This window comes from Nonomuraea sp. SYSU D8015 (assembly GCF_008065375.1).
Taxonomy (GTDB): domain Bacteria; phylum Actinomycetota; class Actinomycetes; order Streptosporangiales; family Streptosporangiaceae; genus Nonomuraea.
This window is the reverse complement of the sequence record NZ_VJYI01000003.1, coordinates 685939-801281: the sequence shown is the minus strand read 5'-3', so window position 1 is coordinate 801281 and position 115343 is coordinate 685939. Positions and strand designations below refer to the sequence as shown.

The window sequence follows — 115343 nt, the reverse complement described above, 5'->3', positions numbered from 1 at the left end:
GCGGAGCGACGCTGGAGTCGGCGGAGCATGTGGCGGGTGCGGATGTGTTGCCGCTGCTCGGTGTGCTGGCCGACAAGTCCCTGCTGCACGTGTCGCGAGAGCCCGCCGGCGTCCGCTACCGCATGCTGGAGACAGTACGTCTCTACGCCTTGGAGCGGCTCGACGAGTCCGGGGAGAAGGAGCGGCTGCGGCGGGCGCACGCCGCGCACTTCCTGGCGCTGGCCGAGCGCGCCGAACCCTGCTTACGTGGCCGGGACCAGGTGAGCTGGCTGGCCCGGCTCACTGCCGAGCACGACAACTTACGTGCCGCGCTGCGCCACGCGATCGAGACCCACGACGCCGGGACCGCCGTCCGGCTGGTGGCCGCACTCGGCTGGTACTGGCGGCTGACCGGGTCGCGTGGCGAGGGCGCGGAGTGGGCCAGGCAGGCGCTGGCGGTGAAGGCGGCCGCGCCCGCGGGGGCCACCGTGCTGGCCCTCCTGCTCGGCGGGCTGGACCTCGGCCGCAGCCCGGAACTGGCGGAGCGGGCGCGTGCGGCCGTCAGCGAGTGGCAGGCTCGCGGCGAGCCCGGTCACCATCCGTATCTCACCTTGGCCGAGCCCGCCCTCGCCCTCGCGGTGAGGGAGCGGACCGGGCATTTCGTGGAGCTCGTCTCCCGGCACGCCGACGACCCTGACGCCTGGACCCGGGCGACCGCGCTGTTGTGGCGGGGCATGCGCCGGCTGGACGACGCCGACCAGCAGGCAGTAGCGGACTTCGACGGTGCGCTCACGGCGTTCCGTTCGGTGGGGGACAGATGGGGCATGGCCTCGGCGCTGCGCGCTCTGGCCGAGATCGTCTCCGGCCGAGGCGAATACGACCGCGCCCGCACGGCGTACGCCGACGCCCTGCGGCTGTCCGACGAGCTGGGCGCCCGTCACGAGCGTCCCGGCCTCCTTTATCACCTGGCCACCATTCAGCTGGAGGACGGTGAGACCGAGGCGGGCCTGGCCAACCTGTACGAGGCGCGTGACCTCGCCCAGGACCTGGGCCAACCGGCCACGGTCGCCGGCGTGCACCTGCTCCTGGGCAACCACGCCCGTCGCGCAGGCGATCTCGAGCAGGCGCGCGAGCATCTGACGGCCGCCGCCGGCATCCTCGACGGCACCGACCTCGAGCTCATGGAGCTGCGTGCGCTCGTGATGACGTCGCTGGGCCTGCTCCACGCCACAGGAGGCCGGCTGGACGAGGCGGAGGAGTCGCACCATCAGGCGCTCGGCACGGCCGTCGGCAGCGAGGACGTGCCCGTGATCGGCGCCGTTCTGGTCGGTCTGGCCGACCTCGCCGCCCGGCGCGGAGACCATGACCGCGCCGCGGTGCTGCTCGGCGGCGCCGCGGCCATGGCGCCGGGGCCGGGGCTGTCGCGTGCGGATCTCTCCGCCATCACGCGGGCCGTGGCGGACCGGCTCGGGCAGGCCGCCCTCGACCGCCTCTTCGCCCGCGGCCGGGCGATGGACCGCGAGGAACTCATCGCGTACGGCCGGTCGAAGGCTTAGGGTCAGGCGACGATCTCGCACAAGACCGCGCCACCCGCGACCGTCTGGCCCACTTCGGCGGCCAAGCCCCTGATCACGCCGGCCTTGTGGGCGGTCAGCGGCTGCTCCATCTTCATGGCCTCCAGGATCAGGACCTTGTCTCCTTCCTGAATGGGGTCCCCGTCGGAGACGAACACCCGTACGACGGTTCCCTGCATGGGGCTCACCAGGGCGTCCCCGCCTGCCATCGGTCTACGTCCCGGCCTGCGGCGCCGTGTCTCGCTCTGCCGCGCGGGCGCGGCCGGCGCCGAGAATCCGGCGGGCAGCGACACCGAGACCCGCCGGCCGGCCACCTCGACGGTGAGCTGGTCCCGCTCGGCAGGGGCCTGGTGCGCGGCCTCCGCGTCGTAAGGCGGAATCAGGTTGATGAACTCCGTCTCGATCCACCTGGTGTGCACGGTGAACGGTTCGGCCGGGTCGGCGGGCGCGAACGCCGGATCGTCGAGGACCGCCCGGTGGAACGGCAGAACGGTGGGCATGCCCTCGATCTCGCAGTGGCCGAGCACCCGCCGGGCACGGGCCAGCGCCTCGACCCGGTCACGACCGGTGACGATCACCTTGGCGACGAGCGAGTCGAAGGCCTGCGGCACGGTCATTCCCTCGTCGTAGCCGAGGTCGACGCGTACGCCCGGCCCGGTGGGCAGCCGCAAGCGGGTGAGGGTGCCGGGCGCGGGCAGGAAGCCGCGTCCCGGGTCCTCGGCGTTGATCCGGAACTCGATGGAGTGCCCGCGTGCCGGCGGGTCGCCGTCGTCGAGGCGACCGCCCGCGGCGATGCGGAGCTGCTCGCGGACCAAATCGATACCGGACACTTCCTCGGTCACCGGATGCTCGACCTGCAGCCGGGTGTTCACCTCCAGGAACGTGACGGTTCCGTCGGCTCCCACCAGGAACTCGCAGGTGCCCGCGCCGGCGTAACCGGCCGCCTTCAAGATCGCCTTGGACGCGGTGGTGAGCACCCGCGTCTGATCGGCGGACAGGAACGGCGCGGGCGCCTCTTCCACGAGCTTCTGGTGGCGCCGCTGCAGGGTGCAGTCCCGCGTGGAGACCACCGTCACCGTGCCCTGACCGTCGGCCAGGCACTGGGTCTCCACGTGCCTGGGCCGGTCGAGATAGCGCTCGACGAAGCATTCGCCCCGTCCGAAGGCCGCCGCGGCCTCGCGCACCGCGGACTCGTACAGCGCAGGGATCTCCTCGGCCGTCCTGGCCACCTTCATTCCCCGCCCGCCGCCGCCGTGCGCCGCCTTGATCGCCACCGGCAGCCCGTGCTCGCGGGCGAAGGCGAGCACCTCCTCCGCGCTGGACACCGGTCCCGGCGTGCCGGGTACGAGCGGGGCACCGACAGCACGGGCGATCTCCCTGGCGCTCACCTTGTCGCCGAGCAGCCGGATCGCCGACGGGGGCGGGCCGATCCAGGTCAGTCCCGTGTCGATGACCGCCTGCGCGAAGGCGGCGTTCTCGGCCAGGAACCCGTATCCGGGGTGAACCGCGTCAGCGCCGGCACGCACCGCCACGTCGATCAGCCGGTCGATCCTGAGATAGGTCTCCGCCGCGGACTGCCCGGGCAACGCGTACGCCTCGTCGGCCACCCGGACGTGCAGGGCGTCCAGATCCTGCTCGGCATAGACGGCGACGCTGGCGAGGCCGGCGTCGCGGCAGGCGTGAGCGATCCGCACGGCGATCTCGCCACGGTTGGCGATAAGCACCTTATGCACGTGTTCTCCATGATCTAGGGGAGCGGTAGCGGGGTGCCGGAGGGTGGGGGAGCGGCCGCCGTACGGGGGAGCGAGGGGCCGGCGGCCGGGGGCGTGAGCCGGCGAGGAGCACGACGATCAGGGCGGCGAGCTCCTCCTCGGTCAGCTCGGCGCCGGTCACCTGGATGGTCATCAGAAGGGCGGGTTGCCGTGCTTGCGGGCGGGCAGGGGCTGATGTTTGGCCGCCAGCATCTCCAAGGAGCGGATGAGCGTGCGCCGGGTGTCCGCCGGGTCCACCACGTCGTCGACCAGACCCCGCTCGGCGGCGTAGTACGGATGCATCAGCTCCCGGCGGTATTCGGCGATCCGCGCGGCCCGGACGGCCTCCGGGTCCTCGGCCGCGGCGATCTCCCTGCGGAAGATCACGTTCGCCGCGCCCTCCGCCCCCATGACGGCGATCTCGTTGGTCGGCCAGGCGAACGACAGGTCCGCACCGATCGAGCGGGAGTCCATGACGATGTACGCCCCGCCGTACGCCTTGCGCAGGATCAGCTGGATCCTCGGCACGGTGGCGTTGCAGTAGGCGTACAGCAGCTTGGCTCCGTGCCGGATGATCCCGCCGTGCTCCTGCTCCACTCCCGGCAGGAAGCCGGGGACGTCGACGAGCGTGACCAGCGGGATGTTGAAGGCGTCGCAGGTCTGCACGAAGCGGGCGGCCTTGGCGGAGGCGTCGATGTCGAGCACCCCGGCGAAGGAGGCCGGCTGACTGGCCACGACGCCCACGACGCGGCCTCCCATGCGGCTGAACGCGCAGATGACGTTGGTGGCCCAGGTGGCGTGGACCTCGAGGAAGTCGCCGTGGTCGACGATCTCCTCGATCACTTCACGCATGTCGTAGGCCCGGCTGGGGTCGGCGGGCACCAGGTCCAGCAGCCTGTCGTTGCGCCGGTCGACCGGGTCGTCCAGGACCTCGTCCGGTGGCAGCTCGCGGTTGTTGGACGGCAGGAAGCCCAGCAGGTCGCGTACGGCGGCCAGGCACTCCTCCTCGTCGTCGCAGGCGAAGGCCGCCACCCCGGACACGCCCGCGTGCACGTCGGCCCCGCCCAGCTCGGCGTGCGTCACACTGGCCCCGGTCACGGCCTGCACCACGTCGGGGCCGGTGATGAACATCTGAGCGGTGTCGCGCACCATGAACACGAAGTCCGTCAGCGCGGGGGAGTAGGCCGCCCCGCCCGCGCAGGGCCCCATGATCACGCTGATCTGGGGGATCACACCGGACATTCTGGCGTTGCGTTGAAATATCCCGCCGTATCCGGCCAGGGCGGTGACGCCTTCCTGGATCCGCGCCCCGGCGCCGTCGCACAGGCCGACCAACGGCGCACCCGCGGCCTCGGCCAGATCCATGAGCTTGTGGATCTTCTGTGCGTGCGCCTCGCCGAGCGCGCCGCCGAACATCCTGAAGTCGTGGGCGTAGACGAAGACCGTCCGCCCGTGCACCTGTCCCCATCCCGTCACGACTCCGTCGGAATAGGGACGCTTCGCCTCCATGCCGAAACCGGTGGCCCGGTGTCGCCGCAGCGGCTCGACCTCGGTGAAGGTGTCCTTGTCGAAGAGCAGATCGAGGCGTTCACGCACGGTGAGCTTGCCCTTGGCGTGCTGCAGCGCCGTCCCCTCGGCGCTCGGTCCCTCCATGACGCGGGCCTTGAGCCTGCTCAGCTCGTCCACTCGGGCTCGCATGGCCGTCTCGTCGCCGAGACGGCCGGGGGCGCGTTCGTCCAGCGCGGTCATCCCGTCTTCCCTTCTCCGAACCAGGTGCGCAGGGCCCCGGCCAGTTCCTTCTCCTCCGGCTCGGCTCCCGCCGGCAGGACCCACGCCACGCAGCCGTCAGGCCTGAGCAGCAGCGCGTCGACTCCGTCGATCTTGGCCTGGGCGGTGACGATCCCGATCCGTTCGGACCAGCCGGCGGCCGCGGCGCGAACCTCGGCCCGATCGGCAAGGTCGAGCAGGAGCCCCCAGCCGGAACCCAGCCGTTCGCGGAGCGTCCCGCCCACACCGTCCAGGGGCAGGTCCGGACAGAGCGTTCCGACCAGCGGATGAGCATCCCCCAGGTCGTAGCGGACCGACTGGCCGGTCTTCATGTCCACGATGAGGCGGGTGACCGCTTCCATGGCGACGAGCCCGGAGAACAGCTCTCGCAGCGCGCGGCTCTGCGGGTCGGGCCGCATCAGCGCCGCCTGGGCACGGGTGTTGTGGAGCAGCACGGCGGCCACGGGGTGGCGTTCGGCGGTATAGGTGTCCAGCAGCCCCACAGGGGCCCAGCCCCGGATCTGGGCGGCCAGCTTCCAGCCCAGGTTCGCGGCGTCCACCAGGCCGACGTTGAGCCCCTGGCCACCGAACGGGGCGTAGATGTGCGCGGCGTCGCCCGCGAGCAGGACCCGTCCCTTGCGGTACGTCGTCGCCTGCCGTGCCTCGTCGGTATAGACGAACCCGGAGATCAACTCGTCGATGACCACGTCGGTTCCGCTGACCCGCCGAACGCTGGCCTGCAGGTCCGGCAGGGTCAAGGGGGCGTGGGGGTCTTCGGGCGGGCCGTCGAACTCCACGGCGGCCACGCGTTCCGCGCCGAACCCGGCGAAGACGAAGACGCCGCGGTCGGTGTGATGGAAGCCGCGGGCCAGTTTCGCCTTCTCCTCCTCGGCCAGTCGTACGACGCCGTCGCGACCGGTGAGGCTGGCCGGGGTGCCGACGAAGTCGAAGCCGGCCAACTCCCTCACGGTGCTGCGGCCGCCGTCGCAGCCGGCCAGGTAGGCGCAGCGCACCTGGAGCGGGCCGTCCGGGGTCGAGACGTCCACGCTCACGCCCTGATCGTCCTGGCTCAGGCCGACGACCTCGTGCTCGCGCCGCACCTCCACCCCCAGCCGGTCGGCGTGCCGGGCGAGCAGCGCCTCCAGCTCCGGCTGGTCGATGCGGATCCGGCGGCGGTCCGGGTCCGAGGCGAGCGACGGGTCGAGGAAGATCCCGCCGAAGTGCTCACGCGGGCCGCCGGGCCTGCCCGTGAGCTGTACGTCGCGGGCGATCGCGGCCTCCTCGGCCGCGCGCAGCTCGGCGGCCAGGCCCAGGCCGAACAGCGCCTCCGCCGCCAGAGGGCCCATCGAGCCCGCCTTGATCGCCTGCTCGGGACGGGCTCGGCGCTCCAGCACCAGCACCGACACCCCGGCCGAGCGCAGCTCGCAGGCGAGCATCAGTCCGACAGGGCCGCCGCCCGCCACGACGACCTCGAAGTAGTTGGCCATGTCTGCTCCTCGTCCTCTACATCACGGTGACGACGTCGCGGAAGGCCAGCCGCGGAAGCCGCGGCGGTACGGCGACCGCCGCGGGCCTGCCCATGTTGAGCACGGTCAGGATGGTGTGCCTTCCGTCGCCGAAGAACTCCTTGTCGATGCCTTCGGCGTCGAAGCCCAGGGTGGGAGCGGCCGCCAGGCCGGCGGCGCGGACGCCGAGGATGAAGTACGCGATCTGCAGGGCCGCGTTGAAGCGGGCCGACTCCTCGCGTACGAACGGGTCCTCGAACAGGCGCGCCGCGTCCGGCTTGGCCGGGAACAGCTCCGGCAGCCGCTCATGGAAGCGCAGATCGGCGGCCAGCAGAGCGGTCAGCGGAGCGGCCGCCGTCCTGGCCTTGTTGACGCCCAGCATCCACCGGATCGCGGCGCCCTTGGCCGCGGCGGAGCGCAGGAGCACGATCCGCAGGGGCTGCTGGTTCATCGACGTGGGACCGTACTTGATCAGGTCATAGATGGCCTGCACCTGCTCGTCGGTCACCGGCGCGTTCGTGAAGTCCTCAATCGTGCGTGCCTCACGGAAGAGCAGGTCCTGCGCGGCGCCGTCGAGGAGCAGGCCAGGGGCGCCCTCAGCCACCGCGACCTGCACCGAACCACCTGGCCAGGGCGGCCGGCAGCGCCTTGTGACGGGGATCGGCGCCCGCGGGCAGCTCCCACGCGACACACCCGTCGGGCCTGAGCAGCAGCGCGTCGACTTCGTCGATCTTGAGCTGGGCGGTGACGATCTCGATCCGTTCGGACCAGCCGGCGGCCGCCGCGCGGACCTCGGCCCGGTCGGCCAGGTCGAGGAGGACTCCGCGTCCCCTGCCCAGGTGGTCGAAGAGACTCCCGCCCGTCGAGAGCTCCAGGTCCGGCAGGAGCGTCCCGGTCAGCGGGGTGTCCTCGCCCAGGTCATGACGGACCGACAGACCGGTCACCATGTCGTAGAGGCGGCGGTTGACCGCGTCCAGGGCGAGCACGCCCGCGAACAGCTCGCGCAGCGCGCGGCTCTGCGGGTCGGGCCGCATCAGCGCCGTCTGGGCCCGGGTGTTGTCCAGGAGCTGGGCGGCCACGGGGTGGCGTTCGGCGGTGTAGGTGTCCAGCAGCCCTTCGGGGGCCCAGCCCTGCACCTGGGCGGCCAGCTTCCAGCCCAGGTTCGCCGCGTCCACCAGCCCGACGTTGAGTCCCTGGCCGCCGAAGGGCGGGTGCACGTGGGCCGAGTCGCCGGCCAGGAGCACCCGGCCCAGCCGGTAGGTGGTCGCCTGGCGGGTGTGGTCGGTGAAGCGCACGCCGGACAGCAGCTCCCCGATGGTCGCCTCGGTCCCGCTCACGCGGCGCACGCTCTCCTGGAGTTCTTCGCGCGTCAGCGGCGCGTCCCGGTCCTCCGGCGGGCCGTCGAACTCCACGGTCGCCACCCGGTTGGCGCCGAAGGCGGCGAACAGGTACCCGCCGCTCGGCGTCAGATTGAAGCCCGGCCTGAGCCCGCCCGGGTCGGCCATGCGCACCAGGCCCTGCCTGCCGGTCAGGGTGGGGTCGCTGCCCGCGAAGTCGAAGCCGGCCAGCCGGCGCACAGTGCTGCGGCCGCCGTCGCAGCCGACCAGGTAGGCGCAGCGCACCTGGAGCGGCCCGTCCGGGGTGGCGACGCCGACGGTCACGCCCTGCTCGTCCTGGCCGAGATCGAGGACCTCGTGCTCGTGCCTGACCTCCACTCCCAGCCGTCCGGCGTGGTCGGCCAGGATGCGGTGCAGGGTCAGCTGGTCGACCCGAACCCGGCGGCGCGCGGGGTCGGACGAGCGGGACGCGTCCAGCGGCAGCCCGGCGAAGTGCTCCGGCGGTCCGGCATGCCCAGGGGGCCGCCCTCCGCCCGGCCGGCCAGGACCTCCGGGACCGCCCGGGCCACCTGGTGAGCCTGATCCTCCAGGGGGGCCGCCCTGAGCCATGAGCTTCGCCAGCATTTCCTCGTCGCGGCGGATCGCCTCCGCCTCGGCGGCCATGAGCTCGTCGCCCAGGCCGAGCCTGGCGATGGCCTCGGCCGCCAGCGGGCCGATGATGCCCGCCTTGGGCATCGGATCCGGGGCCGCCTGCCGTTCGAGCACCAGCACGGACACCCCGGCCGAGCGCAGCTCGCAGGCCAGCATCAGCCCGACGGGGCCGCCGCCGGCCACCACGACATCGTGGTCATTGCTTGTCACGGCCGCCCCCTAGTCGTCCGCGTCCGTGCGCGTCAGCGACACGACGATCACATCGCGCTGGGCCCGGCCACCCGCCATGGGGGTGAACGGCGTGCAGTGGTGGGTGAGCGCCCGGTCGTCGAGCAGCAACGTCTCGCCCACGCTCAGCCGGCGCTCGAACACCAGCGAGAAATCGTCGCCGGCCGTGCCGAGCAGGTGCACGGCGCCGTTGACGTTCTCCTCCGCCACGACGGTGACCAGAACGTGGTCGCCGCCGCCCTGGTGGAATCCCTGCGACGGGTGGGCGTTCTGCTTGTCGTCGGCGTAGTTGCGGACCTGGAAGACGGTCAGGTCGAACTCCTCACCCGGCAGCCACGCGCGGATCCGGTCGTCGTCGAGCTGGTCGGCGACGAAGTCGCGCACCGCCGGGGAGAGCTGGTCGTACGCTGTGTCGTCGGCGTCGTTCCAGGTGATCGCGGTGCCCTTCGCGTGCCCGGTGCCCATCCCGACGTAGCGGACGACGTCGTCGTCCTTGAATCCGGTGTTGGGGCTCAGCTCGTAGAAGCTCGCCACGAGCTCCTTCGTGATCTTGTCGACGCTGCTGAACGTGCGATAGAACATCAGCCCTCCTCCATGACGGCGACCACGCGGGTCCAGCCGGCGCCCGCGCCCGCGATGGACACGGGGAAACACGACACGTCGAATCCTGTGGCCGCGGGCAGCGATCCGAGATTGGCCAACTTCTCGAGCTGCAGATATTCCTTGCGGCGCCCGTATATGTGAGCGGGCCACAGACAGGCCCGGTCTCCTGTGCGCTTGTAGTCCTCGATCATGGCCTGCATCGGCCGGTCCAGGCCCCAGGCGTCGATGCCGATGACGCGTACGCCGTTCTCGACCAGGAACTCGGTGCCTTCGCCGGAAAGGCCGGCGTAGTCCGTCAGATAGTCGGCGCTGCCCCACAGGGCGTCCGCGCCCGTCCACAGCAGCACGATGTCCCCGGGGGCCAGTTCGTGCGCCGCCGCCTCCAGCGCCGCCGTGAGCTGCTCGACGGTGATGGCCGCGCCCGCGGGAACGTGGCGCAGGTCCAGCCTGACGCCGGGACCGTGGCACCACTCCAGCGGCACCTGGTCGATGCTCTTGGCCGGGTGGCCGGCGGTCAGCGGGCCGTAGTGCAGCGGCGCGTCCATGTGCGTGCCGGTGTGGGTGGTCAGCGAGACGGTCTCGTTGGAAATGGCCATGCCGTCGGGGAAGTCCTCGGGCGTGAGCCCGAGGACGATCGCGCCGGTACGGTGATCGAGGAGATCCACGGTCACCGGCGTGGCCTCGCTCGGCGTGCTCTGCGTGGCCACGCTCAGGTCGTAGAACCTCTTCATGCGGTGTCCGCGACGAGTCGCTCGGCCTCGGACTTCACGGCGTTGAGGTCGGCCACGCTGTTGCGCTCGACGGCCGCCCGCAACATCGCGTCGGCCTCCTCGGGCGTGAATCGCCCCGCCACCTTGCCGTCGACGGCCTCGCGCGTCTCGAAGTCGTGCGTCAGCACGAGCTGGGTGCGGTCGTCCCCGAACGGGAAGGCCCGCCACTCGCCGCCCATCCGTCCCACGATCGGCGCGGTCTCCAACTGCTGGTAGGCGATGACGTGCCGGTCGGCGTCGATGTCGCGGCGGGAGACCCAGGTGGCGGTCTCCCCGTTGACGTCGACCACGAACCGGGCGATCTGGTACGTCGAGTCGCCTTCAAGGATCTTGACGTCCTGCGTGGGCGGGAAGATCCGCGCGTATCCCTCCACGTCGACCAGCAGGTCCCAGACCACGCTGATCGAGGCGTCCACGGTGACGGTGTGTTCCGCGTACGGCATGGCGCTCCTCCTCGGTGAATCGGGTCAGACCGACAGCGGCTCGTGGTTGGCGTAGGCGGCCTCGAACTGGAGCTTCTGCTTCCACTGGGTGGTGAAGTCGTAGACCTCGGGCGTCTCGGAGAAGGTCTTGAGGTCGTCGATGGTCTCGGTGGTGAACGCCGCGATCGCGGAGGCGGTGATGCCGCGGGATCCCTTGTCGGCCGGCAGCCACATGTGCCGCTTGTAGTCGAAGCCCTTGATGAGGGAGTGCCGGTCCAGCAGCTCCTTCATGGCGGTGAAGAACTCCTCCTGGTCGCCTTCGGTCACCGAGGAGGGGAATCGGTAGATCAGGGTGTGCACGATCATGGTCTTGTTTTCCTTCCGGATTCAGGAAACGGTCACGTGGGAGACGAAATCCAGCAGAGCGCGGGGCGTGGTCAGCTCGGCGACCTTCTCGTCCGGGATCCGCACGCCGAATTCGTTTTCGATCTTCGCGGCCGTCTCCATCATGGCCAGCGAGTCGTAGCCCAGATCGGCGAAGTGCTCGTCCATGATGTCTCCGCCGAGGTCGACGTGCTCGTCCTCGCCGGCGCAGGCCACCATGATTCTGCGAAGGTCGTCCAGGGTCATTTCTCTTCCTTCCGATGCTTCCGAAGTACGACGGCGGCATTGAATCCGCCTTTTCCTCGTGCCAGCACCAGGGCCGTTCTGACCGGTGCGGTCCTCGGCTCCGCGCCGCGTACGAGGTCGATCTGATAGGCGGCCGGCACCGTGCCGACGTTGGGGACGGGCGGGATCACCCCGTCCCGGATGGACAGCAGCGCGCAGACCACGTCCAGCGGCCCGCTGCCGGCGTACAACCGGCCGGTCAGAGCCTTGGGAGCCGTCACCGGGACGCCGTGCGGGCCGAAGACGGCGGTGATGGCCGTCGCCTCGTCCCGGTCCAGACAGGGGATCCCGGCGGCGTCGGCGAAGACGACGTCGATCTCCTCCGGCGGTGTTCCGGCGTCGGCGAGCGCCTTGCGGATGGCCTGCTCCAGCCCCGGCGGGCGACCCGACCCCGGCCTGGGGTCGAAGGTCGCGGCATAGCCGGCGAGCTCGCCGTAGACCTTGGCCGCACCGCGCCGTGCGGCCGCCTCCGCGTCCTCCAGGATGAGGATGGCCCCGCCCTCTCCGGGCACGTAGCCGTCGGCCCCGTGGTCGAAGGGCCGATAGGCGAGCTCGGGGACGGACTCCTTGCTGAGCCTGCCGCTGGCGATGTGGCTGACCCAGCCCCAGGGGTCGAGTGAGGACTCCACGCCACCCGTGACGATGTGCGGGGTGCCCCGCCGGATGGCCCGCCGGGCATGGCCCAGCGCGTCGAGGCCGCCTGCTTGCTCCGCGACGAGCACTCCGCTCGGGCCGCGCATTCCGTGGCGGATGGAGATCTGCCCGGTGTTGACCGCGTAGAACCAGGCGAAGGACTCGTACACGCTGACGGTCTGCGGTCCCTTCGTCCAGAGCTTCTGGATCTCCCGGTGCGTGAACTCGAAGCCGCCCGAGGCGTTGGACGTGACCACGCCCATGCTGTATTCGGGCAGCTCGCCGGGGCGCAGCTCGGCGTCGTCCAGCGCCAGCTCGGCGGCCGCCAGCGCGAGTCTGGTCACCCGGTCGGTCTGCGGCATGAGCCTGGACGGGATGTGGTCCTCCGCGACGAAGGAGGTCACCTGGCCGGCCAGCCGCATCGGGTATCCCGACATTCCACGGGGGGCCAGGCTGCGGATGCCGCTCTCTCCCCGCAGAGTCGCCGCCCAGTACTTCTCCGCGCCCAGCCCGTTGGGCGCCACCACGCCCAGGCCGGTGATGACCGCGGTGGTCCGTTCGTCCGTCTGCGCCGCGCGGGCGGCGACCGTGGCCTGCGTCATGGCTCAGCTCCCGTTCCCGAGCCGGCTGAGCAGCATGGCGCTCTGGAAGCCGCCGAAGCCGCTGCCCACCGACAAGACCGTGTCCACGCGCTGGTCCCGCGCCTCGATCGGGACGTAGTCGAGATCGCATTCCGGATCCCGTTCATGCAGGTTGGCAGTGGGGGGGACCAGGTCGTTCTCGATGGCGAGGGCGCAGGCGACGATCTCGATCGAGCCGATGGCGCCCAGGGAGTGCCCGATCATCGACTTGATGGAGCTGACGGGCGTGCGATAGGCGTGGTCGCCGAGCGCTCGCTTGAACGCGGCGGTCTCGTGCCTGTCGTTCTGCTTGGTCCCTGAGCCGTGCGCGTTGATGTAGTCGACGGCCCGGCCGTCCATGCGCGCCTCGGCGAGCGCGGCCGTGATGGCCTCGGCCATCTCCCGGCCGTCGGGCTTGAGCCCGGTCATGTGGTAGGCGTTGCACCGGGTGGCGTAGCCGTTGATCTCGGCGATGATGCGCGCCCCCCGCCGGCGTGCGTGCTCGTACTCCTCCAGCACGAGCATCGCAGCCCCTTCGCCGAGCACGAAGCCGTTCCGGGTCAGGTCGAAGGGGCGGGAGGCGTGCTCGGCGTCGTCGTTGCGCGGGGTGGTCGCCTTGATCGCGTCGAAGCAGGCGACGGCGATGGGCGAGATGGGCGCGTCGGTGGCGCCGGTCAGGACGACGTCGGCCGTGCCCTCCTTGATCAGCTGGTGGGCGTACCCGACGGAATCGAGGCCGGAGGTGCACCCGGAGGAGACGATGGCCGCCGGTCCCTCGGCGCTGATGAGCCAGGCGATCTCGGCGGCGATGGCGCTCGGCACGAAATAGTCGAACAGGTGCGGCGAGGCGTAGCCGGGATCGACGAACCAGTCGCGACCGGAGTCGGACAGAACCAGGTACTCGCGTTCCAGACTGGTGGTCGCGCCGACGGCGGTGCCGACGCTGACCGCCACCCGATGCGGGTCCAGCTCATCGGTCTCCAGGCCGCTGTCCGCGACCGCCTGACGTCCTGCGACCACCGCGAGCTGGGTGGCGCGGTCCATCCGCCGCGTCTCCCGGTGCGTCAGTCCCGCGGCCGCCGGGTCGAAGTCGCATTCGGCGGCCACCTGAGACCGGAAGGGCGAAGGGTCGAAAAACGAGATCCTGCGGGTGGCCGTCCGCCCGGAGGACAGCAGTTCGAAGAAATCCTTCGTCCCCGCCCCACCGGGTGCGAGCACCCCCATCCCGGTGATCACGGTTCGTCGGTCCATGAGGCGCACACCCTCCCTCTGCGACATCGGCTGTCACAGGGGAGAGTGCGCGACGGTCCTCGAACTCCGCTCGAAGACCGCTTGGAAAGCTCTGATCAGGCGTCTCGCCGGTGGAGCGCATAGGCGGCGAAACCCACCAGGACCACGAGGTACGCACAGAACACCAGGAAGCCCGGAAGCGGCGAAAGCACGCCGTCGACCTGGACCTCGGACATGAAGGCCTTGCCGGCGGTGGACGGCAGGTACGGCGTGATCACGTCGGCTATCTCGCCGGGCAGCAGCATGCCGACCAGCGAGTCGAGGAGGAAGACGACGAACGAGACGACCGAGACCGCAAGAGCGGTGCTGCGCATGAGCGCGGCCAGAGCGATCGCCATCACGCCGACGCCGGTCAGGTAGACCGGCGCGGCCACCACGGCGCGCAGGACACCGGGGTCGGACAGGGACGGGGCGATGTCATAGGCCGCGAGGAACGCCGAGCCGGCGAAGAACGCCACGAGAGTGGAGACCAGCATCAGCGCGAAGACGACGCCGGCGAAGACGATGCACTTGGCCCAGAGCACGGGGAGGCGCCGGGGCACGGCGGAGAACGTGGCGCGAATCATCCCGGTGGAGTACTCAACCGACACGTAGAGCACCCCGAGCGCGCCGATGAGGAGCTGGGCGAAGGGGACGCCGCCCAGGGTCGCGCCGGTCGCCGTGGTCGGCTGGAAGGGCGGTCCGTCGGTTTCGAGGGTTCCCGTCGCGAGCGGTTCGGCCATGGAGCTCGCGGCGATCAGGCCGACGCCGATGAGGACGATGACGGACAGCAGCAGGGCGACGGTGGTGGAGCGGACCGACCTGAGCTTGATCCACTCGGCGTGGATCGCGCGGGACAGGCTGACGCCGGGCACGGAGAGGGTGGCGGCGGTCACGAGGCCCGCCCCACGGTGAGCGGAGTGCGGAACTCCACCGCACCGCTGGTGAGCTGCATGAACGCCTCCTCGAGTGACGCCTGTTCGGTCCTCAGCTCGTGCAGGGGGATGCCGTTGAGCGCGGCCTCGTCACCGATCTTCGCGGCGGGCACGCCCTCGATCTCCAGCACGTCGCCGTCGTGTCTGCGGGTGATCGTCACACCCGCGCGCTGGATCAGGTTGCAGAGCCGGACCGGATCGGGGGTGCGCACGAGGACTCGCAGCCGCGTCTCCGACACCGACCTGATCAGTGTGTCCACGGGCTCGTCGGCGATCAGCCTGCCCTGGCCGATCACGATGACGTGTTCCGCGGTCTCCGCCAGTTCGCTCATCAGGTGTGAGGACAGGAAGACGGTACGTCCCTCCGCCGCCAGGCCCTTGAGCAGTTCGCGGATCCAGACGATGCCCTCGGGGTCCAGGCCGTTGACGGGTTCGTCCAGCACGACGGTCGAGGGGTCGCCCAGCAGCGCCGAGGCGATGCCCAGCCGTTGCGACATGCCCAGGGAGAAGGTGCCCGCTCGCTGACGGGCGACGTCCTGCAGTCCCACCAACTCCAGGACATGGTGGACGCGTCGCTTGGCGATCCCGTTGGTCGCGGCAAGGCACAGCAGGTGGTTGAACGCCGATCTGCCCGGGTGGGCGGCCTTGGCCTCCAGAAGGGCGCCGATCTCACGCAGCGGTGCCGGGTGTTCGCGGGCGCGGCGTCCGTTGATCAGCGCGACGCCCTCCGTGGGCTCGTCCAGGCCGAGGATGAGCCGCATGGTGGTGGACTTGCCGGAGCCGTTCGGACCCAGGAACCCCGTGACGATCCCCGGCCTGACAGTGAATGTCAGGGAGTCGACGGCCAGCGTGTCCCCATACCGCTTCTTGAGGTTGGTGACTTCAATCATGGTTTCACCATGCAGGAGCCGGGATCTCGTCGGCGTCGTCCATACGCAGTATCCGCGAGAGCCTGCCTCCGCACGACGCCGCGCGGATGCCTCGCCTGTGATCCTGACCGCATGAGTCAAGGGATCTCCCACAGGGCCTCCTGGGCCTGCTGGGCGGCGCACTAGCCGCCGGGCAGAGTGACGAGCCCCGTCTGGTAGGCGATGACGACGAGCTGGGCTCTGTCCCTGGCGCCCAGCTTCATCATGGCCCGGTTGACATGGGTCTTCACCGTGTACGGCGACACGCACAGCTCCTCGGCGATCTCGTCGTTGGACCGCCCGGTGGCCACGTGCGCGACGATCTCAAGCTCCCGGTCGGTGAGCACCTTCAGGAGGTCGGTGACCGCGATATCGGCTTTGACCGGCTGGTTGAGGAACCGGGCGATCAATCCCTTGGTCGCCTTCGGCGACAGCAGGGCGTCGCCGGCGGCCACGACGCGGATCGCGTCCAGCAGATCCCCCGGCTCCACGCTCTTGCCGAGGAAGCCGCTCGCACCTGCGCGAAGGGCCTGGAAGACGTACTCGTCGATCTCGAACGTGGTCAGCACCAGGATGCGGACCCCGGCGAGGTCTTCGTCGGCGGTGATCTCCTTGGTCGCCGCCAGCCCGTCCATCTCCGGCATCCGGATGTCCATGAGGACGACGTCCGCGCGGGTTTCGCGGGCCAGCTTCACGGCCTCCACCCCGGTATGGGCCTCGCCGACCACGCACAGGTCGGCCGCGGACTCGATGAGCGAGCGGAAGCCCTTGCGGATCAGGGTCTGGTCGTCAGCGAGCAATACTCGGATCATCATGGCTCCTGTCTGTGACATGGCTTCCCGCCAACGGCAGCCGCGCCCGCACGGCGAACTCCCCGGTACGCGTCGGCCCCACGCTGAGGACGCCGCCCACCGACGCGACACGCTCCCGCATTCCGATCAATCCGTGCCCCGAGCCCGTGTCGTCGCCTCCGCCCGCCTCGGCGCACTCGTTGCGCACATCGATGATCAGCTCCTCATCCGTGAAGGTCATCGCCACACGGACGAGCCCGCGCCCGTACTTGCGGGCGTTGGTGAGCGATTCCTGGAATGTCCGGTAGGCACACAAGTCGACGGCCGGCGGGAGCGTGTGCGGCACACCCGAGACGGTCCTGTCCACCCGCAGCCCGGTGCCGGCGAAGGAGTCGAAGAGGCGGTCAAGGTCGGCCAGCCCCGGCAACGGCTCGAGCGGAGCCTGCGCGTCGCCCGAGCCCCGCAGCACGTCAAGGACCGCGCTGAGCTCATTGAGCACGGTACGGCTGGCCCTCCTGACCTCGACCAGCGCCTCTTCGGCCGCGTCCGGCTGCCCTCGCAGGAGGTGGGCGGCGACACCGGCTTGCACGTTCACGACGGAGATGTGGTGGGCGACCAGGTCGTGGACCTCTCGTGCGATGTGCATGCGCTCCTCGACGACCCGGCGCCGCGCCTCCTCCTCCAGCGCCAGCTCGGCACGCCGGGCCCGCTCCTCCAGCGCCACGACCAGTTGCCGTCGCGTCGTGGTCGCCTGACCGACGGCGATTCCCGCCAGCGCCGCGGCGATGAACGGCATGGGCCCGCTCTGCGACTCCAGCGCGAACACCGACTCGATGATGGAGTATCCGGCGACGAGGAGGATCGCGCCCGCGATCGCCACGGTGACCGCGGTCCGCCGCTCGCTCACGGCGCCGACGGTGTAGGCGGTGAGCACGACCGCGGTCATGGTCGGCTCCATGATGTTGAGCGGGTCGGCCAACGTGGTGACCGCGAGGGCCAGAAGCAGGGCCGGGAGTGGGAGCGGCCGTCTGATGGCGACGGAGACTCCCAGCAACGCCGCCAAGACCAGCAGCGGTCCCTCCTCGGACACCGAGCCCTCGAGCGGAGGCAGGAGCAGAGCCAGGGCGGCCACGGCGGCCCCGGCGAGGACGTCGACGACGAGCGGGGGAAGGCGAACAATACGGCGCCAAATGTGACGCGGACTCACGTCGCCACAATAACGGCCGTCAAGCCAATCGGCCTACTGCAATTGCAGTACCCGGCAAATACTGTCTGTGTCGTACGATCCACTTTAACGCTCCCATTGATAGGGTTCTAAGCAGTTGGATCTTAAACCATTTACCCGTGGGCTATCCATGTCAGCTGCGAAGACATCTGGATTTAACGTGGGCTCGGCGTGTTATTCGCCCTTGGCGGGCCGGGCTTCTGATCGGCGGCGCTACCTCTTTAGAGGCATGACATTCCGCGCATCTTCCGCGTTGTTATATTCTCCGTGAGGATTGCAGCACTACGGCCGCCGGATGTCGCGTTCCGCCTACTCACGGGGAGACGAGATGACCAAGACGAGATTCAGTGTGCTGGGGCCGATGGAGGTGGTGCACGGCGGCAGGGCCTGCACGCCGAGTGCGCCGAAAGTGCGTCAGCTGCTCGCCCTGCTGCTGGTTTCCGCCAATCGACTGGTGCTGGTCGATTCCATCGTCCAAGAACTTTGGGGCGGCAACCCGCCGAAGAGCGCGCTCACCACCACACAGACCTACATTTACCACTTGCGCAACCTGATCCAGCGAGAGAAGCTCATCGGGTCGGGCCGCGAGTTGTTACTGACCAAGCCTTTCGGCTACACCATCCTCATCGACCAGGACCAACTGGACCAGGACCGGTTCGACCATCTGGTCGCCCAGGCGGACGGCTTCCTGCGCCGGGGTCAGCACGAGGCGGCTTCGAACAATCTGCGGGAGGCCCTCAACCTCTGGCAGGGGCCGCCTCTGGCCAACGTCACGCAGGGTCCCCTTCTCCGCTCTCACGTCGTCCATTTGGCCGAGCGCCGCATGCACGCCCTTGAGTTGCGCATCGAGGCCGACATACACCTGGGACGGCATCGCGAGCTGATCGGCGAGCTCAGGAGCCTGATCGCGGAGAATCCGCTGCACGAATGGCTGCATGCCCAGCTCATCACCGTGCTCAGCCAGGCGGGGCGGCGCGGTGAGGCGCTGACCGCCTACCAGGATCTCCGCGAGATCCTCTCCCGCGAGCTGGGCCTGGATCCCTCGCCCGCGGTCCAGCGTCTCCACCGTGAGGTGCTCCAGGGCAGGAGCGCTCTGGCCGTCCCCGCCTGACCCGATCTCCGCCGCCTCAACGTACGCCGAGGCAGTGCGCCTTCCCTGGGAACGTCCGCAGGAGAGAGAGGCGTGCTGCCTTGTTGACCGCATCGATGCGTGACACGGCGCCGAGCTTGCCGTAGATGTTGCGCAGATGCCGCTTCACCGTCCCCTCGGTGATGGACAGCCGCGCGCCGATCTGCGCATTGCTCAACGCCAGGGAGACCAGCTCCAGCACTTCCTCCTCACGTGGGGAAAGGCAGGCCGGCCAGTGTGGCCGGCCTTCAGGCTCGTCTCCCTCCTGCCGCTGAGGCTGACGGCGCCGCGGTGGCGGGTCGTCGCCCATGTGAACGACGTTGCGCAGAGCCAGCACCAGATCGGCCCGGGTGCTCGTCGCCTGGAGACACCAATGCGCGCCGTGGTCGAGCAACTCCTCCACAGCGGCGTCATGTCTCAAGGACAGGACCACGATCTTCATATCGGGCAACTGCCGCCGTAACTCCCTCACGACGTACAGCTCCGCCGACGACCTGTCACTGCTTGCGCTGAGCACCAGCACGTCCGGCCGCACATCTGCGGCCATCTGCAGCACGTCGGCCGGTGAGCGCGCTTCCCCCACCACGGTTATCCCGTGGGTCCGGCCGATCCAATCCCTGAGGCATTCCCTGAAGATCACATGGTCCACGCCGAGAACGACGCCGATGCCTTCTGTCGCGTCCGAGGCCCCCATCCGAAAGAACTCCCTCCCTTGAGACGCTCCAGTTCCACCCTGTCAGGCCGCTCTGTTACGGCCCGCACATCGCACTGTCATCAACTATCGAGTCCGGCTCGAGCCTTGCTCGAGGGCGGCCGCGCAAAGTGGCCGCATGCGAGAGATCAGGCAGCGCGTAGCGTTGCTTCTGCCCGGCCAGGGCGCGCAGTTCCCGCGCATGGCCGCCGATCTGTACGGCACCCAGCCGGCCTTCACCTCGGCGATGGAGGAGTTCTTCGACGCCTGCGGAGCCCGCGGCGCCGAGCTGCGTGACGACTGGCTGGCCGACGCGCCACGGGTGCCGATCGACGACGTCACCCGTGCCCAGCCCTTGCTGTTCGCGGTGGACTACGCGATCGGCCGCGCGTTGGCCGACTGCGGGGTATGGCCGCACGCGCTGCTCGGGCACAGCGCGGGGGAGCTGGCGGCCGCGGCGCTCGCCGGGGTGTTCAGCCTGGCCGACGGCGCCGAGCTGATGTGCCGCCGGGCGGACGCGGCGAGGCTGATGCCTCCCGGCGGCATGCTCGCCGTCGCCGCCTCGCCCGACGATCTCGCGCCCCATCTCGGCGGAGACGTCGTGATCGGTGCCTGGAACGCGCCGCGACAGTGCATCGTGTCCGGCCCGGAGCCCGAGCTGACCGCAGCCGAGGAAACGCTGCGTGGCAAGGGCCTCATGTGCCGCAGAGTACGCGCGCTCCAGCCCTTTCACAGTCCCGTGCTGCTGCCCGCCGCCGAGGCGCTTCGACGTTGTCTGGAGAACATACGCCTGCGGCCCCCGGCCATCCCCGTGCGCTCCTGCCGGACCGGACGGTGGGTGACGGCCGAGGAAGCTGTGACGCCCTCGTTCTGGGCCATGCAACTCGCGGAGCCGGTGCTGTTCTGGCCCGCGCTCGACGGCCTGCTCACCGAGGGTCAGTACACCCTCGTCGAGGCCTGCCTCACCCAGCTCGCGCCCCTGGCCAGACGGCACCACGCGGTCGGCGAGGGCGGCAGCGACGTGATCGCGCTCGGGCCGGACGCATTCACCATGATGGCCTCCACCTGAAGGAGAGAGAACATGACCAATCAATCAGCCATCGAAACGGGGTTGCTCGAAGCAGCGGCCGCAGTCGCCAAGCTCGCCGGTGAGCGGGCCGCTGAAGCGGAGGAGGAAAGACGCCTGCCGGAGGACGTCGTCACGGCGATCCTCGACGCCGGCTTCGCCCGTCACTTCGTCCCCGCGAAGCACGGCGGGCAGGAGGCGACGTTCACCGAACTGCGCCGGGCCCTCCTCACCGTGGGGGAGTCGTGCGCCTCGGCGGCCTGGTGCGCGCTGATCCTGGCGACCTCCGGCCGCATGGCGGCCTATCTCCCGGCCGAGGGGCAGGCGGAGATCTGGCAGGACGGGCCAGACGCGGCGATCGCGGCGGCACTCGTCCCGTCGGGCACCGTGGAGGCGGTGCCCGGCGGCTGGCGGCTTTCGGGCGAGTGGCACTTCATGAGCGCGGTCGACTTCTCGGACTGGGCTCTGCTGTGCGCCACCCTGCCGGACGGCCCGCCGACCTTCTTCGCAGTGCCCCGCGACGCCTTCCAGATCCGGAACACGTGGTTCAACCTGGGCATGCGCGGCACCGGCAGCAACACCGCGGTGGCGGAGAACGTCTTCGTCCCTCATTACCGTGCCGTGTTGCACACCACGGTGTTCCACGGGCACAGCGAGCACTCGGACGCGGTCTGCCACCGGACGCCTCTGGCGGCCGTGGCCGGCCCGTTGTTCGCGACACCGGCCCTCGGGTCCGCCAGAGCGATGCTGCAGGCATGGACCGGCTGGATGTTCGCCAAATCGGGATCGAGTCTCCCGCCGCCGCTTCAGCAGACACTGGCCCGCTCCGGCGCGGAGCTCGGCGCGGCGCATCTGATCACCGAGCGGGCCACCGATGTGGCCGACGTGGGCGGCTGCACGCAAGAAGACGGCGTGCGCAACGCCCGTGACGCCTCACTCGCGGCCGAGTTGATTCGCTCCGCCGCCAACCGGCTGTTCGAGTCGGGGGGCAGCCAGGCTCAGCGGGACACGAGCGAACTGCAGCGCCATTGGCGGGACGTCCTGAGCGCCACCTCTCACACGGCACTGCGCTTCGACTTCACCAGCGGTCTGTACGCCCAGGCGATCCAGACACGCCGGCATGTGCTCGGCGATACGGGCAGAAGTTGAATGAGCTCTCCGCGATCGACACGACCAGCACGTGCTTACGGAGCCGGCTCGGCCGCGGCGGCCGGGCGATCCGCCCGGAGATCCTCGCCCCGACTCGCCGCGCCGGCCGGCCCCGCTCTCCACAGGGACGTGCTGACATGGTGGGTGGTCGCCGTCACCACCTCCGGCCACCAGCCGGCCGCGGACCTCGCGGCGGGCCGCGTCAAGCCGGGCAAGGTCAACGAGAAGGTGTTCGCCCGCTACCTGGACGAGCCCGAGATCCCCGAGGTCGACCTGTTCGTGCGGTCGTCGGGGGAGCGGCGGTTCTCCGACTTCCTGCTGTGGCAGTCGGCCTGCGCCGAGATGGTGTTCCTCGCCCGGCTGTGGCCGGACTTCGACGCCGGGACCTGTGGGAAGGAGACGATCCCGGGCTACGCGGCAGCCTGGGTCACGCGGCCTTGACGGCCTCGTCCCACTCGATGTGGTAGTCGTACTGCGACATCATGAACTTGCTGTTGGCCATCAGCTTCATGACGATCGGGGTGAACGCGTCCCTGATGGCCGCGCCGAGCGGGCCAGGGGCCTTGTTGTTGTTGATGCTGCCGGCGACCTTGATGATGCTCTCGACGCGCGGCCGGCGAAGCTTTTCGAACGCGGCGAACGCCCGCTCCGGGCTGGGCAGGTCGCGTAGGCACTTCGCCAGGACCACGCCGTCCTCGATGGACAGCGAGGCGCCCTGCCCCGAGGTGGGCGTGGGAGCGTGGGCGGCGTCGCCGATGACGACCATGCGGTCGTTGTACCAGGTCGCCAGGTTGGGCACGGACCGGGTGGTCGTGGCACGCAGGTTTTCAGGGTTGCGGGTCTTCTTGATGAGCTCGACCGCGGGACCGGAGTCGTGCTCGAAGAAGCTGATCAGCTTGCGCTGCCAGCCCAGCCCGTCCACGGCGTCGAGTTCGCCCTTCTGGGGCTCCTTCGGGTGCGGAAGGCTCGCGTACCACCACACTTCGCGGCTGGGCAGGACGGCGTAGCCGAAGAAGGCGCGCTTGCCGAACATCATGCTGTAGCTGCACGATTCGGTGTCGACCGGGACTCCGTCGGTGTAACCGCCGAGGTTGATCAGGCCGGTGTAGTGCGGCGGCCGGGAGGCGGGGTCGATGATCTTGCGTACGGTGGAGTCGATCCCGTCGGCGCCGATGAGGATGTCGCCGGTGGCCTCGGTGCCGTCCTCGAAGACCGCGTGCACGCCGTCGGAGGTCCGCTGGGCCGCGACCAGGCGCTTGCCGCCCTCGATGCGGATGCCCCGCCTGACGGCCTCGTCCTGCAGGATGCGGTAGAGGACGGCACGGCGGATGGTCTGGCTCTCGGTGCCGTCCGGCAGGGTCGCGCCGGTGTTGGTGCCGCCCAAATACTTGCCGCCGCTGTTGTGCAGGCTGATCTTAGGGGTGGGGAAACCGGCGGCCACGACATCCCTGTCCGCGCCGATCGTGCGCAACGCGTCGATGCCGTTGGTGGCGACGGTGAGGAACACGCCGACGTCGTCGGCCGGGTCGGCGTACGCCTCGTAGACCGCCGCTTCGATGCCGGCCTTCTGTAATGCCATCGCCGCCGCGGGACCGGCCACGCCGCCGCCGATGACCAGCGCTTTCCGGACTGATGTCATGTCTGGCTCCCTAACGTCTCCTGCCATGCCCGCATGTAGGCCGGCTGCTTCAATGACTCGATGAGCTCGGTGACGAACTGACGCTCGGCTTCCAGCAGGGACAGCCGGTAGTCGTCATCGATCAGGAACACCCACAGGACTCCGTCGTCCAGAGCTTTCTGCCTGCTCTGACGGATCTGCTCCGCTTGGGTGGCGAGGCGTTCCAGCCGCTCCGTGAGCAGCCGGACCGACTCGGCGGGCGGCAGCACGCTCATCAGCGACAGGGCGACCCCGAACTGGGGGTGGTCATTGACCGGATGGGCGACCAGGTCGCTCAGCCAGTCGAACAGCTCGCGCCTGCCCTCGTCGGTGAGGGTGTAGACGGTGCGCTCCGGCCGCAGCGTGTCGCGGACCGTCTCCTGGGAGGCGATGAAGCCTGCCTTCGTCAGCTGCTTGACGACCATGTAGAGCGAGCCTTGGTTGTATTTGATGGCCTGGTCGGTTTGGTGTGCCTTGAGGCGCCGCCCGATCTCGTAGGGATGCATGGGCTCGACCACCAGCTCGGCCAGCACCGCCAGAGCCAGCGGGTTGGTCACCTTGCGCTGCTTCATCTCTGTTCCATTCACGCTGCGTCGTCCTTAGTCAGCATGAACTAGTCAGCCCTATATAGTCAACACCAACTATATGATTCCGACTATACGGCTCTGGCGGTGTCACTGGTTCCAGCCGGGCGCACTCGAAGGGCCGGTGGGCCGACGCGCCGCCCGTGCCTAGCCGCCGAGAAAGGCCGCCACGTCGCCGGCGAAGCGTCCGTGGCTGAACGTCCCGAGGTGACCTGTGCCGGGGTAGATGATCAGGCGCGCGTCCGGCAGCAGCTCCGCCGTCTCCCTGAACAGCTCCACGGAGTAGGCCAGATCGCGCTCGCCGCCGACGACCAGCGTGGGCGCCGTGATGCCGGCGAGCCGGTCACGCACGTCGAAGGAGTCCTCGGCCTGGGCGAAGCGCAGCATGTCGAGAGGGTCGGCGGGGCGCATCAGAGGGTCGGCGAGCCACATCAGGGGCCGGATCAGCGCCCTGGTGAGCGCCGTCCTGCCCACCACCGGCGCCTGGTGGTGCGCGCCGCGGCGGCCGGCCGCCACCGCCTCGGTGTAGCGCCGCTGCACCTCGCGGGTGAGCGGGGTCAGCGTGTACGCCGCCCCGGCCACCACCAGCCGGCGGACGGCCTCGGGGTGGTCGGCGGCCAGTTGCAGCGCCAGCGAGCCGCCGGACGACATGCCCAGCACGTCCACGGGCTCGCCGAACCGCTCGGCCAGGGCCTCGGCGTGCTGGGTGGCGATGTCGGCTCCGGCGCGAACCACCGCAGCACCACCAGCGGCCTTCCCGAGCCCACCGTGTAGTACGGCAGCCCGTGCTTGAGCGCGCCCTCAGCCATCTGCCACCTCACGGAGACCGTCGAGTCCGTTCCGGCAACGACCGGGAGCCGTGCCGAACTTCCGCGTCGCGGTGAGCCGCTGCGCGAACGCCGTGCGCGACAACCCGGCCATGGCCGCCGGCGACGGGATCGTCCATGGGTGCGCCGGGTCGCGGCGGACGGCCCGCCGGGTCGCGCAGCGCCGCGGCCCAGCCGGTGGCCTCGTGACGGGGCCGTCCCGTCCGCATGGCGGCGATGACGTCGCTGAGCACCTCCATGCCTCTCACGCTATCCCCGGCGCGGCCACCGTGCCCCGGCACGTACGCGTGGGCCGGACGCGGTACCCGATCTCCTCTCGCAGCTCACGCGCGGCCGCCACCGCCGGTGTCTCGCCGTCCCGAACGCCGCGTCCGGCGTGAACCACCCGTGTTCGCCGGTCGTCGTCCACATCACGGCCCGATACAGCAGGATCCGGTCACGGTTGTCCACGAGCAGGACACGGGCGGCGGCACGCGCGATCGGATCCGGCATGGTCGCGAGAATAGGCGACGTCCTGAGCGACGATTCCGGGGTCGCGCCGGAGTCCGTACATCGACGACGACGCCCATGCCCAGGAGGACCTCATGGAGACCGTAGAGGCAACCGTACGATCGGCCGACGGCACGGAGATCGCCTACGAACGATCCGGCAGCGGTCCGGCGCTGGTCATGATCGACCCCGCCGGCGGCTACTCCGGCTTCGACAACATCCGGGGCCTCGGCGCCCTGCTGGCCGAGTGGTTCACCGTCCACACCTACGATCGCCGGGGCCGGGGGAGGAGCGGCGACACCCCGCCGTACGCGGTGGGACGCGAGATCGGCGACCTGGCCGCCGTGATCGCCGCGGCCGGCGGATCCGCCCTGGTGTACGGCTTCTCCTCGGGAGCCCTGCTGGCCCTGCACGCCGCGGCCGCCGGGCTCCCCATCGAGAAGCTCGCCCTCTTCGAGCCGCCGGTACGCGCCGAGAACGAGCCCCCGGACACCGCATTCGCCGCCGAGATCGCCGCCCTCGTCTCCTCCGGCCGCCGGGCCGATGCGGTCGACCGGTTCCTGACCGCCGTCGGCGTACCGCCCGAGATGCTCACCGAGCCGATGCCCGGCCTGGAAGCCGTCGCCCACACCTTCGTCTACGACCTCGAGATCTCCATTGCGACGACGTACGACCTGCTCAGATCGGTACGCACCCCCACTCTGGTCCTCGACAGCCAGGGCAGCACCGACTTCCTCACGGAAGGCACGGCCGCGCTGGTCACGGCCCTGCCGAACGGCACCGGCCGCAGCCTGCCCGGCGGATGGCACGGCGTGCCGGACAAGGATCTCGCCCCGGTGGTGGCCGACTTCTTCCGCGGTCGCGGCACCCCTTGAGGCCGGCGCGGAGTTTCTGGTGCCATCCAGATCAACACTCGCGAACCATCACAAGGAGATGCTCATGGACTTTCCGCAAGGAGATGTACGGCTGCTCGAGACCGACCTCGCGCAACGACTGCTGCACTCGACGATCCCGGCCCGCCTGGCCTACATCGCCACCGACGGCACGCCCCGCGTGATGTCGACCTGGTACGTCTGGACAGGCGAGGAGCTGGTGATGGCCACGTACGTCCATTGCCCGCCGATCGGGATCCACCGTCCCCCGTACCGCCTTCGCGCACTGCGCGCCAACCCCGACGTCGCCATCACCATCGACACCGAGCCCCAGCCCCCGCAGGTGCTCCTGCTCCGTGGCCGGGTCTCGATCACCGAGATGGCAGGCATGGTGCCGGAGCAGGCCGAGGCGGCACGCCGCTTCCTCGGCGAGGAGGGTGGCGCGGGCTACGTCGCCCAGGCCGACCATCCGGACACCAAGATGGCCCGCATAGCCCTGCGTCCCACCTGGGTCGGCGTCCTCGACTTCCAGAGCCGGCTCCCGGAGGTCATGGGCGGGTGAAAGGACGCTGCCCGCTGGCGGCGTGCCACCCGCACCTCCTCACCTGAGCGCGGTACGTGGTTGTGTAAGATCAGCCGACCTTGAAGCACGCGGTGGACGCCCGCGTCACGCGCCCCACCCCGAAGCGTCTCGGCGAGGATGGCGGCGGAAGTTACTACGCGCCGACCCTCAAGATATGCAGCCTTGAGGCGCACATACATCGTCCTGTCCGCCGCCGCTCTCGGCAGCCCTTCTTCCAATTCCAGCAAGAGATCGCCGAGCCGGTCGTGTTCCAATTGCCGCACCAGAGCATGGGTGACGTAGGCCGAGACGTTGCCGTGGCCCGCCCTGGCGCGGAGTTCGGCCGCGACATCAGAGGGAACCGTGATGCTCACCTTCTCAGTCCGTTGGTGGGATTGCTGTGGGGTGCGAGCCATGTCGCCTGGGGCTCCCTAGGCGCGGCGGCGGGCGCGGTAGGCCGCTACGTGCATGCGGTTCCCGCACGTGCGGCTGTCGCAGTAGACGCGCGACCGGTTGCGGGACTCGTCCACGAAAACGCGGTCGCAGTCGGGGGCCGAGCAGGTGCGCAGGCGTTCGGCCTCGCCCTCCACCAGCAGGTGCGCGAGCGCCACCCCGCAGTCGGCGGCCACGTGCTCGGCGAGCGTGGCGTCCGCGGCGAAGTAGTGGACGTGGAGCGGGTGGCCGTCGTGTTCGGTCAGGCGGGGGGTGATGCGGGTCTCGGCGAGCAGGGCGTTCAGGGTGCGTACGGCCGTCGCCTGGTCGGGGGCCGTGAAGACGCGGTGGAACGCCTCCCGCACCATCCGGACCTGGCCCAGGTCGCGGGGGGTGAGCTTGACCACGCCGCTGATCTGGCGTGACTCCACGAACGCCTGCAGGTCGGCCAGGCTGGACAGGCCTTCGTCGCCGCCGGTGGAGGGCGAGGTGTTGACCAACTCCACAACGGTGCCCAAAGAATGCACCATGTCATGGCCAAACGGCATGTTGACTCCTGTCCGCGCCGGGTTCTAGCGTTGTCGCACTGTATCTCCTACGTGGGCACCCGGGGGTTTCTGTGAGTGCACATCGCCGTATCGTGCTCATCGCGATTGTTGGTGCGCTCGTCATCTCCACCTCCGCACCCTTGGTCCGGCTCTCCGGTGTATCGCCTGCGACGTCTGCTTTGTTCCGCTGCGCGTACGCCATCCCCCCGATGCTCGTCCTGGCCTGGCTGGAGCGGCGCAGGCTCGGCCCGATGCCGCGCAGAGCGCTGCTCTACGCCTGGCCGGTCGGCGTGGTGTTCGCGCTCGACCTGCTGTTCTGGCATCACGCCATCGACTACGTGGGCGCGGGGTTGGCCACGGTGCTGGGGAACCTTCAGGTGTTCATCGTGGCGTTCGCCGCCTGGGCGCTGTTCAGGGAACGGCCGTCCACGCGGCTGATGGTGGCGACGCCGGTGGTGTTCGGCGGCGTGGTGCTGATCTCCGGGGTCTTCGACAGCGCCGCATACGGGAGCGATCCGGTCATGGGGGTGCTCGCCGGGATCGCCACGTCCGTCTCCTACGCCGCGTTCCTGCTGCTGATGAAGGGCGGGTCCGATCGGGCCGCCGGGCCGCTCGCGCACGCGACCGTCGTGGCCGCCATCAGCATCGCCGTGCTCAGCCCGCTCTTCGGCGGCGCCGACTTCACCCCGAGCTGGCCGGCGCACGCGTGGCTCCTGCTGCTCGCGCTGGGCCCGCAGGTGCTGGGGTGGTCGCTGATCTCGTTCTCGCTGCCCAGGCAGCCGGCCGCGCTCACCGCGTTGCTGCTGCTCATCCAGCCCATGACCACCGTGGCGCTGTCGGCGGTGGCGCTCGGCGAGCGGCCGTCGACGCTGCAGCTCGCCGGGTGCGTCGTGATCGTGCTGGGCGTGCTCTACGGCTCCCGCAGGCCGCCTCAGCCGGCCTTGGCCGGCGCCGTGGAGCACGACGAGCAGGTGCCGAAGACCTCGACCGTGTGAGTGATCTCGGTGAACCCGTGCTCGCTGCCGACCGCCTCGGCCCAGCGCTCGACGGCGGGCCCTGCCACCTCGACGGTGCGCCCGCACCGGCGGCAGACCAGGTGGTGGTGGTGGGCCTCGGTGGCGCACGCCCGGTAGACCGACTCGCCCTCGTCGGTGCGGAGCACGTCGACCTCGCCTCTGTCGGCCAGCGCCTGCAGGGCGCGGTAGACGGTGGTCAGGCCGATCTTGGCGCCGTGCAGGCGCATCTCGGCATAGACGTCCTGCGCGCTGCGGAAGCCCTCGCTCCTGCGGAGGGTGTCGTGCACGGCATCGCGTCTCGTCGTCATGCGACCTCCTCGACGCGCATTCTTGGGCTCACTCTCGACTCCTCGGTACGGCCTCGCCGTACGAATTTACCGACACCGAGGGCCAGGACGAAGCCGGCAAGGGCAAGTAGCACGATCGCGGCACCCGGAGGCACCTTGGTGGAGACGGTGGAGGCCAGCAGCCCGCCCACCGACGCGAGTACGCCGAACAGCATGGCCAGCCCCATCGTCGTACGGAACCCGCGGGTCAGCTGCTGACTGGTGGCCACCGGGATCACCATCAGCGCGCTGACCAGCAGCAGCCCGACCACGCGCATGGCGATGACGACGGTGAGCGCGGCCGTGACGGCGATCAGCAGGCTGAGGAAGCGCACCGGCAGGCCGCTGGCCCTGGCCATCTCCTCGTCCTGGCACAGCACGAACAACTCCCTGCCGAAGATCAGCACCACCCCGATCACGGCGACGGCCAGCGCGGCGATGACCCCGATGTCCTCGGGGGTGACGCTGGCGATGGCGCCGAACAGGTAGGAGTTGAGCTTGGCGTTGCTGCCGCCCGGCGCGATGGCCATGAGCATGACGCCGCCCGCTATCCCCCCGTAGAACAGCAGGGCCAGCGCCACGTCGCCGCTGGTCCGCCCGCGCGCCCTGACCAGTTCGATGGCCACGGCCCCGGCGACGGACACGATCACGGCGGTCAGCACCGGCGCCGAGCCGGTCAGGAAGCCCAGGGCCACGCCGGTCAGCGCCACGTGCCCGATGCCGTCGCCCAGCAGCGCCAGCCGGCGCTGCACGATGAACGTCCCCACGGCGGGCGCGCACAGCCCCACCAGCAGCGCCGCGACGAGCGCGAGCTGGAAGAGCTGCTCCTGCAGAAGCTCGAAGATCACCTTGGTTCCCCCTGCCACCCGGTGAGCGGCCCCGCCACCGGCTCCACGGCGTGCCGGTGCTGGTGGTCGTGCCCGGGCCGCGCGCAGTCCCCCTCCGGGCGCGGCGGGCGCCCGTCGTGCGCGACGAGGCCCTCGCGGATCACGACGCCCCGCGTGATGAGCGGCTCCAGCGGGCCGAGCTCGTGCGCGACCAGCACCACCGTCTTGCCGCCGAGCACCAGCCCGGACAGCGTGTCGGCGAGCAGCTGCTGGGTCTCGGCGTCCACGCCGGCGGTCGGCTCGTCCATCACGTACGTGTCCGGCTCCCCGGCCAGCGCGCGGGCGATGAGCACCCGCTGCTGCTGGCCGCCGGACAACGACTGGACGGGGTCGTTCGCGCGGCCGGTCAGCCGGACGGTCTCGATCGCCTCGGCCACGGCCGTCCGGTCGGCCGCACTGGTCCTGCGGAGCCGGCTCTGCCGGGCGATGCGGCCGGAGGCCACGACCTCCCGCACGGTGGCGGGCACGCCGCCGCCGACCTGGAGCCGCTGCGGGACGTACCCGATGCGCCACCAGTCGCGGAACCTGGCGGGCGGAGAGCCGTAGATCAACGTCGTGCCGCCGCTCAGCGGCGTGAGGCCGAGCAGCGCACGCACCAGCGTCGACTTGCCCGAGCCGTTGGCGCCCAGAAGGGCCACGACCTCCCCGGAACGGACGGTCAGGTCGATCCCCTTCAGTACGGGCTTGCCGTCATAGGAGACCTGGCCGTCTGTCATCGCGAAGGCCGTTTCGCTCATGCCGTACACCCCAGTGCTGTTTGCAACGTTTTGAGGTTATCGCGCATGGCGGACAGGTAGTCCCCCGAGGGCTTGCTCTCCAGCGGGTCCAGCACGGCGGTCTTGGCGCCGACCTGGCTCGCGAGCACCTCGGCCACCTTCGGGCTGACCAGGGCCTCGGTGAAGATCGTGGTCACGCCCTCCGCCTTGGCGACCTTGGCCACCTCGGACAGGCGCGCGGGCGACGGCTCCTGCTCGGGGTCGAGGGTGATGCCGACCTGCTTGAGCTTGTAGCGGTCGGCGAGGTAGCCGAACGCCTCGTGGGCGGTGACCAGCGTCTTGGCCTTGCACGAGCTCAGGCCCTTGGTGAACTCCTGGTCGAGCGTGCCGAGCTCGGCCGCCGTCTTGGCGGCGCGGTCCTTGTACGCCTGCGCGTGCGCGGCGTCCACAGCGGCGAAGCGCTCACCGAGCTTGGTGGCGACGGTGGCCAGGCGGGAGGGGTCGAGCCAGATGTGCGGGTCGTAGCCGGCCTCCTCGTGGCCGTGCTCCTCCTCGGCGTGGGCCTCCTCCGCGTGGCCCTCTTCCTCGGCATGCTCGCCGGCGGGCAGGGTCTTGACGGCGGTGGCGGCGTCGAAGCTCTTGTCCGGTTCGACCGCGTCGTCCACGGCCGGCTGGACGCCCTTGATGTAGACGGTGAGCGCGGCCTTCTGGATGTCGCTCACCTGCTGGAGACCCAGCTCCAGGTCGTGCGGCTCGACGCCGGGCGCGGTGAGCGTGGTGATCTGGACGTCGGACCCCCCGACCTGCTCGGTCAGCCACTGAAGCGGGTAGAAGGCGGCGACCACCTCGGGCTTGGCGCTGGACGTCGTCGTGGTGGAGGAGGAAGTGGTGGTCTGAGCCGTGCCGGACCCACAGGCGGCGGTGGCGAGCAGGGCCGCCGCCAGCAAACCAGCAGCGTACGACCGGGAAAATCCTGACATCATATGAGTCAGTATGCGCCAAAATGAAAATGGTTGTCAAAATACAGTAGCGGGGATGCCGGACGGCGCACGGGGGCTAGGCGACGCCGTACGGCATCCCGCTCATCACCCCGGTGGACGTGCGCCGGCAGAGCCATTGCCGACGCCAGGGGTGACGCTGATCCGCCGCTCGCCGGGGTAACGGGTCAGGCGGTCATAGCCCATAAGCTCTCCATTCGGTATACAATCTACGGTATTCTGAGCTAGACCGCACGGACAAGGTTCTCGTTGAGCAGGTCGCTCACCGCGTGGATCGCACGCAGCGTGGGCACCTCGGCGCGGGTGAGGTCGGCCAGCTCGACCACCGCCGCGAGGAGCACGTCGAGCTCCAGCGGCTTGCCCTTCTCCAGGTCCTGGAGCGTGGACGTCTTGTGCTCGCCCGCCTTCTCCGCGCCCCTCAGCCGGCGCTCGATGGAGATCCCCGGGTCGCAGCCCACCCGCCTGGCCACGTCCACCGTCTCCCGCATCATGGCCACGACCAGCTCCCTGGCGCCGTCGTGGCGGCAGATCCCGGCCATCGTCGCCCGCGCCAGCGCGCTGATCGGGTTGAAGGCGATGTTTCCCATGAGTTTGATCCACACGTCGCGGCGCAGGTCACGCTCGACGGGGCACTTCAGGCCGCCCTCGATCGCGGCCCGGCTGAAGGAGAGGCAGCGCTCGGACAGCTCGCCGTTCGGCTCGCCGATGGAGAAGCGGGTGCCCTCCAGGTGGCGGATCACGCCTGGACGCTCGATCTCGGTGGCCGCGTACACGACGCAGCCGACGGCCCGGTGCAGCGGCAACGCGGCCGTCACCGCGCCGCCCGGGTCGACGCTCTCGATGCGGTAGCCCTCGTAGGGGCCCTTGAGCCCGTGGAAGTACCACCACGGGATGCCGTTCTGCGCGGCGATGATGCTCGTGGTCTCGTGCAGAAGCGGCCTGATCATGGAGCCTGCGGAGGCGTAGCTGTTCGCCTTGAGGCCCAGGAAGACGTGGTCCACCGGCCCGACCTCGGTGGGGTCGTCGGTGGCATGGGGATGGGCGGAGAAATCGCCCCTGGGGGAGAGCACCCGCACACCGGCGCGGCGTATCGCCTGCAGGTGCTCGCCTCTCGCGATGAGGTGCACCTCGACTCCCGCCCGGTGGAGGGCGGCCCCCACGTATGCGCCGATGGCGCCGGCGCCAAGAACAGCGACCTTCATGCTCGCGCTCCGTTCTCGCGTCGGATCGTGTATTCCGTATACAGTATGGAAAAACGTGGGTCAAGGAGTGTGCCTGTGACCGTTGTGCGGCATGGACCAGTGGTGGAAAGGTCATCCCCGAGGGCGCGGTCGTGCTGGGGCGGGCGCGGTGGTGACGCCTGTGGCGCCCGGCTCGCCGCCTCCCTCGGAGGTCCGGCAAGGGAGCCGTGCTCCTGGGCCATGACCGGCCCGGGTCCCTCTGGGGGCGGCGCTGGCGGACGCGCTGGCCGTGGTCCCTCCGGGGTGGGCGGGAGAGCAGATGGAGCTGATCGAGTTGCCCCCTGGGGTCTAGACAGGCCGTTAACAAGAGGGTAACCATTGGGCTCATACGGTATGCAGTATGCGGAAGACAGTCGCCGGGAAAGGGTGGCACAATGTCGGAAACGATCTCTGGCGGTCATCTCGTAGCCAAGGCACTCAAGGCCGAAGGCGTGGACGTGATCTACACGCTCTGTGGCGGCCACATCATCGATATCTACGACGGCTGCGTCGATGAGGGCATCGAGGTCATCGACGTACGCCACGAACAGGTTGCCGCGCACGCCGCCGACGGCTACGCCCGCATCACCGGCAAGCCCGGCTGCGCGGTCGTCACCGCCGGACCCGGCACGACCGACGCGGTGACCGGCGTGGCGAACGCGTTCCGCGCGGAGAGCCCGATGCTGCTCATCGGCGGCCAGGGTGCGCTGAGCCAGCACAAGATGGGCTCACTCCAGGACCTGCCGCACGTGGACATGATGACCCCGATCACCAAGTTCGCCGCCACGGTGCCCAGCACCGAACGGGTGGCGGACATCGTGTCGATGGCCTTCCGCGAGTGCTACCACGGCGCTCCCGGCCCTTCGTTCCTGGAGATCCCGCGTGACGTGCTCGACGCGAAGGTCCCCATGGAGAAGGCGCGCATCCCCAAGGCCGGCCACTACCGGGCCTCCACCCGCCAGCAGGGCGACCCCGAGGCGATCGAGCGGCTGGCCGACCTCCTCGCCCACGCCGAGAAGCCGTGCATCCTGCTCGGCAGCCAGGTCTGGACCTGCCGGGCCACCGACGCGGCCATCGACTTCGTACGCGGGCTCAACGTGCCCGCGTACATGAACGGCTCGGGGCGCGGCACGCTCCCGCCCGGCGACCCGCACCACTTCCAGCTCAGCCGCCGCTACGCCTTCACCGAGGCCGACCTGATCATCATCGTCGGCACCCCGTTCGACTTCCGGATGGGCTACGGCAAGCGGCTCTCCCCGACGGCGACCGTGGTGCAGATCGACCTCGACTACCGCACCGTCGGCAAGAACAGGGACATCGACCTGGGGATCGTCGGCGACGCCGGCCTCATCCTCTCCGCCGCCGCCCAGGCCGCCAGCGGCCGCATCGGGGACGCCGCCGCCAAGCGCAAGGCGTGGATGGACGAGCTGCGCGCGGTCGAGACCCAGGCGTACGAGAAGCGGCTGCCCCGCCAGCTGTCCGGCGCCCAGCCCATCGACCCGTACCGCCTCGTCCACGAGATCAACGAGTTCCTCACCGAGGACACGATCTACATCGGCGACGGCGGCGACATCGTCACCTTCTCCGGACAGGTCGTCCAGCCCAAGTCGCCCGGTCACTGGATGGACCCGGGACCGCTCGGCACGCTCGGCGTCGGCGTGGCGTTCTCGATGGCCGCCAAGCAGGCCCGGCCCGACAAGGAGGTGCTGTGCCTGTTCGGCGACGGCGCCTTCAGCCTCACCGGCTGGGACTTCGAGACCATGGTCCGCTTCAACCTGCCGTTCATCGGCGTCATCGGCAACAACTCGTCCATGAACCAGATCAGGTACGGCCAGGCGGCCAAGTACGGCGAGCAGCGCGCCCGCGTCGGCAACACCCTCGGCGACGTCCGCTACGGCGACTTCGCCAAGCTCCTCGGCGGCTACGGCGAGGAGGTGCGCGACCCGGCCGAGATCCGCCCCGCGCTGGAGCGGGCGCGGGAGTCGGGCAAGCCCTCGCTGATCAACGTCTGGGTCGACCCAGAGGTTTACGCCCCCGGAACCATGAACCAGACGATGTACAAGTAGGGAGCCTCCGCGATGAAGGCACTCGAAGGTGTCCGCGTCCTCGACATGACCCACGTCCAGTCCGGCCCGTCCGCCACCCAGATGCTCGCCTGGCTCGGCGCGGACGTGGTCAAGCTGGAGGCCCCGACCGGTGACATCACCCGGCAGCAGCTGCGTGACGTGCCCGGCGTGGACAGCCTCTACTTCACGATGCTCAACTGCAACAAGCGCAGCATCACCCTCAACATGAAGAGCGAGCGCGGCAAGCAGATCTTCACCGAGCTGGTGCAGACCGCCGACATCCTGGTGGAGAACTTCGGCCCGGGCGCGGTGGACCGCATGGGCTTCCCCTGGGAGCGGCTCCAGGAGCTCAACCCCCGCCTCATCTACGCCTCGATCAAGGGCTTCGGCCCCGGCCGGTACGCCAAGTTCAAGGCGTACGAGGTGATCGCCCAGGCGATGGGCGGCTCGATGAGCACCACCGGCTTCGAGGAGGGCCCGCCGCTGGCGACGGGCGCCCAGATCGGCGACTCCGGCACCGGCATCCACGCGGTCGCCGGCATCCTGGCCGCCCTCTACCAGCGCGAGCAGACCGGCCGCGGGCAGCGGGTGCAGGTGGCCATGCAGCACGCCGTGCTGAACCTGTGCCGCGTCAAGCTCCGGGACCAGCAGCGCCTGGCGCACGGCCCGCTGCGCGAATACCCGAACAAGACCTTCGGCGACGAGGTGCCCCGCTCCGGCAACGCCAGCGGCGGCGGCCAGCCGGGCTGGGCGGTGCGCTGCGCGCCCGGCGGCCCGAACGACTACATCTACGTGATCGTCCAGCCGGTCGGCTGGAAGCCGATCGCGAACATCATCGGCCGCCCGGAGCTGGCCGAGGACCCCGAGTGGGCGACGCCGGAGGCGCGGCTGCCGAAGCTGGACAAGATGTTCCAGCTCATCGAGGAGTGGACGATCCGCCACGACAAGTGGACGGTCCTGGACCGGCTCAACGCCGAGAACATCCCGTGCGGGCCGATCCTGTCCACCAAGGAGCTGGTGGAGGACGAGTCGCTGCGCGACGAGGGCATCGTCGTCACGGTCGACCACCCGGAGCGCGGTGAGTTCGTGACGGTCGGCAGCCCCCTGCAACTGTCGGACTCGCCGGTCGAGGTCCGCACCCCGCCCCTGCTCGGCGAGCACAACGAAGAGATCTACACCGAGCTCGGCGTGAGCGTGGAGGAGCTGGCCGAGCTCAAGACGAACGGAGTCATCTAAGTGCCGGAGCAGCGAGTAGGGCGCGACAGCGGCAGCTTGCGTAACCAGGGAGTGCCCGTAGGGAGCGCGACCATGAACACAGTCAGGGAAGTACTGGACAAGGCGCTCGCCGAGGGACGCACCGCCCTGACGGCTCCGGAGGGGCGCAAGATCTGCGAGGCGTACGGCATCGCCACCCCCGGCGAAGGGCTGGCGACGTCGGCCGACGAGGCGGCGGAGATCGCCGGCAAGATCGGGCTCCCGGTCGTCCTGAAGATCGTCTCGCCGGACATCCTGCACAAGACCGACGCCGGCGGCGTGCTGGTCGGACTGAAGACCGCCGAGGAGGTGCGGGAGGGCTATGACACGATCCTGGCCAACGCCCGCGCCTACAACCCCGATGCCAAGATCGACGGCATCCAGGTGCAGCAGCTGGTCGGCGGCGGCCACGAGGTCATCGTCGGCGCCGTCACCGACCCGACCTTCGGCAAGGTCGTGGCCTTCGGCCTGGGCGGCGTCCTGGTCGAAGTCCTCAAGGACGTGACCTTCCGGCTTGCCCCGGTTTCAGGTGATGATGCGCTTGCGATGCTCGACGACATCAGAGCAGCAGAGGTGCTCCGCGGCGCCCGCGGTGCCGCACCGGCCGACCGGGCGGCGCTCGCGGGCCTGATCGAGCGCGTCGGCAGGCTGGTGACCGACTTCCCCGAGATCGTCGAGGTGGACCTCAACCCGGTCTTCGCCGACGCGAACGGCGCGGTCGCCGCCGACGTGCGCATCCTCATCGGCGACAAGCCGGCCGAGGTCCAGAGGCTGTCGCGCGAGGAGATCCTGCGGCAGATGACGCGGATCTTCAAGCCGCGCTCGGTGGCCGTGATCGGCGCCTCCGCCGAGACCGGCAAGATCGGCAACTCGGTCATGCGCAACCTCATCAACGGCGGCTACAAGGGCCAGATCCTCCCGATCAACCCGAAGGCCGACGAGATCATGGGGCTGCCCGCGTACAAGAGCATCTCCGACGTGCCCGGCGACGTGGACGTGGCCGTGTTCGCCATTCCCGCCAAGTTCGTCGCGGCGGCGCTGGAGGAGGTCGGGCAGAAGGGCGTGGCCGGGGCCGTCATGATCCCGTCCGGGTTCGCGGAGACCGGCAACGTCGAGGGCCAGAAGGAGATCGTGGAGATCGCCCGCAGGCACGGCGTGCGCATGCTCGGCCCGAACATCTACGGCTACTACTACACGCCGGAGAACCTCTGCGCGACGTTCTGCACGCCGTACGACGTCAAGGGCAGCGTGGCGCTGACCTCGCAGAGCGGCGGCATCGGCATGGCCATCCTGGGCTTCAGCCGCACGACCAAGATGGGCGTGTCGGCCATCGTGGGCGTCGGCAACAAGGCCGACGTGGACGAGGACGACCTGCTGACGTTCTTCGAGCAGGACGACAACACCAAGGCCGTGGCCATGCACCTGGAGGACCTCAAGGACGGGCGCGGCTTCGTCGAGGCGGCCCGCCGGGTCGTCAAGGAGAAGCCGGTCATCGTGCTCAAGGCCGGACGCACCGCGATGGGCGCGCGGGCGGCCGGATCCCACACGGGCGCGCTGGCCGGCGACGACAAGGTGTATGACGACATCCTGCGCCAGGCCGGCGTGGTGCGGGCGCCCGGGCTCAACGACATGCTCGAGTACGCTCGCGCGCTGCCGCTGCTGCCCGCGCCGAAGGGCGAGAACGTCGTCATCATCACCGGGGCGGGCGGCTCGGGCGTGCTGCTGTCGGACGCCATCGTGGACGCCGGGCTGACGCTCATGGACATCCCGCCCGACCTGGACGCCGCGTTCCGCGCCTACATCCCGCCGTTCGGCGCGGCCGGCAACCCGATCGACATCACCGGCGGCGAGCCGCCCTCGACGTACGAGAACACGGTCCGCCTGGGCCTGGCCGACGAGCGCATCCACGCGCTGGTCCTGGGCTACTGGCACACGATCGTGACGCCGCCGATGGTCTTCGCCGAGTTGATCGCCCGTGTGGTGGCGGAGGAGCGGGCGAAGGGGAACGTCAAGCCGGTCGTGGCGTCGCTGGCCGGCGACACCGAGGTAGAGGAGGCCTGCGAGTACCTGTTCGAGCACGGCGTGGTCGCGTACCCGTACACGACAGAGAAGCCCGTGGCGGTCCTCGGTGCGAAGTACCGCTGGGCCAGGGCTGCCGGATTGCTGCGCTAGAGCCAGGCGCGGAGCGAAGGAGCTCGGGGTGAGAGAGCGAGGGACGAGCCAACGAGCCCCGAAGCGGTCGCGACCATAAGCACAGCATCTAGGCGAGGGGGCTATTCGGGGCAGCGCAACGAGGAAGGCAACAAACCCCCCCAGGAGGTCCGTAGGTGGACACATCGAACACACCACCGGCGACGGCCACGCCGCCGGTCGAGGATCAACGAGTATGGAAAGCGGGCCGGCTCGAGCCGATGCCCATCAGGAAGCTGCCGGACGCACCTCCCTCGGTGCACATTCTCGGGCCGACGGTCTTCCTCGTCGCGCTGGGCGTGGGCATGGGCGAGTCGTACATGTGGCCCAGGCTGGTGCTGCTGTTCGGGCCCGAGATCAGGTGGCTGTTCCTGATCGGCGTCACGCTCCAGGCCGTGGTCATGCTGGAGATGGCGCGGTACGCCATGGCCACGGGGGAGAGCATCTTCTCCGGCGCGGCCCGGGTGTTCAAGCCGCTGATGTGGTTCTTCTTCATCGTCGCGATCGCGGTCTACATCTGGCCGGGACACCTGTCGGCGGGCGCGGCGGCGTTCGAGGAGATCACCGGCATCCCCTGGGTGGTGACCGCCGTCATCGGCCTGATCCTGGTCGGCGTGGTCTTCAGCCTGGCCAAGGTGATCTACAACGTGCTCGAGAACGTGCTGTCGCTGCTCATCGGCACGCTCGTGCTCGGCACGGCGGTGGTGGCCGCCATGGTCGGCTCCTGGGGCGACGTGGCCACCACGATCACCGGGATGTTCTCGATCGGCTACCTGCCGCCGGAGGCCATGTCGGCCGCCTGGTTCCCGGTGATCGTGGGGGCCTGCGCGTTCGCCGGCCCTTCGGGCATGCAGCAGATGTGGTACACGCTGCACCTGCGTGACTCCGGGGCGGGCATGGGCGCGCACATCCCGAAGGTGCGCGGGCTGCGGCACGCGGGCGAGGAAGAGGCCATGCCCTCGCGCGGCTTCATGTTCGACACCGAGGACCCGGCGGAGATGGCCAAGTGGAAGGGCTGGCGGCGCTGGGTCACGTTCGACGCGTTGCTGCTGTTCTGGGGCATCACCATGCTGGTCACGATCTCCTTCACGGTGATCGCCCAGTCGGCGGTGCGGATCGACCCGGGCGTGCGCGAGGTCATCCGGGGCGACGACCGGGAGGTGGCGCTCACCGCCATGGCCAACGCCGTCTCCTCGGCCGGCAGCTCCGTGCTCGGCACGATCTTCCTCGGGTTCATCGCGCTGATCGGCCTGAACGCGACGCTGGGGCTCTTCGACTCCTTCTCGCGGGGCCAAGCCGACATGACCTACAACTTCGTGCCAGGGGCGAAGAAGCTGCGTATGTCCCATCTGTACGCGGGCTTCCTCTGGGGCGTGATCATATTCGGCATCCTGATCCTGCTGTTCGGGCCGGCTGAGGGGCCGAGCGGGATCCTGGACACGCTGGCGTTCCTGTCGACGTTCGCGATGGGCGCGTACTGCGTGACGCTGCTGTTGGTGAACAACCGCATGCTGCCCAAACCGATCCGGCCCAAGTGGTGGACCAACGTGATCATCGGGTTCGGCGCGGTGTTCTACCTCGGGATGCTGTTCTACAGCCTCTTCGCCTACGGCGTGGTCGTGGGCTGATGGAGGGACGGCACAGCATCGAGCTCGCCCTGCCCGGGGCGTCCATCGGAGCCGTCGCCGGTGCCATGGCCGGTGGGCTGACCCTGTTCGCGGGGGCGCCCACCGGTGTGGCCGCCGTGTCCGCGCTGGCGCTCGCCGCACCGCTCGCCCTGTTCGGCGGGTTGTACGGCGTGCTGCTCGGACACGGCGTGCTCCGGCCGGGGACCTTCGGGCCCGCGGGACTGTACTGGATGGCGGCCTTCCCCCTGTCCCGGCTGCTCCAGGAGAGCGTGGCCGGGGTCGGCGGCATGGCCGACGGTTTGCTCCCCTTCGTGGCCTACCAGGCCATGGTGGCCCTCGGGTTCGCCATCGGCTTCGTCTGGATGCACGAACGCCTCATGCCGTACTGGCTGCTGCGCCGCGCGGGCGCCAACCCGCGTGCCAAGGCGCTGCTCGGCTCGTACGTCCGGTACGCCGAGGCACTGCGCGCGAGGAAGGGAGCACGGCGTTGAACCTGCCCGTCTGGGTCTGGCTGGCGACGATAGGCGGCTTCGGTCTCATCCTCGCGTTCGACTTCTGGATGGTGGCGCGCAACCCGCGTGAGCCGTCCTTCAAGGAGTGCGTGGGCTGGGTTTCCTTCTACGTCGGCCTGGCCGTGGCCTTCGGGATCGGCCTGCTGGTGGCCTCGGGCCCGTCGCACGGCGGGGAGTTCTTCGCCGGCTGGATCACCGAGTACTCGCTCAGCGTCGACAACCTCTTCGTCTTCCTGCTGATCATGAGCAGGTTCCGCGTGCCCCGGGAGTATCGCCAGAAGGTGCTGCTCATCGGCATCGTCCTGGCGCTGGTCATGCGGGGCGCGTTCATCGCGGCGGGAGCGGAGGCGGTCGCCAGGTTCGACTGGCTGTTCTACGTGTTCGGCGCCTTCCTCGTCTACACCGCGTGGAAGCTGATCGGGCACGAGGACGAGGAGGCGGAGTTCTCCGAGAACATCGCCCTGCGTACCGTGCGCCGGGTGCTCCCCACCACGGACACCTACCACGGCGCCCGCCTCACCGTGCACCTCGGCCGCAGGATGGTGACCCCGATGCTGATCGTGATGGTCGCCATCGGAACCACCGACCTGTTGTTCGCGCTCGACTCCATCCCGGCCATCTTCGGCCTCACCAAGGAGCCCTACCTGGTGTTCACCGCCAACGCCTTCGCCCTCATGGGGCTGCGGCAGCTCTTCTTCCTCATCGGCGGGCTGTTGGACCGGCTCGTCTATCTGAGCAAGGGGCTGTCGGTGGTGCTCGCCTTCATCGGGGTGAAGCTCATCCTGGAGGCCCTGCACCACGACGGCGTGTCGTGGGCGCCGGAGATCCCGATCCTGGTGTCTCTCGGTGTCATCGTCGGCACCCTGGCCGTCACCACGGTGCTGAGCCTGATGAAGTCGGCTCGGGAGGCCAAGAAGGCGAAGGAGCCAGAGCCGGCGGATCGCTGACCACGCCGCGGTGGGGGGTGAACTCCTCTGCCGCGGCTCAGTGGTGCCTCAGTGCTTCGGGGTCTTCTTCACGTCGTGCTCCGCGGCCCACAGCCGCAGGTAGCGCTCGGCGTCGTCGGCCGAGTAGTGCTTCTTGAGCGCCGCGCTCAGGCCGGCGCCGATCGCCCGGCCGTCCGCCGACTGGCCCGCGGGATCACCCAAGAGAAAGCGAATGAACGCCTTCATGGTCATGCACCTCCCATCGTCAGGCTCCATCCTCTACCCGAGGTGTTTCGGAGCATGTCGTCCACTGTGAACGTCAGGTCAATCCGCCGTCATCCCGCCGTGCGGCGGCGCCGGCGCACCGGCTTCGGCGCGGGCTCGGCGGGCTCGTTCTCGCGCTGCTCCATGTAGGAGGCGCGGGTGTGCTCGGTGTGCTCGCGCATGATCTTCGCGGCGCGGTCCTCGTCGCCCGCGTCGATGGCGTCGATGAGCGCTTTGTGCTCGTCCCACGAGGCCATGCCGCGCTGGCGGGCCACCGGCGTGTGGTACCACCGCACCCGCCTGGCCACCTGGCTGGCCAGCTCGGCCAGCACCTTGTTGCCGGACAGGGCCGTCACCAGGGCGTGCAGCTCGGAGTTGGTCGCCACGGCGGCCTCGACGTCGTCGGACTCGACCGCCGCGATGCCGCGCGCGCACAGCGCGCGCAGCCGCTTCACGCCGTCCTCGCCCGCGTGCTTGGCGGCCAGCCGCGCGGACTCGGTCTCCAGCAGCGCGCGCACGGCGAGCAGCTGGTCGGCCTCCTCTACCGTGGGTACGTGCACGAACGCGCCCTGGCCGGGGTGCAGGTCGACCCAGCCCTCACCGCTGAGCTGCTGCAGAGCCTCGCGCACCGGCTGCCTGGAGACGCCGAGGAGATCGGCCAGCTCGCTCTCGACCAGGTGCTGGCCGGGCTTGAGCTGGCCGGAGACGATGAGTTCCTGGATGGCCTCGATGACGCTCTCCCGGAGCGTGGCGGGGCGGGGAATCTTGGTGGCCGCCGCCTGACCGGCCTGATCCGACAGCAACATGGTCACGACTCCAGGGGCTGCGTTAGTGTTTTTCGTCGACTGCCTACAGCATACCGTTTGCTTGATTGACCCGGCTCGTGAACCTCGTCACAAGGGAATGGTCACGGGCAGGCCCGGGATGCGCAGGCGGGGCGAGGCCAGGGCCGGGACGGCGGCCAGTGCGGCGGCGGCCAGGAGGGCGGCCGTGGGGGCGGTGAGGGCGATCAGCGCCAGGACGACGGCGACGACGCCGGCGAGGGCCTTGGCGCTGTAGACGACGGCGTGGATCTCGCCGGCCCGCTCGACCCCGAAGAACTCGCGGACGAGGCTGGCGAGGAGCGGGTAGAAGGCCCCGCCGCCCAGACCCGCGGCGACGACGCCCAGCCACAGCAGCGTCCCGCCACCGGCCATGCCGCTCGCCGCCAGCAGGAACTGGCCCAGTGCGAGCGCGCCCAGGACCACGGCGAGGACCCTCCGGCGGCCGAACAGCTCGGAGGCGCGCATGGCCACCGACCGGCTCGCCCCGTTCAACGCCACCAGCACGGCGACCGCGGCCCACGACCCCGAGGCCCCCACCACGATCACGTCGAACACCGACACCGCGCCCGCGCACGTCAGGATCAGGGCAAGCGCCGGCAGCGTCCGCGTGCGCAACGCCTGGGGCAGCCCGAACTGCTTGGCGGCGTCGGGGGTGACGCGGAGGCGCGCCGCGTCCAGGGCGTGCGAGCGCGGGTCCACGTCGTCGGGCCACCACAGCGCCGGGGCGAGCCGCAGGCGGCGGGCCGCGGCCCCGATGGCGGTCACCGCGACGACGGCGGCGACCAGGAAGGCGGCCGGGGTCGCACCCGGGGCGATCCCCGCCCACACCAGCAGCGGGACGGCCCCGTAGCCGAAGGCGCCGGTGATCAGGCCCACCCGGGCCGCCGGCCGATCCGGGAACCAGGAGGAGACGACCTCGCCGCACACTCCGTAGACCAGCCCCGCGCCCAGCCCGCCGAGCAGCGCGTAGCCGACGAAGGCCACCAGGCCGCCGCCCACGGGCCCTGGGCCGGTCAGCGCGGCCGTGAAGATCCCTGGGCCGGTCGGTGCGGCCGTGAACATCCCCGGGCCGGTCAGTGCGGCCGTGAACAGCCCGGCCCCGCTGAGCGCCGCCCCGGCGGACAGCGCGGTGCGCACGCTCAGGCGGCCACGCCGCACGAGGTGAAGAGCGGGCAGCGCGCCCGCGGCCTGGCCGGCGATCCACACCGCCAAGAGGGTCAGCCCGGTGGACTCGCGGGCGAGGAGCGCGGCGTAGCCGTACTGGAGCGGGCTGATCGCCGCCATGGCGGCCCAGGCCAGCCAGAACATGCGGGTGCGGTCGGCGGGGACGGGTCCAGGGAGGTAGGAGCGCCCACGCCAGTCCCTAATTGCATTCTCCATACTGTATGGAATATCCAGAATACGAGGCACTGTCGAGACCTAGACGGAGGATACTCCATACGGTATACCGTAGACAAAGGAGGCTCGAATGGACCTGTACGAGTACCAGGCGAAGGAGCTCTTCGGGCGTCACGGGATCCCCGTCCCGGCAGGCAAGGTCGCGGCCACCCCGGCCGAGGCCCGCGAGATCGCCGCCGAGCTGAACGCGCCCGTTGTCATCAAAGCCCAGGTGAAGACCGGCGGACGGGGCAAAGCAGGCGGGATCCGACCGGCGGCCGGGCCGGTCTCGGCCGAGCAGGAGGCCGCCCGCGTGCTCGGGATGGACATCAAGGGACACCTCGCGCGCCGCGTGCTGGTCGAGGCCGCGACCGTGCCGTTCGAGGAGTACTACGCGGCCTTCCTGGTGGACCGCGCCGAGGGCGGCTTCCTGGCGATGGTGTCGGGACAGGGCGGCATGGAGATCGAGGAGCTGGCGGCCACCGACCCCGACGCCATCGTGAAACTGCCGATCGACCCGGTGACCGGGGTGGACGCGGACACCGCGCGGCTGCTGGCGGCCAAGGCGGGCCTGCCCGAGCAGGCGGCCGACGCGCTGGAGCGGCTGTGGAAGGTGCTGGTCGCCGAGGACGCGCTGCTGGTCGAGGTCAACCCGCTGATCTGCACGACCGACCAGCGGATCGTGGCGCTCGACGGCAAGGTCACCCTCGACGACAACGCGTACTTCCGGCACGCGTGGGAGTACGCCGAACGTACCGACAGCCTGGAGGACCGGGCCAGGGCCAAGGGGCTGAACTACGTCAAGCTCGACGGCACCGTCGGGATCATCGGCAACGGCGCGGGCCTGGTCATGAGCACGCTGGACGTGGTGGCGGGGGCGGGCGCGGCCCCCGCCAATTTCCTGGACATCGGCGGCGGCGCGTCCGCCCAGGTCATGGCCGACGGGCTGGAGATCATCCTGGCCGACCCCGACGTACGGTCGGTTCTGGTCAACGTCTTCGGCGGCATCACGGCCTGCGACGCGGTGGCCAACGGCATCGTCACCGCGCTCCAGCTTCTCGGCGAGCGCGGCCACGGCCGGCCCATCGTCGTACGGCTGGACGGCAACAACGCCGAGGTGGGCCGGCGCATCCTCAGCGAGGCGCGGCACCCGGCGGTCCGGCAGGTCTCCACCATGGACGGCGCCGCCGAGACGGCGGCCAGACTCGCGGCAGGTGCGTGAGATGGCGATCTTTCTGACCAAGGACAGCCGGGTGCTCGTGCAGGGCATGACCGGCGCGGAGGGCACCAGGCACACGGCCCGCATGCTGGCCGCCGGCACCGACGTCGTGGCCGGTGTGACGCCGGGCAAGGGCGGGCGGTCGGTGGACTTCGGCGAGCGCACGGTGCCGGTGTTCGGCTCCGTGGCCGAGGCGGTGGCCGAGACCGGGGCGGACGTGTCGGTGGTGTTCGTGCCGCCGCGGTTCACCGGCGGCGCCGTGGAGGAGGCCGTGGCGGCGGGCGTGCCGCTGTGCGTGGTGATCACCGAGGGCGTGCCCGTGCACGACGCGGTGCGCTTCCGGGCCCTCGCGAACGGACGTACCAGGATCATCGGCCCCAACTGCCCGGGCCTGATCAGCCCCGGGCAGTCGTCGGCCGGGATCATCCCCGCCGACATCACCTCCGCCGGGCGCATCGGCCTGGTCTCGAAGTCCGGCACGCTGACGTACCAGCTCATGTACGAGCTGCGCGACCTCGGCTTCTCCACCTGCGTGGGCATCGGCGGCGACCCGGTGGTCGGCACCACGCACATCGACTGCCTGAAGGCGTTCCAGGAGGACCCGGGCACCGACGCCATCGTCATGATCGGCGAGATCGGCGGCGACGCCGAGGAGCGGGCCGCCGCCTACATCGCCGAGCACGTCACCAAGCCGGTCGTGGCGTACGTGGCCGGGTTCACCGCCCCTGAGGGCAAGACGATGGGGCACGCGGGCGCGATCGTGTCGGGCTCGTCCGGCACCGCCCAGGCGAAGAAGGAGGCCCTGGAGGCGGTCGGCGTGCGGGTCGGCAAGACCCCGTCGGAGACCGCCCGGTTGATGCGGGGGTTGTTGTGAGGTTCGACGTCAATCTGTCCATCCTCTTCACGGACCTGCCGCTGCTGGAGCGGCCGGCCGCGGCGGCCAAGAACGGGTTCGACGCCGTCGAGCTGTGGTGGCCGTTCGACACCCCCGACCCGACCGGCGCGGAGCTCGCGGCGCTGCGGCAGGCCGTCGAGGAGGCCGGGGTGCGGCTCGTCGGGCTGAACTTCGACGCCGGCGACATGGCCGCCGGCGAGCGCGGCCTGCTGGCCAGGCCGGACGGCTCGGCCCGCTTCCAGGCCAACATCGAGCCCGCGGTCCGCCTGGCGGGCGAGCTGGGCTGCGGGGTGCTCAACGCCCTGTACGGCAATGGCCCGGACACCGATCGCGACCTGGCCGTGGCCAACCTGCGGAGGGCGGCCGACGCCGCGGCCGGCATCGGCGCGACCGTGGTGGTGGAGGCGCTCAACTCCCACGAGAACCCGAAATATCCGATCACGTCGTCAGAGGCGGCGTTCGCCATGATCGACGAGGTGGACAGGGAGAACGTGGCCTTCCTGGCCGACCTCTATCACCTGCACCGGATGGGCGAGGACGTGCTCGCGCTCATCGACGGGCACTGCCCGCGCTTCGGCCACGTGCAGATCGCCGACGACCCCGGCAGGGGACGGCCGGGGAGCGGCCGCATGCCGTACCCCGAGATCTTCGCGCGGCTGGAGGCCGCGGGCTACCGGGGCCACGTCGGCCTGGAATACCGGCATGAGGGGCCGGGCGCGTTCGACTGGAGGTCGGCATGAAGATCGGGTTCGTCGGCTTGGGGATCATGGGTAGCCCGATGGCGGCCAACCTCCTCAAGGCCGGACATGTCGTGACTGGATATGACGTGAGCTCGGCGCGGGTGGACCAGCTCGCCGACCTCGGCGGCAAGGGCGCCTCCAGCGTGGTGGAGGCGGTCGCCGGGGCGGACGTGGTGATCACGATGCTGCCCGACTCGCCGCAGGTCGAGGAGGTCGCGCCGCTGGTCATCGAGTACGGCAGGCCCAACCTCCTCTACATCGACATGAGCACCATCAAGCCCGAGACCTCCCGCTGGGTGGCGGAGAAAGCGGCGGCCGTCGGCGTACGGGCGCTGGACGCCCCGGTCAGCGGCGGCGAACGCGGCGCCGTGGACGGCACACTCTCGATCATGGTGGGCGGCGCGCCCGAGGACGTCGAGGCGGCCCGCCCGATCCTGTCGGCGCTCGGCACGACCGTGGTCCACGTCGGCCCCGCCGGGGCCGGGCAGACCGTCAAGGCGGCCAACCAGCTCGTCGTCGGCGGCATCTACGGGCTGGTGTCGGAGGCCATCGTGCTGCTGGAGGCCTCCGGCGTGGACCCGGCGGCCGGGCTCGACGTGCTCGCGGGCGGCCTGGCCGGCTCCCGGATCCTGGAGCTCAAGCGGCACACCATGGTCAAGCGCGAGTTCACCCCGGGCTTCCGTATCGACCTGCACCACAAGGACATGGGCATCGCCGTCGCCGCCGCCCGAGCGGCCGGGGTCAGCCTGCCGCTCACCGGGCAGGTCGCCCAGCTCGTGGCCGCGGCCAGGGCGCAGGGCCACGGCTCGCTCGACCACTCCGCCCTGCTCAAGGTCGTCGAAAGGCTCAACGGATGAAACGGATGCCCTGTATGGAGGCCGTGGTCGCGGTGCTGGAGTCGGAGGGGGTGGACACCGTCTTCGGCATCCCCGGGGCGGCCATCCTGCCGCTCTACGCCGCGCTCCAGCACAGCTCGATCCGGCACGTCACGGTACGCCACGAGGAGGGCGGCACCCACGCCGCCGACGGCTGGGCCAGGGTCACGGGGAACGTCGGCGTCTGCATCGGCACGTCGGGACCGGCCGGCACCAACATGATCACCGGCCTCTACACCGCCCTGGCCGACTCGATCCCGATGATCTGCGTCACCGGCCAGGCCGTCAGCTCCAAGCTGCACCAGGAGGCGTTCCAGGCGGTCGACATCGTGGAGATCGCCCGGCCGGTGACCAAGTGGGCGGTGCAGCTCAAGGAGCCCGCCCAGGCGCCGTGGGTGTTCAGGGAGGCGTTCAGGATCGCGCGCTCCGGGCGGCCCGGGCCCGTGCTCATCGACCTGCCGATCGACGTGCAGCGCGGCACCTGCCTGTACGACCGGGACCTCGACGCGCCGCTGCCCGTCGAGGAGCCGAGGCCGCTGCCCAAGGCGATCCGCAGGGCCGTGGACCTGGTGGAGGAGGCCAGACGGCCGCTCATCCTGGCCGGCGGCGGCGTGATCATCGCTGACGCGGCCGAGGAGCTGCGCGCGCTGGCCGAGCACCTCCAGGTGCCGGTGCAGGTGACGCTCATGGGCAAGGGCGCCTTCCCCGAGGACCACCCGCTGTTCGCCGGCATGGCGGGCATCCAGACGCAGACGCGGTGGGGCAACGCCGCGTTCCTGGAGAGCGACCTGGTGCTGGCCGTGGGGGCGCGGTTCGGCGACCGGCACACCGGCGACCTCGAGGTCTACCGCCGCGGCCGGAAGTTCGTCCACGTGGACATCGAGCCCACGCAGATCGGCAAGGTCTTCGAGCCCGACCTCGGGATCGTCGGGCATGCCCGGCCGGTCCTCGCGGAGCTGCTGGAGGAGGCCCGCGGCCGCACCTCTTCCAAAGACCGTGACAAGTGGGTGCGCAAGGTCGCCGACCTGCGGCGGACGATGCTCCGGCGCGACGACTTCGACGACGTGCCGATCAAGCCGCCACGGGTGTTCAAGGAGATCAACGAGTTCTTCGACCGGGACACCACGTTCGTCACCGCGATCGGGCTCTACCAGATCTGGTCGGGCCAGTTCCAGACCACGTACCTGCCGCGCCGCTACCTTGTCTGCGGCCAGGCCGGGCCGCTGGGCTGGGAGGTGCCGGCCGCCATGGGCGTCAAGTGCGCCCATCCCGAGCGGCAGGTCGTGGCCGTGGTGGGCGACTACTCCTTCCAGTTCCTCATGGAGGAGGTCGCGGTGGCGGCCCAATACCGCATCCCCTTCGTCATCGTCATGATCAACAACGAGTACCTGGGCCTCATCAGGCAGGCCGAGATCCCGTACGGCATGAACTACGCCGTGGACCTGCACTACGGGGAGGGCGGCATCGACCATGTCAAGGCCATGGAGGCGTTCGGCTGCCCGGCCCGCCGGGTGGAGCTGCCCGGCGACATCCGCGACGCGCTGGCCTGGGCGTCGGCCGAGGCGGCGCGCGAGCGGCTGCCGGTCCTGGTGGAGGTGATGGTGGAGCGCGAGGCCAACGCCGCCATGGGCCCCTCACTGGAAGCGATCAAGGAGTTCGAGCCGCTGCCCGAGCTCATCACCGCCGACTGGTCCGACTGAAGGAGGACGCACATGCGGCTCAAGCCGGGTACGTCCTGGCGCGACGCCTACGACCGCTGCTGCTCGGTCGCGCCGGAGGCGTTCCACGACGACAGGGTGCTCAACCACTGGGGCGGCATCTGGCACCGCGACGGACGCCCGGTGCCCGGTTTCTCGCCCCTTGACGGCACCGCCATCGCCGGTCTGCCCAGGCTCGACCGAGCCGGCGCGGGCCGCGCGGTGGCGGGCGCCGTCGACGAGCACCGGCGCTGGCGGCACACCCCGCTCGCGGAGCGCAAGGCCATGGTGTCGGCGGCCGTCGAGTCCATGGCCGCCCACCGCGACCTGCTGGCCCTGCTGCTGGTCTGGGAGATCGGCAAGCCGTGGAAGACGGCCTGCGCGGACGTGGACCGCTGCCTGGACGGGGTCCGGTGGTACGTCGCGGAGATCGACCGCATGGTCGCCGGGCGTACCCCGCTGCCCGGGCCGGTCAGCAACATCGCCAGCTGGAACTATCCGATGAGCGTGCTCATGCACGCCATGCTGGTGCAGGCGCTGGCCGGCAACGCGGTCATCGCCAAGACCCCCACGGACGGCGGCCTGTGCTGCCTCACCCTGGCCTGCGCGCTGGCCGTCCGTGAAGGGCTGCCGTTCACGCTGGTCAGCGGGGGAGGGGCGGAGCTGTCGCCGGTGCTGGTCGCCGGGCAGGCCCTCGGCTGCGTGTCGTTCGTGGGCGGCAGGGACGCCGGGGCCAAGGTCGCCACCTCCCTGGCCGACCTCGGCCGGCGGCACGTGCTGGAGCAAGAGGGCCTCAACTGCTGGGGCGTGTGGGAGTACGGCGGCTGGGAGCTGCTCACCCGGCAGATCCGCGCGTCGTTCGACTACGGCAAGCAGCGCTGCACCGCCTATCCGCGGTTCGTGGTGCAGCGGTCGCTGTTCCACGAGTTCCTACGGGCGTACCTGGCCGCGGTCGGATCGCTGCGCTTCGGGCACCCGCTCGCGGTCGACGGCCCGGACGACCCGCTGCCGGAGCTGGACTTCGGCCCGCTGATCAACGCCTCGAAGGCCAAGGAACTGGCCGACCAGGTGGACGAGGCCGTCGCGCGCGGCGGCGTGCCGCTGCATCGCGCGTCCCTGGACGCCGGACACTTCCTGCCAGGGCAGGATATTTCGGCCTATTTTCCGCCGACGGCCCTCCTCAACCCGCCCCGCTCCTCGCCCCTCCACCACGCCGAGCCCTTCGGCCCGGTCGACACGATCGTGCTGGTGGACACGGAGGCGGAGCTGCTGGCCGCCATGAACGCCAGCAACGGCGCCCTCGTCGCCACCCTCTCCTGCGACGAGGAGGAGACCTTCCACCGCCTGGCCCCCGAGGTCCGCGCCTTCAAGGTCGGCCACAACCGCCCGCGCTCGCGCGGCGACCGCGAGGAGCTCTTCGGCGGCCTCGGCGCCTCCTGGCGCGGCGCGTTCGTCGGCGGTGAGCTGCTGGTGCGGGCCGTCACCATAGGCCCGGACGCCGAGCGCCTCCCCGGCAACTTCCCGCACTACACACTGCTCCCCTAGTGTCATCTCACGTTTCGTGATTGTCATGGCACGGAGAGCGATCACGTGCTGTCATGGGTCTCGTCCCCTTCACCTTCCGACGAGAACCTCCGATGCCATCACGTTCCCGTGCCCGCGGCGACGTACGTCGCCGGACGCCGAAAGAGAAGCCATCCCGAGGAAAGGAGCCCGGCAGACGGCCCGGCCGCCGAACGTTCCTGATGTGGCTGGCCGGCGCCGTGCTGATCCCCGTCGTCGCCGCGATACCCGCGTACGTCGAGTTCCTCGGCGACGACCCGCCCCAGCAGGCCGCGAAGGCGGCGCAGGCGCGGCTCCCGTCCTTCGCCCGGGCCACGAAGATCACCTACGCGGGTTCCGGCGTGCTGTACGCGATCTTCAATGACGGAACCCTGCACCGATTCGTCCACGCCGATCCGGAAGGCGGCGGCGCCCGGTGGCTGACCCCGCAAGGAGAGGAACTCGGCGGCGGCTGGAACCGTTTCCGCTGGCTGGAGGCGGGAGCGAACGGCTCGCTCTACGCGGTGGACGCGTCGGGAGAGCTGTTCCGCTTCACGTACCAGCCCGGCGCCCGTCTGGAGGCCGACTCCGGCCGGAGCATCGGCCAAGGGTTCAACGTGTTCGAGGATGTCTCCGCCGTTCCCGGGAACGGCTCGGACCAGATCATCTACGGCCTGCGCCCGAACGGCGACCTGTGCTGGCATCGCTATCTCGGCCCCGAAGCCGCGGAAGCGTGGGCGAACGCCGGTCGCTGCAAGGTGATCAAGCGGGGCTGGCAGCGCTACCGCCGCATCATCGCCTTGGATGACGGCGTCCTGTTCACCATCGACGAACGCGGAAACCTCCACTGGCACCGCCAGCGCGAGCCCGAGAAGGGCGGCACGGCCTGGTACAGAGACGACTACGAGCCCAACGGCATCGGATGGCTCATGGACCTGGACGAGACGGCCTTTCGAGGCGTCTTCTACGCCCTGCTCCGCAACGGTGAGCTCAGATGGTTGAAGTACGTCGAACCAGGCGTGTACAAACCCGGCTACACCGGATGGACACACCTCGGCAGACCGCTGTTCCCCGCCGGGGAGCCCGCCTAGATCAGACCGAAGCGGGTCGCCGCGAGCAGCGCGAGGAAGACGATCATGGCGACCCGCAGCAGCTTCCCGCCGACCTGCAGCGACGGCCACGACAAGTACGCCAGCCAGCCCACGAACGCCAGCACCACCAGCGCCGCCACCCCGCCCAGCGGATTGGCCACGGCGAACCCGGCCAGCAGCAGGACCACCAGCACCACCGGCGCCACCCACCGCGGCACCTGCGTGAACAGGAAGGTCATCGGCACGGCGCTGCGCTGCTCCACGGCCTTGCGCAGCCCGGTCGCGCCCGGCGTGAAGAACCGCTCACCCTGAGGGAGCGGACGCTTGTTGTTCGAGGCGTTGTCGGAGCCCACGCCCAGAGCCTACGGGAGAGCGCACATGCTGCGTACGAAGCGGACCTCAACTCTTGACGGCCTCTGCGATCTGCAGGGCGGCCTGGGCGGGCGTGGGGTGCGTGGTGCCGACGACCTCGGCCTCCCCATGCGCCGACCTTCTCGGCGTCGAACACCCGTGAATCCGGGATCAGCGGCTGCACGAGTGCACTGGTCGTCGTCTTGCCCGCGCCGTGGGTGCCGTTGAGCCATACGGACAGACGTGATCATGAACCGGACCATCCCAACAAGGGATGGTCTTAGGCTGTTCAGGTGCTCGCCGTGATCCGATACACCGTCCCAGAGTCCCAGTCCCAAGACTTCGTCAAGCAGAGCCAGGCGATCCTCGACACGTTCGCCGCGCAACCCGGGTTTCAGCGCGGCAGGGTGGCCCGTTCGGTCGATGAGCCCAATCTGTGGGCGCTGGTCACGGAATGGGAGGGCGCCGGGTTCTACCGCAGAGCGCTCTCCGCCGCCCGGATGGCGATGTATCCGCTGATGATTCTCATGGTCAACGAACCCAGTGCATTCGAGGACGTCTACACCCAGGACGGGGCATAGGATTACTCCCGCGCGACAGTGTGCGGCCGTCCCCTAAGCTGGGATCTCATCAATTCACCTCGCCGACCTCCAGCCGGAAAGAGAATCAACCAAATGGCACGACGCACCGACGTCATGGACACCATCGTCAGCCTCGCCAAGCGCCGCGGGCTCGTTTACCCGTCGAGCGAGATCTACGGCGGACTTCGCGCGTCGTGGGACTACGGTCCACTGGGTGTCGAGCTGAAGAACAACGTCAAGCGGCAGTGGTGGCTGTCCATGGTCCAGGCCCGGGAAGACATCGTGGGTCTCGACTCCTGCGTCATCCTGGCGCCCGAGGTGTGGCGGGCCAGCGGCCACGTCGACACGTTCACCGACCCGCTCACCGAGTGCCTGTCCTGCCACAAGCGCTTCCGCGCCGATCACCTCATCGAGGCGTACGAGGAGAAGAACGGCAAGTCGCCCGAGGGGGGCCTGGCCGACATCACCTGCCCCAACTGCGGCAACAAGGGCACCTTCACCGAGCCCCGGCAGTTCAGCGGTCTGCTCAAGACGTTCCTCGGCCCGGTCGAGGACGAGTCCGGCCTGGCCTACCTGCGGCCCGAGACCGCGCAGGGCATCTTCATCAACTACCTCAACGTCCAGCAGTCCGCGCGCAGGAAGATCCCGTTCGGCATCGGCCAGATCGGCAAGTCGTTCCGCAACGAGATCACGCCGGGCAACTTCATCTTCCGCACCCGCGAGTTCGAGCAGATGGAGATGGAGTTCTTCGTCAAGCCGGGCACGGACGAGGAGTGGCACCAATACTGGATCGACGAGCGCTTCCGCTGGTACTCCGACCTGGGCATCAGCAAGGACAACCTGCGGCTCTACGAGCACCCCAAGGACAAGCTGTCCCACTACTCCAAGCGCACCGTCGACATCGAATACCGCTTCAACTTCGCCGGCTCGGAGTGGGGTGAGCTCGAGGGCATCGCCAACCGCACCGACTTCGACCTCTCCTCCCACTCCAAGGCGTCGGGCGTCGACCTCAGCTTCTTCGAGCAGGACACCGGGGAGCGCTACGTCCCCTACGTCATCGAGCCGGCGGCCGGCGTCGACCGCGCCACGCTGACGTTCCTGCTCGACGCCTACAGCGAGGACGAGGCCCCCAACGCCAAGGGCCAGATGGAGAAGCGCACGGTCATGCGGCTCGACCACCGGCTCGCGCCGGTCAAGGCCGCGGTGCTGCCGCTCTCGCGCAACGCCGACCTCTCGCCGAAGGCCCGCGACCTGGCCGCGCAGCTGCGCCGCCGCTGGAACGTCGAGTTCGACGACGCGGGCGCGATCGGCCGCCGCTACCGGCGCCAGGACGAGATCGGCACGCCGTTCTGCATCACGATCGACTTCGACACGCTGGAAGACCAGGCGGTGACGATCCGCGAGCGCGACAGCATGGCCCAGGAGCGCATCGCCATCGAGGGCGTCGAGTCCTACCTGCGCCAGCACCTGAACGACTAGTTTCTCGGGTGACCGCACGGCCGCCCGCCGTTCCTTCGGCGGGCGGCCGTCGTTCGTGTGAAGACCCTTCCTTTACGGCGGCGCCGAGTGGGCTCCTGCCGCCGCACTTCGGCCGAGGGCCCTCCAGGGAGACGCTCCTCCGCCTCACCGCCGCGCCACCGTGACGCGCGTCCGCTTACCAGACTCCGTGGGCGCGGCTTTCCCCGGCTCCGTGGGTGCGTGGAAAGCGGTGGTTCGGGTTCGTCGTCCTGATTCCCCGTCAGCCTCCAAGCGGTCCAGAGGCGGCGCCGGATCCGGTGTGTCCGGATGCGGCCGTCGTGATTGACAAGACCCCGGCATACACGGAGATTGCGGGCAATCCCTAGCGGCATTCGGGGCCCGACTTTCTCGGAGGCGCGATGAAGCGCACGTTCATCATGATCGCCGGCATGATCCTGTTACTCGGTTCGTTCACCGTTCCCCCAGCCTCGGCGGTGCCCGAACCGGCGGCGGGCCCTGACGGCGTCTTCGTCTACACCGGCGAGCTGACCGAGGCCCAGATGGCCGAGCTCGTCGGGGCGGGGGTCGATCGGGAGGAGATGAGGATCGTCAAGCGGGCGGACGGAAAGGTCACCATCGAGGTGATCCTCGCCTCCGCGCTGGCCGAATCACTCTCCAAGCAGGGCATCACCCTCAAGGCCCAGACCGCGAACCGGGCGCGCCTGGCGCAGAAAGGCGACGGGGTCTTCAAACGCTACGCGGGCGCCGGAGGCATCCGCGAGGAGATCATCGCCGCGGCCAACGCCAAATCGGGCATCGCGAAGGTCGTCGAGCTCGGCAACAGCCTCAACGGCACGCCGATCACGGCGATCAAGGTGACCAAGGACGCCCGCAAGCTGCGTGACGGCACCCGCCCGGCCATGCTGTACCTCGCCGCCCAGCACGCGCGTGAGTGGATCACGCCCGAGATGGTGCGGCGGCTGATGCACCACATCCTCAACGGCTACGGGGGCAACGCCGAGCTGACCAAGCTCGTGAACACCACGGAGCTGTGGTTCCTGCCGGTGGCCAACCCCGACGGCTACGACTACTCCTTCACGCCGGACAACCGGCTGTGGCGCAAGAACCTGCGGGACAACGACGGCGACGGTCAGATCACCAGCAACGACGGCGTCGACCCCAACCGCAACTTCGCCTACAAGTGGCGCTACGACGACGAGGGCTCATCGAGCCTGTTCAGCAGCCAGACCTACCGCGGCAAGGCGGCTCAGTCCGAGCCGGAGACCGTGGCGCTGGACAACCTGACCAAGCGGGTGAAGTTCAGGTACATGCTGAACTACCACTCCGCGGCCATGCTCCTGCTGTACGGCATCGGCTGGCAGCAGGCCACCCCGTCGCCCGACGACCTGATCTTCGAGGCGCTGCTGGGCGACGACGCGAATCCGGCGGTGCCGACGTACGACCCCGACATCGGGGCCGAGCTCTATACCACCAACGGCGAGACCGACGGGCACATGACCAACCTGCGCGGCATCATGTCGATCACGCCGGAGATGTCCACGTGCGAGGCCGCGGCCGAGCGCAACCCGAATGACGAGTGGACGCTCGAGGACTGCGTCGGCGGGCTCGGATTCACCTTCCCCGACGACGAGGAGCTGATCCAGGAGGAGTTCACCATGAACCTCCCCCTGGCGCTCGCCACGGCCAAGACCGTGCACACGCCCGACAAGCCGGTCTCCGTGGTCGGGCGCACGGTGCCCGACTTCGCGCCGGACTCCTTCACCGTCTCGTACGGCGACCCGCAGCCGGTGGCCGTGACCGCCCGCAGGTCCCTGCTGGGCAAGGTGCTGCGCTTCCGCATCAACGGCGGCCCGGCGCAGGTCAGGCCGCTCAGCGAGTGGAAGGGCGGTGAGCGGTACGGCGACGAGAACGACCTGTACTTCGCCGAGTACCGGGGCACGGTGAGCGGGGCGAAACCGGGTGACAAGGTCGAGGTCTGGTTCCAGGGCTTCAAGCCCGGGACCGGCGTCGTCTCCAGCCCGCACTTCACCTACACGCTGGCCAAGGACTCCGGGGCGAAGGTCCTCGTGATCGCCAACGAGGACTACACCGGCTTCAACCCGGACTATCCGGCGTCGGTGACCGCGCCCAAGTACGCCGCGAAGTACCAGCAGGCGCTCAAGGCCGCCGGGTACGCCTCCGAGACCTGGGACGTCGACTCCCAGGGCGTGCCCCACCATCTCGGCGTGCTGTCGCACTTCAAGGGCATCGTGTGGGAGCTGGGCGACAACCGGCTGTCCATGGACCAGCAGGACGTGGTGACCGTAACCCCACTGGGCGATCTGCCCGACGCCGACGTCAAACCGTCGCAGCAGTACCTGACCGTCGCCATCCGCGACTACCTCAACGAAGGAGGCAAACTCCTCTACACCGGCGAGACGGCCGCGTACTACGGCATCCTCGACACGATCGTCGGCGGCATCTACTACGGCATCGACGGCAACCCGGACGGCGACTGCGTGGTCACCACCATCCAGGGGTTGTTCGACGAGTGCCTGCTGCTCGCCGACGACTTCACCCAGTACTACATGGGGGTTGGCGGCCGCATCCCGCGCGAGAACCCCGCCGGTTTCACCGGCACCGGTCCGCTTGCCGGGGTGAGCGGCACGTTCGGCGGCCCGGCCACGGCCGACAACCCGGTGGACGAGGCCGGCGTCCTGCAGCCCATGGGCACGGACTTCCCGCGCTTCACCGGCACGCCGGCGGCGGACTACCAGCTCGGCACCCCTGGGCCGTTCGACCCGATCGAAGGCCAGTGGTACGTCAGGGGCGCTCATGCCGACGACTCGTACATGCGGCTGACCAGGACGATCGACCTGGGCTCCGTGACGGCGGCGCAGCAGCCGCGGCTGGCGTTCCAGCTGTCCTTCGACACCGAGCCCGGCTACGACAACGTCATCGTCGAGGCCCACACGGTCGGTCAGGACAACTGGACGACGCTGCCGGACCTCAATGGCGGCACCGACACCGCCGTGCCGACGGAGTGCGAGGCCGGGTTCCTCCTGGAGGAGCACCCCTGGCTGCTGCACTACCTGACCCCCGGCAACCCGTGCACGGCGACCGGGGCCAGCGGCTCCTGGAACCGGTTCACCGGGAACTCGGGCGGCTGGCAGCAGGTGGCCTTCGACCTGTCCGCCTACGCGGGGCAGCAGGTCGAGGTGTCGATCAGCTACGTGACCGACCCCGCCACCGGCGGCGTGGGCGCGTTCGTCGACGACACCCGGGTCACCACCACCGGCGGCACGCTGGACGCCGAGGGCTTCGAGTCGGGGCTCGGGCCGTGGGCCGTTCCCGGGCCTCCGGCGGGCAGCCCGACGGGCGGCGGCGACTTCGTCCGCGCCGAGGCCGACAAGACGGCGGCCGTGACCACCAAGGACACGGTGCTGCTGGGGTTCGGGCTGGAGCAGTTGGCGAACGACAGTGAGCGGAACGCGACCGTGAAGAAGGTGATGAAGTATCTGATCGGCTGACACGCGCATGACCGACGGCCACCCTCACCGGGGGTGGCCGTCTTTCCGCACCGGCCGCCTCAGCACCGCGCCCGCGGGTCGGACATCCACCCGCCGAGGCCCGCCCCATCCGCATCCAACCCCTTCCCCGGAGGACGGGCCCCCCTCCGCCGGTCGGCGTCATGACACTTGGGGCTTGCCGGGGCGGAGGCACGCCCTCGCCGTTGGGCCTGCGCTCCCTTTCACCTCCCGCCCCCTGAAGGACGGCCGCCCACCGCCTGCCGGCGGCACCAGGGGCCTGCCGGGGCGGTGGGTGGCCGGGTGTTCGCGGACGAGGGCACGCGGGCCGCGGCGTGAAGGATCGTCCGACGGCAGGCCGTGGCGCGGGTGGGTGGTCAGGACAGGTGGCGGTCGAACCAGGACAAGACGCGTTCGTACGCCTGCGCCGCCGCCTCGGCGTTGTACCGCTGACCCGTGTCGTTGAAGAACGCGTGCCCCACCCCGGGGAACGTCACGATCTCGTGCGTCAGCCCCGCCTTCTCCAGGGCGGCCTCGGCCGCGTCCCTGGTGGCGTTCACCCGGTCGTCCTGCTCGGCGTACACCCCGAGGACGGCCGCCTTGCTGCCGGTCATGTCGGCGTTCTCCGGCAGCGGTCCGTAGAACGGGACGGCGGCGGACAGCCGGGGCTCCGCCGACGACAGCAGCAGCCAGGTCATCCCGCCGCCGAAACAGAAGCCCATCATGCCCAGCTTCGCCCCTTCGGCACGCCGCGCCAGCTCACCCACCGCCGCCTTCATGTCGGCCACGAACCGCTCCGGCGGGATCTCCCCGAGCTTGGCGGTGGCCGCGGCGGTGTCGGTGAAGGAGGCGGTGCCGCCCTCGCGGGACAGCAGGTCGAGGGCCAGGGCCGAGTAGCCGCTCGCGGCCAGGCGGCCGGCGACCGAGCGGATGTGGTCGGTGAGGCCGCGGTTCTCGTGGATCACCAGGACCGCGCCCTTCGCGTCCCCCTCCGGGGCCGCCCACGCGGCCTGTAGCGTCGAGCCCCCCGGCCCCGCGAACGTGATCGCCTGCGTCGGCAGCGGCGAGGGCCCCGCCGGGCTGGCCTGAGCGGTGGTGGCGGCGGGGGCGGGCGAGGTCGCCGGGGTGGCGGGCGCGGCCGGTTCCGCCGGCGCGCCGCACCCCGCCAGGAGCGCGGTGGCCGCGGGCAGGCCGAGGCCCAGCAGCGCGAGCCGCCGCAGTGCCTCGCGGCGGGGGATCAGGCCGTCCGCGTGGTCGAGGGCCACCTCTTCTGCGAGATAGCGCTGGATGGGCGTCATGTCGGAGGTCTACCGCCGACGACCGAAAAATCGTGTAAAGGCGAGGGTTACGCAGGTTTTCGCGGTCTCTTGATGACATGCCTACTAAGCCCGATATGAGGCCTACACGAGGGACAAGGAAATCCATGCGTACATCACGTTTCGCTGTTGTACTGCTGGCCGCCGGCGCGGCGCTCATGACGGGAAGCGCCGCGTTCGCAGAACCGGAGCCGAGCCACGCCCTGGAGCTGCGGATGGTCGTGGACGACTGCCCTGACAAGGCGGTGCAGCCGTGACGGATCCCGCGCTCCTGGAACGGGCGCTGTTCGAGGTCAAGCGGGTGATCGTCGGGCAGGACCACATGGTCGAGCGGCTGCTCGTGGCGGTGCTCGCCAAGGGGCACTGCCTGCTCGAAGGCGTGCCCGGCATCGCCAAGACGCTCGCCGCCGAGACGCTTGCCACCGTGGTCGGCGGCACGTTCGCGCGTATCCAGTTCACGCCCGACCTGGTGCCCGCCGACATCGTCGGCACCAGGATCTACCGGCCGTCGACCGAGAGCTTCGACATCGAGCTGGGCCCGGTCATGGCCAACCTGCTGCTGGCCGACGAGATCAACCGGGCGCCCGCGAAGGTGCAGTCCGCCCTGCTGGAGATCATGGCCGAGCGGCAGGTCAGCATCGGCGGCGTCACCCATGACGTGCCGACGCCGTTCCTGGTGCTGGCCACGCAGAACCCGATCGAGTCCGAGGGCGTCTACCACCTGCCCGAGGCGCAGCGTGACCGCTTCCTCATGAAGATCGACGTGGACTATCCCAGCGAATCGGAGGAGCTGGCGATCGTCTACCGCATGAGCGTGGACCCGCCGGAACCCCAGCCGATCCTCGATCCCGCCCAGGTCGTCGCGCTCCAGCGGCGGGCCGAGCAGGTGTTCGTGCACCACGCGGTCGCCGAGTACGCCGTCCGCCTCGTCTACGCCACCCGCGACCCCGACCGCTACGGCGTGCAGGACGTGCGGCGGCTCCTGGCGTTCGGTGCCAGCCCCCGGGCCACGCTGGGCCTGCTGGCGGCCGGCCGGGCGCTGGCGCTCATGCGGGGCCGCGACTACGTGCTGCCCGAGGACGTGCGGGACCTGGCGCTCGACGTGATGGCGCACCGGCTCGTGCTGTCCTTCGACGCCCTGGCCGACGGGGTGTCGCAGCGGGAGATCGTGAACCGGGTGGTGGCCGCCGTGCCGCTGCCGGTCATCGCCCCGCAGCAGGAGGGAGCCCAGCAGCAGGAGACCCTGCGTCAGGACGCCGTGGCATGAAGCCGTACCTGATCACAGAGCCCGCCCTGCGCAGGCTCGAGCTGACGATCACCAGGAGGCTGGATGGACTGCTCCAGGGTGAGCACCTGGGGCTGGTGCCAGGTCCGGGGAGCGAGCCGGCGGAGACCCGGCCGTACCAGGTGGGCGACGACGTGCGGCGGATGGACTGGAACGTCACCGCGCGTACGAACGAGCCCCACGTGCGCGATCTGGTCGCCGACCGGGAGCTGGAGATCTGGGCGCTGCTCGACGCGACCGCCAGCATGGACTTCGGCACCGCGGCGATGGAGAAGCGGGAGCTGGCCCTGTCGGCGCTGGCCGCGATCGGCTTCCTCACTCAGCGGACCGGCAACCGGATCGGCACCCACATGCTGCACGGGGGCGGCGTCAGGACGCTGCCCGCCAGGACGGGCCGGCCGCACCTGATGGCGGTGCTGCAGGCGGCGTTCGCGCTGCCCCGCACGCCGCCGGGCGTGGCCGAGCCGCTGCTCGGCGTGGCGGCCGAGCAGCTGGGCCGGGTGGTACGGCGGCGCGGCCTCATGGTCGTCGTGTCCGACTTCCTGGACGCGCCCGAGACGTGGGAGCTGCCCTTGCGCAAGCTCACCGCCCGGCACCAGGTGCTGGCCGTCGAGGTGCTCGACCCGCGGGAGCTGACCCTGCCCGACGTGGGGATCCTGACGCTGATCGACCCGGAGACCGGGCGGCGGCGCGAGGTCTCCACCTCCAGCGCGCGGCTGCGGCGCAGGTACGCCGAGGCGGCGGCCGGGCAGCGCGACGCCATCGCGCAGGCGATGCGCCGGGCCGGGGCCACCCATCTGCGGCTGCGTACCGACCGGGACTGGGTGCGAGATCTGGTCAAGCACGTCATGCGACAGCGCCGCCTGGCCGCGCTGGCCGCGAGCCCGGCCTTCCCGGCGGGCGTGACCGGCTCCGGCTCGACGGGCTCCGGCTTGATGGGCTCTGGCGCGGCAGGCCCCAGTCCGACTGGCCCCAACGCGGGCGGCCCCAACGCGGGCGGCCCCAATGCGGCAGGCCCCGTCAGGGGCGGCCCACCGGAAGGAGGTGACGCGGCGTGACCCTGCTCGCGCCCATCTGGCTGCTGCTGCTCATCCCCGTGGCCCTGCTGGCCGTCACTTACGTGGTGGTGACGCTGCGGCGCAGCGCGTACGCCGTCCGATTCACCAACCTCGACCTGCTCGACAAGGTCGCGCCCAAGGGGCCGGGCTGGCGCAGGCACCTGCCGGCGGCGGCGCTGCTGCTCATGTTCGCGCTGCTCGTCGTGGGCTTCGCCCGGCCGACCGCCGAGGTGACGGTGCCCAGGGAGCGGGCGACGATCATCGTGGCGTTCGACGTGTCCGCGTCCATGGGCGCCACCGACGTCTCCCCGAACCGCTTCGAGGCCGCCAAGCAGGCGGCCAGGCAGTTCGTGCAAGGGCTGCCGGAGCGCTTCAACCTGGGGCTGGTGCCGTTCTCCTCGGGGGCGTCGGTCGCCGTGCCGCCCACCACGGACCGGCAGGCCGTGCTGAGCGCGCTCGACCGGCTCTCCATGGACTCCGGCACCGCCATCGGCGATGCGGTCTTCTCCTCGCTGGAGGCCATCGCCTCGCTCGACTCCGAGGAGGAGGCGCCGCCCGCGCACATCGTGCTCCTGTCCGACGGCTCCAACACCACGGGCCGCACGGTCAGCGAGGCGGCGGCCGAGGCCGCCAACCGACGGGTCCCGGTCACCACCATCGCCTACGGTACGCCGGACGGCACGATCAATCTCTCCGGCCGCGACGTGCCCGTGCCGGTGGACGGCCCTGCGCTGCGCGGGCTGGCCGACGCGGCGGGCGGCGGTTTCTACGAGGCGGCGAGCGGCGACGAGCTGCAGGCCGTCTACGAGGACATCGGCAGCTCGGTCGGATTCCGGACCGAGCGTCAGGAGGTATGGCAGTGGTTCGTGGCGGCGGGACTGATCTCCGCGTTGATCGCGGCGGTGACGTCGATGCTGTGGTTCGCGAGGCTCCCGTGAAGGGGCTCGGCAGTCCGCGCGGGCCGGAGTTCGTCACGCTGCCGGTGGAGGCCCGGCAGGAGGTCCCTCCGCAGGGCGGGGCGGCATACAAAGCGACCAAACCACCCACGACGTCGCCCAAGGGACGCCTGCTGGTGGCCGCCGCGCTCGTCGCGGCGGTCACCGGGGCGGCGGCGGGCGTGGCGGGGGCCCGGCTCTCTGAAGGGTCCGAGCCGGCCCCCGCCGCGGCCCTGCCGCGGGTCGCCCCCGCCCCGTCGGCGAGCCTGAGCGGGCTGAGCGCGACCGCGGCCCGGGTGCTGCCCAGCGTGGTCTCGGTGGAGGTCGGGCGCGGCGGCGGATCGGGGTTCGTGGTGGACGACCGCGGCCACATCCTCACCAACGCGCACGTGGTCAGCGGCTACGGCGACGTGACGGTGATACTGAACGACGGCCGCAGGTTGTCGGCCCGCGTGGTCGGCGAGGACGACGACGAGGACCTGGCGGTGCTGGAGGTGTCCTACCCTGGGGACCTGACGCCGGCCACGCTGGGCAGGTCCGCGGACCTGTCGGTCGGCGACCAGGTGCTCGCCATCGGCTCGCCGCTCGGCCTGTCGGGCACGGTCACCTCCGGCATCGTCAGCGCCCTCGACCGGGAGGTGCGGCTCGGCGGAGCCCGGCGGACGGCCGTCCAGACCGACGCGTCCATCAACCCGGGCAACTCCGGCGGACCGCTGGTCAACGCCCGGGGCGAGGTCGTCGGTGTGAACACCGCGATCGCGGCCGGCCGGGGCGGCGGCAACATCGGCATCGGCTTCGCCATCCCCATCGACCGCGCCGCGCCCATCGCGGAACGAATCATCCGAAACTAGGTTACGAGGCATGCGACTGCTTGTGGTGGAGGACGAGGAGGACCTGGTCGACGCGTTGCGCGTGGGCCTCGTTCGTGCGGGATACGCGGTGGACGTGGCCTACGACGCGCCGTCCGCGCACGAGAAGTTGCAGGTCAACACGTACGACCTGGTCCTGCTCGACCTCAATCTGCCCGGCGGGGACGGCTTCGAACTGTGCCGGACCGTACGCGCCGCGGGCAAGGGGGGCGTACGGATCATCATGGTGACCGCCCGCGACCGGCTGGACGACCGCGTCCGCGGGCTCGACGAGGGCGCCGACGACTACCTGGTCAAGCCGTTCGCGTTCCCCGAGCTGCTGGCCAGGGTGCGGGCCCTGCTGCGCAGGGACTCCGGCGGCGGCACCTCCGTTCTCCAGGTGGGCGGGCTGCGGATCGACACGGCCCGGCTGGAGGTCACGCTGGACGGCCGGTCGCTGGCGCTCACCCCCAAGGAGTACGGCGTCCTGCACTACCTCATGACCAGACCGGGCCACGTCGTGTCCACCGAGGAACTGCTCGAACACGTCTGGGACGAGCACGCCGACCCGTTCACCAACACCGTCCGGGTCACGGTCGGCAACCTGCGCCGCAAGCTGCAGGAGGACGGCCTCATCGAGACCGTGATCAGCCGGGGCTACCGGCTCAGGGAGCCGACATGATCCACACCATCCGCTTCCGGCTCACCGTGCTCTACTCGGGCCTGCTGTTCGTGCTGGCCGCGCTCGTGCTCGGCGGCATCTACTACGCGGTCTCCAAGACGACCGACCAGCGCCAGATCAGCGTCCAGTACGCCAAGCAGTACGGCGAGAACGGCCAGTACGTCGGCAAGCGCGAGGTGGTCTTCGCCGAGGAGGTGGAGAACGCGGTCAACGTCCAGACCATGGCCACGCTGCGCGACTACTCGCTCTACACTCTGGCCGGCCTCTACGCCGCCAGCCTGGGCATCGGCTGGGTGCTCTCCGGCCGCGTGCTGCGCCCGGTCAGGTCGATCACCCGTACCACCGAGGACATCCAGGCCACGGACCTGAAGCGGCGCATCAACCTGAGCGGGCCGCGCGACGAGCTGAAGGACCTGGCCGACACCATCGACAAGATGCTCGACCGCCTGGAGGAGGCGTTCCGGGCGCAGCGCCAGCTCATCGACGACGCCTCGCACGAGCTGCGCAGCCCGCTGACCATCATCCGGGCGAACGTGGACGCCGTGCTCGCCGACCCCGACGCCAGCGACGAGGAGCGGGCCAGGGCCGTGGCGATCGTCGACCGCGCGACCACCCGCATGACCAAGCTCGTGGAGGACCTGCTGGCCAGCGCCAGGCGGCAGGGCGGCGCGTTCGCCGACGCCGACCTCGACCTGGCCGGGGTGGTGGGGGAGGCGTGCGAGGAGTACGCGGCCCCGGCCGCCGCCCGTGGCCTGACCATCGTCCGCGACCTCGGGCGCGGCCTGGAGATGACCGGTGACGCCGACGCGCTGCGGCGCTCGGTGGCGAACCTGCTGTCCAACGCCGTGCGCCTGTCGCCCCCCGGCGGCACGATCCGGGTCGGGGCGGGCCGGTCGGACGGCTGGTTGTGGACGGCGGTCCGCGACGACGGCCCCGGCATCGAGGAGGCCGACCAGGAGCGGGTGTTCGACCGGTTCTGGCGCGGCGAGAACAGCCGCCGCGACCGCCACACGGGTCTCGGCCTGGCCATCGTCCGGCAGATCGTGGAGTCGCACGGGGGCCGGGTGGCCGTCTTCTCCAGGCTGGGGGAGGGGGCGACGTTCGTGCTCTGGCTGCCGCCGCGCGACGGCGTTCCCGGCACGCCGCCCGAGGGCAACCCCCTAGCCTGACCGCCTGCGGCACAGGGCGCGGGTGACGAGGAACGCCGCCACCGGCAGCACGAACACCGCCACCCGCAGGCCCAGAATGATCGTTTCGTAGGTGGAGGCGGGGACGGTCAGCAGCGCGGGCGGGGCGGGCGGCGGCGCGGGGAATCCGGGCGCCGAGTGCATGTCCGGCGGAACCGGAGAGACCCACATCCCCGCCCACAACACGGTGAAGAACGTGATGACGGCGACGCCGAGCGCGGTGCGCGTCGGCGCCTGCGACGGCCGGTCCAGCAGATGGTGGTGGTCGCCGTCGCCCGTGAAGCGCCGCTCCAGGAACGGGTAGAGGAGCAGCACGCCGAAGAACACCGTGAGGACCAGCGGAGGGATCCACAGCCCGGGCTGGAGCACGAACCCGCCGACCGGGATCTCCCACCCCGGGACCAGCCGCTGCGCGCCGTCCAGCACCCCGAAATACCAGAACGGCTGCGCCGACACCGGATGGGCGCCCGGATCGTACGCCCCGTGCTCCCACACGGGATTCACCCGCGCGAACGTGGCCAGCGCCGCGATGGCCCCGATCGTGAAGAGCGCCGTCGCCCCGTTCTTGACCGCGAAGTACGGGAAGAACGGGCCGCCCGTGACGACCTGCTCCCCGGCCGCCGTGGCCCTTCGCTCGGTGTGCTTCTGCCGCCAGGTGAGGATCAGCGCGTGCAGCGGCACCACCGCCAGCAGGATCCCCGGCACCAGCAGCACGTGCGTGACGAAGATCCGCGGGATGACCTGCCCGGGGAAGGCGCCGTCGAACACGAACGCCGACAGGTACGTCCCTACCAGCGGAATCGACAGCAACAGCCCCTGCGCCTGCCGCAGACCGGTCATCGCGAGCTGGTCGCCCGGCAGCGAGACGCCCAGGAACGACTCGAACAGCACCAGCCCGAACAGCACCACCCCGAGCATCCACGTCAGCTCGCGCGGCTTCCTGAACGCGCCGGTGAAGAACACCCGGCACAGGTGGGCCACGATCGCCAGCACGAACACCGTCGCCGACCAGTGGTGCAGCTGGCGCATCAGCAGCCCGCCGCGCACCTCCAGACTGATCTCCACGGTGGAGGCGTAGGCCACGTCCGGGTTGGGCTTGTAGAACAGCGTGAGGAACGTGCCGGTCAGCACCAGCAGCACGAACGCGTACAGCGCCAGCTCACCCAGCAGGAACGACCAGTGGCTGGGGAACAGCTTCCTGAGCTGCGGCCGGAGCCAGCGCGCGATGGGCAGGCGGTCGTCGAGATAGAGGGCCGTGCCGCGGGCCGCATTGGCCGAGCCGGCCACGGCGCGGGCCCGTCTCTTGACCTTCGGAGGAGCGGCCATTGGGCCTCCTGGCGGGGGTGTGATCCGATTCTGCACCGGCCTTGCCCCTTTCACAAGAATTGGTGTAAACCAATTGGTATAAACCAATTCCCTGTTGACCTTCGCAAAAATTGGATTAGACCTCTCATGGGCCCTTTACCTGCACAAACGACGACTTAAGCGAGGAGTGCAGTTTCATCATCAATTTCGCCGGTAGAGTCCGGGACAGAGGCGTTGGATTGGAGCTGTGGTGGCCAAGCACGTTTACGACTTCACCGAAGGCAACAGGAATCTCAAGGATCTTCTCGGCGGTAAAGGCGCGAATCTCGCGGAGATGACCAACCTCGGGCTGCCCGTTCCCCCCGGATTCACGATCACCACGGAGGCGTGCCGCCACTACCTCACGCGGGGCACGCTCCCGGACGGCCTGGAGCAGGAGATCGCCGAGCACCTGAACGCGCTCGAGAACCAGATGGGCAGGAGGCTCGGCCAGGCCGACGACCCGCTGCTGGTGAGCGTCCGCTCCGGCGCGAAGTTCTCCATGCCCGGCATGATGGAGACGGTCCTCAACATCGGTCTCAACGACGAGTCCGTGCACGGCCTGGCCAAGCAGGCGGGCGGCAACGAGCGCTTCGCGTGGGACTCCTACCGCAGGCTCATCCAGATGTTCGGCAAGACCGTGCTCGGCATCGACGGCGACCTGTTCGAGCACGCTCTCGACGCCATCAAGGGCAGGCGCCAGGACACCGATCTCAACGCGGGCGAGCTGCAGGGCCTGGTGGAGACGTACAAGAAGATCGTGCGCGAGCAGACCGGCAAGGACTTCCCCACCGACCCGCGCGAGCAGATGCGCCTGGCCGTCATGGCCGTCTTCGACTCCTGGAACGCCCCGCGCGCCATCCTCTACCGCCGCCAGGAACGCATCCCCGCCGACCTCGGCACCGCCGTCAACATCATGGCCATGGTCTTCGGCAACTACGGCGACGACTCGGGCACCGGCGTCGCCTTCACCCGCGACCCGGGGACCGGCCGGCAGGGCATCTACGGCGACTACCTGCCGAACGCCCAGGGCGAGGACGTGGTCGCGGGCATCCGCAACACGATCCCGCTGGAGGACCTGGAGCGCATCGACAAGCACTCCTACGACGAGCTCCTCGGCATCATGGAGACGCTCGAGACGCACTACAAGGACCTGTGCGACATCGAATTCACGATCGAGCGCGGCAAGCTGTGGATGCTGCAGACGCGGGTCGGCAAGCGTACGGCGGCGGCCGCGTTCTGCATCGCCACCCAGCTCGTCGACCAGGGTCTCATCACCATCGACGAGGCCGTCACCCGCGTCACCGGCGACCAGCTGGCCCAGCTCATGTTCCCGCGCTTCGACGGCGGCGCCGAGAAGAAGAAGATCGCCAAGGGCATGAACGCCTCGCCCGGCGCCGCCGTCGGCAAGGCCGTCTTCTCCTCCGAGCGGGCCGTGGAGCTGACCGATCAGGGCGAGGACGTCATCCTCGTCCGGCGGGAGACCAACCCGGACGACCTGGCCGGCATGATCGCCGCCAAGGGCATCCTGACCAGCCGCGGCGGCAAGACCTCCCACGCCGCCGTGGTCGCCCGCGGCATGGGCAAGACCTGTGTGTGCGGCGCCGAGGAGCTGGAGGTCTCGGTCGACGAGCGGACGTTCACGGCCCCGGATGGGGTGGTCGTGTCGGAGGGCGACGTGATCTCCATCGACGGGACGACCGGCGAGGTCTACCTGGGCGAGGTCCCGGTGGTCGACTCGGCCGTGGTCGAGTACTTCGAGGGGGCCGAGCCGGACGACGAGCTCGTCAGGGCCGTGGACCGGATCATGCGGCACGCCGACTCCGTACGCAGGCTCGGGGTCCGCGCCAACGCCGACACCCCGGAGGACGCCGCCCGCGCCCGCCGCTTCGGCGCGCAGGGCATCGGCCTGTGCCGCACCGAGCACATGTTCCTGGGCGAGCGCCGGCAACTGGTGGAGGACCTGGTCCTGGCCGCGTCGGACGAGGAGCGGCAGGCGGCGCTGGACGCGCTGGAGCCGCTGCAGAAGTCCGACTTCATCGGGATATTTCAGGCAATGGACGGTGACCCCGTCACCATCCGCCTCATCGACCCGCCGCTGCACGAGTTCCTGCCCGACATCGTCGACCTGTCGGTCAAGGTCGCCACGTCGTCGGACGTCACGGAGAAGGACCGCAAGCTCCTGGCCGCCGTCAAGCGCCTCCACGAGCAGAACCCGATGCTCGGCCTGCGCGGCGTACGCCTGGGCCTGGTGATCCCCGGCCTGTTCGCGATGCAGGTCAGGGCCATCGCCCAGGCCGCGAAGGAGGTCCCCGGCGCCCGGCCGGAGATCATGATCCCGCTGGTGGCCGCCGTGCAGGAGCTGGAGTCGGTACGCGAGGAGGCCGCCAAGATCCTGGCGGAGGTCGGGGTCGAGGCCCTGATCGGCACCATGATCGAGGTCCCGCGGGCGGCGCTGACGGCCGGCCAGATCGCCGAGGCCGCCGAGTTCTTCTCGTTCGGCACGAACGACCTGACCCAGATGGTGTGGGGCTTCTCCAGGGACGACGTGGAGGCCGCCTTCTTCCACCAGTACCTGGATCTCGGCATCTTCGGCGTCTCCCCGTTCGAGACCCTGGACAGGGAGGGCGTCGGCCGCCTGGTCGAGATCGCGGTCCGGGAGGGCCGGGCGGCGAGGCCCGACCTGCACGTCGGCATCTGCGGCGAGCACGGGGGAGACCCGGACTCGGTCCACTTCTGCCACGAGGCGGGCCTGGACTACGTCTCCTGCTCCCCGTTCCGCATCCCGGTGGCGCGTCTGGAGGCCGGCCGCGCCGCCCTGACCGAGACCGACTCCGACACCCGCTAGTCCCGCTTTCCGCACCTTGTCACGCCCGCCCCTCCGCCCGTCTCCGACCGGAGAGGGGCAGCCGCCGGCCTGCGGCGGGGCGGCACGTGCGGATGACGAGGCTAGTCGCGGGTGGGGGGCAGGTCGAGGTCGGTTTCCAGGAGCTGCAGGTGCGGCGGGACCAGGGTCGTGGACTCCACCAGGCCCCGGAGGAGGTTGTGCAGGAGGTTGTTGTCGTAGGGGCGGCCGTCCGAGTCGTCGTGGAGCAGCGGGTACGGGAAGCCCGCCGCGTGCAGGCGGCGCCGGACGGCCTCGATCCGGTCCTCGATGATGTTCTTCCGCCACCTGTCCTCCGGGCGCAGGTAGGCCAGCCGGGCCTCCGCCTGCCGGTACGTCAGGGGCCGCGGTGACTCCTCGTACAGTAGGTAGCGCTCGCCCAGCACCACCAGGAGCAGGAGTTCCGTCTCGTCCAGGTGCCAGACCTTCGGCGGGATGGTGACGGCCTGCCGGCGGATGGCCCGCACTTCGTCCTCGTGGCCCGCCACGTAAAGCTCCACCAGGTGCTGACGGTGGCCGGAGCCCCTGATGAACAGCGGGGTGTAGCCCTCCGCCAGGGGGATGGGGTCGGTCGAGGAGTGCATCAGCTGCCCGCGCGGCAGCCGCACCAGTTGCCGGCCCAGGTTGCGCAGCCACCACCGGTTGTCGCGGTACGTCACCTCCCCGTGCAGGCGGCTCACCGACTGGTCGTCGGCGCCCACGCTGAGGTCGACGTGCGGGCGTCCGGCCCGGCCGAAGCGGACGTGGCGGCCCGGGCGCGGCGGGACCCTGAGCCCGCCGGCAAGCGTGCGGACGTGCAGGTCGCCCGGGCTGGCCGGGTCCACGCCGTAGGCGAGGCTGTCGGGCACGTTCATCGGTTCGCCTCCTTGGCGCTGGCCGGACGCGTACACGTACGGAAGATCAGGCATCCCGCAGCCGGGCGGTGGCGGAGCGGGCGAGGGAGGTGGCCATGCCGCAGAGCCGGTCCACGGGGCGCGAGCCGCCTACCACGATGTGCAGTTTCTCGACCGCTGGCCGGCCGTGCTGGTCGGCGTACGTGCGGTAAACCACCTGGAGCAGGCACGTCCGGGCGCCCTCGCCCTCCGGCTCGACGAAGGCGCGGTAGCCGTTGAGCCGGGTCGCGGTGCCGTCGGCCGCGTTCGGCGGCTGGTCGCGGTCGAACCTGAAGTCCACCCACGTGTCGCTGGTGGTGCTGTCCCAGCCGCACTCCCAGTTGCCGAACCCGACGTCCGGATCGGTGGCGTCGATGCCGGGGACGACCTCCAGGGCGTCGCCGCGCAGCAGCGAGCAGGCGTCCCGCTGCGCCAGCGACCTGGCCGGCAGAGGCGGGGAACGGCGTTTGATGGGCCCTCGGTCGAGGGCCTCCGCCGCGGTGGTGGCGGCGGCGTCGGCGATGGCGCACAGGTCGGCCTGGCCCTGGTCCTCCCAATCCGCGTCGACCTTCACGAGGGTGTCGGTCACACCGGGCAGTATGAGCGTCCGCCGGCATCTGTCGCTCTCGGCGGGGTTCTCGATGACCTGGATCCCGCCGACGGTCCCGGCCGGCTCGGCCTGCTCAGAGGGCTCGTCGTGGTCGAGCCACACCTTGACGTCCACGACCCCGCCGCCGGGCGGGAACACGATGACGTCGCACCGGTCGAAGTTGCCGTAGTCGATGTCGAGCTCCGTCCTGCCGAACCGGCCGAGCGCGGCGGGGTTGGTCAGGGCGCAGGGGTCGGCCGTACGGGGATCGCCGATCGGGGACGACGCCGAGGTCGCGGTCACGGGGGACGGCGAGACCGCAGGAGACGAGGTGGTGGGCGGGACCGCGAGAGGTGTCGCGCTGGGGCGTCGCCCGACCGCCTCACCGCTCAGCGCGGGCAGCGTGAAGCGGAGGGCGACGGCGAGCGCGACGAGGGCCGCGCCCGCCACGATGAGGGGTAACGGCCGTCGCAGCAGGGAGACCGGCGCACGTGCCGCCTCGTTCCCTGCCGGGTCGGACGCGCCCTCCACGCCGGACGGGCGCGGTGGGCTCACCGGACGGGCGGGGGACGGCCGCACGGCGCGACCGCGCGCGATCGCGGCCAGCCGCTGCCCCGCCTCCACCGCGTTCGGCCGATCCCGCGAGTCGCGCTGCAGCATCTCCCGGAGCAGGCCCTCCAGCGGCCCGACGTCGGCCGTCAGCGCGACGGCGCCGCGCGCGGCCTCCCACCCCGTGAGGTGCCCGCCGGACCCGCCCTCATCGGTCCCAGGGCGCGGCGGGCGGCCGGCGACGAGGGCGTAGACGGTGGCCCCGAGGGAGAACACGTCCGATCGGGGCTCCGGCCGCCCCAGGACGACTTCGGGTCCGGCGTAGTCGACGGTGTAGCCGATGGCGCCGTTGGGCGTGATCGTCTCCCGGCCGCCGACGCGGTACGCGGCGCCGAAGTCGGCGAGCTTGAACACGCCGCTGCCGGTGTCGATGATGTTGCCCGGCTTCACGTCGACGTGCACGATGCGCTTGGCGTGAAGGGCGGCCAGCGCGCCGGCGATCTGCGCGCCGACGTGCGCCGCCTGCTCCGGCGACATCGGCGGCCGGCCGTCCAGGCTCCCGCCGGGCACGTGCTCCATCACGAGCCAGTAGGTGTCGTCGTCCGGGTCGTGGACGGCGTCGTAGAGGGTGACCACGTTCGGGTGGTTGAACGCGGCGAGGGCGCGGGCCTCTGCCTCCAACCGGCTGAACCCGGCGGTGTCGACCAGCATGCGCTTCAGCACGACCGCCCGGTTGAGCTGCACGTCGCGGCCCAGCCACACCTCTGTGGCGCGGCCGTTGACCAGACACCGGATCAGCCGGTAGCGCCCGCCGACCGTCGTGCCCTCGCGCACCGCGTCTCCCCTCACTCATCGTCACGGACCAACACCGCTCCGGAGCGCCGGGTCCGAATCTAGTGGGTGAGCGGAGAAATACACAGCGTTTCCGGCCGATTTTTGACGACTTGTTCCACCGATGTGCGGATCTGGAGTCAATTCTCCGGTCGACGAAGGGACGATCAGGTCGCCGGGTCGAGGCGGTAGCCGGCGCCGCGCACGGTCTGGATGCTGTCGCGGCCGAACGGCCGATCCACCTTGTCGCGCAGATAGCGCACGTACACGTCGACGACGTTGGACCCGCCGTCGTAGGCGAAGTCCCAGACGTGCTCGATCAGATGGGTGCGGCTGAGCACCTCGCCGGGCCGCCGCATGAACTCCTGCAGCAGCGCGAACTCCTTCGGCGACAGCGTGACCGACCTCTCGCCGCGCCGCACCACGTGGCTGACCGGGTCGAGGGTCAGGTCGCCCACCTTCAGCACGGAGGGACGCTCGTGAGGGTCGCGACGGGTGAGCGCGCGCAGCCGGGCGTACAGCTCCGACAGCGCGAACGGCTTGGTGAGGTAGTCGTCGGCGCCCGAGTCGAGGCCGCGTACGCGGTCGGTCACGGCGTTGCGCGCGGTGAGCATGAGCACCGGGGCCCAGCGGCCGGCCGCGCGCATCCGCCGGCACACCTCGAATCCGTCGAGCGCGGGGATCATGGCGTCGAGCACCACGGCGTCGTAGTCGTTCTCGATGACGCTCCACAGCGCGTCCTCGCCGTTGCCCGCGGCGTCCACGGCGTAGCCCTCCCGCCGCAACCCGCGGATCAGCATGCGGGACATGCCGGGGTCGTCCTCGACGACGAGCACCCTCATGGCACCACCTTAAGGCCGTTCACTGCTGGAGCAGGTCGTCGATGGTCTGCCGGGCGCCGTTGACGGCGATCGCGAAGCCGATGTTCTGCGCGTCGCCGGCCGCCGCCGTGTTGATGCCCACGATGCGGCCGGAGGCGTCCACCAGCGGGCCGCCGCTGTTGCCCGGGTTGATCGCGGCGTCGGTCTGGATGACGTGCTCGAGCCGGGCGCCGGCGTCGGTCTGCACGGTACGGTCGAGCGCCGAGACGATCCCCTCGGTCACCGTCGGGCCGCCGGGCAGAGCCAGGGCGTTGCCGATCGCGATGACCGGGTCGCCGACCCGCAGCGTCGAGGAGTCCCCGAGGGGGGCGACCGGCAGGTCCTCGGCGTTCACCCGCAGCACGGCCAGGTCGGCCGCCGGGTCGCTGCGCAGCACCTTGGCCGCCAGCGTCCGCCCGTCGCGCAGCGTGACCGTGACCGTCTGCGCGCCCTGGACGACGTGGTTGTTCGTGGCGATGAGGCCGTCGGCGCCGATCACGAACCCGGTGCCGGTGCCCTGCTCGGCCACGGGCTCCAGGAACGAGTTCACCCCGATGGAGCGGGTGCGGACGGTGACGATCGACGGCTCGATCTTGGCCAGGATGGCGGGCGCGTTCACCGCCGAGGTGGCGGGGACGACGGCGGGGGCGGCGGCGCTCGGGGCGCTCGCCCGCGCGACGTCGCGGCCCCCGAGATAGCCTCCGGCTCCCGCGGCCGCCACGACGGCGACGATGGCGACGGAGGCGGCCAGCACGCGGCCGCCGTTCCGCCGCGCGCGGTGCGCGGGGACATGGGGGGCGGGGTAATCGGTTCTGGGGTAGGTGGGGACGGTCATCGTGTGCTCCTCAGGTAACGATCCTGTGCTCACGACCCCAGCGTGCTGGCGCGCGTATGAGAGAACGATGAGAGCGTCGACCCGCGGGTTTGTGCCACTCTGTGCAGGTGAGGCTGCTACCAGGCTCGATGCGGGCCCGCGTGACCTTCGTCACCGCGGCGGGCGCCGTCGGCGTGCTCGCCGTCTGCCTCGGCCTCCTCTACGCGACCCTCGACCGCCAGCTGTGGGCCGCGATCGACGACGGGCTGGCCGTCCGCGCCGGCGACCTGGCCGTGGCCCTGGCCAACGACGACGTCGCCGCCCTGATCGACGACCCGATGGCCCAGCTGTACGGGCCCGGCGGGGAGGTGACGGCCGGATCCCAGTCGCTGCAGGGCCGGCGGCTGCTCACCGCCGAGCAGGTCTACCAGGTCGGGGACACCGCACTGAGCACGCGGACGCTGCCGATCGGGGAGGACGGCGCGCCGATCTCCGTACGGCTGCTGTCCCAGCGCCTCGAACCGGGCGGCGGCGTGCTCACGGTCGGGGTGTCGGCCGAGCCCGTCCACGCGGCCAGAGACCGGCTGGCGATCGTGCTGTTCCTGGCGGCGCCGCTGCTGGTCGCCGCGCTGGCCGCCGGGGCGTGGGCCGTCGTGCGCGCCGCACTGAGACCCGTGGACGCCCTGACCAGCCAGGCCGAGATCATCTCGTCACTGGAGAGCGACAGCCGCCTGCCCGACGTGCCCGGCGACGACGAGATCGCCAGGCTCGCCCGCACCCTCAACGACATGCTGGCCAGGCTCGGCGTGGCGGCCGAGCGCGAGCGGGCGTTCGTGGACGACGCCAGCCACGAGCTGCGCACCCCGCTCGCGGTGCTGCGCGGCGAGCTGGAGCTGGCGCTCGACGCCGTCGGCGACGACCAGGAGGTCGAGCAGTCGCTGCACGCCGCGCTCGGCGAGGTGGACCGGCTGTCCCGGCTGGCCGACGACCTGCTGATGCTGGCCCGGGCCAGGGCCGGCGCGCTCGTGGTCCGCACCGAGGCCGTCGACCTGCTCGACCTGGCCGCCGCCGAGGCCCGCCGCCTCGGGCCCGCGCTCGGCCTGCGCATCGAGGCGTCCGGCGACCCCGTCGTGGTCAGCGCGGACCCGGAGCGGCTCCGGCAGGTGCTCGCCAACCTGGCCCGCAACAGCGCGGCCGCCGGCGCGGGCGGTGTACGGGTCCGGGTCACGCACGACCGGGACTCGGCCACCGTGGAGGTCGCCGACGACGGGCCCGGCTTCCCCGAGGGGCTGCTGGACTCGGCGTTCGCCCGCTTCACCCGGGGTGACGACGCGCGCAGCGGGGTCTCGCCCGGCGCGGGGCTCGGCCTGTCGATCGTGCGGGCGGTGATCAGCGCGCACGGCGGCATCGTGTCGGCCCGCAACGGCGACCCGCTCGGCGGCGCCGTGGTCACGGTCCGCCTGCCGCTGACATAGCTCTCATTCTGCTCTCATGGGCGCTACGGCACGATCGGTGCCATGAAGGCAGATCAGCATCCCCTCACGATCCTCGGCCGGGCCGGGCGCAGCCGCTGGGCCCGGCACCCGGGAGTCCGCACCGGCTCCCAGCTCACGCTGGGGGAGCGGGCTGCCGACCGGACGCGGCTCGTCATGGGGTCGTGGCCGTTCGTCCTCACGTTCCTCGGCGTGCTCGCCGTCTGGATCGTCGGCAACGGGCGGCACGGCTTCGATCCGTACCCGTACATCCTGCTCAACCTGGTGTTGTCGTGCCTGGCCGGTCTGCAGGCGTCCGTCCTGCTCATCGCGGCCAGGCGCAGCGACCAGGTGGCCTCGGAGCTGGCGATGCACGACTACCAGACCGTCCAGGCCACCGCGACGGCCATCGCCGCCCTGCGTGCCGACGTCGCCGACCTGTCCGCGCAGCTCGCCCGCGTCGAGGCGCTCGTGAAGACCCGCCACCCGGTGGCCGGCGGTCAGTGACCGCGCGGGCGGAAGTCTCAACCAGGGAGAGGGGCCGACGGGACCGGCTCCTCGACGGGGACGTAGTCGTGGCGCATGCCGTGGCTGCCCAGCCACTGCCGCATGCCCGCGACGGCCGCCGGGTTCGCGGCCACCTGGGCCGCGTACTCCGACAGCGCCACCTCCTCGCCGTCGTCGAACAGCAGCCGCGCCGGCCCCGACCACGACAGCGTCCACCTGGCCTCGCCGAGCTGGATCAGCACCGCCTCCAGCGCCTGCCCCAGCACCCCGGCCAGCAACGTCTCCGACGGGTTCCAGCCCAGCTCGCGCAGCCGCTCCTCCAGCTCGGCCTGCCGCCCGCGGGCGATCGCCTCGAACGCCGCGTCCAGGTACGGCCGCGCCGCCCCCATCACCCGCTGCCCGGCCACCGCCAGGTCGTGCAGGGCCTCGGCGTTGCGGCCGGCGTACATGCCCTCGGCCACCAGCTCCTCCCACGGCACCGGCCGCAGCCCGGCCAGCGCCTCCGGGGTCCACATGGAGTGCTCGACCGCCTGCACCGCCACGTTCGCGTCGTGCAGCAGCGTCAGCGCGGAGCGCGGGTCGGGCACGTGCTGCGGCTCCGGCAGCTGCTCGATCGCGGCCAGCCGCTCGGCCAGGCTCGGGTGGGAGTCGTACGGCGAGATCTCCTCCGGCTCCGCGCCCAGCTTCGCGATCTGGGCCTGCCGCTCGGGATCGCTCATCATCGCGTGGAAGCCGCCGAACACCGAGGCCGGGCGGGCGCCGCCCGCGCCCGCCAGCGACAGGTAGTTGTTGACGTACAGGTCCCAGCCCAGCGCGGTCGCGTGGATCTTGCGGAGCGCGCCCGCCATGGCCTGCCGGCCGCCGATCGCGACCGCGAAGTGGTCGGCCTCCAGCTCCTGCTTGCGCGAGACGGCCTGCGAGACGCGCAGGTAGAGCTTGGCGTACCAGGTGAACAGCTTCTGGATGAACGGGTGGTTGCCCAGCCCCTGCACGGTCGCGATCAGCGAGACCCGGCCCCGGTAGACCGGCGCGCCCAGCCGCGTGTGGGCGCCGCTGTAGTGGCCCAGCTCATGCCCCAGGACCGCGCGCATCTCGTCCACCGTGAGCGTCTGCAGCAGCGGCAGGCCGATGAACATCCGCCGCCTGGTCGCCCGCAGCCCCAGCCACCGCGTGTCCTCCGACACGGCCGCGTTCACCTCCGCGACCAGCCGGATCTCGTCCGGCGGCGCCGTGCGCACGCGGCGGGCCAGATCCTCCACCGTCTGCCACAGCACCGGCTCGTGCTCGCGGCCGACCGGCACGCCCGGCTGCTCGCCGCCCTGCCGGCGGCTCACCATGAACAGGGCCCGCACGAGCGCGCCCGCCGCCAGGGTGAGCACGATAGCGATCTTGACGGTGTTCGCGTGGAATTCGACGAGCAGCATCACGTCGAAGAAGATCGCGGCCACCATGATGAGGCCGACCAGGACGTAGAAGCCGGCGAGCAGGGTGAAGGCCAGCACCGCTCGGAACGCTGTGGTCATGGAGGAGGACTCCCAGGGGAATGGGTTCTCGCGAGGCTCGACATTAGCGGAGTCGGGAAACTGGATAAAATCACTGAACCAATGCCGTACTACGACGAGCACGACCAGGAGCGTTGGGTTCCGGAACCTCCCGGCAATCCTGAACGCTCCGCGTTCGAACGCGACCGCGCCCGGGTGCTGCACAGCGCCGCACTCCGCAGGCTGGCGGCGAAAACGCAGGTCGTGGGTCCTGGAGAGACGCCCGGCGGCGGCCAGCACATCCCCCGCACCAGGCTCACCCACTCGCTCGAATGCGCCCAGGTCGGCCGGGAGATGGGCGCCACGCTCGGCGTCGACCCCGACCTCGTCGAGACCGCCTGCCTGGCGCACGACCTGGGGCACCCGCCGTTCGGCCACAACGGCGAGGTGGCGCTCAACGCGCTCGCCGCCACGTGCGGCGGCTTCGAGGGCAACGCCCAGAGCCTGCGCCTGCTCACCAGGCTCGAGGCCAAGGTGCTCACCGAGGACGGCCGCAGCGCCGGGCTCAACCTGACCAGGGCGGCGCTGGACGCGTCCATCAAATACCCGTGGACCTGCGACAAGGGCCCCAAGTTCGGCGTGTACGACGACGACCTGCCGGTGTTCGCGTGGATCAGGGAGGGCGCCCCGCCGGGACGGGTGAGCTTCGAGGCGCAGATCATGGACTGGGCCGACGACGTCGCCTACTCCGTCCACGACCTCGAGGACGCCCTGCACTCCGGCCACGTCACCCCCGAGGCCCTGCAATCGCGCGCCGAGCGCAGGCAGGTGTGCGAGATCACCCGCATCTGGTACGCCCACGGCGCCGACCTCAACGAGCTGGAGGAGGTCTTCGCCAAGCTGATCGCCGACCCGCTCTGGCCGCGCCGCTTCGACGCCACCCTCTCCGACCTGGCCGGCCTCAAGGCCCTCACCAGCGGCCTCATCGGCCGCTTCTGCCGCTCAGCGCAGGCCGCCACCAAAGAGGTGTACGGCTCCCGCCACCGCGCCGACCTCGTCGTCCCCCACGCCACCCGGCTGGAGTGCGCGCTGCTCAAGGGCGTCACCGCCCACTACGTGATGACCACCGAGGACCACCACGCCAAGCAGGCCAGGCAGCGCGAGCTCATCACCGAGCTGGCCGCCATGATCACGCTCGGCGCGCCGGGCACGCTGGAGCCCGCCTTCCGTCCCGCGTACCTGGAGGCCGCCGACGACGCCGCCCGCGTCCGCGTGGTGATCGACCAGATCGCCTCGCTCACCGACACCTCAGCCGTGGCCTGGCACCGCAGGCTCTCCCGCTGACCAAGGTTTCTCCATGAGGGCTGTGAGCTGACACAACCCGCTTTCCCGATCCCCGTAGCGGGCGGATACTGCGCCCATGGCCACATATGTGATCGTCGGCGCCGGACTGGCCGGGGCGAAGGCCGCGCAGACGCTGCGCGAGGAGGGCTTCGACGGCGAGATCGTGCTGATCGGTGCGGAGAGGGAACGGCCCTACGAGAGACCGCCTCTGTCCAAGGACTTCCTCCAGGGCAGGAGCGAACGTGAGACGATCTTCGTCCACGGCCCCGAATGGTACGCGGACAACGGCGTGGATCTCCGGCTCGGCATCGGGGTGACCCGCATCGAGCTCGATCATCACCTCGTCAGGCTCGGCAACGGATCGCGCCAGCCGTACGACAAGCTGCTCATCGCCACGGGCGCCGCCCCCAGACGGCTGCCCGGGCCCGGCCACTACCTGCGCACCGTCGAGGACAGCGAGGCGCTGAAGGAACGCCTCGCGCAGTCCCGGAGCGTGCTGATCGTCGGCGCGTCGTGGATCGGGCTGGAGACCGCGGCGGCGGCCCGCGCGGCCGGCTGCGCCGTCACCGTCGTCGAGCCCGAGCCCACCGCGCTCAACCGGGCGCTCGGCCCCGAGCTGGGCGACGTGTTCGCCCGCCTGCACGCCCGCAACGGCGTGGACCTGCGCTTCGGCACCGCCGCCGCGGAGATCACCGACACCGGCGTGCGGCTCAGCTCCGGCGAGCGGCTCTCGGCCGACCTCGTCGTGGTCGGCATCGGCGCCGCCCCCGAGGTCGGCCTCGCCCGCGACGCGGGGCTCGAGGTCGGGCAGGGCGTCCTCACCGACGCGGCCCTGCGGACCTCGCACCCCGACGTGTTCGCGGCCGGCGACGTGGCCGAGTGGTTCCACCCGTTGTACGGGCGGCGCGTGCGCGTCGAGCACTGGGCCAACGCCCTGCACGGCGGCCCCGCCGCCGCCCGCTCCATGCTCGGCCAGGAGGTCGTCTACGACGCGATCCCGTACTTCTACACCGACCAGTACGACCTGGGCATGGAGTTCTCCGGCGACATCGAGGGCTACGACGAGATCGTCTACCGCGGCGACGTCGACAGCCTGGAGTTCATCGCGTACTGGCTGCGCGACAGCCGCGTGATCGCCGGCATGAACGTCAACACCTGGGACGTGGTCGACGACATCCAGCAGCTCATCCGGTCGGGCGTCCCCGTCAACCCCAAGGAACTCGCTACGGGCCAGCCGTGATCGCGGCCGGGGCGACGTCCTCGCCGGTCTGCACCTCCGGCTGGTCGGTCTGCGCCTCCGGCTCCTCGCTCTTCGCCGGCCGTGAGGTCTTCTTCGACGAGCACTGGACGGTGCACCGCGGCGTCTCGCCGAGCTTGGCGCGCAGGGCCAGCGTCTCCTCGCGCGGCGAGAGCGTGCGGTTGCCCGACCGCCAGGCGTCGAGGTAGTCCCACGGCTTGACCATGCCCCGGCGCACCCACCAGAAGGACGGGCCCGTCTTCCACGAGATCGCGAAGTAGAGGTTCGGGCCGGTGTCACGGGCGTTGCCCGACCGGCCCACCCGCCCCAGCAGCTGCCCGGCCTTCACCCGCACGCCGGGCTCGATGCCGTCGGCCACCGAGTCGAGGTGGCCGCCGAGGTAGCGGACGCCGTCGTCACCGATGATCGTGACGAACCTGCCCTCGCGGTCGGCGCCGGCGTCCGTGGACGGCTTCCACCTGTTGTTGACGTTGACCTCGTCGACGACGCCGCCGATGGGGGCCACGAAAGCGCAGCCCTGCCCGGCCCAGATCGTGGTCTTGGGCAGCACGAGCAGCTTGCGCTGGTAGGTGGTCTCGCACCCCTTGACGGGGAACGTGTACGTGTACTTCGACAGCTTCGGCGGCGGCACCTTGACCGGGTCGTCGCCCTTCGGCGGCTCCTCGGCGGACTGGGGCACGGGGCTCGGGATCGTGGCCGTGACCGACGGGGTGCCCGTGGGCGTGGGGGTCGTGGGCGAGGCCGCGCTCACGCCCGCCAGTCCGGTGGCCTGGCTGCAGGCGCCGGTCAGCAGCAAGGCGCCCGTGACGGCCGCCCATCGTCCGAGATGCCCCGATCGCATGATCTCCACCTGCGTCACCGTTTCCACCGACAACCTTTACCTTTGTAGCCGACCGCGGCACCCCGCAGAGCCTGTTTCCCCCGATAGCAACCCAGGGGTGATGCCATTCTGGCGGCGGGTGCCGGGAACGTCGGTGGGGCGGAATAGACTCACCGGCGTGGCTGGCCGGATCCGTGATGTCGACATCGCGCTCGTACGCGAGCGTTCACCCATCGCCGACGTGATCGGCGAGCACATTCAGTTGCGCAACGCCGGAGGCGGCAACCTCAAGGGCCTGTGCCCGTTCCACGACGAGAAGAGCCCGTCCTTCAACGTCACGCCCGAGCGCGGGATGTTCTATTGCTTGGCGGCGGAGACACAGGTCATTACCTGGGAGGGCGTGCGTCCCATCGCCGAGCTCGCGGGCGGGGTCCATAGGATCCTCGCATCGGACGGCACTTGGGTGGACGCGCCGTTCATGTCTTTCGGGGTCCAGCCGCTCATGAAGATCGTGGTGAGCCGTAACGGGCAGCGGAAGGAGATCTTCGCCACGCCCGAACATCGCTGGTTCGTGCGATCGGGGCGGCGGCAGGACAAGCGCGCCGAGATCCTTACCAAAGACCTGAAGCCGCGTCACCGGCTCGTCACGGTGTTTCCGGGCTCGCGCATCAAGCGCACCACGCCGTCGCCCTTTGGCGTCGCTCATGGAATCACCTTCGGTGACGGCACCCGAGCCGCCACGGGAAGCAGGGCGACACTCGACGCTGTCAAGGATGCGCAACTCCTCAAATGGTTCCCCCTCAGCTACGTGACGGAGAGCACCGGAGGGACCTCTGGTAACACCAGGCAGCTCCTGGTCCATCACCTGCCGCGGTTCTTCAAGGAGCTCCCCTCGCTCGACGAATCCGTCCCGTACCTTTACGGCTGGCTGGCGGGCTACCTAGCTGCCGACGGACATGTCGCAAAAGACGGAACGATCATGCTCAACTGCGCGGACAAGGCGACGCTGGAGTTCGTCCGCGCTGTCTGCACGAGGCTTGGGATCGGCACATACGGCATCACAGAGCAGGTCCGGGTCGGCTTTCCGGGGAGAGAACCCAGCTCGCTCTACCGCGTCCACTTCGTCAACGAGGACCTCACCGAGGACTTCTTCCTGATCGACGAACATCGCCTGAGGTTCTCCGGTGCGGAGAAGGCCTTCGCCAGGCGCGGCTGGGTGGTTCAGTCGGTCGAGGAGACCGATCGGGTGGAAGAAGTGTTCTGCGCCACTGTTGACCATGGACATGCATTTGTCCTGGAAGACAACATTTTGACGGGGAATTGCTTCGGTTGCCTGGAAGGCGGCGACGTGATCACGTTCGTCGAGAAGATCGAGCATCTGTCGTTCAGTGAGGCCGTCGAGCGGCTAGCGCAGCGGGCCGGGATCCACCTGCAATACGAGCAGGGTGGCTACGTTCCCCGGCGCGACCACGGCGAGCGGGCCAGGCTGATCGAGGCGCACAAGGCGGCCGCCGAGTTCTATGCAAGCAAGCTGTTCGGGCCCGACGCGGCGGCCGGGCGGCGGTTCCTGTCGGAGCGCGGGTTCGAGAGGGCGGACGCTGAGGCGTTCGGGGTCGGGTACGCCCCGGCCGAGTGGGAGGCGCTCACGCGGCACCTGCTGGGGCGCGGGTTCACTGCCGAGGAGCTGGTCAAGGGCGGGCTGGCCAAGGAGGGGCGGCGCGGGCCCATCGACCGGTTCCGCGGGCGGCTGATCTGGCCGATCAGGGACGCGACGGGGGATGTGATCGGATTCGGAGCGCGAAAGCTGCTCGATTCCGACGATGGTCCGAAATATCTGAATACGCCTGACTCGCCGCTTTACAAGAAGAGCCAGGTGCTCTACGGGCTTGACCTCGCCAAACGGGAGATCTCTAAGCGGGCTCAGGCCGTGATCGTCGAGGGCTACACCGACGTGATGGCTTGCCACCTGGCTGGAGTGCCGACGGCGGTGGCCACCTGCGGCACGTCGTTCGGCGAGGAGCACATCAAGGTTCTCCGTCGTTTCCTGCTTGATCATGCCAACTATGCAGGTGAGGTGATCTTCACGTTCGACGGGGACACGGCAGGTCAGAAAGCGGCGCTTCGAGCGTTCGGCGACGATCAGAAGTTGATGGCGCAAACCTATGTGGCTGTGCAGCCCGACGGACTCGATCCATGTGACCTGCGACTCCAGCAGGGCGACGCCGCAGTGCGCGATCTGATCGCGAGAAGGGAACCGCTGTACAAGTTCGCCATCAAGAGCACGATTGAGCGATTCGATCTTCAGAGTAACGAAGGCAGGCTCGCGGCGCTGGACGCTGCCGCGCCAATCGTGGCCGGGATGAAGGACAAAGGCCAGCAACGGGTGTACGCCATCGACCTCGACAAGTGGTTGGGGTTCATGGATGAGAGCTTCGTTCTGCGGCGCATCGCGGAGGTCGGCAGGATGCAGCAGGGCCGTCCGCAGCGGGCGCCCAGGGCTGCGCCCCTCGATCCGAGCGTGCGGGTCGAGGGCGAACTGCTCAAGCTGGCAGTGCAGCGGCCCGCGTTGCTGGGGCCGAGCTTTGACGCCCTCGACCCGCAGGTGTTCACGGCGGCTGACCACATCGCCCTGCACAAGGTCATTGCGGCGGCTGGGGGCGTGGCTTCGGCGGCTCACGGGGGGCGAGAGTGGGTGGACCGGCTGCTGGAGCATGCTCACGAGGAGGGTTCGCGGGCACTGGTGACGCGGTTTGCGGTGGAACCCATCCAGTCCGATGCGGACGTAGAGGAGCGGTACGCCGCTGGCGTGCTCGCCGCCATCGAGGCAATCGCGGTCGACCGGGCCATCGCCCGGGTCAAGTCACGGATCCAACGGCTGAATCCGGTGGAGGAGCCGCAGGAGCACAACAAGTTGTTCGGGGAACTGGTCGCGCTGGAGCAGCAGCGCAGGGTCCTGCGCGCCCGCGCCGCGGGTAACTGACGCCCAGCCACCGGCATCGGCGGGGCTGCACGCTCATCTGCTCCAGGCGCCGGGTGGCCGTACTCGGCCAGGGCGGGCGGTTTGCGTCACCCAGACTGCGCCCGCCGACACGGCCCCGGCCGCTGTCACGAGTGTCCCCCGGGCTGCGGGCGCACGCCGCCACACGGGTCGGCAGAGACGACGGCGCATCGGTCTCTGGTGTCGTCTCAGGTTGCCGGAAGGACGCGTCGCCCGTACGAAACCCCCCAAGAACCGGATCTATGCGGCAGGCGGTTGATAACAGTTCGGCTGCGACCACAAGCGGCATAACAGGGTGGTTGACCAGGGAACCTGGCGCGGTCCACGATGCGACAAAGCAGGTGGACAAGGGTTTCCAGGCAGGGAGAAAGATGCGTCCGGCCGGCGACGGTGCCGGGCGCGTGAATCCTGATCGCGTAATTGACTTTACTTTCCTGATCAATCTTCGGCTAAACCTTATTTCGATCTCAATTCGGTAAGGACGATCGTCTTACCTTCGGTGACAAAAATGGGTCTGCCATTTGATGGAACCAATACTGCAGACTGTCTCCCGTGGGTGCATCGGTGCTGCCAAGCAGTCCGCCATCGGTAGATCAGGTGGCGGACCTCGTCGCGAAGGGAAGAGAGCGCGGGAGCGTAACCGTCGATGACGTCGCAGCCGCGCTTGACCGGTCCGAGTTGCCGTCCGACGCGCTGGAGCGCGTCGTGCGGATGCTCGCCGAGAACGGCGTGGAGGTCCTCGAGCCCCAGGGCGACGAGGAATCCACCCGCGCCGATGAGGAAGACGTAGGCAAGCGGGCGCCGACCAGCGATCTGGTCCGTATCTACCTGCGGGAGATCGGCCGGGTGCCGCTGCTGACCGCTGAGGAGGAGGTGGAGCTCGCCAAGTCGATCGAAGCCGGCCTGTTCGCCGAGGACAAGCTGGCCAACGGGGTCTCGCGTCTGGCCTTCCCGGAGTTCAGGGAGCTCGTGTGGCAGGGCGCCCGAGCCAAACAGCGGCTCATCGAAGCCAACCTCAGGCTCGTGGTGTCGATCGCCAAGCGGTACGTGGGCCGCGGCATGCTGTTCCTGGACCTGATCCAGGAGGGCAACCTCGGACTCATCCGGGCCGTCGAGAAGTTCGACTACACCAAGGGTTACAAGTTCTCCACTTACGCGACCTGGTGGATCCGTCAGGCGATCACCCGGGCCATCGCCGACCAGGCGCGTACGATCCGCATCCCCGTGCACATGGTGGAGACCATCAACAAGCTCGTCCGCGTTCAGCGCCAGCTCCACCAGGATCTCGGCCGCGAGCCGATCCCCGAGGAGATTGCCAAGGAGATGGACCTCCCTGTCGATCGCGTGGTGGAGATCCAGCGCATCGCCCAGGAGCCCGTGTCGCTGCAGTCGCCGATCGGCGAGGAAGACTCCGACCTCGGTGACTTCATCGAGGACGCCGACGCGGTCGTGCCCATGGAGGCCGCGGCCTTCATCATGCTGCAGGACCAGCTCGACGACATCCTGGCCACGCTGTCGGACCGCGAGCAGCGCATCATCCAGCTCCGCTTCGGCCTGGCCGACGGGCATCCGCGCACGCTGGAGGAGGTGGGCAGGGAGTTCGGCGTCACGCGGGAGCGCATCCGCCAGATCGAGTCGAAGACCCTGGCCAAGCTCCGCCACCCGACGCGGGCCCAGATGTTGCGGGACTACCTGGACTGATCCTTCGAGGCGGGCCGGGGCGGCAGGGCCCCGGTCCGCTCGCACGTTCAGGAACAGCCCTCGAACTGCGGCACCGCCACCGTGCTCAGGTCGAGTCCGGACTTGCCGAACCACCTCTTCAGGAGCTTCTCCGCCGTCCCGTCCTGGTACATGTCGGTGATCGCCCGGTTGACCGCCTCGCAGCCCGGCACGTCGCCCTTGCGCAGGCCCACCCCGCTGCGCTGCTCGTTGAACTGCGCGTTGCTCAGCCGCAGTCCCGAGCCGTCCTGCATGGCCAGGCCCGCCAGGATGACGTCGTTGGTGGTGACCGCGTCCACCTGCCCGCTCTTCAGCGCCGCCAGGCACGCCTTGTAGTCGGCGAACGGCACCAGCCGCGCCGCCACCTTCCGCTCCTCGACGACCCGCTCGGCCGCGTTCGACCCCTGGATCGCGCAGATCCTGCGGTACTTGAGCTCGCGCACGTTCTTGATCGTGTCCGTCGACCGCGTCAGGATGTCCTGGTACGAGATGTGGTACGGCCCCGCGAACAGTACCTTGGCCTTGCGGTCCTGGCTGATCGTGTACGTCGCCACGACCATGTCCGCCTTCCCGCCCACCAGCGCCTTCTCCCGCTCGGCGGCCAGCACGGGCAGGAACGTGACGTCCTTGCCGAGCTTCCCCGCGACGTAACGGGCCACGTCCACGTCGAAGCCCTCGAACGTCCCGTCGGCCTTGCGGAACCCGACGGACGGCAGGTCCGGCCGCACCCCGATGACCAGGTCGTCCTTGTCCAGGATCGACTCGGGCCCGCCGGTCCCGCAGCCCGCGACCACCATCGCGGCCGCGAGGGCCGCCACCACCGCCAGCACGCGCTTCACCGGTACTCCTTGAGTCGAGGCCACACCCCGGCGATCACCAGCAGCCCGATCCCGGCGATCGCGAACGGCAGCAGCCGCCACAGGTTGTCCAACGCGCCTTCGCCGCGGGCGATCGCCCGCTTGAACACGTCCTGGTGCCCGTTGGACAGCTCCACGAGCTCGCGGTCATAGGCGTCGAACGACGTGGCCACAGGACCGAACCGGGCGGCCACCGCCTCGGCGGTCCGGCCGCTCCTCACCAGCTCGCGGAACTCCTTGTCGGCGGCCTGGAAGCCGCGGTAGGCCCCCAGCACCTCCGCGCCCTGCCGGCCGACCAGCTCGGGCGCCAGCAGGCCGAGGAAGTTGTTCGAGCCCGTGGCCACCTTGTCGTGATAGGCGTCCAGGTTGCCGACGTCGGTGTAGATCACCGACAGCGACTTGTCGAGGAACGTGAACTCGTACGTGTCGGCCCGCTCCTTGTCCAGCAGATAGCGGCTCTGGTCGCCCTGCATGCTGCTGCTGATCGCCCGGGCCTTGGCCAGTGTCAGCACCGAGTCGAACCCGGACACCTTGGCCTCCTTCAGCGCCGCCTCGTCCTGCGCCAGCACATTGGCGCCGAAGAACATCGACACCCCGGTCGTCACCGTGGCGACCAGCAGCGCCGGACCGAACACCCGCCGGAACCGGCCGGCCAGGAAGACCTGCAGCCACAGCAGGCAGCCCAGCGCGAGCAGCCCGGCCACCACCACCGCGCCCCGCAGGACCGGCGCCATGAGCGCCTTGTCGTCGTAGGTACGGCGCACGATCGTGCCGTTCTCCAGGGTCAGGTTGTACGCCTGGGGCAGCAGCACCAACCGCATCAGGTCGGTCGCCTGGCGGTAGGTCGCCACCACCTCCTCGGGCGGCGGCCCGGGAGCGTGCTTGGAGCGCTCGTCGAGCAGCAGCGCCTGACCGACCAGCCGCTCGTACCTGCCGAGCCCGGCGAGCACCGACTCCACGGTCCGCCGCTCGGCCGGGTTGTCGCCGGACAGCTCGAACGCCTGCAGCAGCGCCTGGTTCGCCTGCAACCGGCGCCGCTCGTACCAGGCGATGGCGTCCTGGCGCTGCCGGGCGTTCGCCTCGCCCATCACCAGCGCGTTGGCCACCCGCGCGTCCATGTCGCTCAGCGCCAGGTAGAGCCCGGCGGTGGCGACCACCTGCGGCCCGGCGTCGCGGCCGATGACCCGCAGCCCGTCGCGGGCGGTGGCGGTGCCGACCGCGAGCGCCGCGAACAGCAGTGCCAGCGAGGCGACGGTGATGCCGGAGATGAGCCGGATCCGGCCGGGCACGCTCCGGCGCGCCGGCGGCGGGGCGGCCCCGGCCGGCGCCACCGCGCCCCGGCCGGGCACCATCACGGTCATGGCGTGCCCTCCCTGATCGTGATCACGGTCCACGCGCCCAGGTGGATCCGGTCGCCGGGGCCGACCCTGACCGGCACGTTGACCCTGAGCGGCTTTCCGTTCACCTGGGTGCCGTTCGACGAGCCCGGGTCGACCAGCATCCAGGAGCCGTCCGGCTGCGCCAGCAGCACGGCGTGCAGGTGCGAGACGCCCGGGTCCTCCGGCGGCCCGCTCAGGTCGATCTCGGGCGTCAGGTTCCTGGCCCTGCTGCGCCGCCCGATGCGCACCTGCTCGCCGTACAGACCGAACGAGCGCTCGGGGCAGTACGGCGGGAACGCCACCGTGTCGGCGTCCGGGCCGCCCTCCGCGATGACCTTCTCGTAGTAGGAGCGGTCGGCCGCGGTGACGGCCTCCCACCGGGCGGCCCCGGTCGCGGGCAGCGGGACGGGCGCGCCGCCGCCGGTGAAGTCGTGACCGCAGACCTCGCAGAACTGCCCGGCCCTCGGTGTCTGGCAGATGGGGCAGCTCTCGGCCGGATCCGCGGCGGGGGCCTGGGGCTGCGGCGGGGGCGCCGCCGTCATCTGGGCGCCGCACACGTCGCAGTAGTCGTCGGCGCCCGACGCGTGCCCCTGCGGGCAGGTCGCCATCAGCTTCCTTCCTTGCGCAGCCGGCTGGTGCGGACGGAGCCGGTGTCGAGCTCGATCTCGTCGGCCTTCTCGACGTTCCTGCGCAGCCGGGCCGTACCGGTGACGGGATCGACCTCCACCACCTTCTCCAGCAGCCGCGCGGTGTCCTCGCGGCCCGACTCCGCGGCCAGCTCCCTGGCCCGGGCCAGGCGGGCGGTGGCGGTGTCGACGTCGCCCATCGCCCTGGCGCTGAGCCCGTCCTGGATCAGGTCGTGCAGCTCCGCCTGGCCGGTGTAGTGGCGGACCTTCCCGTTGATCCGGGTGGACAGCGCCAGGTCGTCGGTCCACTGGGCGAGCACGTTGCCGCTGGCCACGACGTCCCCGGTGTCGGGACGGACGAGCTTGACCCAGCCCGCCCTGATCTCCTGGCCGATCTGCCCGGGCGGCACCTCGACGCAGATGTGGTACTCGCGCTCCTCCGTGCCCCACGAGCCGGTCGGGTAGTCGCCGGTCAGCGGGTTGACGTCGGTGCGCTTGCCGGTCAGATCCAGGAGCACGGGGGAGACCTGCTTGACGAACTTCAGCCGTGCCGTCTGGGGCACCCACACCCGCAGCGACAGCTCGGCCACGGTCTTGCTCATCGACGTCTGGGTGAGCCGGCGGAAGTACTCCGACAGATCCCCCTGGTTGCGGACGAAGTCGAACGTGCCGAGCATCGCCTCGGCCACCTTGCGCAGCTCGGCGGGCACCCAGTCGTCGCCGACCCCCAGGCAGTCGACCACGAACTTGCCGCTCCAGCCGGCCAGGACGGAGGCGAAGACCTCGGCGCGCTCGTTGTTCTGGCCGTCGGTCATCAGCAGCGCGTGCCTGATCGCCGACGGGTGCGCGGTGAGCAGGCTGCCGGCCAGCTTCAGCCACTCGCCGATGGCGGTGCCGCCGTGCGCGGAGAGCCGGCCGATCGCCCGCTGAGCCTCCGCCCTGGTGGCGCCGGTGGCCTTGATCAGGTGCGGATTCCCGCTCGGGTACACCATCCTGGCCTGTTCGGTGCCGGCGATCACCGCGAAGTACACGTCGTCGCGCAGCGTCTGCACGGCCGTCGCGGCCGCCTGCCGGGCCTCGCGGATCTTGCCGCCGCTCATCGATCCCGACGTGTCCACGATGATCACTTCCGCGGCCTCGGCAGGGGCCGCCTGCCTGGTGACACCGCCCGTGGAGCCGATGGTGAGGATGGCGTGCACCTCACGGCCGTCGAGGGGGAGGTACTTGTTCTGGTCGATGGTCAACGTGAAGGAGGGCTGGTCACTCACGGGCATCTCCTAAAGGGATCAAGGCAATGGTCACGTTGTCCTGGCCGCCGGAGTCCAGCGCGTGCCGAAGCATCTCCCCGGCCATCTCGAGAGGGGTGCCGGCGCTGGGGAACGTGTAGCCGTCCAGGTAGCGCCACAGGCCGTCGCTGCAGACGAGCAGCAGGCCGGGCGCGGGAGGGGCGAAGGCACGTACGGTGGGCGCGACGACCTCGGCGTCCGCCCCGAGCCAGGCGGTGATCTCACCGGTCTCGATCGCGTCGTCCTCGGTCAGCAAGGTGCTGTGTGTGATCGCCGAGCCCCGCTCGGGGACCGGCGACAGCCAGTACGCGCGGGTGTCGCCCGCCCAGGCGAGCGTGATGCGGCCCTGCTGGACGACGGCGGCGATGTACGTGCACGCGGGGGCGTCGTGGACGGAGGTCGCCAGCTTGGCCACGGCCCGGCCCGCCAGGTCGAACGCCTCCTCGTGCGGCAACCCCCTGGCCAGCGCGGCGGACGCGGCCCCGACGGCCGCCGCGGACGCCTCGTCGGCTCTGGGCGAGCTGCCCACGCCGTCGCACACCACGGCCACCACCGCGTCACCGGACGCCAGCAGCGCCATCGCGTCCTCGTTGCGGCTGCGGCGCAGCCCCCTGTCGGTCACGGCCGCCGCGCCGCCGTCCAGCACGATCTCCGCGTGGTCCCTGCCCGTGGGCTGGCGCAGGCCGCACCGCTCGCAGTAGCCCTCCGCGTCGACGGCGGCCGCCCCGCAGGACACGCAGGCCGGCGCGTCCAGCATGTGGCCGCACGCCTCGCAGTAGGTGTCGCCCGCCAGCACAGGCGCCTCACACACCGGACATCTCACACCGTCCCCGGTCACAGCCACGTCCCCAGTCACCCCCGCGTCCCCGGTCACAGCCACGTCCTCGGCCGCACGGCGTTCGCCTGGTCGATGAGGGCGTAGCGTTCCTCGCGCGAGTCCGCCCCGACGGCCAGCTTGCGGTAGAGGGACTCCAGCCGCCGGCGCAGCCCCGGCTCGGTGAACGGGGCGCCGGCCAGCTTCAGCCCAGCAGGCGGCTTGTTACCGTCCAGCCAGGCAAGCGCGCCGTGCAGCAACTCGGCGATGAGCCGGTCGCGGCGGCGCGGATCCAGGTCCGACACGTCCTCCAGGCGCTTGGCCGCGGCCACCAGGTCATGCGGGGAGATCGTGCTCGGGTCGGACCGGCGCACCGCCGCTGCGGTCAGCGCGACCTGCGCCGCCACCCGGTAGCTCGACGTCACCGGCACCTCGTCCAGCACGCTCATCCGGCCCGTCCTGGCCAGCCCGAACGCCGCGCTCACGTACCCGTGGTCGGTCCGCCACACGGTCTCGTACCAGGGGGCCGCCTGCCGGCCGGCGCACTCCAGCGCGAAGGCCAGCGCGAGCTTGGGCGCCGGTTCGCCCGGCAGCATCGACAGGCACGAGTCGAACATCGACACCGCCAGGTCGGCCTGCCGCGTGGCCAGCGCCAGCACGCCGCGGTACCAGGTGACCCGCCAGTCGCCGGGCAGCTCCGCGGCCAGCGCGTTGAGCGCGACCGGCGTCTCGGCCGCGCCCTCCTCGGCCATCAGCCTGGCCCTCATCAACCTCGTCTCGGGCGTCTGCGGCATCGCGGCGAGTTGCTCGATCAACTCCTTGCTGTCCCGCCCGAGCAGGCCGGCCAGCGCGCCCGCGGCCGGGTCGGCCGGATCGACCAGCGGCACCGGCAGCGCGGCCGCCGCCGACACCGGGTCGAGCGCCCCGAACACCTCGTCGTCCTCCTCCGACAGCGCCGTCCCCACCGCGCCCCGCTCCGGCCCGAACAGCGTCGAGGGATGCGGGTACGGCACCCCGTCCTCCTGCGCGCAGACCTCGCGCAGCACCCCGACGAGCTGCTCCTCCATCTCCCAGGCGCTCTGGAACCTCTCGGCCGGATCGTCGGCGGTGGCCCTGCGCAGCAGCCGGGTGAACGACGGGTGCCCGCAGTCCTGCGGCAGCGGGACGGCCTTGCCGCCCCTGGCCGGGCTGAACCCCGGGGTCGCCAGCACCGCCAGCGTCCTGGCCACGGTGTAGAGGTCGCTGGTCACCGACGACGACTGCCGGTCCAGCTCGGGGGCGTGGTAACCGGTCGTGACCCACGACGTGCCCGGCGGCGAGCCGATGGGCTGCACCGCGCCCATGTCGATGAGCTTGAGCCCCTTGCCGACCCTGATCACGTTGGCCGGTTTGAGGTCGCAGTAGACCAGGCCCTGCTCGTGCAGGTAGCCGAACGCGTGCAGGATCTCCCGCCCGTACATCAGGGTCTCGCGCAGCGGCAGCGGGCCCTGGCGGCGCAGCTCGTGCAGCGACTGGCCGCCCACGTACTCCATGACGATGTAGCCGAAGCCGGCCGAGCGCTGGAAGTTGAAGATCTTGACGATGTTGGGGTGGTCCATCGTGGTGAGGAACTTGCGCTCCGCCTCGGCCACCCGCAGCGCCTCGATGTCGTTGGTGTTGAGCAGGCCCTTGAGCACCACCCACCGGCCGTCGAGGTTCTCGTCGGCGGCCAGGTAGATCCAGCCGAGCCCGCCGTGCGCCAGGCAGCCCAGCACGCGGTACTGGCCCACCAGGTCGTCCTTGTTGAGCTTCGGGGTGAAGGAGAACTGCGTGCGGCAGTGCGGGCAGAAGCCGTCCGCCCGCCCCGGCCGGCCGTCCCTGGAGCGGCCGACGGGCTTGCCACAGTCGGGGTTGGCGCAGAACCGCTTGTCCTCGGGCACCTCGGGGTCGGGCAGCACGGCGGTGGCCGGGTCGCGGTAGGGCACCGACGGCAGGTCGGCGATGGTGGCCAGCACCCCGGCCCGCGACCTGCCGCTGCTCGACGGCCCGGTCATCGGCCTGCTCACCGGGCTGGTGCCCGGCGAGGAGGGCTGCGTCGGCAACGGGGCGGAAGGCGGCGCGGCAGCCGAGGTCGCCGCGTGGCCGCACAGGTCGCAGTAGCCCTCTTCGATGGTGCCCGTGCAGCCGGGCTGCGCGCAGCGGGTCATGACCTACCTCCGTGTATCGCGCGCTGGTAGTCCTCGACGGCGGCCGCCGCCTTCGTCAGGTCGCAGGGTGCGGTCCAGAGCAGCGCACGCGCCCGGGCGAACAGCGCGGAGGCGGCCGGGTCCTCCGCCATCCCCTTGCGCACCGCCATCACCTGGCAGGCGCCGAGCCGGCCGCGCAGCTCGTCCCTCCTGCTCACCAGGCCGTACAGCGCCTTCGCCGTGGCCTGCGCCTGCTCGGCCGCCTTCCGGGCGTCGCTCTCCAGCTCCGCCAGGCGCTTGCCCCGCAGCACCCAGCCGTCGGCCGCGACGTCGAGCGCGTCCAGCGCGGCGGCCAGGGCGTCCACCCTGCTCCGCGGCTGGGCCTGGGGCGGCAGGGCGATCTTGACGACGACCGCGCCGTGGGCGAGCCTGGCCTCGCTCTCGGCGGCCCGCACCTGGTCCAGCGCGGCCACCAGGTCCTCCCGCCGCCGACCGAACTCCTCCTTGACCACGACCGCCAGCTCCAGCTCGGCGACCGCGCCCGTCAGCAGCCCGGCCAGCCGGTCGAGGTCCTGCTCGATCGCCACGCCGAGCGGGTCGGACACCACGGCCGCGCGCATCCGCCCCAGCTCGGCCTCGTGGGCGGCCAGGCCGGCGGCGCTCTCGCCGAGCTCGCGCTCCAGCTCGCGGATCCGGCGCAGGTCGGCGTCGGCGGCGTCGAGGCGGGGCAGCAGGGCGTTCCACTTGGCGTCGATGTCGTTGAGCGCGGCCGTGACCTCCTGGAACGCGGCGTCCATCCGCGCCACGGTCTCGTCCAAAGTCAGCCGCTCGTCCGTCTGCGGCAGCAGCGAGCGCTGCTCGACGGGCTTGGCGGCGGGCTTCAGCACCACGGAGGCGCCCGCGAGCAGCTCGGTCAGCGCGGCCAGCTGGTCGGCGCCCGGTCTGGTGCGCGCGGCCCTGATCTGCTCGGCGTCGCGCAGCACCGCGCGATAGGCGTCGTTCAGCCCCCACAGCCGGGCCAGCGCCTCTTGCGCCGCGGCCCAGCGGCGTTCCGTCTCGCCGCGTAAGGAGGCTCCCTTGAGCAACTGGTAGGTGGTATGGGATTCGAGATCGAGCAGGTCGCCGGAGATGCGGTCGCGTTCGTCGGCCCGAGCGCGCAGCGCGTGCTCGACGCCCTCCCTGCTCATAGGTGGTCCCAGGCTCATCACGCTCCCCGTGAAGAGGCCCCCCGATGCCCCGTTATACCGGCTCAACGGGGCGTCTGAGCGGTTTAGTTCCTTAGGCTCGGGGTGACCCCTGACTTGTCCCTGATTCAACCCTGTGTCGCCTGCAATCCGCTTAAAGGATCTCTTAGCGTTGCGGGCATGGGACGCATACTTCTGATCATCGCGGCGGTCGTCGCCGCGCTCGTACTGCTCGGGCCCCTCGTGGGCTTCGCGCTCAGCCTCCTCAAGTGGGCCCTCATCATCGGAGCCGTGGCCGTGGGCGTCATGCTCCTGTCGAAGTGGGCCAAGAGGACATAGCTTCCTGAGGGATCCCCAGTCATAGTTGGGTGATGGAGGCGCGGCCGGCGGTTGACGATGCCGCGCTCGGGCGCGAGGCCATGGCCGTGCTCGAGGCGAACTGGACGGGCAGTGGCACCGTGCCCGCGCCAGGTCTCTATCCGCACCAATGGAGCTGGGACTCCGCGTTCGTCGTGATCGGCCTGGCCAGGCACCGGCCGGACCGGGCCCGCGACGAGCTGCTGAGCCTGCTGCGGGGGCAGTGGGCGACGGGGATGGTGCCGCACATCGTCTTCCACACCCGGGAGGCGTACTTCCCGGGGCCGTCCGTGTGGCGCTCGCAGGACCACGAGGCGGCGCCGCACGTGCTCACCTCGGGACTCACCGCGCCGCCGCTGCACGGGCTGGCTCTGTGGTGGCTCTACCAGCACACCGGCGACGAGGCCTTCGTCAGGAAGACGTTCCCGGCGCTGGTCGCGCAGCACCGCTACCTCGCCTCGGCCCGCGACCTCGGCGGGGCGGGGCTGGCGGCGATCGTGCATCCGTGGGAGTCGGGCATGGACGACAGCCCGGCCTGGGACCAGCCGCTGGCCGCGCTACCCATGATCAGGTACGGCTACCGCAACGTGGAGCTGGCCGAGCGCCACCCCGACAGCGACCACGACCGCTACGTCTGGCTCGCCATGCGCTACCGCGACGCCGGGTACAGCGCCGAATACCTGCGTGACGAGCACCCGTTCGCGGTCGAGGACCCGATGTTCAACGGCATCTGGCTGGCCTCCTGCCAGGCGCTGGCGGAGCTGGCGCCGCTCGCGCACGCCGACCCCGCACCGCATGTGGAGCAGGCCGAGCGCATCAGGCAGGGCCTGCTCGACCGCCTGTGGGACGGCTGCTTCTACGCCCGCGACCTGCGGACCGACCGGCTGATCAAGGTCTGCACGGTGGGCGGGTTCGGGCCGCTGCTCGACCCGGGGCTGCCGAGCGAGCACCTGCAGGCCGCGGTCGAGATGCTGGAGTCGGCCAGGTTCATGGGCGCGACGGGTTATCCGGTGCCCAGCTGCGAGATCCGCGCCGCCCAGTTCGACCGCACCCGCTACTGGCGCGGCCCCTCGTGGGTGAACACCAACTGGCTGCTGCGCCGGGCCGCGGCCGTGCACTCGCTCGACCACCTCGCCCGGCAGCTCACCAACGGCACGCTGCGGCTGGTGCGGCAGGCCGGCTTCCGTGAGTGCTTCGACCCGTTCGATGGCAGCGGGCGCGGCTGCCGGGACTTCTCCTGGAGCGCGGCGCTCACCCTCGACCTGCTCGCCGATACCGTTGTGGAATGAGCTTCTTCCGCCGCCTGCCCGCCGACGTGCGCAAAGCCCTCCGCCTGGAGCCGGGGGAGCGGGTGCTGACGTTCGCCAGGTCCGACGACGGCCACGTGGTGGCCACGAACCTCGCGCTGTTCCTGTCCGACGGCACGCGCGTGCCGTACGAGGAGGTCGACAAGGCGTCGTGGGACGAGGCCGGGCTGCGGGTCCTCACCATGGGCGGCGGCCGCCACCTGGAGCGGATCTCCGAGCCGCACATGCTGCCCGAGACCGTCCGCGAGCGCGTCAACTCCACCATCGTGGTGAACAAGCACGTCAATCTGCCCGGGAGGGGCGGCGTGCGACTGGTGGCCAGGCGCCGGCCCGGCGGCGAGGTGCTCGGCTGGACCCTCGTCTTCGACGAAGGGCTCGACCCCGAGGACCCCGGCCTGCGCGCGCAGGCCGAGCAGGCCCTGGAGGGGGTGCGGCGCAGCATGGGCGTGTGAAGTCCCACACACCGCCCATGCGCCCCACTCAATAGGGAATGCCGCTCCGGCGAGGTCGGTTCTCCATGCCTTCGCCCTTGGCGGCCTCCTCGTCCGGCCACCCCGTGCCGCCGTCGTGCTTGTGAGCGTCGCCGCTCAGGAACGGCAGCCGGTGCTGCAGGGTGTCGCCCACCCGCGACCTGGCCATTCCCGCGTATTTCGACGCCTGTGCGCCGACCACGCCCGCGATCTCCTGGACGCGCGGGTTGTCGGCGACACGCTGCGCCGTGCGCTTGATCTGCTCGTACCGTTCGCGGCCGGCCCGGCTGCCCAGCACGTAGCCGATCGCCATGCCAACAGCGAATGTCATCCGATATCGCATTTCGCACCTCCGCTGTCTCCGGGCCTACCCCACTAACGATGCGACACGCACTCCTGGAGTGCGCTAATCTATTCGTGCGCACGGCGAAGGGGCGGGAAAGCCCCGGCGATCAGCGCAAACGAGTTCGATCCCGCGTAGCTCAACGGCAGAGCAGCCGGCTGTTAACCGGCAGGTTATAGGTTCGAGTCCTATCGCGGGAGCCACTCTTCAAGGCCCTGCACAGATCCGTGCGGGGCCTTGATCGTTTTATGGGGATCAGAGCTCCTTATGGGGATCATAGGTCGCTGAAGATCCCTTCGGGTGTCTTAAGTCACACTTCAGGTGCCTGACGCCACCCTCCAGAGGTGTCCAATCACCTCGGGGAGGGAGATCCCATGTTGAAGCGGCGCCTCGCGATCGTCGGCACGGCGGCCGTGCTCGGCCTGGCCGGCCTGGCCGGACCCGCGCTGGCCGACGGCGGCCTGGTCGACGTCCACGGCGATCCGGACGGCACGGTGACCATGCGCACCGAACCCGTCTTCGTCGGCGGGAAGCTGACCTGCTGGGTCAGCGGCGGCAAGGTCGTGAAGTTCTCCAGGACCAAGGTCGCCGAGTTGGTCGAGGACAGGGTCATCGATCCGGAGCGTGCCTGGGACGTCGCCGACGACGGCGTCACGGTCGTGCCCGCCGATCGGGTGACGATCGCGGTCGCCGCCCAGGAACTGCCGCGCAAGGTCGTCGGCAAGCGCTGGCGTCACGGTCGCGTCGTCCATCTCACGTGCGTGTGGGACGAGTTCGCGGCGAAGTAGGCCCGTGTGGTGCCCCCGGACGTCGTCCGGGGGCATTTCACGCTTTGTAAGGCGACGATCACATGATTTTTCATTTGGCGGGACAAAGGCGACGGGGCGCGTAAGGATGGAAGGACCGGTCCATCGGGGGCCGGAGCCGCGGGAAGGTCGTGACGGCGGCGAGGAGAGGGCGCCGCCACCAGGACGTGCTGCCGGAACCCGGAAACCGGCGGGGCGATCCGATGACGGAGAAGTGCTGGTTGCCGCGTGCGTACCTGGATCAGGTCCCTGAGTCCCTTCGACGCGCCCGCCGTACGGTCATGGTTGGAGCGAACCACCGACCTGCGCGAGGCGGAGCGTTTCATCAAGCTCTACCACGCCGAGAACCCCTCGGCGGGCGGCATGTACGCCCGGCTGCGCGACGTCGCCAGGGACATCGCCCGCACGGGGACGTACACGCACACGTTCGAGGAGCTCGAGTTCGGCGCCCGGGTGGCCTGGCGCAACAGCAGCCGCTGCATCGGCCGCCTCTACTGGCGATCGCTGCGGGTCCGCGACCGCAGGGACGTCGCCACCCCGGAAAGGGTGGCCGTCGAATGCGTCGAGCACCTCCGCGAGGCCACGGGCAACGGCAAGATCCGGCCCACCGTCACCGTCTTCCCGCCCGACACGCCCGCCCTGCCCGGGCCGCGGATCCTGAACGACCAGCTCGTCCGCTACGCCGGTTACCGGGTCCCCGGCGGCCGCGTCGTCGGCGATCCCAAGAACGTCGAGCTCACCGACCTGGCCAAGGAGCTGGGGTGGCGGGGCGGCACCGGTGGCCGGTTCGACGTGCTGCCGCTCATCATCCAGCCGGGGCTCGGGGACCCGCTCCTCTGCACCGTGCCCGGTGACGCCGTGCTGGAGGTGCCGCTGGAGCATCCCGAGTACCCGTGGTTCGCCGAGCTGGGGCTGCGGTGGCACGCCGTGCCGGCCATCTCGGACATGTGCCTGGAGATCGGCGGCATCTGCTACCCGTGCGCGCCGTTCAACGGCTGGTACATGGGCACCGAGATCGGCGCGCGCAACCTCGCCGACACCGACCGGTACGACCAGATCCCGGTGGTCGCCGAACGGCTCGGCCTGGACACCTCCACCGAGCGCTCCCTGTGGCGCGACCACGCGCTGGTCGAGCTGAACGTGGCCGTGCTGCACTCGTTCGAGCGGGCCGGGGTGACGATGACCGACCACCACACGGAGTCGCGGCGCTTCCTCACGCATCTGGAGAAGGAGGAGAAGGCGGGGCGGGTCTGCCCGGCGGACTGGTCGTGGATCGTGCCGCCGCTGTCGGGCAGCGCCACGCCCGTCTTCCACCGCTACTACGACACCAGCGTCCTCACCCCGGCTTTCGTCCACCACCACCGTTAGCCGCGTACGTCGTTTCCACGCACCGCGCTTCGGCGGGCGTCTTTCGGAGGGGGAGTAGATGGCGGGGGGATGGAGTGGCGGGGCGGGGTCTTTCGGAGGGGAGTAGCTGCGGGGGGCCTGCGGAGGGCGGGGTCAGTCGTTCGCGTAAGGCTGTCAGTTCCCGGGGGGTCAGGCCGCCTGCGCGCAGGCGCTCCTCGGCGTCGAGGCCGTCGAGGAGGGTCAGCACGGCCTCGCGCGCGGTCGTCCCGGCCCGGGCCAGGTACGCCTGCACGCGCAGGTCGTCGTCCGGCTGGCCGAGCCGGGCGTAGAGCGGGCGCAGGCGGGCCGCCGACCGCTCGTAGTCGGCCAGGATGTCCGGCGCCCCCACCCCGGCCAGCGCGAGCAGCAGGATCGCGATGAGGCCGGTGCGGTCGCGCCCGGCCACGCAGTGTACCAGCACTCCGCCCGGCGGCGCCTGCGCGATCGCGCGCAGCGCGCGGGCACACCGGTCCGGCCGGCGCTCGACGAACGAGCGCAGGTAAAGAGGCGTGCCGCCGTGCTCGTGAGGCTCGCCCGGCTCGTGCAGCGGGACCTCGGCCACGGTCATCCCCGGCGGGCGGTGGCCGTCGCCAGCGCGGTGCTCGCCGGGCGTGCGCAGGTCGACGATCGTCCGCACGCCATGGGCCACCGCCGCCGCCCAGCCCTCCTCGGTGAGCCGGTCGGGCGTGTCGGAGCGGATCACGGCTCCCCAGCGGGTCCGCCGCCCTCCTGCCGCCGGGAGGCCGCCCAGGTCGCGGACGTTGTGGCAGCCGTCCCACGCGAGATCACGGTCCATGAGGCCACGGTACTTGCCGCAGCGGCCTAGAACATGATTCTGTTAGGGCATGGCGGAACTCGTGCTCTCATCTGTCGACCAGGGTGTGCTCACGCTGACCTTCAACCGTCCCGACACGCTCAACGCCTGGACGGACGCGATGGGGCGGCGCTACTTCGATCTGCTGGCGGAGGCCGAGCAGGATCCGGCGGTCCGGGCCGTGGTGGTCACGGGCGCGGGCAAGGGGTTCTGCTCCGGGGCCGACTTCAAGACCCTGACCGCCATCCAGACCGGCTCCTACGACGAGACCCCCGACCCCCGGCCCCACCATTTCCCGACGACCCTTGGCCTGCCCGTCATCGCGGCGGTCAACGGCGCCTGCGCCGGGCTCGGCATGGTGCACGCCCTCGTCTGCGACCTGGTCTTCACCGCCGAGGACGCCAAGTGGACCACCGCCTTCCCGCGGCGCGGGCTCATCGCCGAGTACGGCCTGTCGTGGGTGCTGCCGCGGATCATGGGGCAGCAGCGGGCCATGGATCTGCTGCTGTCGGGGCGGGTGTTCACCGGGCGGGAGGCGTACGAGCTGGGGCTGGTCAACCGGGCCGTGCCGGGCGACGGGGTGGTCGCGGAGGCGCAGGCGTACGCGCGGGAGCTGGCCGGCCACAGCTCGCCGGCGTCGATGGCGGTGATCAAGCGGCAGGTGTGGCGCGACTGGGACACGACGCTGGAGGAGTCGGCCAAGGTCGCCTTCCAGGAGATGCTCGCCTCCTTCGCCCGCCCCGACTTCGCCGAGGGCGTCGCGAGCTTCCTGGAACGCCGCCCGCCGAACTTCCCGCCCCTGTAGCCGCGGCCACCCAGCACAGCGGCCTGCCTGGACGTGGCCGGCCTGGACCACGCCGACGGCACCAGAGTGGTCCGGGCCCGCTGCCGGGGCGGTCCGAACCAGAGCCGGCACATCAACAGGGTCGCCTGGACGGAGGGACCCGGCTCCCGCGTCGCGGGGCCGGGTTCGTACGTTCCTAAGCCACGCGGTGGGCGCCGCGGGCGGGGGTCGCCGGGAGGAAGCGGGGGGCCTTGAAGCCGCGCTCGGCGTAGGCGCTGGTGACGGACTCCTGGACGGACTCCAGGCGGTCGTCGGCCACCAGGGCGATGGCCGAGCCGCCGAAGCCGCCGCCCGTCATCCGGGCGCCCCGGGCCCCGCCCCTGACGGCGGCCTCCACCGCCACGTCCAGCTCGGGCGAGGACACCTCGTACTGGTCCCTGAGCGACAGGTGGGAGGCGTTGAGCAGCGCGCCGATCTCGGTGACGGCGCCGGCCCGCAGCAGGCCGATGAGGGCCTCCACGCGGTGGTTCTCCGTGACGATGTGCATGGTGCGCTTGCGCTCGTCGCCCTGCAACCGCTCCAGGGCCGCGGCCAGGTCCGTCACGTCGCGCAGGGCCGGGACGCCGAGCTTGCGGGCCGCGGACTCGCACTCGGCGCGGCGCTTGGCGTACTCGCCGTTTGCGTGCTCGTGGTGGACCTGCGTGTCGATGATGAGGATGCTCAGCCCGTGGGAGGCCAGGTCGAGCGGGATCTTGCGGGAGGCAAGGGAGCGGCAGTCGAGGAAGAGGGCGTGCCCCTCCTCGCACAGGGCAGAGGCGGCCTGGTCGAGGATGCCGGAGGGCACGCCGACGAAGCCATTCTCCGCCTTCTGGCCGAGGAGCGCGATCTCCATGGGCGTCATGCCCAGGTCGTGCAGGTCGTTGAGTGCGGAGGCGACGGAGACCTCGATGGCGGCGCTGGAGCTGAGGCCGGCGCCCGGCGGGATGTCGCCGTCGATGGCGATGTCGGCGCCCGGCACGCGGTCGCCGAGCGCGTTGAGGACGCCCACGACGTAGCGGGTCCAGCCCGTGGACTCCTCGTGGGCGGTGATGGTGACGGGCTCGCCGGAGGACTGGAGCGACAGGAGCCGGATGGTCTTGTCCTCGCGCGGGGTGACGGCGGCCGTGACGCCCCACGGCACCGCGAACGGCAGGACGAAGCCGTCGTTGTAGTCCGTGTGCTCGCCGATCAGGTTGACCCGGCCCGGCGCGTGCCAGACGGTCTGCGGGGCCGCGCCGTAGGCGGCACGGAAAGCTTCAGCAACGCGCATAATCGCACACTCCTCAACAAAGACCCGACCGTAGACTAGCGCCATGGAAGAGCTCCTGGATCCAGGGCTCGGCCAGGTCCGGGTGTTCCTGATGCACGACGACAACAAGCCGCGCAAACTCAAGTACAACCTGGGCCCTGACAACGTGGGGCGCCGGCTGCTGACCTTCGGCGGCGCCTACTCCAACCACATCAGGGCCGTGGCCGAGGCCGGGCGCCGGCACGGGATCGAGACGATCGGCGTCATCCGGGGCGAGGAGCACCTGCCGCTGAACCCGTCCCTCGCCTACGCCGAGGCCTGCGGGATGACGCTCACCTACCTCGACCGGACCTCCTACCGGCTCAAGCACACCGAGGAGGTGCAGGCGCGGCTGCGGGCGCGATGGGGCGAGGACGTGGCGATCCTGCCCGAGGGCGGCAGCAACGCGGCGGCCGTGCGGGGGTGCGCCGAGCTGCCGGGGGAGATCGGGGTGCCGTACGACGTCGTCTGCTGCCCGGTCGGGACCGGCGGGACGCTGGCCGGGATCTCGGCGGGGCTCCCGGAGGGGAAGCGGGCGCTCGGGTTCGCGGTGCTCAAGGGGGCGGGATTCCTCTCCGGCGAGGTGGCCAGGCTGCAGCGGGAGGCGTACGGGCGGACGTGGCCGAACTGGGAGGTCAACCTGGACTATCACTTCGGCGGGTACGCCCGGACGACACCGGCCTTGGACAGATTTATCGCGAAATATCAGGTCGAGGGCATCTATGTCGCCAAAATGCTCTACGGCATCCTGGACCTGGCCGGGAAGGGCGCCTTCGCCCCTGGCACCCGCATCGTCGCCGTCGTCACCGGTCAGCCCTCGACTCCCGTGGACGAGTGAGCCGCGCCGACCGGCTTGGACTCGGGCGAGCCGCGCTGGCGCAGATAGATCGACAGCACCACCATCGACAGCACGGCCAGCAGCTCTGACTGCCAGTTCTGCAGACTGCGGTCCCAGAATTCCGGCGAGGTGACGTACGCCCCCCACGAGACCGGATCCCGCAGGTCACTGAGCCGCTCGGAGTTGTACGCCGCCTGACCGGCCACCGACTGCGCCAGCCACGACAGCAGGAAGATGATCCCCATCGTCAGCCCGAGCGAGTTGCTGTACAGCCACAGCCTCAGCCCTTTGACCCTGGCCCACTTGGGGGAGTGCTCGTCGGCGTGCTCGCCGATCTGCTGATCCTTGTCGGACTCGGCCCCGATCTTGTGCGGCTCCTTGGACTCGGGCGACCCCTTCTGCACGAGCCAGACGGTGAACATGATGAACAGGAAGAACTGCAGGTATTCGGACTGCCAGTTCTCGGTCACGTCCACCGCGAACGTCGAGGAGGACACGTACTGCAGGAGCGAGATCGGATCGGCGCCCTCGGCCCTCTGCACGTCGTTGAACTGCAAGTAGCCGGCCACCGCCTGCCCGCCCACCGCCAGCAGGAACATGATCATGAAGGCCAGCGCGAGCGAGTTCTCCTTGAGCCACTTCACAGTCTCGACCACCCCACCGCGAAGAACCACACCAACCCGACCACGATCAGGAGCAAGGTCAGCGTGAACATCACGCGCATCAGTCCTCCACCTCGCAGTCGTACGGGAGGTCGCGCTCCGGCTTGCAGCCCGCGGCCTTGATCCGCCATCCGTCGCTGAAGCGGTGGAGGAACAGCGTGTCACCGGCCAGGCGCACCTGCGCCTCGTCGCCCCACACGCTCACCGAGACGACCTTGCCGCCCGGGCCGAGCTTGAGCTCCCGCAGCGCCTCGGCGCACGACTGGCCGGGGTCGGGGAGCCTGGCGGCGGTCTTCCTGGCGAGCATCCCGCAGGCGGCCTCGTCCTGCTGCGCGGCCACGGCGGCGTGGAAGCGCTCCGCGGCCCGTGCGGGGGCCGCCGGATCCGCGGCGCAGCCCGCGAGGGCGGCCAGCGCCGTCAGGATGACCAGGGTCCTCATGGGACACCTGCTACCCAACCGTTAATCAAACATGTCAAGCCCCGAGCTGGTCGAGCACGGGGGACACCAGGGCGTTCAGCTCGCGCGCCAGCACCACCACCGCCCGGTGGGCGCGCTGCTCGACCTCGTCGTGCGGGCCCTCCGGCTCCGGCGGCAGGTCGTCGAGCGGCACCGGCGCCTCCACCAGCAGCGACGCCCGCAGGAACGGGATCCTGGCGAGGTCCTGCTGGGACGGCTCGACGTACTGGCCGAAGGTCTCCTGCCAGCCCAGCCAGCCGCGGTCGCGCCACCAGGCCCGCGATCGGGTCAGCTCCTCGGGCAGCGGCGAGACGAGCCTGATCCGCGCGTACAGGGTGCCGTCCCAGGTGTTGCGGTGGCAGGTCGCCTCCAGCACGCGCCGGTCCCACCGTACGTAGCCGGGGGTGAGGGAGGGCGGCGTGGCCAGCCGCCACGCGGCGCACGCGAACCTGACGGGGGCGATGTCGCCCCACTCGAACTCCTCCAGGTTCTTGCGCACGTGCACGGCGTAGCGCCCGTCACGGTCCCTGTCGAACTCCTGGTCGATCCAGAACGCCTTGGCCATGGGATCTAAGCTACGGCGCTCCTGGGGCGGGTGGGTGAAGATCTCCGAATGCCCTGTGACGCGGGCCACCACATGTGTAGCTTTTTCACATTGTTGGGTGACTATGGGGTGAAGAATGGCGTCAGAACAGCTCGACGCGGCCATGAGCTGCTGGAAAGAGGGAGAACTCGACCGGGCCGCCGCGCTGTTCAGGGAGATCGCGGCCACGGGCGACCCGGAGGCGTCCCACCTGCTGGCCGGTCTGCTGCAGGAACAGGGTGATCTGGACGGCGCCGAGGCGGCGCACCGGTCGGTGATCCAGTCGGGTGACCCGGTGTTCGGGCAGCGCTCGGCCATGGCCATGGGAATGATGCTGGTCCAGGCCAAGGAGTGGCCGGCGGCGCACCGGGTGCTGACGATCGCCTCCGACGGCGCGGACTTCGAGGTGGCCGCGCTCGCCGACACGGCGCTGGTGCTGGTGTGCACGCAGCTGGGCGACGCGCAGGGGGCGGAGGAGGCGCTGGAGCGGGCCCGCAGGTGCGACAGCCCCTCCGTGGCCGAGCTGGCCGCGCGGCTCGAGCTGCCGGAGTTCCACCAGGACCCCGCCTCCGCCCGCGACCTGTACCTGGCGGCCGAGGACGAGGACGACTTCCGCGAGTTGCTGACCTGCGGGGATCCCGACGTGGTGTCGCGTTCGGCGTTCCGGCTCTACCAGCGGTACGCCGAGGAGGAGGACTTCGAGTCGGCCCGTGAGATGTGCGAGCACGCCATCGCCGTCGGCCACCCCGACCACCTGGCGATGGCGCACAAGCTGCTCGGCGCGGTGCTGGTGGACCTGGGCGAGTACGCCGAGTCCGCGGCCGCCTACCGCGTGGCCGCCGAGGACCCCCGCCCGGAGATCCGGTTGCCGTCGCTGATCGAGCTGGCCAAGGTCACCGCCCAGCTCGGCGACGACGACGAGACGAAGGCCATCTTCCACCGGGTGATCGCCAGCGGGCAGCGCGAGTACGTCGTGCAGGCCCAGGCGTGCCTGGCCCAGATGCACACCGAGGCGGGCGAGACCGCCGAGGCGCTGGCCGCGCTGCGGGCGGTGCTGGAGGCGGGCGAGAGCGAGTGGGCCTCGGTCTGCGTCACGCTGCTCGGCCTGCTGCTGGACCAGCGGCCGGAGGCGTACGACGAGGTCATCGAGCTGGTGCGGCTGGCCGCCGGGCACGACGACCCCGACGCGGCGTTCAAGGCCAGGCTGCTGCTCGACCACGACGACCGGCGGCAGCCGCTCGCCGACCCGGTGGAGGAGCAGGCGCTCCAGGACGTCGACGCGGCGCTGGACCGCGTACGGGCGGGAGACCTGGCCGAGGCCAGGCGGCTGCTGCGGCGGGCCGCCGACTCCGGCGCGGCCACGCAGGCGATCCGCGCCATGGTGGCGCTGGCCGAGCTGGAGCTGGGCGAGGGCGACCGGGAGCAGGCCGACGAGCTGCTGGCGTACGTGGCCGAGGGCGACGACGTCGTCCAGGGCTTCGCCGCCACCTTCCTGCTGCACCTGCTGCGGATCTCCGGCGCCGACCTGCACCCCGTGCTGCGCGCGGTGGTCGAGCACCAGCGGCTCGGCCGGGAGGAGGGGCTGGCCCGCTACCACGAGACCGCGAACCACCCCGACCCCGCCGTGGCCGCCGTCGGCACCGCGGTCTTCGCCCAGGTGATGGCGTCCTTCGGGTACACGCTGTCGGAGACCTCCAGGCTGCTGCACGACGCCGCCGGGTCGGGGGAGCCGCTCGCCCTGTCGTACGCGGCCGCGCTGTCGAAGGAGCTCCTGCCGGACCGGGACGAGGCCGTGGCCCTGCTGCGCCGGGCCCGCGCGGAGGGTCATCCGGTGCTGGCTCCCTGGGTCGGTTACCTGCTGGGCGGGCTGCTGGAGGACGACGAGCCCGCGGAGGCGCGGTCGGCCTACGCGACGGCGCTGGACAGCGCGCACCAAGGGCTGCGGAACGAGGCGGCCGGCTCGCTGGCCGCGCTGTACGAGGAGCAGGGGGACCTGCCGGCGGCCTGCCGGCTGCACGAGCGGCGCATCGCGCGGGAGAGCGGGGAGGAGGCCGCGCGCAGCGCCTGGCTCCTGGGGCTGACCCGGGTCAGGCTCGACGACCTCGCCGCCGCGCGGTCCGCCTTCGAGGCGGCCACCGGCGGGCCCACGGCGATGGGACGCTTCGCCAGGGCCCTGCTGGACCGGGACTTCGACGGCGCGGCGGCGGCGCTCACGGACGTGCCCGGGGACGGCAACGCGCTGCTCACCAGCATGCTCGCCATGGAGACCGCCCACGCCTGGCAGAGGCGCGGCGAGACGGCCGCCGCCGACGCGGCGCTCTCGCTCGTGGCCGACGCCGGGCACCCGGGTTTCCGTCAGGAGGCTGCCTGCTACCTCGGCGCGCTGCGTAATGAGGCCGGGGACAAGGAGGGGGCGATCGACGCCTGGGCGCGGGCCGCGGAGGGCGAGAACGAGCGGCTGGCGGCGGTGGCGCTGGGCCACCTGGGCTACGTGCGCCAGGAGCTCGGGCGGCTCGCCGAGGCCGCCGACGCCTACCGGCGGGTGCTCGCCGCAGGGGAGCCCGACGGGGACGAGCCGCGCAGGACGGATGCCACGGTGCGGCTGGCCGAGGCGCTGGTGGCGAGCGGCGAGGTGGAGGAGGCCCGCGCGCTGCTGTCGGAGGCGTTCGGCGCGGAGGCCCGGCTGTTCCTGGCCGGGATGCTCCGCGACCACGGCGATCTGCCCGCCGCCCTGTCCACCCTGACCGACGCCGGCTCCCGCCTGCCCGCCGCTGTGTGGGCGGCGCTGGGCGGGCTCGGGCAGGGCGCTCAGACAGGGCAAGGCACGCGGTCCGGCACGGTGCCCGGAATCGGCGGGCGCGCGGAACCCGGCGAGCACAGCGCTGCCGGCGTCGCGCTGCCCGGCGAGCCGGCCGATCTGGAGCGCGAGCCGGGCAGTGCCGAGGCGGCGCTGATCGGCCGGTCGGGTGCTGTCGGCGTGACGCCGCTCGACGAGCCGCGCCAGGCCGGAGAGCGGCTGGAGGGCTCGATGGGCGGGGCGGAGGGCGAGGTCGCCGCCGCCGAAGCGACGCTGCTCGACGTGCCGGGCGGTGCCGCTGCGCGGCCGGAGGGTGTGGCGTGGCGCGTTGACGGGATGAGTGCGGCCGAGGCGCGGCTGCTCGGTGAGCTGCTCGTCGCCACCGGAGACGTGGCAAGGGCGAAGGCGGCGTTCGAGCGGGCCGTCGCAGCCGGGCCAGAGTCGGCGGGCAGCACGCTCGTGACCGCCGCCCGGCTGATCGGGGAGGCGGGTGACGAGGAGTACGCCCGCGCCGCCTACGAGCGGGCCGCCGCACAGGACGACGACAGGTGGGCGGCGGCCGTGGCGCGGGTCCGGTTGGGGACGGGCTCGGCCGAGGAACGGGGATGGGTGCTGGCCGCCGACGGCGACCGGGCGGGTGCCGTGGCGGCGCTGGCCGAGGTCGTCGGCTCGGCGGCGCTGGCCGAGCTGGTGCTCGCGCTCGACCGCGGCGACGTGACCGAGTCCCGCCGCCTGCTCGCCACCCTCACCGGCGACGACCGGCGTGACGGCCTGATCCAGACCCTCCGCACGGCCGGGGGACTGGACGACGAGACGGCCGCGAGGCGGCTCCTCCGGCTGGTGATCGAGCTGGGCGACCCGGAGCTCGCCGCGGAGGCGTACCTGTCGCTGGGCACGAGCTGGGCGGATGACGGCGAGCCCGGCCGCGCCGAGCTGTGCTTCCTGCCCGCCACCGAGCACCCGGCCACGGCGCACGCCGCCTGGCACAACCTCGCGATCGTCCGGGAGCGCCGAGGCGACCTCGACGGCGCCGTGGATGCTCTGCGCGCCGGGATGCCCCGCACAGCCGTCGCGCTCGCCGAGGCGCTGGACGGGCGCGGCGACACGGCAGGCGTACGGCAGGCGCTGGCCGACGGCGCGGCGGACGGCGACCTGGAGTGCCTGCGGCTGCTGGTCGGCCACCTCGTCCGCGAGCAGGAGCACGAGGCCGCGGCCGAGGCGGCGGAGCGGGCGGTGGCCTCCGGCGACCCGCAGACCGTGGTCATGGGCTACTGGGGATGGGGCGACGCGCGCCAGGGGGTGGGCGACCTGGCGGGCGCCGCGGAGATGTACCGCAAGGGCATCGACAGCGGCTACCAGCCGCTCGTGGCCGGCCTGCGGACGAACCTGGCCAAGGTCCTGCACGGCATGGACGATCCGGCGGGCGCGTACGAGCAGGCGGCCGCGGCCGCCGCGGCCGGAGACCCCGAGGCCGCCGCCATCGGCCACCTCATGATCGGCTGCTGGCGTCACGACGAGGGCGACGTGCTCGGGGCCGCCGAGGCGTTCGCCGCCGCGGTGGCCACCGGCGCCGAGCCCGCCACCGAGGCGCTGGGCAACCTGCGGGCCCTGGCCTGCCAGGAGTTCGAACGCGGCGCGCACGACGTGGCCGTACGGGTGCTGGACCTGATGGGGGAGCCGGGCGCCGAGGTGGCCCGGGAGCTCGCCGTGGAGTGCGCGGACCCGGCGGCCGTGCGGGTGTACTTCCGGCGCGCCGGGGACGGGCCGTTCACCGAGCTCGGCGTCGCCGACCGGCTGGCCGCGCTGGGCGAGCGCGCGGAGGCGCGGGCGATCTTGGAGCGTCTTACCGAGCACGACGACCCCGAGGTCCGCTTCGTCGCCGGCGGCAGGCTGCTGGAGCTGCTCGACGGCGAGGGCGACGACGACGCGTTCTACGACATCGCGCGGCGGCAGGCGGCCGACGCCGACAGCCCGGTCAGGGGAGTGTTCGGCAGCCTGCTCGGCATGCTGCAGGACAACCGGGGCGACACGACGGAATCCCTGCGCACGCTGCGCGAGGCGGCCGCCGGCGGCGAGCCCATCGCGCTGTCCACGCTCGCGCAGACGCTGGTCGGCGCGGGTCAGGTGGACGAGGGGCGGGAGACGTACCTGAAAGTGCTCGACGCGGGCGACGCCGGGCTCGCGGCGCGGGCGATGGTCGCGCTCGGCCAGACCTACCACGACGAGGACGAGGAGCGGGCCCGCGAGTGGTACGTGCGTGCCGTCGAGGCGGCCGAGGGGCACACCGGCGCGCTGGCCGCGATGTACCTGGGCGCGCTGGCCAAGCGCAACCGCGACTTCCCGGAGGCGCTCACCTGGTACCAGCGTGTCATCGACGCGGGCGACTCGGAGTCCGGGATGGCCGCGGCGCACCTGGGCGAGCTGTGCTACTGGCTCGGCGACCGCGACGGCGCGCTGCGCTACTACGAGCTGACCCTCGGCCTGACCGAGCAGGCCGACCTGGTGGCCGAGGCCGCCTGCAGGCTCGGCGAGATCCGGTACGAGCGCGGCGACCTCGCCGTCGCGCGCCGGCTCCTGCGGACGGCGGCGGGCACCGGCGACCCGTCCTTCGCCCCGCAGGCCGAGATCCTCCTGGCCAAACTCAGCTGATATCTCGAAATAGAGATATCGTGGATGGTATGGAGGAGGAGCTGCCGCAGCTCCCGGGCTTCAGGGAGATGGCTGCCAGGCGGCGGGAGATGATCGCCGAGCTGAGCGCGAGGCGCAGGGCCTCCGGGCTCTCGCAGACCGACGTGGCCGCCCGCATGGGCACCTCACAGTCGGCCGTGGCCAGGCTGGAGGCGGGCGACGCGGACGTGCGCGCCTCCACGCTCGAGCGTTACGCGGCCGCGATCGGCTCCCGCATCACCTGGCGTCTGGACAGCTGATCCGGAGGCGGGCGGCGGCTCGGCCCGGACCCGGTGGCCGAGCGGCCGTTCGAGCAGCGGATCGTGCTCGCGCACGGACAGCTCACCGAGGAGCGGGCCACGGTGTGGTGCGCCGGCGTGCTCACCCTGGGCGCCGTCGGCAGAGAGCTGATCAAGCTCCACCTCGGCATCCTGGACGGCGAGCCGGGCGCCGCGCTCACCATGCTCGACACGCTCGACTCGCTCACGGTCGAGGTCGACGCGCTGGTGACCGGCCGGCTCGGCGGTCCCGCGCTGGTGCTGCCGGCCGGGCTCACCGGGCGGGAGGCGGACGAGTTGCGTGACGACGCCCGCAGGGGGCGCCAGCTGTCGGCGGAGGAGGCGGTCGCGTACGGGCTCGTCGGGTCCGTGGGGTGAACTTGCTGTTAATTAAATGACCAGATAGTCTCATCTAGTCAAACAAATGGGGTGAGACGGATGGTCAGGGTTGGACGGCCGCCACAGGATCCGGCGCGCCAGCTGGAGCGGGCGCACCGGATCCTCGACGCCGCCGCGGAGCTGATCGTGCGATGGGGCTACGACAAGACCACGATCGAGGACGTGGCCAAGCGGGCGGGCGTCGCCAAGGGCACGATCTACCTGCACTGGAAGACCCGCGACGACCTCTTCGCCGCGCTGCTGCGGCGCGAGCGCGTTCATCTGGTGGAGGAGATGCGGGCGAGCGCGCCGGCCACGGTGAGCGAGCTGTTCGGGGGCTACGTCGGCGGGCTGCTGCGCCGGCCGCTGCTCAGGGCGGTTCTCATGGGCGACTCCGAGGTGCTCGGCAAGCTCACACGCATGAAGCGGCGCAGCACGACCGGACTGGAGATGGGCGCGGCCTTCGACGCCTACATCCACCGGTTGATCGCGCACGGCGCGGTGCGGAAGGAGCCAGGGGACCACACGATGGTGGTCGGCGCCATCGTGTACGGGTTCGTGGCGCTGCCGGACCAGTTGCCGGAGCAGGTGCGGCTGTCCGACGAGCGGATCTCGGAGCTGGTGACCGACACCATCGAGCGGGCCATGAGCACGGGCCGGGCGCTGCCGGACGAGGACGCGCAGGCCGTGGCGCAGGCCACCCTGGACTTTCTGGACGCCATGCTGGAGATCGCGCGGCAGAAGCTCGCGGTCTCCCTGGGCTCTGAGGAGCGTGCGACATGAAGGCTGTGCTCCCGCTGGACGACGCCGCGGCCGACCTGGCCACCGTGGGCGGCAAGGGCGCCTCCCTGGCCCGGCTGACCCGGGCCGGGCTGCCCGTGCCCGGCGGCTTCCACGTCACGACCGAGGCCTACCTCGCCTTCGTGGCGGCCTTCCACGACGAGATCGACCCGGGCGATCCCGAGCGCACCGCGGCGCTGTTCGCCCGCCACGACATGCCCGAGGACCTCGCCGAGGAGATCCTGCGGGCGTACCGGGCGCTCGGCGACGACGTGGCGGTGGCGGTGCGCTCGTCGGCCACCGCCGAGGACCTGCCGGAGATGTCGTTCGCCGGCCAGCAGGACACCTACCTCAACATCCGTGCCGACGCCCTCCTGGACGCGGTCAAGCGCTGCTGGGCCTCGCTGTGGAACGCGCGCGCCGTCGCCTACCGCGACCAGAACGGCGTCCCCCACGACGACGTGGCGCTGGCCGTGGTGGTCCAGGAGCTGGTGGACGCGGACGCGGCCGGCATCCTGTTCACCGCCGACCCGGTCACCGGCGCCCGGGACGCCACGGTGATCAACGCCTCCTGGGGGCTGGGGGAGGCGGTCGTCGGCGGCCAGGTCACCCCGGACACGATCACGGTATCCGGCGCCGGGGTCAGGGTCGAGGTCGGCGACAAGACGGTCATGACCGTGCGCACCCCGACCGGCACCGAAGAGAGGCCGGTTCCCGGGGAGCTGCGCCGCCGGCCCGTGCTGGACGAGGCGGAGGCCGCGGAACTGGCCGCGCTCGGCGCTCGGGTGCAGGAGCTCTACGGGACGCCGATGGACGTGGAGTGGGTCCGGCGCGACGGCGCGTTCGCCATCGTCCAGGCCCGCCCGATCACCGGCCTGACGCAGCCGGTGGAGGAGTGGAACGACAGCCTCAAGGGCGACTACCTGTGGACCGCGGGCAACCTGGGCGAGGCGATCCCCGACGTGATGACGCCGGTGACGTGGTCGTTCGTGCGCCTGTTCATCCACGAGGCGATGTCCGCCTCCTCACTGCCGGGCTTCGACATGGTCGGCAACATCGGCGGCCGCTTCTACATGAACCTCAGCGTCGTGTACACCGTGGCCGAGGCGCTCGGCATGAAGAGCAGGCTCGGCGCGGTCGAGAACGTCTTCGGCAAGATCCCGCCCGGGCTGGACGTGCCGAAGCTCGAGATCTCTCGCTGGGGGATCATCAAGCGGGTCGTGCCCATGGCGATCCGCATCCAGCGCCGGGTCAGAGCGAATCTGAAGGCCATGCCCGCGTTCCTCGCCACCTCGCGGCAACGCTGCGAGGAGCTGCGCGCCGCGATCGCCGCCACCGGCTCCGGACCCGAGCTGGCGCGGCTCTGGGCGGACGAGATCAAACCGCATGTGGTCACCTCGTGCCGCATGCTGGAGGCGGCGGGGCGCCAGGGCGGCTCCACGCTCGTCTACACCCGCGACAAGCTGCGCAAGCTGATGGGCGACATCGACGCCGAGGCCATGCTCACCGGCGTCAACGCGGGCGGCGAGCTGGCCAGCATGGGTCTGCTCATGGGCTTGTCGAGGCTGGCGCGCGGGGAGATCGCCAGGGACGAGTTCGCCCGTGCCCACGGACATCGCGGCCCCCACGAGTTCGAGGTGTCCATCCCGCGCCCCGGCGAGGACCCCGCCTGGATCGACGCCCAGCTCGCCGGCCTGCGCGATCTGCGGGCCGACACCGAGGCGCTGCTCGCCCGGCAGGAGAAGGCCAGGGAGGCGGCCTGGGCGCGCTTCGCCCAGCGCTACCCGGGCAAGGAGGCCAGGATGCGGGAGCGGGTGCGGCGCTGGGGCGCGGTCGTCCGCGACCGCGAGAGCGCGCGCTCGGAGAACATGCGCGCGTTCTGGGTGCTGCGGGCGTTCGCCGTGCGCGCGGGTGAGCTGACCGGGTGCGGCGACGACGTGTTCCACCTCTATCTGGAGGAGCTCCTGGAGCTGCTGAACGGGAATCGGGCGGCGCTGGAGCGGGTGCCGGTGCGGCGGGCCACCTACGAGCGGTACGCCGCGCTGCCGCCGTACCCGATGCTGATCGTCGGCCGGTTCGACCCTGTGCGCTGGGCCGCCGACCCGAACCGGCGGGCCGACCTCTACGACGCGCGCGGCGGCGCCGCGCCGGTGAGCGACACCGTGACCGGCTTCCCCGGCGCGCCCGGCGTCGTGGAGGGCGTCGCCCGGGTGATCTCCGGCCCCGAGGAGGGCGACCGGCTCGGGCCGGGCGAGATCCTGGTCACGACGCTGACCAACGTGGGCTGGACGCCGATGTTCCCGCGGGCCGCCGCCGTGGTGACCGACCTGGGCGCGCCGCTGTCGCACGCCTCCATCGTGGCCCGCGAGCTGGGCATCCCGGCCGTGGTCGGCACCGGCAACGCGACCATGCGGCTGCGTGACGGCGACCGGATCCGGGTGGACGGCGAGCGCGGCACGGTCGAGTTGCTGACGTGAAAAGACTCCGCCAAGTCCGTCGCCTCCGCCCCCTGGCATGTGATCACTTGGGTGACCATGATCGAACAGTGGATTCTCGAGGACGAACGCGAGCTCGAGGCGCGATGCGCCCGCTTCAGGGCGGCCAGGCTGGCACTGGAGCGCGGCGACGACCCGAGGGACAAGGAGGTTGAGCCGGACGCCGCGGCGTAGCGGACTCGAACTGCCGGGACCCCTGGTGGCCGAGGTGGAGCGGCGGCTGGGGGCCGCGGTGATGAGCTTCGAGGAGCGGCGGGGCGGTTTCCGTGCCGGCGCTGGGGGGAGCGAGGGCCGCGATGCCGGCGCGGGCGCGGGTGAGGGTCGCCGTTTCCCGTCCGGCGCCGACGTGAGTGAGGGTCGCCGTTTCCCGTCCGGCGTGCGAGGTGTGGCCGCCCTCGCCGACGGCGGCCGGGTGTTCGTCAAGGCCGAGCCCGCCGACGCCCCCTTCGCCGCCGACCACCGCTTCCAGGCCGTCGTCGCCGCGGCGCTGCCGGCCGGGGTGCCGGCGCCGCGGCTGCTGTTCTCGTGCGAACGGGACGGCTGGGTGCTGCTCTGCTCGGAGGTGGCGCCCGGCCGGCTGCCGCACGAGCCCTGGCGCCCCGGCGAGCTGGCGGCGGCGCTGGAGCTGCTCGCGATCTGCGCCCGCGAGCTGACCCCGGCGCCGCTCACCGGCCTCCCCACGGTCGCCGGGCGAATGGCGGGCCGCTGCGAGCTCTGGCACGACCTGGCCACCGGAGCCGCCTCTCTGCCCATCGGCGCGTGGGAACGCGATCATTTGCCCCCGCTGGCAGCCGTCGAGCGGCAATGGGCGGATCTGGTCACGGGCGACACGTTGCTGCATTTCGACCCGAGGTTCGACAACATCGTCATCGACGCGCACGGTACGGCCCGCCTGGTGGACTGGGGGCGGGCCTGCGTCGGTCCCGCCTGGGCGGACCTGGTCTGCCTGCTGCTGGAGTCCGACCTGGGCGCCGCCGATCCGGAGGAGGTCTTCACGGCGCATCCGCTCGGCGGGCAGGCGCCGCCCGAGCGCGTGGACGCGCTGCTGGTGGCGCTCGCCGGCTACTGGCTCGGACGGCCGCGGTGCCCGCGCACGCGCCGGGCCTGCGGGAACGCCGGGAGCGCTCCCGCCGCGCCACGATCGGCTGGCTCCGGACCCGCTGGACGTAACCAAGGGTGTGTATAAAGACCCTCATATCCCGATTCAGGGATGGCGCCCTACTCCATGGATGAGGCTCACGCATGCGCGAAATCAGCACCGGCATCGACATCAAGGCATCTCCGGAGGAGGTGTGGGCGGTCCTCGTCGACTTCGCCGGGTACGTGAAGTGGAACCCGTTCATCAGAGAGGGCTCCGGCGAGGCGGTCGTGGGCAGCCGGCTCGTGCTCCGCATGTTCCCGGAGAACGGCAGGCCGATGACCTTCAAGCCCAAGGTGCTGGCCGCCGAGCCGGGCAAGGTACTCAGGTGGGTCGGCAATTTCATCGTGCCCGGGCTGTTCGACGGCACGCACGAGTTCACCCTCACGGCCACGCCGGACGGCGGCACGCACCTGGTGCAGAGCGAGAGCTTCAAGGGGCTGCTCGTGCCCTTCCTCGGCAAGATGATCGAGGGCACACGGCGGAACTTCGTCAACCTCAACGAGGCGCTGAAGAAGCGCGTCGAGGGCTGACGGCGATCAGCTCGTGGCCGCCCGGGCTGAGCGAGTTGACCAACCGGCGGTCACCGCCCGGCAGGGCGGCCAGGCGGAGCAGCAGGTCGCGCACGAAGATCCGCCCCCTGCTCGACGGAGCCACCCACTGGATGGTCTGGCGGCCGAACCGCTGGACCTCCACGACGGCCGGCGCCATCCGAGCGTGATAGCGCGCCGCCGCGGCAGGCACGTCCCCGCCCGCGGCGGCCAGCTCGTCGGCGAGGACCCAGGCGCCCGCCATCGCCATCGACGCCCCGTGCCCGGCGAACAGCGACACCGCCTGGCAGGCGTCGCCGACGAGCACGACCCTGCCCGCGTGCCAGCGGTCCATCTCG

General features: G+C 70.9%; 106 protein-coding genes and 1 tRNA gene (2 of these 107 only partly in view). 54 read left to right on the top strand and 53 right to left on the bottom strand.

What is annotated here, in order from left to right; genetic code table 11:
* A protein-coding gene (locus ID574_RS19040; RefSeq protein ID WP_188190209.1) for an ATP-binding protein crosses the window boundary here: on the top strand, positions 1-1535 show its final stretch. 1624 nt of this gene lie to the left of the window's left edge; 1535 of the gene's 3159 nt are visible here — the last part of the coding sequence; its start codon lies off the left edge, out of view; its stop codon occupies positions 1533-1535.
* 2 nt (positions 1536-1537) lie between these two features.
* Here the strand turns inward: ID574_RS19040 and ID574_RS19035 are convergent, their stop codons facing one another.
* The 16 genes from ID574_RS19035 to ID574_RS18955 all read right to left on the bottom strand — a co-directional run bounded on the left by ID574_RS19035 (position 1538) and on the right by ID574_RS18955 (position 17619).
* Positions 1538-3286, bottom strand: coding sequence for an acetyl/propionyl/methylcrotonyl-CoA carboxylase subunit alpha (locus ID574_RS19035; RefSeq protein WP_188190208.1), 1749 nt, complete (start codon positions 3284-3286; stop codon positions 1538-1540).
* Between the two features lie 171 nt (positions 3287-3457).
* Positions 3458-5053, bottom strand: coding sequence for an acyl-CoA carboxylase subunit beta (locus ID574_RS19025; protein ID WP_188190206.1), 1596 nt, complete (start codon positions 5051-5053; stop codon positions 3458-3460).
* Positions 5050-6558, bottom strand: coding sequence for an FAD-dependent monooxygenase (locus tag ID574_RS19020; protein WP_188190205.1), 1509 nt, complete (start codon positions 6556-6558; stop codon positions 5050-5052). Before ID574_RS19020 ends, ID574_RS19025 begins: the two co-directional genes overlap by 4 nt.
* Positions 6559-6574: 16 nt before the next feature.
* A complete protein-coding gene (locus ID574_RS19015; RefSeq protein ID WP_223166841.1) occupies positions 6575-7192 on the bottom strand; it encodes a malonic semialdehyde reductase in 618 nt (205 codons plus the stop codon).
* Positions 7173-8774, bottom strand: a complete 1602-nt coding sequence (locus ID574_RS19010; RefSeq protein ID WP_223166840.1) for an FAD-dependent monooxygenase — start codon at positions 8772-8774, stop codon at positions 7173-7175. Before ID574_RS19010 ends, ID574_RS19015 begins: the two co-directional genes overlap by 20 nt.
* Positions 8775-8783: 9 nt before the next feature.
* Entirely contained in the window at positions 8784-9374 is a 591-nt protein-coding gene (locus ID574_RS19005; RefSeq protein WP_188190204.1) for a 2OG-Fe dioxygenase family protein, read from the bottom strand.
* Complete coding sequence (locus tag ID574_RS19000; RefSeq protein WP_188190203.1) at positions 9374-10126, bottom strand: cyclase family protein; 753 nt, start codon at positions 10124-10126, stop codon at positions 9374-9376. The genes ID574_RS19005 and ID574_RS19000 overlap by 1 nt, the downstream gene beginning before the upstream one ends.
* Positions 10123-10608: an aromatase/cyclase gene (locus ID574_RS18995; RefSeq protein WP_188190202.1), complete on the bottom strand. Its 486-nt coding sequence runs from the start codon at positions 10606-10608 to the stop codon at positions 10123-10125. Before ID574_RS18995 ends, ID574_RS19000 begins: the two co-directional genes overlap by 4 nt.
* 24 nt (positions 10609-10632) lie before the next feature.
* Positions 10633-10953, bottom strand: a complete 321-nt coding sequence (locus ID574_RS18990) for a Dabb family protein (RefSeq protein ID WP_188190201.1) — start codon at positions 10951-10953, stop codon at positions 10633-10635.
* Between the two features lie 21 nt (positions 10954-10974).
* A complete protein-coding gene (locus tag ID574_RS18985; RefSeq protein ID WP_188190200.1) occupies positions 10975-11217 on the bottom strand; it encodes an acyl carrier protein in 243 nt (80 codons plus the stop codon).
* Positions 11214-12491, bottom strand: coding sequence for a ketosynthase chain-length factor (locus ID574_RS18980; RefSeq protein WP_188190199.1), 1278 nt, complete (start codon positions 12489-12491; stop codon positions 11214-11216). The genes ID574_RS18985 and ID574_RS18980 overlap by 4 nt, the downstream gene beginning before the upstream one ends.
* Before the next feature lie 3 nt (positions 12492-12494).
* Positions 12495-13760 (bottom strand): beta-ketoacyl-[acyl-carrier-protein] synthase family protein, encoded by a 1266-nt coding sequence (locus ID574_RS18975; RefSeq protein WP_188190198.1) that lies wholly within the window; start codon positions 13758-13760, stop codon positions 12495-12497.
* A gap of 95 nt (positions 13761-13855) precedes the next feature.
* Entirely contained in the window at positions 13856-14674 is an 819-nt protein-coding gene (locus tag ID574_RS18970; protein ID WP_188190197.1) for an ABC transporter permease subunit, read from the bottom strand.
* A complete protein-coding gene (locus ID574_RS18965; protein ID WP_188190196.1) occupies positions 14671-15603 on the bottom strand; it encodes an ABC transporter ATP-binding protein in 933 nt (310 codons plus the stop codon). The genes ID574_RS18970 and ID574_RS18965 overlap by 4 nt, the downstream gene beginning before the upstream one ends.
* A gap of 161 nt (positions 15604-15764) precedes the next feature.
* Positions 15765-16433, bottom strand: a complete 669-nt coding sequence (locus ID574_RS18960; protein ID WP_223166839.1) for a response regulator — start codon at positions 16431-16433, stop codon at positions 15765-15767.
* The gene (locus tag ID574_RS18955) at positions 16411-17619 is read right to left on the bottom strand and encodes a sensor histidine kinase (RefSeq protein WP_188190194.1); all 1209 of its coding nucleotides are present in this window, start codon (positions 17617-17619) and stop codon (positions 16411-16413) included. Before ID574_RS18955 ends, ID574_RS18960 begins: the two co-directional genes overlap by 23 nt.
* A gap of 346 nt (positions 17620-17965) precedes the next feature.
* Between ID574_RS18955 and ID574_RS18950 the strand changes: the two genes are divergently transcribed.
* Entirely contained in the window at positions 17966-18748 is a 783-nt protein-coding gene (locus tag ID574_RS18950; protein WP_188190193.1) for an AfsR/SARP family transcriptional regulator, read from the top strand.
* 16 nt (positions 18749-18764) lie between these two features.
* On the opposite strand, the gene ID574_RS18945 is transcribed toward ID574_RS18950, so the two are convergent.
* Entirely contained in the window at positions 18765-19460 is a 696-nt protein-coding gene (locus ID574_RS18945) for a response regulator transcription factor (protein WP_188190192.1), read from the bottom strand.
* A gap of 136 nt (positions 19461-19596) precedes the next feature.
* Between ID574_RS18945 and ID574_RS18940 the strand changes: the two genes are divergently transcribed.
* From ID574_RS18940 to ID574_RS59785, 3 genes are all read left to right on the top strand, one after another.
* The gene (locus tag ID574_RS18940) at positions 19597-20526 is read left to right on the top strand and encodes an acyltransferase domain-containing protein (RefSeq protein WP_188190191.1); all 930 of its coding nucleotides are present in this window, start codon (positions 19597-19599) and stop codon (positions 20524-20526) included.
* Positions 20527-20538: 12 nt separating this feature from the next.
* On the top strand, positions 20539-21672 hold the full coding sequence (locus tag ID574_RS18935) for an acyl-CoA dehydrogenase family protein (RefSeq protein ID WP_188190190.1): 1134 nt from the start codon (positions 20539-20541) through the stop codon (positions 21670-21672).
* A gap of 129 nt (positions 21673-21801) precedes the next feature.
* A complete protein-coding gene (locus ID574_RS59785; RefSeq protein WP_442939309.1) occupies positions 21802-22113 on the top strand; it encodes an undecaprenyl diphosphate synthase family protein in 312 nt (103 codons plus the stop codon).
* Here ID574_RS59785 and ID574_RS18925 read toward each other — a convergent pair.
* The 4 genes from ID574_RS18925 to ID574_RS62815 all read right to left on the bottom strand — a co-directional run bounded on the left by ID574_RS18925 (position 22100) and on the right by ID574_RS62815 (position 25125).
* Positions 22100-23311, bottom strand: coding sequence for an FAD-dependent monooxygenase (locus tag ID574_RS18925; RefSeq protein ID WP_188190188.1), 1212 nt, complete (start codon positions 23309-23311; stop codon positions 22100-22102). The two genes, ID574_RS59785 and ID574_RS18925, sit on opposite strands and share 14 nt — an antisense overlap.
* On the bottom strand, positions 23308-23901 hold the full coding sequence (locus tag ID574_RS18920; protein WP_188190187.1) for a PadR family transcriptional regulator: 594 nt from the start codon (positions 23899-23901) through the stop codon (positions 23308-23310). The genes ID574_RS18925 and ID574_RS18920 overlap by 4 nt, the downstream gene beginning before the upstream one ends.
* 159 nt (positions 23902-24060) lie before the next feature.
* The gene (locus ID574_RS18915) at positions 24061-24648 is read right to left on the bottom strand and encodes an alpha/beta fold hydrolase (RefSeq protein ID WP_223166838.1); all 588 of its coding nucleotides are present in this window, start codon (positions 24646-24648) and stop codon (positions 24061-24063) included.
* A 336-nt stretch (positions 24649-24984) separates the two neighbouring features.
* Complete coding sequence (locus tag ID574_RS62815) at positions 24985-25125, bottom strand: NUDIX domain-containing protein (RefSeq protein WP_223166858.1); 141 nt, start codon at positions 25123-25125, stop codon at positions 24985-24987.
* 199 nt (positions 25126-25324) lie between these two features.
* On the opposite strand from ID574_RS62815, the gene ID574_RS18905 reads away from it, so the two are divergent.
* Together ID574_RS18905 and ID574_RS18900 are read left to right on the top strand one after the other, a co-directional pair.
* A complete protein-coding gene (locus tag ID574_RS18905) occupies positions 25325-26104 on the top strand; it encodes an alpha/beta fold hydrolase (protein WP_188190185.1) in 780 nt (259 codons plus the stop codon).
* Positions 26105-26168: 64 nt separating this feature from the next.
* Positions 26169-26663, top strand: a complete 495-nt coding sequence (locus ID574_RS18900) for a pyridoxamine 5'-phosphate oxidase family protein (protein ID WP_223166837.1) — start codon at positions 26169-26171, stop codon at positions 26661-26663.
* A 431-nt stretch (positions 26664-27094) separates the two neighbouring features.
* Here the strand turns inward: ID574_RS18900 and ID574_RS18895 are convergent, their stop codons facing one another.
* Positions 27095-27622, bottom strand: coding sequence for a CGNR zinc finger domain-containing protein (locus ID574_RS18895; RefSeq protein WP_336245523.1), 528 nt, complete (start codon positions 27620-27622; stop codon positions 27095-27097).
* 92 nt (positions 27623-27714) lie between these two features.
* Here ID574_RS18895 and ID574_RS18890 point away from each other — a divergent pair, with 92 nt between their 5' ends.
* Positions 27715-28638 carry a DMT family transporter gene (locus ID574_RS18890; protein ID WP_188190182.1) on the top strand — a complete coding sequence of 308 codons (924 nt, stop codon included), beginning with the start codon at positions 27715-27717 and terminating at the stop codon, positions 28636-28638.
* Here the strand turns inward: ID574_RS18890 and ID574_RS18885 are convergent.
* The 5 genes from ID574_RS18885 to ID574_RS18865 form a co-directional block, all read right to left on the bottom strand.
* Positions 28575-28967 (bottom strand): Fur family transcriptional regulator, encoded by a 393-nt coding sequence (locus ID574_RS18885; RefSeq protein WP_188190181.1) that lies wholly within the window; start codon positions 28965-28967, stop codon positions 28575-28577. The two genes, ID574_RS18890 and ID574_RS18885, sit on opposite strands and share 64 nt — an antisense overlap.
* Positions 28964-29830 carry a metal ABC transporter permease gene (locus ID574_RS18880; RefSeq protein WP_223166857.1) on the bottom strand — a complete coding sequence of 289 codons (867 nt, stop codon included), beginning with the start codon at positions 29828-29830 and terminating at the stop codon, positions 28964-28966. The genes ID574_RS18885 and ID574_RS18880 overlap by 4 nt, the downstream gene beginning before the upstream one ends.
* Positions 29830-30609, bottom strand: a complete 780-nt coding sequence (locus tag ID574_RS18875) for a metal ABC transporter ATP-binding protein (RefSeq protein ID WP_188190179.1) — start codon at positions 30607-30609, stop codon at positions 29830-29832. Before ID574_RS18875 ends, ID574_RS18880 begins: the two co-directional genes overlap by 1 nt.
* Positions 30606-31535: a metal ABC transporter substrate-binding protein gene (locus tag ID574_RS18870; RefSeq protein WP_223166836.1), complete on the bottom strand. Its 930-nt coding sequence runs from the start codon at positions 31533-31535 to the stop codon at positions 30606-30608. The genes ID574_RS18875 and ID574_RS18870 overlap by 4 nt, the downstream gene beginning before the upstream one ends.
* 275 nt (positions 31536-31810) lie before the next feature.
* Positions 31811-32788: a 2-dehydropantoate 2-reductase gene (locus ID574_RS18865; RefSeq protein ID WP_188190178.1), complete on the bottom strand. Its 978-nt coding sequence runs from the start codon at positions 32786-32788 to the stop codon at positions 31811-31813.
* A 413-nt stretch (positions 32789-33201) separates the two neighbouring features.
* On the opposite strand from ID574_RS18865, the gene ID574_RS18860 reads away from it, so the two are divergent.
* From ID574_RS18860 to ID574_RS18835, 6 genes are all read left to right on the top strand, one after another.
* Positions 33202-34872, top strand: coding sequence for a thiamine pyrophosphate-binding protein (locus ID574_RS18860; protein WP_188190177.1), 1671 nt, complete (start codon positions 33202-33204; stop codon positions 34870-34872).
* A 12-nt stretch (positions 34873-34884) separates the two neighbouring features.
* The gene (frc, locus tag ID574_RS18855; RefSeq protein ID WP_188190176.1) at positions 34885-36108 is read left to right on the top strand and encodes a formyl-CoA transferase; all 1224 of its coding nucleotides are present in this window, start codon (positions 34885-34887) and stop codon (positions 36106-36108) included.
* 72 nt (positions 36109-36180) lie between these two features.
* A complete protein-coding gene (locus ID574_RS18850; RefSeq protein ID WP_188190175.1) occupies positions 36181-38298 on the top strand; it encodes an acetate--CoA ligase family protein in 2118 nt (705 codons plus the stop codon).
* A 155-nt stretch (positions 38299-38453) separates the two neighbouring features.
* Complete coding sequence (locus ID574_RS18845) at positions 38454-39944, top strand: Nramp family divalent metal transporter (protein WP_223166835.1); 1491 nt, start codon at positions 38454-38456, stop codon at positions 39942-39944.
* Positions 39944-40435, top strand: coding sequence for a hypothetical protein (locus ID574_RS18840; RefSeq protein WP_188190174.1), 492 nt, complete (start codon positions 39944-39946; stop codon positions 40433-40435). The genes ID574_RS18845 and ID574_RS18840 overlap by 1 nt, the downstream gene beginning before the upstream one ends.
* The gene (locus ID574_RS18835) at positions 40432-41403 is read left to right on the top strand and encodes a TerC family protein (protein ID WP_188190173.1); all 972 of its coding nucleotides are present in this window, start codon (positions 40432-40434) and stop codon (positions 41401-41403) included. The genes ID574_RS18840 and ID574_RS18835 overlap by 4 nt, the downstream gene beginning before the upstream one ends.
* Positions 41404-41451: 48 nt before the next feature.
* Here the strand turns inward: ID574_RS18835 and ID574_RS18830 are convergent, their stop codons facing one another.
* The 3 genes from ID574_RS18830 to ID574_RS18820 all read right to left on the bottom strand — a co-directional run bounded on the left by ID574_RS18830 (position 41452) and on the right by ID574_RS18820 (position 43850).
* Entirely contained in the window at positions 41452-41628 is a 177-nt protein-coding gene (locus ID574_RS18830) for a hypothetical protein (RefSeq protein ID WP_188190172.1), read from the bottom strand.
* An 89-nt stretch (positions 41629-41717) separates the two neighbouring features.
* Positions 41718-42452, bottom strand: coding sequence for a GntR family transcriptional regulator (locus tag ID574_RS18825; RefSeq protein WP_188190171.1), 735 nt, complete (start codon positions 42450-42452; stop codon positions 41718-41720).
* Positions 42453-42539: 87 nt separating this feature from the next.
* Complete coding sequence (locus ID574_RS18820) at positions 42540-43850, bottom strand: MFS transporter (protein WP_188190170.1); 1311 nt, start codon at positions 43848-43850, stop codon at positions 42540-42542.
* Positions 43851-43938: 88 nt separating this feature from the next.
* Between ID574_RS18820 and sucC the strand changes: the two genes are divergently transcribed.
* From sucC to ID574_RS18785, 7 genes are all read left to right on the top strand, one after another.
* Positions 43939-45069: an ADP-forming succinate--CoA ligase subunit beta gene (gene sucC, locus ID574_RS18815; RefSeq protein WP_188190169.1), complete on the top strand. Its 1131-nt coding sequence runs from the start codon at positions 43939-43941 to the stop codon at positions 45067-45069.
* A gap of 1 nt (position 45070) precedes the next feature.
* Positions 45071-45940 (top strand): succinate--CoA ligase subunit alpha, encoded by an 870-nt coding sequence (gene sucD / locus ID574_RS18810; protein ID WP_188190168.1) that lies wholly within the window; start codon positions 45071-45073, stop codon positions 45938-45940.
* Positions 45937-46701, top strand: coding sequence for a hydroxypyruvate isomerase family protein (locus tag ID574_RS18805; protein WP_188190167.1), 765 nt, complete (start codon positions 45937-45939; stop codon positions 46699-46701). Before sucD ends, ID574_RS18805 begins: the two co-directional genes overlap by 4 nt.
* On the top strand, positions 46698-47558 hold the full coding sequence (locus ID574_RS18800) for a 2-hydroxy-3-oxopropionate reductase (protein WP_188190166.1): 861 nt from the start codon (positions 46698-46700) through the stop codon (positions 47556-47558). The genes ID574_RS18805 and ID574_RS18800 overlap by 4 nt, the downstream gene beginning before the upstream one ends.
* Complete coding sequence (gcl, locus tag ID574_RS18795; protein WP_188190165.1) at positions 47555-49276, top strand: glyoxylate carboligase; 1722 nt, start codon at positions 47555-47557, stop codon at positions 49274-49276. Before ID574_RS18800 ends, gcl begins: the two co-directional genes overlap by 4 nt.
* A 12-nt stretch (positions 49277-49288) precedes the next feature.
* Positions 49289-50818: an aldehyde dehydrogenase family protein gene (locus ID574_RS18790; protein ID WP_188190164.1), complete on the top strand. Its 1530-nt coding sequence runs from the start codon at positions 49289-49291 to the stop codon at positions 50816-50818.
* 200 nt (positions 50819-51018) lie between these two features.
* Positions 51019-51906, top strand: a complete 888-nt coding sequence (locus tag ID574_RS18785; RefSeq protein ID WP_188190163.1) for a tachylectin-related carbohydrate-binding protein — start codon at positions 51019-51021, stop codon at positions 51904-51906.
* On the opposite strand, the gene ID574_RS18780 is transcribed toward ID574_RS18785, so the two are convergent.
* Entirely contained in the window at positions 51903-52259 is a 357-nt protein-coding gene (locus ID574_RS18780) for a DUF6703 family protein (RefSeq protein WP_188190162.1), read from the bottom strand. The two genes, ID574_RS18785 and ID574_RS18780, sit on opposite strands and share 4 nt — an antisense overlap.
* Before the next feature lie 291 nt (positions 52260-52550).
* Between ID574_RS18780 and ID574_RS18775 the strand changes: the two genes are divergently transcribed.
* From ID574_RS18775 to ID574_RS18765, 3 genes are all read left to right on the top strand, one after another.
* Positions 52551-52838, top strand: a complete 288-nt coding sequence (locus tag ID574_RS18775; protein WP_188190161.1) for an antibiotic biosynthesis monooxygenase family protein — start codon at positions 52551-52553, stop codon at positions 52836-52838.
* Positions 52839-52931: 93 nt separating this feature from the next.
* Positions 52932-54317, top strand: coding sequence for a glycine--tRNA ligase (locus ID574_RS18770; protein WP_188190160.1), 1386 nt, complete (start codon positions 52932-52934; stop codon positions 54315-54317).
* A gap of 398 nt (positions 54318-54715) precedes the next feature.
* Positions 54716-57826, top strand: a complete 3111-nt coding sequence (locus tag ID574_RS18765) for a M14 family metallopeptidase (RefSeq protein ID WP_188190159.1) — start codon at positions 54716-54718, stop codon at positions 57824-57826.
* Between the two features lie 374 nt (positions 57827-58200).
* Here ID574_RS18765 and ID574_RS18760 read toward each other — a convergent pair whose 3' ends face one another.
* Positions 58201-59121, bottom strand: a complete 921-nt coding sequence (locus tag ID574_RS18760; protein ID WP_188190158.1) for a dienelactone hydrolase family protein — start codon at positions 59119-59121, stop codon at positions 58201-58203.
* A gap of 125 nt (positions 59122-59246) precedes the next feature.
* Between ID574_RS18760 and ID574_RS18755 the strand changes: the two genes are divergently transcribed.
* From ID574_RS18755 to ID574_RS18725, 7 genes are read left to right on the top strand one after another with little or no spacing between them, the layout of a single operon-like run.
* Positions 59247-59396 carry a hypothetical protein gene (locus tag ID574_RS18755; protein WP_188190157.1) on the top strand — a complete coding sequence of 50 codons (150 nt, stop codon included), beginning with the start codon at positions 59247-59249 and terminating at the stop codon, positions 59394-59396.
* Positions 59393-60406 carry an AAA family ATPase gene (locus tag ID574_RS18750; protein WP_223166834.1) on the top strand — a complete coding sequence of 338 codons (1014 nt, stop codon included), beginning with the start codon at positions 59393-59395 and terminating at the stop codon, positions 60404-60406. The genes ID574_RS18755 and ID574_RS18750 overlap by 4 nt, the downstream gene beginning before the upstream one ends.
* Positions 60403-61482 (top strand): DUF58 domain-containing protein, encoded by a 1080-nt coding sequence (locus tag ID574_RS18745; protein ID WP_223166833.1) that lies wholly within the window; start codon positions 60403-60405, stop codon positions 61480-61482. Before ID574_RS18750 ends, ID574_RS18745 begins: the two co-directional genes overlap by 4 nt.
* Positions 61479-62420 (top strand): VWA domain-containing protein, encoded by a 942-nt coding sequence (locus tag ID574_RS18740; RefSeq protein ID WP_188190156.1) that lies wholly within the window; start codon positions 61479-61481, stop codon positions 62418-62420. Before ID574_RS18745 ends, ID574_RS18740 begins: the two co-directional genes overlap by 4 nt.
* A complete protein-coding gene (locus ID574_RS18735; protein WP_223166832.1) occupies positions 62417-63268 on the top strand; it encodes a S1C family serine protease in 852 nt (283 codons plus the stop codon). Before ID574_RS18740 ends, ID574_RS18735 begins: the two co-directional genes overlap by 4 nt.
* A gap of 10 nt (positions 63269-63278) precedes the next feature.
* Entirely contained in the window at positions 63279-63947 is a 669-nt protein-coding gene (locus ID574_RS18730; protein WP_188190154.1) for a response regulator transcription factor, read from the top strand.
* Positions 63944-65116 carry a HAMP domain-containing sensor histidine kinase gene (locus ID574_RS18725; protein WP_188190153.1) on the top strand — a complete coding sequence of 391 codons (1173 nt, stop codon included), beginning with the start codon at positions 63944-63946 and terminating at the stop codon, positions 65114-65116. Before ID574_RS18730 ends, ID574_RS18725 begins: the two co-directional genes overlap by 4 nt.
* Here the strand turns inward: ID574_RS18725 and ID574_RS18720 are convergent.
* Positions 65108-66460: a cytochrome b gene (locus ID574_RS18720; protein WP_188190152.1), complete on the bottom strand. Its 1353-nt coding sequence runs from the start codon at positions 66458-66460 to the stop codon at positions 65108-65110. The genes ID574_RS18725 and ID574_RS18720 overlap by 9 nt on opposite strands.
* A 229-nt stretch (positions 66461-66689) precedes the next feature.
* Between ID574_RS18720 and ppdK the strand changes: the two genes are divergently transcribed.
* The gene (gene ppdK, locus ID574_RS18715; RefSeq protein ID WP_188190151.1) at positions 66690-69326 is read left to right on the top strand and encodes a pyruvate, phosphate dikinase; all 2637 of its coding nucleotides are present in this window, start codon (positions 66690-66692) and stop codon (positions 69324-69326) included.
* A 101-nt stretch (positions 69327-69427) separates the two neighbouring features.
* Here the strand turns inward: ppdK and ID574_RS61610 are convergent, their stop codons facing one another.
* From ID574_RS61610 to ID574_RS18695, 4 genes are all read right to left on the bottom strand, one after another.
* Positions 69428-70216 (bottom strand): FHA domain-containing protein, encoded by a 789-nt coding sequence (locus ID574_RS61610; RefSeq protein WP_188190150.1) that lies wholly within the window; start codon positions 70214-70216, stop codon positions 69428-69430.
* 46 nt (positions 70217-70262) lie between these two features.
* The gene (locus tag ID574_RS18705; RefSeq protein WP_223166831.1) at positions 70263-72206 is read right to left on the bottom strand and encodes a serine/threonine-protein kinase; all 1944 of its coding nucleotides are present in this window, start codon (positions 72204-72206) and stop codon (positions 70263-70265) included.
* A 164-nt stretch (positions 72207-72370) separates the two neighbouring features.
* Positions 72371-73045, bottom strand: a complete 675-nt coding sequence (locus ID574_RS18700) for a response regulator transcription factor (RefSeq protein WP_188190149.1) — start codon at positions 73043-73045, stop codon at positions 72371-72373.
* A 19-nt stretch (positions 73046-73064) separates the two neighbouring features.
* The gene (locus ID574_RS18695) at positions 73065-73898 is read right to left on the bottom strand and encodes a S1C family serine protease (RefSeq protein ID WP_188190148.1); all 834 of its coding nucleotides are present in this window, start codon (positions 73896-73898) and stop codon (positions 73065-73067) included.
* Between the two features lie 107 nt (positions 73899-74005).
* On the opposite strand from ID574_RS18695, the gene ID574_RS18690 reads away from it, so the two are divergent.
* Positions 74006-75352: a sensor histidine kinase gene (locus ID574_RS18690; RefSeq protein ID WP_223166830.1), complete on the top strand. Its 1347-nt coding sequence runs from the start codon at positions 74006-74008 to the stop codon at positions 75350-75352.
* 42 nt (positions 75353-75394) lie between these two features.
* Positions 75395-75856, top strand: a complete 462-nt coding sequence (locus ID574_RS18685) for a DUF1003 domain-containing protein (protein ID WP_188190147.1) — start codon at positions 75395-75397, stop codon at positions 75854-75856.
* Positions 75857-75873: 17 nt separating this feature from the next.
* Here the strand turns inward: ID574_RS18685 and ID574_RS18680 are convergent, their stop codons facing one another.
* Positions 75874-77379, bottom strand: a complete 1506-nt coding sequence (locus ID574_RS18680) for a M48 family metallopeptidase (RefSeq protein WP_188190146.1) — start codon at positions 77377-77379, stop codon at positions 75874-75876.
* Positions 77380-77460: 81 nt separating this feature from the next.
* Here ID574_RS18680 and ID574_RS18675 point away from each other — a divergent pair, with 81 nt between their 5' ends.
* A complete protein-coding gene (locus ID574_RS18675) occupies positions 77461-78681 on the top strand; it encodes a deoxyguanosinetriphosphate triphosphohydrolase (RefSeq protein WP_188190145.1) in 1221 nt (406 codons plus the stop codon).
* A 76-nt stretch (positions 78682-78757) separates the two neighbouring features.
* Positions 78758-79921 carry an NAD(P)/FAD-dependent oxidoreductase gene (locus tag ID574_RS18670; protein WP_188190144.1) on the top strand — a complete coding sequence of 388 codons (1164 nt, stop codon included), beginning with the start codon at positions 78758-78760 and terminating at the stop codon, positions 79919-79921.
* Here ID574_RS18670 and ID574_RS18665 read toward each other — a convergent pair.
* The gene (locus tag ID574_RS18665) at positions 79905-80780 is read right to left on the bottom strand and encodes a M23 family metallopeptidase (RefSeq protein ID WP_188190143.1); all 876 of its coding nucleotides are present in this window, start codon (positions 80778-80780) and stop codon (positions 79905-79907) included. The genes ID574_RS18670 and ID574_RS18665 overlap by 17 nt on opposite strands.
* A gap of 157 nt (positions 80781-80937) precedes the next feature.
* Between ID574_RS18665 and dnaG the strand changes: the two genes are divergently transcribed.
* The gene (dnaG, locus tag ID574_RS18660; RefSeq protein ID WP_188190142.1) at positions 80938-83739 is read left to right on the top strand and encodes a DNA primase; all 2802 of its coding nucleotides are present in this window, start codon (positions 80938-80940) and stop codon (positions 83737-83739) included.
* A gap of 615 nt (positions 83740-84354) precedes the next feature.
* Entirely contained in the window at positions 84355-85458 is a 1104-nt protein-coding gene (rpoD, locus tag ID574_RS18655; protein WP_262496009.1) for an RNA polymerase sigma factor RpoD, read from the top strand.
* Positions 85459-85505: 47 nt separating this feature from the next.
* Here the strand turns inward: rpoD and ID574_RS18650 are convergent, their stop codons facing one another.
* The 7 genes from ID574_RS18650 to ID574_RS18620 are packed head-to-tail and all read right to left on the bottom strand — an operon-like array spanning position 85506 to position 93790.
* Positions 85506-86315: a transporter substrate-binding domain-containing protein gene (locus ID574_RS18650; RefSeq protein ID WP_188190141.1), complete on the bottom strand. Its 810-nt coding sequence runs from the start codon at positions 86313-86315 to the stop codon at positions 85506-85508.
* Positions 86312-87694 carry a hypothetical protein gene (locus ID574_RS18645; protein ID WP_188190140.1) on the bottom strand — a complete coding sequence of 461 codons (1383 nt, stop codon included), beginning with the start codon at positions 87692-87694 and terminating at the stop codon, positions 86312-86314. The genes ID574_RS18650 and ID574_RS18645 overlap by 4 nt, the downstream gene beginning before the upstream one ends.
* Positions 87691-88320, bottom strand: a complete 630-nt coding sequence (locus tag ID574_RS18640; protein ID WP_188190139.1) for an FHA domain-containing protein — start codon at positions 88318-88320, stop codon at positions 87691-87693. The genes ID574_RS18645 and ID574_RS18640 overlap by 4 nt, the downstream gene beginning before the upstream one ends.
* Entirely contained in the window at positions 88320-89606 is a 1287-nt protein-coding gene (locus ID574_RS18635; RefSeq protein WP_188190138.1) for a vWA domain-containing protein, read from the bottom strand. The genes ID574_RS18640 and ID574_RS18635 overlap by 1 nt, the downstream gene beginning before the upstream one ends.
* The gene (locus ID574_RS18630) at positions 89599-90435 is read right to left on the bottom strand and encodes a PP2C family protein-serine/threonine phosphatase (protein WP_223166829.1); all 837 of its coding nucleotides are present in this window, start codon (positions 90433-90435) and stop codon (positions 89599-89601) included. Before ID574_RS18630 ends, ID574_RS18635 begins: the two co-directional genes overlap by 8 nt.
* A 59-nt stretch (positions 90436-90494) precedes the next feature.
* The gene (locus ID574_RS18625; RefSeq protein ID WP_188190137.1) at positions 90495-92624 is read right to left on the bottom strand and encodes a serine/threonine-protein kinase; all 2130 of its coding nucleotides are present in this window, start codon (positions 92622-92624) and stop codon (positions 90495-90497) included.
* Positions 92621-93790, bottom strand: a complete 1170-nt coding sequence (locus ID574_RS18620) for a hypothetical protein (protein WP_188190136.1) — start codon at positions 93788-93790, stop codon at positions 92621-92623. Before ID574_RS18620 ends, ID574_RS18625 begins: the two co-directional genes overlap by 4 nt.
* 177 nt (positions 93791-93967) lie before the next feature.
* Here ID574_RS18620 and ID574_RS18615 point away from each other — a divergent pair, with 177 nt between their 5' ends.
* The 3 genes from ID574_RS18615 to ID574_RS18605 are packed head-to-tail and all read left to right on the top strand — an operon-like array spanning position 93968 to position 95903.
* Positions 93968-94126, top strand: coding sequence for a hypothetical protein (locus tag ID574_RS18615; RefSeq protein ID WP_188190135.1), 159 nt, complete (start codon positions 93968-93970; stop codon positions 94124-94126).
* Between the two features lie 32 nt (positions 94127-94158).
* Positions 94159-95433: an amylo-alpha-1,6-glucosidase gene (locus ID574_RS18610; RefSeq protein WP_188190134.1), complete on the top strand. Its 1275-nt coding sequence runs from the start codon at positions 94159-94161 to the stop codon at positions 95431-95433.
* Positions 95430-95903 (top strand): hypothetical protein, encoded by a 474-nt coding sequence (locus ID574_RS18605; RefSeq protein WP_188190133.1) that lies wholly within the window; start codon positions 95430-95432, stop codon positions 95901-95903. The genes ID574_RS18610 and ID574_RS18605 overlap by 4 nt, the downstream gene beginning before the upstream one ends.
* Before the next feature lie 28 nt (positions 95904-95931).
* Here the strand turns inward: ID574_RS18605 and ID574_RS18600 are convergent, their stop codons facing one another.
* Complete coding sequence (locus ID574_RS18600; RefSeq protein ID WP_188190132.1) at positions 95932-96264, bottom strand: YtxH domain-containing protein; 333 nt, start codon at positions 96262-96264, stop codon at positions 95932-95934.
* 128 nt (positions 96265-96392) lie between these two features.
* Here ID574_RS18600 and ID574_RS18595 point away from each other — a divergent pair.
* The 3 genes from ID574_RS18595 to ID574_RS18585 all read left to right on the top strand — a co-directional run bounded on the left by ID574_RS18595 (position 96393) and on the right by ID574_RS18585 (position 98438).
* Positions 96393-96467, top strand: a tRNA-Asn gene (locus ID574_RS18595).
* Between the two features lie 171 nt (positions 96468-96638).
* Positions 96639-97052, top strand: a complete 414-nt coding sequence (locus tag ID574_RS18590) for a hypothetical protein (RefSeq protein ID WP_188190131.1) — start codon at positions 96639-96641, stop codon at positions 97050-97052.
* A 303-nt stretch (positions 97053-97355) separates the two neighbouring features.
* A complete protein-coding gene (locus ID574_RS18585) occupies positions 97356-98438 on the top strand; it encodes a nitric oxide synthase oxygenase (protein WP_223166828.1) in 1083 nt (360 codons plus the stop codon).
* Here ID574_RS18585 and ID574_RS18580 read toward each other — a convergent pair.
* Entirely contained in the window at positions 98407-99252 is an 846-nt protein-coding gene (locus tag ID574_RS18580; RefSeq protein ID WP_188190129.1) for a tyrosine-protein phosphatase, read from the bottom strand. The two genes, ID574_RS18585 and ID574_RS18580, sit on opposite strands and share 32 nt — an antisense overlap.
* A 61-nt stretch (positions 99253-99313) precedes the next feature.
* Between ID574_RS18580 and ID574_RS18575 the strand changes: the two genes are divergently transcribed.
* A complete protein-coding gene (locus ID574_RS18575; protein WP_223166827.1) occupies positions 99314-100075 on the top strand; it encodes an enoyl-CoA hydratase-related protein in 762 nt (253 codons plus the stop codon).
* A 175-nt stretch (positions 100076-100250) separates the two neighbouring features.
* On the opposite strand, the gene galK is transcribed toward ID574_RS18575, so the two are convergent.
* A complete protein-coding gene (galK, locus tag ID574_RS18570; protein ID WP_188190127.1) occupies positions 100251-101363 on the bottom strand; it encodes a galactokinase in 1113 nt (370 codons plus the stop codon).
* A gap of 43 nt (positions 101364-101406) precedes the next feature.
* Between galK and ID574_RS18565 the strand changes: the two genes are divergently transcribed.
* The gene (locus tag ID574_RS18565) at positions 101407-102219 is read left to right on the top strand and encodes a 1-aminocyclopropane-1-carboxylate deaminase/D-cysteine desulfhydrase (protein WP_188190126.1); all 813 of its coding nucleotides are present in this window, start codon (positions 101407-101409) and stop codon (positions 102217-102219) included.
* On the opposite strand, the gene ID574_RS18560 is transcribed toward ID574_RS18565, so the two are convergent.
* The 3 genes from ID574_RS18560 to ID574_RS18550 all read right to left on the bottom strand — a co-directional run bounded on the left by ID574_RS18560 (position 102192) and on the right by ID574_RS18550 (position 103903).
* Entirely contained in the window at positions 102192-102863 is a 672-nt protein-coding gene (locus ID574_RS18560) for a DUF6766 family protein (RefSeq protein ID WP_223166826.1), read from the bottom strand. The two genes, ID574_RS18565 and ID574_RS18560, sit on opposite strands and share 28 nt — an antisense overlap.
* A gap of 79 nt (positions 102864-102942) precedes the next feature.
* Entirely contained in the window at positions 102943-103320 is a 378-nt protein-coding gene (locus ID574_RS18555; RefSeq protein WP_188190125.1) for a hypothetical protein, read from the bottom strand.
* 34 nt (positions 103321-103354) lie between these two features.
* Positions 103355-103903, bottom strand: coding sequence for a hypothetical protein (locus ID574_RS18550; protein ID WP_188190124.1), 549 nt, complete (start codon positions 103901-103903; stop codon positions 103355-103357).
* A gap of 115 nt (positions 103904-104018) precedes the next feature.
* On the opposite strand from ID574_RS18550, the gene ID574_RS18545 reads away from it, so the two are divergent.
* From ID574_RS18545 to ID574_RS18510, 8 genes are read left to right on the top strand one after another with little or no spacing between them, the layout of a single operon-like run.
* Positions 104019-109367 (top strand): tetratricopeptide repeat protein, encoded by a 5349-nt coding sequence (locus ID574_RS18545; protein WP_188190123.1) that lies wholly within the window; start codon positions 104019-104021, stop codon positions 109365-109367.
* Positions 109368-109396: 29 nt separating this feature from the next.
* The gene (locus ID574_RS18540) at positions 109397-109645 is read left to right on the top strand and encodes a helix-turn-helix domain-containing protein (protein ID WP_188190122.1); all 249 of its coding nucleotides are present in this window, start codon (positions 109397-109399) and stop codon (positions 109643-109645) included.
* A 33-nt stretch (positions 109646-109678) separates the two neighbouring features.
* Positions 109679-110041, top strand: coding sequence for a Clp protease/crotonase-like domain-containing protein (locus tag ID574_RS18535; protein ID WP_188190121.1), 363 nt, complete (start codon positions 109679-109681; stop codon positions 110039-110041).
* 60 nt (positions 110042-110101) lie between these two features.
* A complete protein-coding gene (locus tag ID574_RS18530) occupies positions 110102-110824 on the top strand; it encodes a TetR/AcrR family transcriptional regulator (RefSeq protein WP_188190120.1) in 723 nt (240 codons plus the stop codon).
* On the top strand, positions 110821-113298 hold the full coding sequence (locus ID574_RS18525; protein ID WP_188190119.1) for a PEP/pyruvate-binding domain-containing protein: 2478 nt from the start codon (positions 110821-110823) through the stop codon (positions 113296-113298). Before ID574_RS18530 ends, ID574_RS18525 begins: the two co-directional genes overlap by 4 nt.
* Before the next feature lie 51 nt (positions 113299-113349).
* Positions 113350-113490, top strand: a complete 141-nt coding sequence (locus ID574_RS18520) for a hypothetical protein (RefSeq protein ID WP_188190118.1) — start codon at positions 113350-113352, stop codon at positions 113488-113490.
* Positions 113468-114502: a phosphotransferase family protein gene (locus tag ID574_RS18515; protein WP_188190117.1), complete on the top strand. Its 1035-nt coding sequence runs from the start codon at positions 113468-113470 to the stop codon at positions 114500-114502. Before ID574_RS18520 ends, ID574_RS18515 begins: the two co-directional genes overlap by 23 nt.
* 56 nt (positions 114503-114558) lie before the next feature.
* Positions 114559-114987: an SRPBCC domain-containing protein gene (locus tag ID574_RS18510; protein WP_188190116.1), complete on the top strand. Its 429-nt coding sequence runs from the start codon at positions 114559-114561 to the stop codon at positions 114985-114987.
* Here the strand turns inward: ID574_RS18510 and ID574_RS18505 are convergent.
* A protein-coding gene (locus ID574_RS18505; protein ID WP_188190115.1) for an FAD-dependent monooxygenase crosses the window boundary here: on the bottom strand, positions 114953-115343 show its end. It continues 785 nt past the right edge of the window; 391 of the gene's 1176 nt are visible here — the last part of the coding sequence; the start codon falls outside the window, past its right edge; the stop codon is at positions 114953-114955. The two genes, ID574_RS18510 and ID574_RS18505, sit on opposite strands and share 35 nt — an antisense overlap.

Coding starts and splice junctions, on each gene's coding strand:
- ID574_RS19025 (WP_188190206.1), bottom strand. CDS start 5,053: ATGACCGCGCTGGACGAACGCGCCCCCGGCCGTCTCGGCGACGAGACG.
- ID574_RS19020 (WP_188190205.1), bottom strand. CDS start 6,558: ATGGCCAACTACTTCGAGGTCGTCGTGGCGGGCGGCGGCCCTGTCGGA.
- ID574_RS19005 (WP_188190204.1), bottom strand. CDS start 9,374: ATGTTCTATCGCACGTTCAGCAGCGTCGACAAGATCACGAAGGAGCTC.
- ID574_RS19000 (WP_188190203.1), bottom strand. CDS start 10,126: ATGAAGAGGTTCTACGACCTGAGCGTGGCCACGCAGAGCACGCCGAGC.
- ID574_RS18995 (WP_188190202.1), bottom strand. CDS start 10,608: ATGCCGTACGCGGAACACACCGTCACCGTGGACGCCTCGATCAGCGTG.
- ID574_RS18990 (WP_188190201.1), bottom strand. CDS start 10,953: ATGATCGTGCACACCCTGATCTACCGATTCCCCTCCTCGGTGACCGAA.
- ID574_RS18985 (WP_188190200.1), bottom strand. CDS start 11,217: ATGACCCTGGACGACCTTCGCAGAATCATGGTGGCCTGCGCCGGCGAG.
- ID574_RS18980 (WP_188190199.1), bottom strand. CDS start 12,491: ATGACGCAGGCCACGGTCGCCGCCCGCGCGGCGCAGACGGACGAACGG.
- ID574_RS18975 (WP_188190198.1), bottom strand. CDS start 13,760: ATGGACCGACGAACCGTGATCACCGGGATGGGGGTGCTCGCACCCGGT.
- ID574_RS18965 (WP_188190196.1), bottom strand. CDS start 15,603: ATGATTGAAGTCACCAACCTCAAGAAGCGGTATGGGGACACGCTGGCC.
- ID574_RS18960 (WP_223166839.1), bottom strand. CDS start 16,433: ATGATCCGAGTATTGCTCGCTGACGACCAGACCCTGATCCGCAAGGGC.
- ID574_RS18950 (WP_188190193.1), top strand. CDS start 17,966: ATGACCAAGACGAGATTCAGTGTGCTGGGGCCGATGGAGGTGGTGCAC.
- ID574_RS18945 (WP_188190192.1), bottom strand. CDS start 19,460: ATGGGGGCCTCGGACGCGACAGAAGGCATCGGCGTCGTTCTCGGCGTG.
- ID574_RS18940 (WP_188190191.1), top strand. CDS start 19,597: ATGCGAGAGATCAGGCAGCGCGTAGCGTTGCTTCTGCCCGGCCAGGGC.
- ID574_RS18935 (WP_188190190.1), top strand. CDS start 20,539: ATGACCAATCAATCAGCCATCGAAACGGGGTTGCTCGAAGCAGCGGCC.
- ID574_RS18925 (WP_188190188.1), bottom strand. CDS start 23,311: ATGACATCAGTCCGGAAAGCGCTGGTCATCGGCGGCGGCGTGGCCGGT.
- ID574_RS18920 (WP_188190187.1), bottom strand. CDS start 23,901: ATGAAGCAGCGCAAGGTGACCAACCCGCTGGCTCTGGCGGTGCTGGCC.
- ID574_RS18905 (WP_188190185.1), top strand. CDS start 25,325: ATGGAGACCGTAGAGGCAACCGTACGATCGGCCGACGGCACGGAGATC.
- ID574_RS18900 (WP_223166837.1), top strand. CDS start 26,169: ATGGACTTTCCGCAAGGAGATGTACGGCTGCTCGAGACCGACCTCGCG.
- ID574_RS18885 (WP_188190181.1), bottom strand. CDS start 28,967: ATGACGACGAGACGCGATGCCGTGCACGACACCCTCCGCAGGAGCGAG.
- ID574_RS18875 (WP_188190179.1), bottom strand. CDS start 30,609: ATGAGCGAAACGGCCTTCGCGATGACAGACGGCCAGGTCTCCTATGAC.
- ID574_RS18865 (WP_188190178.1), bottom strand. CDS start 32,788: ATGAAGGTCGCTGTTCTTGGCGCCGGCGCCATCGGCGCATACGTGGGG.
- ID574_RS18860 (WP_188190177.1), top strand. CDS start 33,202: ATGTCGGAAACGATCTCTGGCGGTCATCTCGTAGCCAAGGCACTCAAG.
- frc (WP_188190176.1), top strand. CDS start 34,885: ATGAAGGCACTCGAAGGTGTCCGCGTCCTCGACATGACCCACGTCCAG.
- ID574_RS18850 (WP_188190175.1), top strand. CDS start 36,181: ATGAACACAGTCAGGGAAGTACTGGACAAGGCGCTCGCCGAGGGACGC.
- ID574_RS18840 (WP_188190174.1), top strand. CDS start 39,944: ATGGAGGGACGGCACAGCATCGAGCTCGCCCTGCCCGGGGCGTCCATC.
- ID574_RS18830 (WP_188190172.1), bottom strand. CDS start 41,628: ATGAAGGCGTTCATTCGCTTTCTCTTGGGTGATCCCGCGGGCCAGTCG.
- ID574_RS18825 (WP_188190171.1), bottom strand. CDS start 42,452: ATGTTGCTGTCGGATCAGGCCGGTCAGGCGGCGGCCACCAAGATTCCC.
- ID574_RS18820 (WP_188190170.1), bottom strand. CDS start 43,850: ATGGAGAATGCAATTAGGGACTGGCGTGGGCGCTCCTACCTCCCTGGA.
- sucC (WP_188190169.1), top strand. CDS start 43,939: ATGGACCTGTACGAGTACCAGGCGAAGGAGCTCTTCGGGCGTCACGGG.
- sucD (WP_188190168.1), top strand. CDS start 45,071: ATGGCGATCTTTCTGACCAAGGACAGCCGGGTGCTCGTGCAGGGCATG.
- ID574_RS18800 (WP_188190166.1), top strand. CDS start 46,698: ATGAAGATCGGGTTCGTCGGCTTGGGGATCATGGGTAGCCCGATGGCG.
- gcl (WP_188190165.1), top strand. CDS start 47,555: ATGAAACGGATGCCCTGTATGGAGGCCGTGGTCGCGGTGCTGGAGTCG.
- ID574_RS18790 (WP_188190164.1), top strand. CDS start 49,289: ATGCGGCTCAAGCCGGGTACGTCCTGGCGCGACGCCTACGACCGCTGC.
- ID574_RS18785 (WP_188190163.1), top strand. CDS start 51,019: ATGTGGCTGGCCGGCGCCGTGCTGATCCCCGTCGTCGCCGCGATACCC.
- ID574_RS18770 (WP_188190160.1), top strand. CDS start 52,932: ATGGCACGACGCACCGACGTCATGGACACCATCGTCAGCCTCGCCAAG.
- ID574_RS18765 (WP_188190159.1), top strand. CDS start 54,716: ATGAAGCGCACGTTCATCATGATCGCCGGCATGATCCTGTTACTCGGT.
- ID574_RS18760 (WP_188190158.1), bottom strand. CDS start 59,121: ATGACGCCCATCCAGCGCTATCTCGCAGAAGAGGTGGCCCTCGACCAC.
- ID574_RS18755 (WP_188190157.1), top strand. CDS start 59,247: ATGCGTACATCACGTTTCGCTGTTGTACTGCTGGCCGCCGGCGCGGCG.
- ID574_RS18745 (WP_223166833.1), top strand. CDS start 60,403: ATGAAGCCGTACCTGATCACAGAGCCCGCCCTGCGCAGGCTCGAGCTG.
- ID574_RS18730 (WP_188190154.1), top strand. CDS start 63,279: ATGCGACTGCTTGTGGTGGAGGACGAGGAGGACCTGGTCGACGCGTTG.
- ID574_RS18725 (WP_188190153.1), top strand. CDS start 63,944: ATGATCCACACCATCCGCTTCCGGCTCACCGTGCTCTACTCGGGCCTG.
- ID574_RS18720 (WP_188190152.1), bottom strand. CDS start 66,460: ATGGCCGCTCCTCCGAAGGTCAAGAGACGGGCCCGCGCCGTGGCCGGC.
- ID574_RS61610 (WP_188190150.1), bottom strand. CDS start 70,216: ATGAACGTGCCCGACAGCCTCGCCTACGGCGTGGACCCGGCCAGCCCG.
- ID574_RS18700 (WP_188190149.1), bottom strand. CDS start 73,045: ATGAGGGTGCTCGTCGTCGAGGACGACCCCGGCATGTCCCGCATGCTG.
- ID574_RS18695 (WP_188190148.1), bottom strand. CDS start 73,898: ATGACCGTCCCCACCTACCCCAGAACCGATTACCCCGCCCCCCATGTC.
- ID574_RS18685 (WP_188190147.1), top strand. CDS start 75,395: ATGAAGGCAGATCAGCATCCCCTCACGATCCTCGGCCGGGCCGGGCGC.
- ID574_RS18680 (WP_188190146.1), bottom strand. CDS start 77,379: ATGACCACAGCGTTCCGAGCGGTGCTGGCCTTCACCCTGCTCGCCGGC.
- ID574_RS18675 (WP_188190145.1), top strand. CDS start 77,461: ATGCCGTACTACGACGAGCACGACCAGGAGCGTTGGGTTCCGGAACCT.
- ID574_RS18670 (WP_188190144.1), top strand. CDS start 78,758: ATGGCCACATATGTGATCGTCGGCGCCGGACTGGCCGGGGCGAAGGCC.
- ID574_RS18665 (WP_188190143.1), bottom strand. CDS start 80,780: ATGCGATCGGGGCATCTCGGACGATGGGCGGCCGTCACGGGCGCCTTG.
- ID574_RS18645 (WP_188190140.1), bottom strand. CDS start 87,694: ATGACCGTGATGGTGCCCGGCCGGGGCGCGGTGGCGCCGGCCGGGGCC.
- ID574_RS18640 (WP_188190139.1), bottom strand. CDS start 88,320: ATGGCGACCTGCCCGCAGGGGCACGCGTCGGGCGCCGACGACTACTGC.
- ID574_RS18625 (WP_188190137.1), bottom strand. CDS start 92,624: ATGACCCGCTGCGCGCAGCCCGGCTGCACGGGCACCATCGAAGAGGGC.
- ID574_RS18620 (WP_188190136.1), bottom strand. CDS start 93,790: ATGAGCAGGGAGGGCGTCGAGCACGCGCTGCGCGCTCGGGCCGACGAA.
- ID574_RS18615 (WP_188190135.1), top strand. CDS start 93,968: ATGGGACGCATACTTCTGATCATCGCGGCGGTCGTCGCCGCGCTCGTA.
- ID574_RS18610 (WP_188190134.1), top strand. CDS start 94,159: ATGGAGGCGCGGCCGGCGGTTGACGATGCCGCGCTCGGGCGCGAGGCC.
- ID574_RS18605 (WP_188190133.1), top strand. CDS start 95,430: ATGAGCTTCTTCCGCCGCCTGCCCGCCGACGTGCGCAAAGCCCTCCGC.
- ID574_RS18600 (WP_188190132.1), bottom strand. CDS start 96,264: ATGCGATATCGGATGACATTCGCTGTTGGCATGGCGATCGGCTACGTG.
- ID574_RS18590 (WP_188190131.1), top strand. CDS start 96,639: ATGTTGAAGCGGCGCCTCGCGATCGTCGGCACGGCGGCCGTGCTCGGC.
- ID574_RS18580 (WP_188190129.1), bottom strand. CDS start 99,252: ATGGACCGTGATCTCGCGTGGGACGGCTGCCACAACGTCCGCGACCTG.
- galK (WP_188190127.1), bottom strand. CDS start 101,363: ATGCGCGTTGCTGAAGCTTTCCGTGCCGCCTACGGCGCGGCCCCGCAG.
- ID574_RS18565 (WP_188190126.1), top strand. CDS start 101,407: ATGGAAGAGCTCCTGGATCCAGGGCTCGGCCAGGTCCGGGTGTTCCTG.
- ID574_RS18555 (WP_188190125.1), bottom strand. CDS start 103,320: ATGAGGACCCTGGTCATCCTGACGGCGCTGGCCGCCCTCGCGGGCTGC.
- ID574_RS18550 (WP_188190124.1), bottom strand. CDS start 103,903: ATGGCCAAGGCGTTCTGGATCGACCAGGAGTTCGACAGGGACCGTGAC.
- ID574_RS18545 (WP_188190123.1), top strand. CDS start 104,019: ATGGCGTCAGAACAGCTCGACGCGGCCATGAGCTGCTGGAAAGAGGGA.
- ID574_RS18540 (WP_188190122.1), top strand. CDS start 109,397: ATGGAGGAGGAGCTGCCGCAGCTCCCGGGCTTCAGGGAGATGGCTGCC.
- ID574_RS18530 (WP_188190120.1), top strand. CDS start 110,102: ATGGTCAGGGTTGGACGGCCGCCACAGGATCCGGCGCGCCAGCTGGAG.
- ID574_RS18525 (WP_188190119.1), top strand. CDS start 110,821: ATGAAGGCTGTGCTCCCGCTGGACGACGCCGCGGCCGACCTGGCCACC.
- ID574_RS18510 (WP_188190116.1), top strand. CDS start 114,559: ATGCGCGAAATCAGCACCGGCATCGACATCAAGGCATCTCCGGAGGAG.